General features: G+C 60.5%; 110 protein-coding genes, 2 tRNA genes and 1 pseudogene (2 of these 113 only partly in view). 51 read left to right on the forward strand and 62 right to left on the reverse strand.

Translation table 11 applies throughout. The features are described from left to right. From HZ99_RS10520 to HZ99_RS10535, 4 genes are all read left to right on the forward strand, one after another. Positions 1-1,296, forward strand: partial view of a fumarate hydratase gene (locus HZ99_RS10520; RefSeq protein WP_038442865.1) — the 3' portion only. Its footprint begins 228 nt before the window's first position; 1,296 of the gene's 1,524 nt are visible here — the last part of the coding sequence; its start codon lies off the left edge, out of view; it ends in the stop codon at positions 1,294-1,296. A gap of 260 nt (positions 1,297-1,556) precedes the next feature. Then, a complete protein-coding gene (locus HZ99_RS10525; protein ID WP_038442867.1) occupies positions 1,557-3,323 on the forward strand; it encodes an ATP-binding protein in 1,767 nt (588 codons plus the stop codon). After that, on the forward strand, positions 3,317-4,651 hold the full coding sequence (locus HZ99_RS10530) for a sigma-54-dependent transcriptional regulator (protein ID WP_038442868.1): 1,335 nt from the start codon (positions 3,317-3,319) through the stop codon (positions 4,649-4,651). The genes HZ99_RS10525 and HZ99_RS10530 overlap by 7 nt, the downstream gene beginning before the upstream one ends. A 222-nt stretch (positions 4,652-4,873) precedes the next feature. After that, positions 4,874-6,193: an MFS transporter gene (locus HZ99_RS10535; protein WP_038442869.1), complete on the forward strand. Its 1,320-nt coding sequence runs from the start codon at positions 4,874-4,876 to the stop codon at positions 6,191-6,193. Between the two features lie 62 nt (positions 6,194-6,255). Here HZ99_RS10535 and HZ99_RS10540 read toward each other — a convergent pair whose 3' ends face one another. Then, positions 6,256-7,011: a membrane protein gene (locus HZ99_RS10540; protein WP_038442870.1), complete on the reverse strand. Its 756-nt coding sequence runs from the start codon at positions 7,009-7,011 to the stop codon at positions 6,256-6,258. A 198-nt stretch (positions 7,012-7,209) separates the two neighbouring features. Between HZ99_RS10540 and HZ99_RS10545 the strand changes: the two genes are divergently transcribed. Continuing rightward, positions 7,210-7,842: a flavin reductase family protein gene (locus HZ99_RS10545; protein WP_038442871.1), complete on the forward strand. Its 633-nt coding sequence runs from the start codon at positions 7,210-7,212 to the stop codon at positions 7,840-7,842. Between the two features lie 163 nt (positions 7,843-8,005). Here the strand turns inward: HZ99_RS10545 and HZ99_RS10550 are convergent, their stop codons facing one another. Continuing rightward, positions 8,006-8,287, reverse strand: coding sequence for a hypothetical protein (locus HZ99_RS10550; protein WP_038442872.1), 282 nt, complete (start codon positions 8,285-8,287; stop codon positions 8,006-8,008). A gap of 8 nt (positions 8,288-8,295) precedes the next feature. After that, positions 8,296-8,637: an antibiotic biosynthesis monooxygenase family protein gene (locus tag HZ99_RS10555; protein WP_038442873.1), complete on the reverse strand. Its 342-nt coding sequence runs from the start codon at positions 8,635-8,637 to the stop codon at positions 8,296-8,298. A 328-nt stretch (positions 8,638-8,965) separates the two neighbouring features. Between HZ99_RS10555 and HZ99_RS10560 the strand changes: the two genes are divergently transcribed. Then, on the forward strand, positions 8,966-9,895 hold the full coding sequence (locus HZ99_RS10560) for an AraC family transcriptional regulator (RefSeq protein ID WP_038442874.1): 930 nt from the start codon (positions 8,966-8,968) through the stop codon (positions 9,893-9,895). Positions 9,896-10,018: 123 nt separating this feature from the next. On the opposite strand, the gene HZ99_RS10565 is transcribed toward HZ99_RS10560, so the two are convergent. The 4 genes from HZ99_RS10565 to edd form a co-directional block, all read right to left on the reverse strand. Beyond that, on the reverse strand, positions 10,019-11,473 hold the full coding sequence (locus HZ99_RS10565) for an ATP-binding protein (protein ID WP_038442875.1): 1,455 nt from the start codon (positions 11,471-11,473) through the stop codon (positions 10,019-10,021). After that, on the reverse strand, positions 11,463-12,194 hold the full coding sequence (locus HZ99_RS10570) for a response regulator (RefSeq protein WP_038448048.1): 732 nt from the start codon (positions 12,192-12,194) through the stop codon (positions 11,463-11,465). Before HZ99_RS10570 ends, HZ99_RS10565 begins: the two co-directional genes overlap by 11 nt. Positions 12,195-12,332: 138 nt before the next feature. Next, a complete protein-coding gene (locus HZ99_RS10575; RefSeq protein WP_038442876.1) occupies positions 12,333-13,289 on the reverse strand; it encodes a glucokinase in 957 nt (318 codons plus the stop codon). Continuing rightward, a complete protein-coding gene (gene edd / locus HZ99_RS10580) occupies positions 13,286-15,112 on the reverse strand; it encodes a phosphogluconate dehydratase (RefSeq protein WP_038442877.1) in 1,827 nt (608 codons plus the stop codon). The genes HZ99_RS10575 and edd overlap by 4 nt, the downstream gene beginning before the upstream one ends. 222 nt (positions 15,113-15,334) lie before the next feature. On the opposite strand from edd, the gene gap reads away from it, so the two are divergent. From gap to HZ99_RS29580, 8 genes and pseudogenes are all read left to right on the forward strand, one after another. Beyond that, positions 15,335-16,336, forward strand: a complete 1,002-nt coding sequence (gene gap / locus HZ99_RS10585) for a type I glyceraldehyde-3-phosphate dehydrogenase (RefSeq protein ID WP_038442879.1) — start codon at positions 15,335-15,337, stop codon at positions 16,334-16,336. A 184-nt stretch (positions 16,337-16,520) separates the two neighbouring features. After that, a complete protein-coding gene (locus tag HZ99_RS10590; RefSeq protein ID WP_038442880.1) occupies positions 16,521-17,039 on the forward strand; it encodes an RNA polymerase sigma factor in 519 nt (172 codons plus the stop codon). A gap of 74 nt (positions 17,040-17,113) precedes the next feature. Beyond that, a complete protein-coding gene (locus HZ99_RS10595) occupies positions 17,114-18,082 on the forward strand; it encodes a FecR family protein (RefSeq protein ID WP_038442881.1) in 969 nt (322 codons plus the stop codon). 115 nt (positions 18,083-18,197) lie between these two features. Continuing rightward, a complete protein-coding gene (locus HZ99_RS10600; RefSeq protein ID WP_038442882.1) occupies positions 18,198-20,768 on the forward strand; it encodes a TonB-dependent receptor in 2,571 nt (856 codons plus the stop codon). 128 nt (positions 20,769-20,896) lie between these two features. Continuing rightward, entirely contained in the window at positions 20,897-21,505 is a 609-nt protein-coding gene (locus HZ99_RS10605; RefSeq protein WP_038442883.1) for a biliverdin-producing heme oxygenase, read from the forward strand. A gap of 168 nt (positions 21,506-21,673) precedes the next feature. Then, complete coding sequence (locus HZ99_RS10610) at positions 21,674-22,078, forward strand: YbaN family protein (protein ID WP_038442884.1); 405 nt, start codon at positions 21,674-21,676, stop codon at positions 22,076-22,078. A 399-nt stretch (positions 22,079-22,477) separates the two neighbouring features. After that, a pseudogene (locus HZ99_RS29575) lies at positions 22,478-23,485 on the forward strand (HAMP domain-containing protein); the annotation flags it as partial. 102 nt (positions 23,486-23,587) lie between these two features. Then, on the forward strand, positions 23,588-24,343 hold the full coding sequence (locus tag HZ99_RS29580) for a methyl-accepting chemotaxis protein (RefSeq protein WP_404942456.1): 756 nt from the start codon (positions 23,588-23,590) through the stop codon (positions 24,341-24,343). A gap of 153 nt (positions 24,344-24,496) precedes the next feature. On the opposite strand, the gene HZ99_RS10620 is transcribed toward HZ99_RS29580, so the two are convergent. Beyond that, positions 24,497-25,060: a nitroreductase family protein gene (locus HZ99_RS10620; protein ID WP_038442887.1), complete on the reverse strand. Its 564-nt coding sequence runs from the start codon at positions 25,058-25,060 to the stop codon at positions 24,497-24,499. A gap of 148 nt (positions 25,061-25,208) precedes the next feature. On the opposite strand from HZ99_RS10620, the gene HZ99_RS10625 reads away from it, so the two are divergent. The 5 genes from HZ99_RS10625 (at position 25,209) to HZ99_RS10645 (ending at position 33,175) form a co-directional block, all read left to right on the forward strand. Next, on the forward strand, positions 25,209-26,639 hold the full coding sequence (locus HZ99_RS10625; protein WP_038442888.1) for a di-heme oxidoredictase family protein: 1,431 nt from the start codon (positions 25,209-25,211) through the stop codon (positions 26,637-26,639). 31 nt (positions 26,640-26,670) lie between these two features. Further along, positions 26,671-27,735 carry an imelysin family protein gene (locus HZ99_RS10630; RefSeq protein ID WP_038442890.1) on the forward strand — a complete coding sequence of 355 codons (1,065 nt, stop codon included), beginning with the start codon at positions 26,671-26,673 and terminating at the stop codon, positions 27,733-27,735. Positions 27,736-27,737: 2 nt separating this feature from the next. Next, positions 27,738-28,835, forward strand: coding sequence for a DUF1513 domain-containing protein (locus HZ99_RS10635; protein WP_038442891.1), 1,098 nt, complete (start codon positions 27,738-27,740; stop codon positions 28,833-28,835). Between the two features lie 134 nt (positions 28,836-28,969). Continuing rightward, positions 28,970-30,133: an efflux RND transporter periplasmic adaptor subunit gene (locus HZ99_RS10640; protein WP_038442893.1), complete on the forward strand. Its 1,164-nt coding sequence runs from the start codon at positions 28,970-28,972 to the stop codon at positions 30,131-30,133. Positions 30,134-30,136: 3 nt separating this feature from the next. Next, the gene (locus tag HZ99_RS10645) at positions 30,137-33,175 is read left to right on the forward strand and encodes a multidrug efflux RND transporter permease subunit (protein WP_038442894.1); all 3,039 of its coding nucleotides are present in this window, start codon (positions 30,137-30,139) and stop codon (positions 33,173-33,175) included. Positions 33,176-33,316: 141 nt separating this feature from the next. On the opposite strand, the gene HZ99_RS10650 is transcribed toward HZ99_RS10645, so the two are convergent. From HZ99_RS10650 to colR, 13 genes are all read right to left on the reverse strand, one after another. Continuing rightward, complete coding sequence (locus HZ99_RS10650) at positions 33,317-34,318, reverse strand: diguanylate cyclase domain-containing protein (RefSeq protein WP_038442895.1); 1,002 nt, start codon at positions 34,316-34,318, stop codon at positions 33,317-33,319. 51 nt (positions 34,319-34,369) lie between these two features. Then, complete coding sequence (locus HZ99_RS10655; RefSeq protein WP_038442896.1) at positions 34,370-35,380, reverse strand: chemotaxis response regulator protein-glutamate methylesterase; 1,011 nt, start codon at positions 35,378-35,380, stop codon at positions 34,370-34,372. Next, positions 35,377-37,674, reverse strand: a complete 2,298-nt coding sequence (locus HZ99_RS10660) for a hybrid sensor histidine kinase/response regulator (RefSeq protein ID WP_038442897.1) — start codon at positions 37,672-37,674, stop codon at positions 35,377-35,379. Before HZ99_RS10660 ends, HZ99_RS10655 begins: the two co-directional genes overlap by 4 nt. Continuing rightward, positions 37,671-38,366, reverse strand: a complete 696-nt coding sequence (locus tag HZ99_RS10665) for a chemotaxis protein CheW (RefSeq protein WP_038442898.1) — start codon at positions 38,364-38,366, stop codon at positions 37,671-37,673. The genes HZ99_RS10660 and HZ99_RS10665 overlap by 4 nt, the downstream gene beginning before the upstream one ends. Further along, positions 38,363-39,628: a CheR family methyltransferase gene (locus tag HZ99_RS10670; protein WP_038442899.1), complete on the reverse strand. Its 1,266-nt coding sequence runs from the start codon at positions 39,626-39,628 to the stop codon at positions 38,363-38,365. The genes HZ99_RS10665 and HZ99_RS10670 overlap by 4 nt, the downstream gene beginning before the upstream one ends. Then, positions 39,628-40,149 carry a chemotaxis protein CheW gene (locus HZ99_RS10675; RefSeq protein ID WP_038442901.1) on the reverse strand — a complete coding sequence of 174 codons (522 nt, stop codon included), beginning with the start codon at positions 40,147-40,149 and terminating at the stop codon, positions 39,628-39,630. Before HZ99_RS10675 ends, HZ99_RS10670 begins: the two co-directional genes overlap by 1 nt. Next, positions 40,149-41,771 (reverse strand): methyl-accepting chemotaxis protein, encoded by a 1,623-nt coding sequence (locus tag HZ99_RS10680; RefSeq protein WP_038442902.1) that lies wholly within the window; start codon positions 41,769-41,771, stop codon positions 40,149-40,151. Before HZ99_RS10680 ends, HZ99_RS10675 begins: the two co-directional genes overlap by 1 nt. 148 nt (positions 41,772-41,919) lie before the next feature. After that, positions 41,920-42,630, reverse strand: coding sequence for a tellurite resistance TerB family protein (locus HZ99_RS10685; RefSeq protein WP_038442903.1), 711 nt, complete (start codon positions 42,628-42,630; stop codon positions 41,920-41,922). A 189-nt stretch (positions 42,631-42,819) separates the two neighbouring features. After that, the gene (locus tag HZ99_RS10690) at positions 42,820-43,047 is read right to left on the reverse strand and encodes a hypothetical protein (RefSeq protein WP_038442906.1); all 228 of its coding nucleotides are present in this window, start codon (positions 43,045-43,047) and stop codon (positions 42,820-42,822) included. Continuing rightward, on the reverse strand, positions 43,047-43,763 hold the full coding sequence (locus tag HZ99_RS10695; protein ID WP_038442907.1) for a lipopolysaccharide kinase InaA family protein: 717 nt from the start codon (positions 43,761-43,763) through the stop codon (positions 43,047-43,049). The genes HZ99_RS10690 and HZ99_RS10695 overlap by 1 nt, the downstream gene beginning before the upstream one ends. Before the next feature lie 4 nt (positions 43,764-43,767). After that, positions 43,768-44,448, reverse strand: a complete 681-nt coding sequence (locus HZ99_RS10700; protein ID WP_038442909.1) for a class I SAM-dependent methyltransferase — start codon at positions 44,446-44,448, stop codon at positions 43,768-43,770. 189 nt (positions 44,449-44,637) lie between these two features. Next, positions 44,638-45,918: a sensor histidine kinase gene (locus HZ99_RS10705; protein ID WP_038442911.1), complete on the reverse strand. Its 1,281-nt coding sequence runs from the start codon at positions 45,916-45,918 to the stop codon at positions 44,638-44,640. After that, positions 45,908-46,591: a two-component system response regulator ColR gene (gene colR, locus HZ99_RS10710; protein WP_029295378.1), complete on the reverse strand. Its 684-nt coding sequence runs from the start codon at positions 46,589-46,591 to the stop codon at positions 45,908-45,910. The genes HZ99_RS10705 and colR overlap by 11 nt, the downstream gene beginning before the upstream one ends. A gap of 201 nt (positions 46,592-46,792) precedes the next feature. Here colR and HZ99_RS10715 point away from each other — a divergent pair, with 201 nt between their 5' ends. After that, complete coding sequence (locus HZ99_RS10715; protein WP_038442912.1) at positions 46,793-48,718, forward strand: LTA synthase family protein; 1,926 nt, start codon at positions 46,793-46,795, stop codon at positions 48,716-48,718. A gap of 173 nt (positions 48,719-48,891) precedes the next feature. Here HZ99_RS10715 and groL read toward each other — a convergent pair whose 3' ends face one another. The 4 genes from groL to HZ99_RS10735 form a co-directional block, all read right to left on the reverse strand. Then, positions 48,892-50,538 carry a chaperonin GroEL gene (gene groL, locus HZ99_RS10720; RefSeq protein WP_038442913.1) on the reverse strand — a complete coding sequence of 549 codons (1,647 nt, stop codon included), beginning with the start codon at positions 50,536-50,538 and terminating at the stop codon, positions 48,892-48,894. A gap of 49 nt (positions 50,539-50,587) precedes the next feature. Further along, a complete protein-coding gene (locus HZ99_RS10725; RefSeq protein WP_017846112.1) occupies positions 50,588-50,884 on the reverse strand; it encodes a co-chaperone GroES in 297 nt (98 codons plus the stop codon). A gap of 247 nt (positions 50,885-51,131) precedes the next feature. Continuing rightward, positions 51,132-51,608, reverse strand: coding sequence for an FxsA family protein (locus tag HZ99_RS10730; protein WP_032862421.1), 477 nt, complete (start codon positions 51,606-51,608; stop codon positions 51,132-51,134). A 66-nt stretch (positions 51,609-51,674) separates the two neighbouring features. Then, a complete protein-coding gene (locus HZ99_RS10735) occupies positions 51,675-52,406 on the reverse strand; it encodes a HugZ family protein (protein WP_038442916.1) in 732 nt (243 codons plus the stop codon). A 75-nt stretch (positions 52,407-52,481) separates the two neighbouring features. Here HZ99_RS10735 and HZ99_RS10740 point away from each other — a divergent pair, with 75 nt between their 5' ends. Then, positions 52,482-53,240 carry an SDR family oxidoreductase gene (locus tag HZ99_RS10740; protein WP_038442917.1) on the forward strand — a complete coding sequence of 253 codons (759 nt, stop codon included), beginning with the start codon at positions 52,482-52,484 and terminating at the stop codon, positions 53,238-53,240. Positions 53,241-53,357: 117 nt separating this feature from the next. Here HZ99_RS10740 and HZ99_RS10745 read toward each other — a convergent pair whose 3' ends face one another. Then, positions 53,358-54,365, reverse strand: a complete 1,008-nt coding sequence (locus HZ99_RS10745; protein ID WP_038442919.1) for a DUF481 domain-containing protein — start codon at positions 54,363-54,365, stop codon at positions 53,358-53,360. Positions 54,366-54,530: 165 nt separating this feature from the next. Between HZ99_RS10745 and HZ99_RS10750 the strand changes: the two genes are divergently transcribed. The 4 genes from HZ99_RS10750 to HZ99_RS10765 all read left to right on the forward strand — a co-directional run bounded on the left by HZ99_RS10750 (position 54,531) and on the right by HZ99_RS10765 (position 59,327). Next, entirely contained in the window at positions 54,531-54,884 is a 354-nt protein-coding gene (locus tag HZ99_RS10750; RefSeq protein ID WP_038442920.1) for an MGMT family protein, read from the forward strand. Positions 54,885-54,927: 43 nt separating this feature from the next. Further along, positions 54,928-56,460, forward strand: a complete 1,533-nt coding sequence (locus HZ99_RS10755) for an AmpG family muropeptide MFS transporter (protein WP_038442921.1) — start codon at positions 54,928-54,930, stop codon at positions 56,458-56,460. A gap of 177 nt (positions 56,461-56,637) precedes the next feature. Further along, positions 56,638-58,353, forward strand: a complete 1,716-nt coding sequence (locus HZ99_RS10760; RefSeq protein WP_038442923.1) for a proline--tRNA ligase — start codon at positions 56,638-56,640, stop codon at positions 58,351-58,353. Between the two features lie 20 nt (positions 58,354-58,373). Then, the gene (locus HZ99_RS10765; protein WP_038442925.1) at positions 58,374-59,327 is read left to right on the forward strand and encodes a hypothetical protein; all 954 of its coding nucleotides are present in this window, start codon (positions 58,374-58,376) and stop codon (positions 59,325-59,327) included. Between the two features lie 83 nt (positions 59,328-59,410). Here the strand turns inward: HZ99_RS10765 and dinB are convergent, their stop codons facing one another. Then, positions 59,411-60,469, reverse strand: a complete 1,059-nt coding sequence (gene dinB / locus HZ99_RS10770) for a DNA polymerase IV (protein WP_038442927.1) — start codon at positions 60,467-60,469, stop codon at positions 59,411-59,413. Between the two features lie 291 nt (positions 60,470-60,760). Between dinB and HZ99_RS10775 the strand changes: the two genes are divergently transcribed. From HZ99_RS10775 to HZ99_RS10790, 4 genes are all read left to right on the forward strand, one after another. After that, a tRNA-Met gene (locus HZ99_RS10775) sits at positions 60,761-60,837 on the forward strand. Positions 60,838-61,109: 272 nt separating this feature from the next. Next, a tRNA-Met gene (locus tag HZ99_RS10780) sits at positions 61,110-61,186 on the forward strand. A gap of 279 nt (positions 61,187-61,465) precedes the next feature. Next, positions 61,466-64,108: a bifunctional lysylphosphatidylglycerol flippase/synthetase MprF gene (gene mprF, locus HZ99_RS10785; RefSeq protein WP_038442928.1), complete on the forward strand. Its 2,643-nt coding sequence runs from the start codon at positions 61,466-61,468 to the stop codon at positions 64,106-64,108. After that, positions 64,108-65,388, forward strand: a complete 1,281-nt coding sequence (locus HZ99_RS10790) for a virulence factor family protein (protein ID WP_038442929.1) — start codon at positions 64,108-64,110, stop codon at positions 65,386-65,388. The genes mprF and HZ99_RS10790 overlap by 1 nt, the downstream gene beginning before the upstream one ends. A 157-nt stretch (positions 65,389-65,545) precedes the next feature. Here the strand turns inward: HZ99_RS10790 and HZ99_RS10795 are convergent, their stop codons facing one another. Then, complete coding sequence (locus HZ99_RS10795; protein ID WP_038442931.1) at positions 65,546-67,447, reverse strand: potassium transporter Kup; 1,902 nt, start codon at positions 67,445-67,447, stop codon at positions 65,546-65,548. 303 nt (positions 67,448-67,750) lie between these two features. Between HZ99_RS10795 and rimO the strand changes: the two genes are divergently transcribed. The 5 genes from rimO to tsaA all read left to right on the forward strand — a co-directional run bounded on the left by rimO (position 67,751) and on the right by tsaA (position 71,743). Next, the gene (gene rimO / locus HZ99_RS10800; RefSeq protein WP_038442933.1) at positions 67,751-69,091 is read left to right on the forward strand and encodes a 30S ribosomal protein S12 methylthiotransferase RimO; all 1,341 of its coding nucleotides are present in this window, start codon (positions 67,751-67,753) and stop codon (positions 69,089-69,091) included. A gap of 102 nt (positions 69,092-69,193) precedes the next feature. Beyond that, positions 69,194-69,691, forward strand: a complete 498-nt coding sequence (locus HZ99_RS10805; RefSeq protein WP_038442934.1) for a GNAT family N-acetyltransferase — start codon at positions 69,194-69,196, stop codon at positions 69,689-69,691. Positions 69,692-69,805: 114 nt separating this feature from the next. Then, on the forward strand, positions 69,806-70,516 hold the full coding sequence (locus HZ99_RS10810; RefSeq protein WP_038442935.1) for an rRNA pseudouridine synthase: 711 nt from the start codon (positions 69,806-69,808) through the stop codon (positions 70,514-70,516). A gap of 66 nt (positions 70,517-70,582) precedes the next feature. Then, complete coding sequence (locus tag HZ99_RS10815) at positions 70,583-71,044, forward strand: DUF1456 family protein (protein ID WP_038442936.1); 462 nt, start codon at positions 70,583-70,585, stop codon at positions 71,042-71,044. Positions 71,045-71,047: 3 nt separating this feature from the next. Further along, positions 71,048-71,743 carry a tRNA (N6-threonylcarbamoyladenosine(37)-N6)-methyltransferase TrmO gene (gene tsaA / locus HZ99_RS10820; RefSeq protein WP_038442937.1) on the forward strand — a complete coding sequence of 232 codons (696 nt, stop codon included), beginning with the start codon at positions 71,048-71,050 and terminating at the stop codon, positions 71,741-71,743. A 163-nt stretch (positions 71,744-71,906) separates the two neighbouring features. On the opposite strand, the gene fpr is transcribed toward tsaA, so the two are convergent. After that, positions 71,907-72,686: a ferredoxin-NADP reductase gene (gene fpr, locus HZ99_RS10825; RefSeq protein WP_003172178.1), complete on the reverse strand. Its 780-nt coding sequence runs from the start codon at positions 72,684-72,686 to the stop codon at positions 71,907-71,909. Positions 72,687-72,811: 125 nt separating this feature from the next. Between fpr and HZ99_RS10830 the strand changes: the two genes are divergently transcribed. Continuing rightward, the gene (locus tag HZ99_RS10830; protein WP_038442939.1) at positions 72,812-73,738 is read left to right on the forward strand and encodes a LysR family transcriptional regulator; all 927 of its coding nucleotides are present in this window, start codon (positions 72,812-72,814) and stop codon (positions 73,736-73,738) included. On the opposite strand, the gene HZ99_RS10835 is transcribed toward HZ99_RS10830, so the two are convergent. The 3 genes from HZ99_RS10835 to HZ99_RS10845 form a co-directional block, all read right to left on the reverse strand. Then, entirely contained in the window at positions 73,735-74,097 is a 363-nt protein-coding gene (locus tag HZ99_RS10835) for a diacylglycerol kinase (RefSeq protein ID WP_038442940.1), read from the reverse strand. The two genes, HZ99_RS10830 and HZ99_RS10835, sit on opposite strands and share 4 nt — an antisense overlap. Before the next feature lie 74 nt (positions 74,098-74,171). Further along, the gene (gene erdR, locus HZ99_RS10840; RefSeq protein WP_038442941.1) at positions 74,172-74,822 is read right to left on the reverse strand and encodes a response regulator transcription factor ErdR; all 651 of its coding nucleotides are present in this window, start codon (positions 74,820-74,822) and stop codon (positions 74,172-74,174) included. A 162-nt stretch (positions 74,823-74,984) separates the two neighbouring features. Further along, positions 74,985-75,695, reverse strand: a complete 711-nt coding sequence (locus HZ99_RS10845) for a tRNA-uridine aminocarboxypropyltransferase (protein ID WP_038442943.1) — start codon at positions 75,693-75,695, stop codon at positions 74,985-74,987. Positions 75,696-75,889: 194 nt separating this feature from the next. On the opposite strand from HZ99_RS10845, the gene HZ99_RS10850 reads away from it, so the two are divergent. Beyond that, positions 75,890-76,324 (forward strand): PA3611 family quorum-sensing-regulated virulence factor, encoded by a 435-nt coding sequence (locus HZ99_RS10850; protein ID WP_038442944.1) that lies wholly within the window; start codon positions 75,890-75,892, stop codon positions 76,322-76,324. 266 nt (positions 76,325-76,590) lie between these two features. Next, the gene (locus HZ99_RS10855; protein ID WP_038442945.1) at positions 76,591-77,703 is read left to right on the forward strand and encodes a TIGR00730 family Rossman fold protein; all 1,113 of its coding nucleotides are present in this window, start codon (positions 76,591-76,593) and stop codon (positions 77,701-77,703) included. A 169-nt stretch (positions 77,704-77,872) separates the two neighbouring features. On the opposite strand, the gene recX is transcribed toward HZ99_RS10855, so the two are convergent. The 23 genes from recX to HZ99_RS10970 form a co-directional block, all read right to left on the reverse strand. Continuing rightward, the gene (gene recX / locus HZ99_RS10860) at positions 77,873-78,340 is read right to left on the reverse strand and encodes a recombination regulator RecX (protein WP_038442947.1); all 468 of its coding nucleotides are present in this window, start codon (positions 78,338-78,340) and stop codon (positions 77,873-77,875) included. Positions 78,341-78,348: 8 nt separating this feature from the next. Further along, positions 78,349-79,407: a recombinase RecA gene (recA, locus tag HZ99_RS10865; RefSeq protein ID WP_038442948.1), complete on the reverse strand. Its 1,059-nt coding sequence runs from the start codon at positions 79,405-79,407 to the stop codon at positions 78,349-78,351. An 83-nt stretch (positions 79,408-79,490) separates the two neighbouring features. Then, positions 79,491-79,991 (reverse strand): CinA family protein, encoded by a 501-nt coding sequence (locus HZ99_RS10870; protein WP_038442950.1) that lies wholly within the window; start codon positions 79,989-79,991, stop codon positions 79,491-79,493. Between the two features lie 81 nt (positions 79,992-80,072). Continuing rightward, positions 80,073-80,579 carry a lysis system i-spanin subunit Rz gene (locus HZ99_RS10875; protein ID WP_038442952.1) on the reverse strand — a complete coding sequence of 169 codons (507 nt, stop codon included), beginning with the start codon at positions 80,577-80,579 and terminating at the stop codon, positions 80,073-80,075. Next, a complete protein-coding gene (locus tag HZ99_RS10880) occupies positions 80,570-81,118 on the reverse strand; it encodes a glycoside hydrolase family 19 protein (protein ID WP_038448049.1) in 549 nt (182 codons plus the stop codon). The genes HZ99_RS10875 and HZ99_RS10880 overlap by 10 nt, the downstream gene beginning before the upstream one ends. Positions 81,119-81,138: 20 nt before the next feature. Beyond that, entirely contained in the window at positions 81,139-82,149 is a 1,011-nt protein-coding gene (locus tag HZ99_RS10885) for a contractile injection system protein, VgrG/Pvc8 family (RefSeq protein WP_038442953.1), read from the reverse strand. Between the two features lie 9 nt (positions 82,150-82,158). Next, positions 82,159-82,371, reverse strand: a complete 213-nt coding sequence (locus tag HZ99_RS10890; RefSeq protein WP_038442954.1) for a tail protein X — start codon at positions 82,369-82,371, stop codon at positions 82,159-82,161. Continuing rightward, positions 82,364-82,747 (reverse strand): phage tail protein, encoded by a 384-nt coding sequence (locus tag HZ99_RS10895; protein WP_038442956.1) that lies wholly within the window; start codon positions 82,745-82,747, stop codon positions 82,364-82,366. Before HZ99_RS10895 ends, HZ99_RS10890 begins: the two co-directional genes overlap by 8 nt. After that, positions 82,747-84,102 (reverse strand): hypothetical protein, encoded by a 1,356-nt coding sequence (locus HZ99_RS27745; protein ID WP_038442958.1) that lies wholly within the window; start codon positions 84,100-84,102, stop codon positions 82,747-82,749. Before HZ99_RS27745 ends, HZ99_RS10895 begins: the two co-directional genes overlap by 1 nt. Before the next feature lie 128 nt (positions 84,103-84,230). Further along, positions 84,231-84,797 (reverse strand): phage tail assembly protein, encoded by a 567-nt coding sequence (locus HZ99_RS10905; protein ID WP_038442959.1) that lies wholly within the window; start codon positions 84,795-84,797, stop codon positions 84,231-84,233. A gap of 180 nt (positions 84,798-84,977) precedes the next feature. Then, positions 84,978-85,484: a phage major tail tube protein gene (locus HZ99_RS10910; RefSeq protein ID WP_038442961.1), complete on the reverse strand. Its 507-nt coding sequence runs from the start codon at positions 85,482-85,484 to the stop codon at positions 84,978-84,980. After that, complete coding sequence (locus HZ99_RS10915) at positions 85,484-86,650, reverse strand: tail protein (RefSeq protein ID WP_038442962.1); 1,167 nt, start codon at positions 86,648-86,650, stop codon at positions 85,484-85,486. Before HZ99_RS10915 ends, HZ99_RS10910 begins: the two co-directional genes overlap by 1 nt. Before the next feature lie 2 nt (positions 86,651-86,652). Further along, positions 86,653-86,856: a hypothetical protein gene (locus HZ99_RS10920; protein WP_038442963.1), complete on the reverse strand. Its 204-nt coding sequence runs from the start codon at positions 86,854-86,856 to the stop codon at positions 86,653-86,655. A gap of 92 nt (positions 86,857-86,948) precedes the next feature. Next, the gene (locus tag HZ99_RS10925) at positions 86,949-87,218 is read right to left on the reverse strand and encodes a ubiquitin-associated domain-containing protein (RefSeq protein WP_038442964.1); all 270 of its coding nucleotides are present in this window, start codon (positions 87,216-87,218) and stop codon (positions 86,949-86,951) included. A 2-nt stretch (positions 87,219-87,220) separates the two neighbouring features. Further along, complete coding sequence (locus HZ99_RS10930; RefSeq protein ID WP_038442965.1) at positions 87,221-88,066, reverse strand: hypothetical protein; 846 nt, start codon at positions 88,064-88,066, stop codon at positions 87,221-87,223. A 39-nt stretch (positions 88,067-88,105) separates the two neighbouring features. Then, positions 88,106-88,636, reverse strand: coding sequence for a phage tail protein (locus HZ99_RS10935; protein ID WP_038442967.1), 531 nt, complete (start codon positions 88,634-88,636; stop codon positions 88,106-88,108). Beyond that, complete coding sequence (locus HZ99_RS10940; RefSeq protein WP_038442968.1) at positions 88,633-89,268, reverse strand: phage tail protein I; 636 nt, start codon at positions 89,266-89,268, stop codon at positions 88,633-88,635. The genes HZ99_RS10935 and HZ99_RS10940 overlap by 4 nt, the downstream gene beginning before the upstream one ends. Beyond that, positions 89,265-90,260, reverse strand: coding sequence for a baseplate J/gp47 family protein (locus HZ99_RS10945; RefSeq protein ID WP_038442969.1), 996 nt, complete (start codon positions 90,258-90,260; stop codon positions 89,265-89,267). The genes HZ99_RS10940 and HZ99_RS10945 overlap by 4 nt, the downstream gene beginning before the upstream one ends. Beyond that, positions 90,257-90,589: a phage baseplate protein gene (locus tag HZ99_RS10950; protein WP_038442971.1), complete on the reverse strand. Its 333-nt coding sequence runs from the start codon at positions 90,587-90,589 to the stop codon at positions 90,257-90,259. Before HZ99_RS10950 ends, HZ99_RS10945 begins: the two co-directional genes overlap by 4 nt. A gap of 9 nt (positions 90,590-90,598) precedes the next feature. Beyond that, positions 90,599-91,210: a phage baseplate assembly protein V gene (locus HZ99_RS10955; protein WP_038442972.1), complete on the reverse strand. Its 612-nt coding sequence runs from the start codon at positions 91,208-91,210 to the stop codon at positions 90,599-90,601. Positions 91,211-91,213: 3 nt separating this feature from the next. After that, positions 91,214-91,726 (reverse strand): hypothetical protein, encoded by a 513-nt coding sequence (locus tag HZ99_RS10960; RefSeq protein ID WP_038442974.1) that lies wholly within the window; start codon positions 91,724-91,726, stop codon positions 91,214-91,216. A gap of 21 nt (positions 91,727-91,747) precedes the next feature. Next, positions 91,748-92,080: a phage holin family protein gene (locus HZ99_RS10965; RefSeq protein ID WP_032858418.1), complete on the reverse strand. Its 333-nt coding sequence runs from the start codon at positions 92,078-92,080 to the stop codon at positions 91,748-91,750. Positions 92,081-92,680: 600 nt separating this feature from the next. Then, positions 92,681-93,409 carry a LexA family transcriptional regulator gene (locus HZ99_RS10970; RefSeq protein ID WP_080727704.1) on the reverse strand — a complete coding sequence of 243 codons (729 nt, stop codon included), beginning with the start codon at positions 93,407-93,409 and terminating at the stop codon, positions 92,681-92,683. Between the two features lie 198 nt (positions 93,410-93,607). Between HZ99_RS10970 and mutS the strand changes: the two genes are divergently transcribed. Next, positions 93,608-96,199, forward strand: coding sequence for a DNA mismatch repair protein MutS (mutS, locus tag HZ99_RS10975; protein ID WP_038442976.1), 2,592 nt, complete (start codon positions 93,608-93,610; stop codon positions 96,197-96,199). Between the two features lie 142 nt (positions 96,200-96,341). After that, the gene (gene fdxA, locus HZ99_RS10980; RefSeq protein WP_038442978.1) at positions 96,342-96,665 is read left to right on the forward strand and encodes a ferredoxin FdxA; all 324 of its coding nucleotides are present in this window, start codon (positions 96,342-96,344) and stop codon (positions 96,663-96,665) included. A gap of 498 nt (positions 96,666-97,163) precedes the next feature. On the opposite strand, the gene apbC is transcribed toward fdxA, so the two are convergent. After that, positions 97,164-98,258: an iron-sulfur cluster carrier protein ApbC gene (gene apbC / locus HZ99_RS10985; RefSeq protein WP_038442979.1), complete on the reverse strand. Its 1,095-nt coding sequence runs from the start codon at positions 98,256-98,258 to the stop codon at positions 97,164-97,166. Between the two features lie 171 nt (positions 98,259-98,429). On the opposite strand from apbC, the gene metG reads away from it, so the two are divergent. The 8 genes from metG to HZ99_RS11025 all read left to right on the forward strand — a co-directional run bounded on the left by metG (position 98,430) and on the right by HZ99_RS11025 (position 105,338). After that, positions 98,430-100,481, forward strand: a complete 2,052-nt coding sequence (gene metG / locus HZ99_RS10990) for a methionine--tRNA ligase (RefSeq protein WP_038442980.1) — start codon at positions 98,430-98,432, stop codon at positions 100,479-100,481. A 108-nt stretch (positions 100,482-100,589) separates the two neighbouring features. Continuing rightward, positions 100,590-101,141 (forward strand): Rnf-Nqr domain containing protein, encoded by a 552-nt coding sequence (locus HZ99_RS10995; RefSeq protein ID WP_038442981.1) that lies wholly within the window; start codon positions 100,590-100,592, stop codon positions 101,139-101,141. Continuing rightward, a complete protein-coding gene (gene rsxB, locus HZ99_RS11000) occupies positions 101,138-102,343 on the forward strand; it encodes an electron transport complex subunit RsxB (RefSeq protein ID WP_038442982.1) in 1,206 nt (401 codons plus the stop codon). Before HZ99_RS10995 ends, rsxB begins: the two co-directional genes overlap by 4 nt. Continuing rightward, entirely contained in the window at positions 102,330-103,295 is a 966-nt protein-coding gene (locus HZ99_RS11005; RefSeq protein ID WP_038442983.1) for an RnfABCDGE type electron transport complex subunit D, read from the forward strand. The genes rsxB and HZ99_RS11005 overlap by 14 nt, the downstream gene beginning before the upstream one ends. Beyond that, positions 103,292-103,897 carry an RnfABCDGE type electron transport complex subunit G gene (locus HZ99_RS11010; protein ID WP_038442984.1) on the forward strand — a complete coding sequence of 202 codons (606 nt, stop codon included), beginning with the start codon at positions 103,292-103,294 and terminating at the stop codon, positions 103,895-103,897. The genes HZ99_RS11005 and HZ99_RS11010 overlap by 4 nt, the downstream gene beginning before the upstream one ends. Beyond that, positions 103,890-104,393 carry an Rnf-Nqr domain containing protein gene (locus HZ99_RS11015; protein WP_038442985.1) on the forward strand — a complete coding sequence of 168 codons (504 nt, stop codon included), beginning with the start codon at positions 103,890-103,892 and terminating at the stop codon, positions 104,391-104,393. Before HZ99_RS11010 ends, HZ99_RS11015 begins: the two co-directional genes overlap by 8 nt. A gap of 16 nt (positions 104,394-104,409) precedes the next feature. After that, the gene (gene nth / locus HZ99_RS11020) at positions 104,410-105,048 is read left to right on the forward strand and encodes an endonuclease III (RefSeq protein WP_038442987.1); all 639 of its coding nucleotides are present in this window, start codon (positions 104,410-104,412) and stop codon (positions 105,046-105,048) included. Between the two features lie 107 nt (positions 105,049-105,155). After that, entirely contained in the window at positions 105,156-105,338 is a 183-nt protein-coding gene (locus HZ99_RS11025; protein WP_038442988.1) for a PA3496 family putative envelope integrity protein, read from the forward strand. An 83-nt stretch (positions 105,339-105,421) separates the two neighbouring features. Here HZ99_RS11025 and HZ99_RS11030 read toward each other — a convergent pair whose 3' ends face one another. From HZ99_RS11030 to HZ99_RS11040, 3 genes are all read right to left on the reverse strand, one after another. Beyond that, positions 105,422-106,054 (reverse strand): response regulator transcription factor, encoded by a 633-nt coding sequence (locus HZ99_RS11030; RefSeq protein ID WP_038442989.1) that lies wholly within the window; start codon positions 106,052-106,054, stop codon positions 105,422-105,424. Between the two features lie 624 nt (positions 106,055-106,678). Then, the gene (locus HZ99_RS11035) at positions 106,679-107,896 is read right to left on the reverse strand and encodes an argininosuccinate synthase (RefSeq protein ID WP_038442991.1); all 1,218 of its coding nucleotides are present in this window, start codon (positions 107,894-107,896) and stop codon (positions 106,679-106,681) included. 229 nt (positions 107,897-108,125) lie between these two features. Beyond that, positions 108,126-109,034: a flagellar protein MotY gene (locus HZ99_RS11040; protein ID WP_038442992.1), complete on the reverse strand. Its 909-nt coding sequence runs from the start codon at positions 109,032-109,034 to the stop codon at positions 108,126-108,128. Between the two features lie 156 nt (positions 109,035-109,190). Between HZ99_RS11040 and pyrC the strand changes: the two genes are divergently transcribed. Further along, positions 109,191-110,237: a dihydroorotase gene (gene pyrC, locus HZ99_RS11045; RefSeq protein ID WP_038442993.1), complete on the forward strand. Its 1,047-nt coding sequence runs from the start codon at positions 109,191-109,193 to the stop codon at positions 110,235-110,237. Then, complete coding sequence (gene rnt, locus HZ99_RS11050) at positions 110,234-110,905, forward strand: ribonuclease T (protein WP_029295237.1); 672 nt, start codon at positions 110,234-110,236, stop codon at positions 110,903-110,905. The genes pyrC and rnt overlap by 4 nt, the downstream gene beginning before the upstream one ends. A 70-nt stretch (positions 110,906-110,975) precedes the next feature. Here the strand turns inward: rnt and HZ99_RS11055 are convergent, their stop codons facing one another. Then, on the reverse strand, positions 110,976-111,578 hold the full coding sequence (locus HZ99_RS11055; protein WP_003172097.1) for a peroxiredoxin: 603 nt from the start codon (positions 111,576-111,578) through the stop codon (positions 110,976-110,978). Between the two features lie 235 nt (positions 111,579-111,813). Between HZ99_RS11055 and HZ99_RS11060 the strand changes: the two genes are divergently transcribed. Beyond that, entirely contained in the window at positions 111,814-112,032 is a 219-nt protein-coding gene (locus HZ99_RS11060) for a bacterioferritin-associated ferredoxin (protein WP_038442994.1), read from the forward strand. A gap of 200 nt (positions 112,033-112,232) precedes the next feature. Then, positions 112,233-112,703 (forward strand): bacterioferritin, encoded by a 471-nt coding sequence (bfr, locus tag HZ99_RS11065; protein WP_038442996.1) that lies wholly within the window; start codon positions 112,233-112,235, stop codon positions 112,701-112,703. A 90-nt stretch (positions 112,704-112,793) separates the two neighbouring features. Here the strand turns inward: bfr and grxD are convergent, their stop codons facing one another. Both grxD and HZ99_RS11075 read right to left on the reverse strand, forming a co-directional pair. Next, complete coding sequence (grxD, locus tag HZ99_RS11070) at positions 112,794-113,132, reverse strand: Grx4 family monothiol glutaredoxin (RefSeq protein WP_029295186.1); 339 nt, start codon at positions 113,130-113,132, stop codon at positions 112,794-112,796. 103 nt (positions 113,133-113,235) lie between these two features. Next, positions 113,236-114,034, reverse strand: partial view of a molybdopterin oxidoreductase family protein gene (locus HZ99_RS11075; RefSeq protein ID WP_038442997.1) — the 3' end only. It continues 1,310 nt past the right edge of the window; only the last 799 of its 2,109 coding nucleotides appear in the window; its start codon lies beyond the right edge, outside the window; it ends in the stop codon at positions 113,236-113,238.

A 114,034-nucleotide genomic window follows, 5' to 3' on the forward strand; every position in this document is an offset into this window, starting at 1 on the left:
CGCGTGGGCATGGATGTACGTTGGGATGGCGCCACCATGGGCCTGGACGACATGATCAACGAAGGCGTGCGTCGCGCCTACAACCTGCCGGAAAACGTACTGCGGGCCTCGATTCTCGCCGACCCGGCAGGTAGCAGGAAGAACACCAAGGACAACACCCCAGCCGTGATCCACTACTCCATCGTCCCGGGTAACACCGTGGAAGTGGACGTGGCCGCCAAGGGCGGTGGTTCCGAGAACAAGTCGAAAATGGCCATGCTCAACCCGTCCGACTCCATTGTCGACTGGGTGCTCAAGACCGTTCCTACCATGGGCGCCGGCTGGTGCCCACCGGGCATGCTCGGCATCGGCATCGGCGGTACCGCCGAGAAAGCCGCCGTCATGGCCAAGGAAGTATTGATGGAGTCCATCGACATCCACGAGCTGAAAAAACGCGGCCCCTCCAACCGTATCGAAGAAATGCGCCTGGAGCTGTTCGAGAAGGTCAACCAACTGGGGATTGGCGCCCAGGGCCTGGGTGGCCTGACCACCGTGCTCGACGTGAAGATCATGGACTACCCGACCCACGCCGCTTCGCTGCCGGTGTGCATGATCCCCAACTGCGCCGCCACCCGTCACACGCACTTTGTGCTTGACGGTTCCGGCCCGGTAGCCCAGGAAGCGCCACCGCTGGACGCCTACCCGGAAATTGTCTGGGAAGCCGGCCCGTCGGCGCGTCGGGTCAACCTCGACACCCTGACCCCGGAAGATGTGCAGAGCTGGAAGCCGGGCGAAACCGTGCTGCTCAACGGCAAGATGCTCACCGGTCGCGACGCGGCGCACAAGCGCATGGTCGAGATGCTGAACAAGGGTGAAACCCTGCCGGTGGACCTCAAGGGTCGCTTCATCTACTACGTCGGCCCGGTAGATCCGGTGCGCGAAGAAGTGGTTGGCCCGGCAGGCCCGACCACCGCCACGCGGATGGACAAGTTCACCCGCCAGATCCTCGAACAGACCGGCCTGCTGGGCATGATCGGCAAATCCGAGCGCGGCCCGACCGCCATCGAAGCGATCAAGGATCACAAGGCGGTGTACCTGATGGCTGTTGGCGGTGCGGCCTACCTGGTGGCGCAAGCCATCAAGAAGTCACGTGTCGTGGCCTTCGCCGAACTGGGCATGGAAGCCATCTACGAGTTCGACGTAAAAGACATGCCGGTCACTGTTGCCGTCGACAGCAAGGGCGAGTCGGTGCACATCACTGGCCCCGCCATCTGGCAGCAAAAGATCAGTGAAAGCCTGGCGGTAGAAGTGCAGTAAGCACCTCCCTGCAAGGATAAAAGGCGACTGTGGCTCCGTGCTGCAGTCGCCTTTTTTGTGGTCACAGTGAACGCAGTCATGTGGGAGCGGGCTTGCTCGCGAAAGCGCTGAATCAGGCGCTGGATGTGTTGAATGACACACTGCTTTCGCGAGCAAGCCCGCTCCCACACAAGCCCAGCTGTTACACCAGCCCGCTCATCACAAGATCCAAGCGGCACATGTTATGGTGCTCGCCCCCAATTGCAGCTGTTCATTCTCGTATGATCGCGATCCCTCGCCCATTGCGTCTGACCTTCTACTCCCTGCTGATTATCGCCGGTGCCGTACTCGCGGCGACCGTCGCCATTCGCCAGGCTGAGCGCCAAGCCCTGGTGGACGACGCAGGCCGTGCCAATCAACAATTGGCCCTGTATGCCAACTCCTTGCACACCCTGATCGAACGTTACCGTGCCCTGCCCGCCGTGCTGGCCCTGGATTCGGAAATGATCAGCGCCCTGAAAGGCCCACTCGATCCCGCGACCCAGGATGTGCTCAACCACAAGCTGGAGCGTATCAACGGTGCCGCGCAGTCTTCGACCCTGGAATTGATGGACCGTACCGGCCTGGCCGTGGCTGCCAGCAACTGGCGCCTGCCCAGCAGCTATGTCGGCCACAACTATGCGTTTCGCCCCTACTTCAGCCAGACCCGCAGCCAGGGCACCGGGCGTTTTTATGCGGTGGGGGTAACCACCGGCATTCCGGGGTACTTCCTCTCCAGCGCGGTAGTCGATGAGCAGGAACAGTTCCTCGGCGCCATGGTGGTGAAACTGGAGTTTCCGGAGCTGGAGCGCGAATGGGCCCAGGGCGATGACCTGCTGCTGGTCAGCGATGCCCGGGGCATCGTGTTTATCGCCAATAAACCCGGATGGCGTTACCGCAACCTGCGCCCGCTGTCGGCCAACGATCTGGCCGAACTCAAGGCCACGCGCCAATACGACAAAAAGCAACTGCTGCCCCTGGACACCCAGATCTTGCAGCGCTTTGACGAAAACAGTCATCTGATGCGCGTGGCCGGCCCCGAAGGCAACGCCAACTACATCTGGGAATCCCTGCCCCTCAAAGCCGAAGGCTGGACCCTGCACCTGCTGCGCAAACCCCAGGTCGCCTTTGAAGATCAGCGTAACGCTGGCCTCGCCGCTGCCGGTCTGTGGCTGGCACTGGTGTTCCTGCTGTTGTTCCTGACCCAGCGCTGGCGCCTGGCCCGTTTGCGCCAGCGCAGCCGCGAAGAACTGGAGCGCCTGGTGGAAGAACGTACCCAGGCCCTGCGCACTGCCCAGGATGGCCTGGTGCAATCGGCCAAGCTGGCGGCGCTGGGGCAGATGTCTGCGGCCCTGGCCCATGAGATCAACCAACCGCTGACCACCCAGCGCATGCAACTGGCCACCTTGCGCCTGCTGCTCGATCACGGGCGCATCGATGACGCCTACCAGGCGCTGACGCCCCTGGACGACATGCTCACCCGCATGGCCGCCCTCACTGGCCACCTCAAGACCTTCGCCCGCAAAAGCCCCAGCGGCCTGCGCGAACGCCTGGACCTGGCGACCGTGGTCGACCAGTCCCTGCACTTGCTCGATGCACGCCTGCGCGACGAAGCCATCGGCACCGTGCTCGACCTGACTCGTCCGGCCTGGGTGCACGGCGATGCCATTCGCCTGGAGCAGGTGCTGATCAACCTGCTGCGCAATGCCCTGGATGCGATGGCCAACCAACCGCGCAAGCGTCTGGAAATCCGCCTGCATGCCGATCAACAACTGTGGCACCTGAGCGTCAGCGACAGCGGCGGTGGCATTGCCGAGGAACACCTGAACAACGTGTTCGACCCGTTCTTCACCACCAAGCCCGTGGGTGATGGGCTCGGGCTCGGCTTGGCGGTGTCCTACGCTATCGTGCATGAACTGGGAGGGCGCCTGAGTGCTGCCAATCAGGGCGACGGCGCCGTCTTCACCCTGACCCTGCCCATCGCGCTGGAGGCGCCGGACCTATGTTGAACGCAGTGATTGTGGTCGATGACGAGGCCAGCATCCGTACGGCCGTGGAACAGTGGCTGAGCCTCTGCGGCTTTGAGGTGCAACTGTTCAGCCGCGCCGAAGACTGCCTGGCCCAACTGCCCAGGGATTTTCCCGGAGTGATTCTCAGCGATGTGCGCATGCCGGGGCTCAGCGGCCTGGAGCTGCTGGCCGAGGTGCAACGGCGCGATGCCGACTTGCCGCTGATCCTGTTGACCGGCCATGGGGATGTACCAATGGCCGTCGAAGCCATGCGCGACGGCGCCTACGACTTTCTGGAAAAGCCCTTCAGCCCCGATGCCCTGCTCGCCAGCCTGCGCCGGGCCCTGGACAAACGCGGCCTGATCCTGGAAAACCGCCGCCTGCACCAACAGGCCGATCAGCGGGTCAAGCTGGAGTCGAGCCTGCTGGGGGTGTCCCGCAGCCTGCAGACATTGCGCCGCCAAGTGCTGGATCTGGCCGCCTTGCCGGTCAACGTGCTGATCCGTGGCGAGACCGGCAGCGGCAAGGAACTGGTCGCCCGCTGCCTGCACGACTTCGGGCCACGGGCGAAGAAGCCGTTTGTCGCGCTCAACTGTGCAGCGATTCCCGAGCAACTGTTCGAAGCCGAGCTGTTCGGCCATGAAAGCGGTGCCTTCACCGGCGCCCAGGGCAAGCGCATTGGCAAGCTGGAGTACGCCGACGGCGGCACGCTGTTTCTCGACGAGATCGAAAGCATGCCCCTGGCCCAGCAGGTGAAACTGCTGCGGGTATTGCAGGAGCAGAAGCTGGAGCGCCTGGGGTCCAACCAGAGCATCAAGGTAGACCTGCGCATCATCGCCGCGACCAAACCCGACCTGCTGGACGAAGCCCGGGCCGGCCGCTTTCGTGAAGACCTGGCCTACCGCCTGACCGTTGCACAACTGCGCCTGCCACCCTTGCGTGAACGCCGCGAGGATATCCCGCTGCTGTTCGATCACTTCACCCAGAGTGCCGCCGAGCGCCTGGGCCGTGAGGCCGCGCCCCTCAGCGGGCCGCAACTGGGGCGGCTGCTCAGCCATGACTGGCCTGGCAACGTGCGCGAACTGGCCAACGTTGCCGAACGCCAGGTGCTGGGCCTGGGCGAGCCGGAACCGGAAGGTATCGAGGCCGGACAATCCCTGTCGGCGCAGCAGGAAGCGTTCGAGGCTCACTGCTTGAAAGCCGCGCTGACCCGGCACAAGGGTGATATCAAGGCGGTACTGGCCGAGCTGCAACTGCCACGGCGTACCTTTAATGAAAAAATGCAGCGCCACGGGCTGACCCGGGAGATGTTTCTCTCGGCGGATTGAGGAGGCTTCTGATGGCCTCCTCGCTGACTTGCCGGTGATGAGGCAGCAGCCATAAGCGGATTTCCGCTCACCACCCAAAAATCATCAGCGAATTTTCGCTCAGAATTTTCCTAACACCCCTCTAGAACGGGCCTCTCCTGGCTTGGCACAGCTCCTGCTATAGCTTGCGTCAGGCTGCGCTGACGCGCGCTCCACAAAAACAATGACATGAAGGATCCTTCAATGGATAACTCCAATTCCCTGCCTCTGGGGTCGGCTGCCGCGCCGACAAAAGAACGCACTACCTCCAGCCGGATCAAATCGATCTTCAGCGGATCGGTCGGCAATATGGTCGAGTGGTACGACTGGTACGTCTACGCCGCCTTCTCGTTGTACTTCGCCAAAACTTTCTTCCCGAAAGGCGACACCACTGCCCAACTGCTCAATACCGCTGCGATCTTCGCCGTGGGCTTCCTGATGCGCCCGATCGGTGGCTGGTTGATGGGCCTGTACGCTGACAAAGTCGGGCGTAAAAAAGCCTTGATGGCCTCGGTCTACCTGATGTGCTTCGGCTCGTTGCTGATTGCCCTGAGCCCGGGCTATGAAATCATCGGTATCGGCGCACCGATCCTGCTGGTCTTCGCCCGTTTGCTGCAGGGCCTGTCGGTCGGCGGCGAATACGGCACCTCCGCCACTTACCTCAGCGAGATGGCGACCAAGGAGCGTCGTGGCTTCTATTCCAGCTTCCAATACGTGACCCTGATCTCCGGCCAGCTCATCGCCCTGGCCGTATTGATCGTGCTGCAACAATTGCTCACCACCGAAGAGCTGTACGCCTGGGGCTGGCGTATCCCGTTCGCCATCGGCGCCCTGTGCGCGGTCGTAGCCCTGTACCTGCGACGCGGCATGGAAGAAACCGAGTCGTTCACCAAGAAGGAAAAAGCCAAGGAAAGCGCCATGCGCACCTTGATGCGCCACCCCAAGGAACTGATGACCGTGGTCGGCCTGACCATGGGTGGCACCCTGGCCTTCTACACCTACACCACTTACATGCAGAAATACCTGGTGAACACTGTCGGCATGAGCATTTCCGACTCCACCACCATTTCTGCGGCCACGCTGTTCCTGTTCATGTGCCTGCAACCGATCGTCGGTGGCCTGTCGGACAAGGTTGGCCGGCGCCCCATCCTGATCGCCTTCGGCATCCTCGGTACGCTGTTCACCGTGCCGATCCTCACCACCCTGCACACCGTCCAGACCTGGTGGGGTGCGTTCTTCCTGATCATGGCCGCGCTGATCATCGTCAGCGGCTACACATCGATCAACGCCGTGGTGAAAGCCGAGCTGTTCCCCACTGAAATCCGCGCCCTGGGCGTCGGGCTGCCCTACGCACTGACTGTATCGATCTTCGGCGGTACCGCCGAATACATCGCCCTGTGGTTCAAGAGCATCGGGATGGAAACCGGCTACTACTGGTACGTGACCGCATGTATTGCCGTGTCGCTGCTGGTCTACATCACCATGAAAGACACCCGCAAACACTCGCGGATTACCACGGACTGACCGTTCGCCAGGTATAGAAAAGGGGCCCTGTCATCCCGTGACAGGGCCCCTTTTTTATTGCGTCAGGACAGCTCTGCCACCGGCTGGCGGCTATCCCTGCGCTGTACATACCAGGCACCGGCGATCATCACCAGCAGCACCGCCGCCAGCACCGCAGACGAGCCAACAGTGCCAAAGTCCAGGCCACCCTTTTCATGGGGTTTGGTCAGGAAGTCCCCGAGCGTCGCGCCAAAGGGGCGAGTCAGTACAAACGCGACCCAGAACAACACCACCGACGAAACCGTCGTGCAGTACTTGAGCGCCACCACCAGCAGGATGCTCGCACCAATCAACATGGCACCACCGGCAAAACCCAGCCCCGAGTCGTCGGCCAGGAAGTCCCCCAGCGCCGTGCCCAGGGTGTTGGAGAGCAGGATTGCGATCCAGTAGAACAGCTCGCCGCGCGGGGTCTGCACCTTGTTCACATTCAGCGAGTTGCCACTCAAGTGCCAGAGTGCAAAGACCATCAGCAACAACACAATCAGGATCATCGAGCCGGAGGCATATCCCAGGCCCAGGGTGCGGTCCATAAAGTCGGACATGGTGGTGCCCGCCGTGCTCGTCGACAGGATCACGATCCAGTACAGCACCGGGTTGTAGGTTTTCGACCATAGCTGCGTGAGCAATGTGATCAGGAACACGCTGAGCAGGATCATCGAACTGATGGCATAGCCGACGTTCAAGGTCATCGACAACAAGTCCCCGGCGGTTTCGCCAAGGGTGGTCGCACAGATCTTCATGACCCAGAACGCCAGGGTAATCTGAGGAAGTTTGTTCATTGTGCAGAAGGCTCCAGAGTTCAGTCTCGAAAGGCCGACTCATGGGGGGGGTATCGACCTGGCGTGCAGACTGGCCGTGCTGCTGTGAAAAATAGGTGGGCGATGTATGAAAATTCCATACGGCACCGCCAATCCGCTGGAAATCCTGCCCTTGGGGTTGCACTATTGCGCTTTTACCCGCCGCAGGACCCCACGGCCATGCCTGACGATATCCATTTCTACGAACCCGCCAACGGCCACGGCCTGCCCCATGACCCCTTCAACGCCATCGTCGGCCCACGCCCGATTGGCTGGATTTCGTCCCAGGACCGTGAAGGTGTCCTGAACCTGGCGCCCTACAGTTTTTTCAACGCCTTCAACTACATTCCACCGATCATTGGGTTTTCCAGCATTGGGCGTAAAGACAGCCTGAACAACATCGAACAGACCGGCGAGTTTGTCTGGAACCTGGCCACGCGCCCGCTGGCCGAGCAGATGAACCAGAGCTGCGCCGCCGTTTCACCAGAGACCAACGAGTTTGAACTGGCCGGGCTGACGCCGGTGGCGTCCAAGGTGATTGCCGTGCCACGGGTGGGCGAAAGCCCGGTGTCGTTCGAGTGCAAGGTGACGCAGATCATTCAACTGCAACGGGCCGATAAGGAAGTGGTGCCTACCTGGCTGGTGCTCGGAGAAGTGGTCGCGGTGCATATTGCCAAGCGACTGCTCAAAAATGGGATCTACGATACCGCTGCCGCCGAGCCGATTCTGCGTGGCGGCGGCCCGGCAGATTACTTCCAACTAGGCCCGGAAGCGTTGTTCAAGATGTACCGCCCGGGTGCCAGCAAACCCTGATTGAATGCAATGCAATTAAAAATGTGGGAGCGGGCTTGTGTGGGAGCGGGCTTGCTCGCGAAAGCGGTGGATCAGTACCAAATTGGTTGGCTGACACGACGCTTTCGCGAGCAAGCCCGCTCCCACACAAAACTCGCTCCCACAGTTGGGTCGGTGGCGCTCTTTAGTTTGTTGCGGTCGCCCAGGCCAGTTGGCCCTCTTCATCGATATCGATCAAGCGTTCCAATTGCTGGGCCGCCGCATCGTCAGCGTCGTCGGCAGTCTTGAAGAGTTGGCCATCGAGGATTTTGTGAAAGCGCGGTGCGCCCATGCCGTCCAATGCCTTGACGGCAATGGCGGCGCTATAGCCACCCTGGTCTTCACGTACTAGGGCGGAAACGGCTTCGTGGTGGGCAAACTCTTTACGTGCCATGTTGCAGGTCCTGGCCAATGGAAAGTCGGCCATTCTAAACCCTAACCGGCCAGTTGCAGGTACTCGCCGTAGGCATTGGCGGCGGAGGCATCGGTGAAGGTCTGGAAGTCCATGCTGCGCACGACCATGTCGTTCAACAGTTCGGTAAACAGCACCAGGGCTGGCGAGCTGAAGTAGGCACTCATCGCCTGTTCGCTGCTCCAGAAACCCGAGACCAGCCATACATCGGGGTCAACCTGGGAATGTTGCAACGAGAATTGCAAGCAACCCTGAGCCTGACGGCCCGGTTCGATCAAACTGCTCAAGCGTGCACCCAGTTCGGTGCTGCACCCGCTGCGGGCGCGGATAAAGGCCATATGGCTCGCGGGAATGGGGGTGGACATGTTCGACTCTCCCGTTGAGAAGTGATGCTCGGCAAGCACTGTGAGGGCGTGTTGCCACAGGATCAAAGATACGGGCACGGGCGCCTGCGCGGTTAGTCGATTCCTGCCGGCTTATTGCACAATCCTGCCGGAAGCGTAGAACGACGATTTGGCCCCTGGCCTTGTTTCACGGGCAAGGGCCTTGTTTCAGGCAGATGACAGACCATGCGCTTGCCTGATTCAAGTCGCGCCGCAGGATCAGGCAAGGATTGTGCAGAATCGACATAACACTGTTTCAACAGCCACCGCTAAGCTGCGCCCCATCAAAGAAGCCTGCAGAGGACGCCCCATGTCGTCGCCCGAACATCAGCCCATTCCCCTCGATGCCGAGATGGAGAAACAGCGCGCCGAACTGGCCAGTATCGTGCACCGGCATACCTGGGAAGACGGCTCCTACGGCACGGCAATCACTTCGCTGTACCTGAACCGCCACAATACGCCGCGCGATTTCATGCCGGTGCTGGTGGAACCCGCCCTGTGCATCCTCGCCAACGGCAGCAAGGAAGTGCGCCTGGCCGACGAGATCTTTGCCTACGACCCCCTCAACTACCTGGTGTTTTCGGTCGCGATGCCCGTGGCCGGACGGGTCATCGATGCCACGCCCGAAGACCCCAACCTGTCGATACGCATCAATATCGACCCGGCGCATCTGACCGCCTTGATTGCCGAAGCCGGCCCCATGGGTGTGCCCGCGCGCCCGACAGCGCGCGGAATGTATGTCGACCGGATCGACACCCAGTTGCTCGACGCCGTCCTGCGCCTGGCACGTCTGCTGGATACGCCCAAAGACATCGCGATGCTGGCGCCGTTGATCAATCGCGAAATTCTCTACCGTTTGCTGCGTGGGCCACAGGGCTATCGCTTGTACGAAATTGCCGTGGCCAATAGCCAGAGCCATCGGGTCAGCCGGGCGATCACCTGGTTGAACGGGAACTACGAACAACCGCTGCGCATCGATGATCTGGCCAGGGAAGTGAATCTCAGCGTGTCGACCCTGCATCATCGCTTCAAGGCAATCACCGCCATGAGTCCGTTGCAGTACCAGAAGCAGTTGCGCTTGCAGGAGGCCCGGCGACTGATGATCGCCGAAGGCCTGGAAGCCTCGGCGGCGGGCTATCGAGTGGGGTATGAAAGCCCGTCGCAGTTCAGCCGGGAATACAGCCGGTTGTTTGGGGCGCCGCCTTTGCGCGACCTGGCCAGGCTACGCCAAAGCATCTGACCCACCGCGTCACCCTGTAGGGGCCGGCTTGCCAGCGATCGCGATACATCAGTCACATTTGCAGTGCCTGACCTACCGCCATCGCTGGCAAGCCAGCTCCTACAGGGTAATCCGTGGTGTTGTTTAGTCCAGGGTTCGGGGCAGTTGCAAGGTCACCCGCAGGCCACCTTCGCGTAAATTCTGCAGGCTCACTTCGCCGCCATGGCTGTGGGCAATATTGCGCGCAATTCCCAGCCCCAAACCATAGCCCTGCTGCTGTCCCGCCAGGCGAAAGTGCGGCTCGAAGACCTGTTCCAGACGCTGCTCCGGCACCCCCGGCCCCTCGTCATCCACATGCAGGATGAATTGCGCGCCATCGTCCTCGATACGCAAGTGGGCGTTCTGCCCGTACTTCAAGGCGTTGTCGATCAGGTTGCCGATACAGCGCTTGAGCGCCAGCGGCTTGCCCGGATAGGCCGTCAGCGCCCGACCGTGCTGGGTCACCCGACCATTGCCATTGGGCGCCAGGTACGGCTCCACCAGGCAGTCGAGTACATGGTTGAGGTCTACCGGCTCGATGTTCTCGTGGATATCCGTGTCCTTGACGCACTGCAACGCGCCCTTGACCAACAGTTCCAGCTCATCCAGGTCACGGCCGAACTTGGCTTGCAGCCTCTCGTCTTCCAGCAACTCCACGCGCAACCGCAGGCGTGTGATCGGGGTGCGCAGGTCGTGGGAAATCGCACTGAACAACTGGCTGCGCTCAGTCAGGTAGCGGCTGATCCGCTCGCGCATGGCATTGAACGCTCGGCCCACTTCCACCACCTCGCTGCCGCCACCCTCGGCCACCGGTTCCACGTCGGCCCCCAGGGACAGGTCCCGCGCCGCCCGCGCCAGGCGCTTGAGCGGCCGGCTTTGCCAATGCACCAGCAACCCGATAAACAGCAGCAGAAAGCTACTGGTCAGCACGATAAACCACACTTGCTGGGAGGGCAGGCCCTGCTCTTCGAGGCTGGTATAGGGTTCGGGCAGCAACGAGGCGATATACAGCCATTCGCCGGCGCCCAACTCGATCTGCGTCACCAGCACCGGCGGGTTTACCGGCTCCAGGGTCAGTGCGTAATGGGCCCAGGAACGTGGCAATTCATCGAGCTTGAGCCCGGCATTGAAAATGCGCAGGTCTTCGGCACTGACAAACTCCACCGAAAAATGCACAGCACTGCCCAGGGTCTGGCGCAGCACTTCGTCCACGGCACCGAGTACCGCCTGCTTGCGCGGGGTTTGCGGCAGGATCTGCATATCCAGCGGCTTGTCGTTGAGCGTCACCACAAAACGCGTACCGCCCATGCTGCGCAACTGGTCGAGCACCAGCGGCCGGTAAGCCACCGGCAGCGAGCGGAAATAGCTGACGCTGGCATTCATTGAATGGGCCAGGCTGCGGGCGCTGGTGACCAGGCCTTCAAGCTGGGTGGCGCGCAGTTGCGACACCCAGATCACACTGGATAAAGCCTGGGCAAACAGCACTGCCAACAGGGTCAGCAGCAGCATGCGCCCCAGCAATGAGCGCGGGACGGGAATGCGCCGACGCTCAGTGGGCATTGCTGGCAACCACACTGGCCGCCAGTTGGTATCCGCTGCCGCGCACGGTGCGGATCAGACGTGGAGGTTTTTCTGTATCGCGCAGGCGTTGGCGCAGGCGGCTGACAGCCATGTCGACAATCCGGTCGAGGGGCATCAGGTCACGGCCACGGGTGGCGTTGCCAATGGTGTCGCGATCAAGTATTTGCTGTGGATGATCGAGGAACAACTTGAGCAAGGCAAAGTCGGCGCCGGACAGGATGACTTCCTCGCCATCGAGGTGAAACAGCCGATGGCTGACCACATCCAGCCGCCACTCATCGAACACCAGTACATCGCCGCCCGTGCGCTCCTGGCCGAACTGGCAGCGGCGCAACAGGGCCTTGATGCGCGCCTGCAACTCCCGCGGGCTGAAGGGTTTACCGATGTAGTCGTCGGCGCCCAGCTCCAGGCCTATCACCCGGTCGGCTTCGTCGGAACTGGCCGTCAGCATGATGATCGGCACCTGGGCCTGGCGCGGGTGCTGGCGTACCCAGCGGCAGAGGCTGAAGCCATCTTCGTCCGGCAGCATGACGTCGAGGATCACCAGGTCGCACGGGGCCTCGTCCATTGCCTGGCGAAACCCCGCGCCATTGGGCACGCCCCGCACCTGGAAGCCGGCACGACTGAGGTAGGTTTGCAGCAACTCGCGGATTTCCTCGTCGTCGTCGACAAGGAGAATGGATTTACTGATTACGCTCACGGGGGCCTCCTTGTTGTTATGGGACAAGCCTTGAATCATGGGGTGTTCTCAGGGGTCTCATCGCCGGCAAGCCGGCTCCTACCTTTGGAATGCAGTCTTCTGTAGGAGCGGGCTTGCCCGCGATGGGGCCATCACTGCCTACGCAAAAGCCTGCTCCAAAGCGACACCCGCCCCGGTCAACCCGGAGTACGGCGCCGTCACCAACCACACCGGAATCCCCTTGAAGTAGTCACTCATGCAGCCTTTGTCAGCAAAGCTTTTGGCAAAACCGCTGTTGATAAAGAAATCGGCAAACCGCGGGATCACCCCGCCCACGATATACACACCACCCCGGGCGCCGGTGGTCAGCACGTTATTGCCGGCCACGCGGCCCAGCCAGATGCTGAACTGGTCCAGGACTTCCAGCGCAACCAGGTCGCCAGCCAGTCCTGCAGCGGTAATCGCCTCCGGGGTCTCCAGTACTACCGGGTGGCCGTCCACCGCGCAGATCGCCCGGTACAAGCGGGGCAGACCGCCGCCGCTCAGGGCGGTCTCGGCGCTGACATGCCCGATCTCGTTATAGATGTGCTGCCACAACTGGGTTTCCCGTGGGCTGCTCAAGGGCAGGTCGACATGCCCGCCCTCCCCCGGCAAGGCTGCCCAACGGCCTGTGCCCAGGTCGAGCAAGGTGCCTACGCCCAACCCCGTGCCCGGGCCGATCACCACCGCGGGGCGCAACGGCTCCGGTGTACCGGCACACACGACGCGATACTCATCGGGTTGCAGGCGGGTCATGCCCAGGGCCATGGCCGAGAAGTCATTGACCAACAACAACTCATCCACTTGCAGGGTCTTGCAGAACGCGGTCTTGCTCAGGCGCCAGTGATTGTTGGTGAACTTGAACTCATCACCACTCACCGGCCCCGCCACCGACAGGCACACCGCACCAACAGTGCCCAACGCCAGGCCTTCCTCCTTGAGGTAGACCAGGATCGCATCCTCGGGGCTGGCGTGATCCGCCGTGGCCAGCACCCGGATCGAATGCAGTGCCTGGTCCCGCCACAACGCAAACCGGGCGTTGGTACCGCCGATGTCACCAACCAGCGCAAGTTTCACTTGAGTGTCTCCAGGGCAGAGGTAAAGGCGCTGGCGCCCTGCTCTGCAGAGCTTGCGGCCAGGCGCATAAATGCAAACAGCTCACGCCCCGCCCCCACGTTATTGCCCAACAGGCCCGTGGCAGGCTTGCGCGCTGCAAATGCTTCGGCGTCCACCTTAAGCTCCAGGGTGCCGTTGACGCCATCGACGCGAATGATATCGCCATCCTTGACCCGCGCCAGCGGCCCGCCGCTCTGGGCTTCGGGGTTAACGTGGATCGCGGCGGGAATCTTACCCGAGGCGCCGGACATCCGCCCGTCGGTCACCAGGGCAACCTTGAAGCCACGGTCCTGGAGCACGCCGAGGAATGGCGTCATTTTGTGTAATTCCGGCATGCCATTGGAGCGCGGCCCCTGGAAGCGCATCACCGCGACAAAATCCTTCTCCAACTGGCCGGCCTTGAACGCGTCGGCCAGGTCTTGCTGATCCTGGAACACCACGGCCGGCGCCTCGACGATTTGGTGCTCGAGGGCCACGGCCGAGACTTTCATCACCCCTCGGCCAAGGTTGCCCTCCATCACGCGCAAACCGCCTTCGGGGGAGAACGCACGGGCCACCGGGCGCAGGATGGTTTCGTCGAGGCTTTCGATCGGGCCGTCGCGCCAGACCAGTTCGCCGTCCACCAGGAATGGCTCCTGGGTGTAGCGGCTCAGGCCACGGCCCGCGACGGTGTTGACGTCTTCGTGGAGCAGGCCGGCTTCCAGCAACTCGCGGATCAGGAACGACATGCCACCCGCCGCCTGGAAGTGGTTGATATCGGCCTTGCCGTTCGGATAGACGTGGGACAGGGTCGGTACCACTTCCGAGAGGTCGGCCATGTCCTGCCAGGTCAGGATGATGCCTGCCGACATGGCAATGGCCGGCATATGCAGGGTGTGGTTGGTGGAGCCGCCGGTGGCATTGAGGGCCACGATGGAGTTGACCAGGGATTTTTCGTCGACGATCTCGCCAATCGGCGTGAAGTTGCCGCTGGCCTTGGTCAGGCGCGTGACCTGGTGCGCAGCCTCACGGGTCAGCGCATCGCGCAGCGGCGTGTACGGGTTGACGAACGAGGCGCCCGGCAAGTGCAGGCCCATCACTTCCATCAGCAACTGGTTGGTGTTGGCGGTGCCGTAGAAGGTGCAGGTGCCAGGGCTGTGGTAGGACTTCATCTCCGACTCCAGCAGTTCTTCGCGGCTGGCCTTGCCTTCGGCGTAGCGCTGGCGCACATCGGCTTTCTGCTTGTTGGAAATACCCGACGGCATGGGCCCGCCCGGCACGAAGATCATCGGCAAGTGGCCATAACGCAAGGCACCCATCATCAGACCGGGGACGATCTTGTCGCAGATACCCAGCATCAGCGCGGCGTCGAACATGTTGTGGGACAGCGCTACCGCCGTGGACATGGCGATCACTTCGCGGCTCAGCAGGCTCAGTTCCATGCCGGGCTCGCCCTGGGTCACGCCATCACACATGGCCGGGGTGCCACCGGCGAACTGACCGACAGAGCCCATCTCGCGCAGGGCCTTTTTGATTTGTTCGGGGAAATGTTCGTACGGCTGGTGCGCCGACAGCATGTCGTTATATGACGAAACAATTGCCACGTTGGCGGCGTTCATCATCCGCAGACTATTTTTATCTTCAGTGCCGCACCCGGCCACGCCGTGGGCAAAGTTGGCGCATTGCAGCTTGCCGCGCATCGGACCGTCGCTGGCCGCGCCGCGAATCAGCGCAAGGTACGCCTCGCGAGTGGCCCGGCTGCGGGCGATAAGGCGTTCGGTGACCTCAAGTACGCGGGGATGCATGTGTAGAACTCCAGGCTAACGGATGTGGCGACCTGAAAGTCTATGCTGGTCAAAAGCCCGCCGCGCAGAGGTTGGCAGGGAGTTACTTGACCAATCGGACCAGTTGATTCAGGTCACTCGTTGTAGATTGAACAAAATATTGCCACTAAAAAGGCTTGTTTTCTATTTTTATGCGAATAATCTTGTAATTCTTACAACAAATCGACGACAGGCGCTTTTCAAATGACTCTTCGAATCGCAATCAATGGTTTTGGCCGTATCGGCCGCAACGTCCTGCGCGCACTTTATACCCAAGGCTACCGCCAGGATTTGCAGATCGTCGCCATCAATGATCTGGGCGACAGTTCGATTAACGCCCACCTGCTTAAATACGACACCGTCCATGGCACTTTCGACGCAGAGGTCGCCCACGATCAGGAAAGCCTGACCGTCAATGGCGACCGGATTGCCGTCAGCGCCATTCGCAACCCCGCCGGCCTGCCGTGGGCTGCACACAAGATCGACGTGGTGTTCGAATGCACCGGCCTGTTTACCGACCGTGACAAGGCCGCCGCCCATATTACCGCTGGCGCGCGCAAGGTGATCATCTCGGCCCCGGCCAAGGGCGCGGATGCCACCGTGGTCTATGGGGTAAACCATGACATTTTGCGCCAATCGCACCAGATCATCTCCAACGCCTCCTGCACCACCAACTGCCTGGCGCCGGTGGCCCAGGTGCTGCACCGTGAGCTGGGTATTGAAAGCGGCCTGATGACCACCATTCATGCCTACACCAACGACCAGAACCTGACCGACGTCTACCACACCGACCCGTACCGCGCCCGCTCGGCCACGCAGAACATGATCCCGAGCAAGACCGGGGCGGCCGAAGCGGTAGGCCTGGTATTGCCGGAGCTGGCGGGCAAATTGACCGGCATGGCGGTGCGGGTGCCGGTGATCAACGTGTCGCTGGTGGACCTGACCGTGCAATTGAAAAAAGAAGCCACGGCCGATGAGGTCAACGCACTGCTCAAAGAAGCCAGCCAACATTCGAAAATCCTCGGCTACAACACCCTGCCGCTGGTTTCCAGTGACTTCAACCACAACCCCCTGTCGTCGATCTTCGACGCCAACCACACCAAGTCCAGCGGCAAGCTGCTCAAGGTCTTGGCCTGGTACGACAACGAATGGGGCTTCTCCAACCGCATGCTGGATAACTGCCTGGCGCTATGTAACGCCGAGTAACTCCCTGTGGGAGCGGGCGTGCTCGCGAATGCAGTGGGTCAGTAATGAATGTATTGACTGACCCACTGCATTCGCGAGCACGCCCGCTCCCACATTTGTCTTGCGTGGGTTCAGAGAAATAGCCACTTGCCATTTGCGTTGATGATAAGCATTATCATTCACTGCCAACCGGTCCGGTATCACTGTGAGCCTATCTCGCTTCAACCAAGTCTTCCTCACCCAACGGGTGGTGCTACTGCGCACCTTGCAGCGGATGGTGGATAACCACAGTACCGCCGAGGACCTGTTGCAGGAAACCTACCTGCGCGTCACTCGGGCCCTGGGCGAGCGCCCTATTGATCACCTCGAACCGTTCGTGTTCCAGACCGCGCGCAACCTGGCCCTGGATCATCTGCGCTCGCGTCGGATCCAGTCCCGCACCTTGCAGGAAGATGTCCCGCTGGACGTCCTGCAAAGCGTCGCCTCCCCGGTCACGCCCCCCGAAGATGCCGCCCACGCCGAGCAATTGCTGGAGCACCTGAGTGTCAGCCTCGGCCAGTTGAGCGCCCGCCAGCAGCAGATATTTATCCTCAGCCGCCTGCACGGTTGCAGCTACCAGGAGATCGCCGACCAGTTGCAGGTGTCCTTGAGTACCGTGCAAAAGGAACTGAAATTGATCATGGCCATCTGCATAGGTGTGGCCGAACGACTCGATCACCCTTAAGCTTTGTCGGGACAAACCGACAGACATGTCACAAAAACGATTGAATAAAACGTGGCGAAGACCCGAGGAACACCGTGACGGACCCGAACAAACTGCACCCCCATGAGCTGGCTCATGAGGTGTTGCAACATGCGGCCATGGACCAAGCCCTCGACTGGCTGATCGCTTTGCAGTGCCCACAACCTGGCCAGCACGCCGAGTTCCAGGCCTGGCTGGATGCCGACCCGAGTCACGCCCAGGCCTTTGCCAAAGCCCAGGCCGCCTGGGGCGGTGCGCCGGTGCACAGCGCTGCCGTGGCCCTGAATGCACCGCGCAAACCCAGCGCCTGGCGGCGCCTCCAGCCACACTGGAAACCCCTGGCCACCGCTGCCGTTTTGCTGTTGGGGCTGTTCAGCTTCAGCAACCTGCCAGTACGCCTGCAGGCCGACCATTTGACCGTGGTCGGCGAGCGTCAGCGCCTGCAATTGGATGACGGCTCCAAGGTGCTGCTCAATACCAATTCAGCGTTTTCCAGCACCATCGACGAGCATCAGCGCATCGCCCGCCTGTATCAGGGCGAGGCCTTTTTCGAGGTCGCGGCCAACCGTGGCCTGCCCCTGCAAATCGACGCCGGCCCAGTGCGCGCCAGCGTCAGCGATACAGCGTTTGCCGTGCGTTATCTCGACGGCGAGGCGCAGGTGCAGGTGCAACGCGGGGACGTGGACCTGAGCACCACCTTCGGCAACAACCGGGTGCGCCTGAGCGCCGGCGAAAGCATCCGCGTGGGGCCCAAGGGCTTCGGCCCACCGGCCAAGCTCGATGCCACCAAGGAACTGGCGTGGGTCCAGGGCCGGCTGATCTTTGAAAACTGCCCGATGAGCGAGGTACTGGCGGAGCTGCGGCGCTATTACCCGGGCTGGATCGTCAACACCAATGAGCAACTGGCCAGCGTCGCCGTGACCGGTAACTACCGCCTGGACCAGCCACTGGACGTGGTGCGCTCCCTGGCCCACATCACCTCGGCCAAGCTCTCGGAATTCCCCGCGCTAGTGATTCTCAACTGAGAATAATTATTTTTACTCGATAGCCACTGCTGGTACGTCTCGTCTTAGCCAATGCAACTGATTCCTATTTGATTCAGGCTCGCAACTATAAGACTCGTCCCTCGGAGCGCTCTCGATGTCCTCTCGTTTCAACCGCCGGTCCTCTTCGCCCACGCTGTGCCTGCTGACCGCTGCCATCCTGTTGGCGGGCAGCCCGGTGCTGATGGCCAACGCCGCTGAGCCGGCTGCGCGCAACCACGCCAATTACTCGTTCAGCATCGAGCAGCAACCCCTGGTGTCGGCGCTCAATGCCTTTACCGCCGTCACCGGCTGGCAGATCGGCCTGCCTGCCGAACTGGGCCAAGGGGTTTCCTCCCCCGGCGCACGCGGCTCGCTGACGCCGGAAAAGGCCCTGGACCGGCTGTTGGTGGGGACCAACCTGAACTACCGCAAACTGGGCAATAACAATATCGTCCTGGAAAAGCGCACGGCGGGCAGTGCCATCACCCTGCAACAAATGACCATCAGCGCCACCCGCCAGGAGCAAGCGGTAGACAGCGTGCCCAGCACCGTCACCGTGCATGAGCGCGAGGAGCTGGACCGCCAGAACGTCAACACCATCCGCGAGCTGGTGCGCTACGAACCCGGTGTCTCGGTCGGGGGCGCCGGCACCCGCTCCGGTAATTCCGGCTACAACATTCGCGGCATCGACGGCGACCGTATCCTCACCCAGGTGGACGGTGTAGAGGTCCCGGACAACTTCTTCAACGGCCCGTACGCCAAGACCCGCCGCAACTATGTCGACCCGGAAATCGTCAAGCGCGTGGAAATCATCCGCGGCCCGGCCTCGGCCCTGTACGGCAGCAGTGCCATCGGCGGCGCCGTCAGCTACTTCACCCTTGACCCGGACGACATTATCAAGCCCGGCCAGGACGTTGGCGCGCGCCTGAAGACCGGCTACAGCTCGGCGGACGAAAGCTGGCTGACCTCCGGCACCGTCGCCGGTCGGGTGCAGGACTTCGATGGCTTGCTGCACCTGAGCCAGCGCAACGGCCACGAGATGGAGTCCTACGACGGCAACAACGCCACCGGCCTGGCCCGCACCGGGGCCAACCCGGAAGACGTGCGCACCACCAACGTCCTGGCCAAGCTGGGCTGGAACTACGGCGAAGACAACCGCCTGGGCCTGACCTACGAGAAGTACAAGGACGACCGCGACATCAACCAGAAAAGCGCGGTAGGCGGGATTTTCCTCGAAGGCCAGGGCATGAATATGTACCGTGACCGTCGCGGTAACGACACCATCACCCGCGAACGCTTTGGCCTGGAGAACAGGTTTTCGCTCGACTCGCCGATTGCCGATCACATCAAGACCAGCCTCAACTACCAGATCGCCAAGACCGACCAGTCCACCACCGAAATCTATCAGGCCGGCCCGCGCGTGCTGCGGACCCGCGATACCCTCTACGAAGAGAAACAGTGGGTGTTCGACGCGCAGTTGGACAAAGCCTTCGTCATCGGCAATACCGACCACCTGGTGACCTACGGCACCACGATCAAGCAGCAGAAAGTCACGGGATCTCGTGAAGGCGGGGCCACATGCCTGGCCATTGGTGCCGGCTGTACCGCTATCGGGGCACCGAGCCCATCGCCCAGAGACTTCGTGAAAAAAGCCAGCGACTTCCCCGATCCGACCATCAACAGCTACGCGTTGTTTGCCCAGGATCAGATCAGTTGGAATGACTGGACCTTCCTGCCAAGCGTGCGCTACGACTACATCCAGCTCAAACCCAAGCTGACCGAAGAGTTCCTCAATACCACCGACCCAAACCGCGCGTTCCCCCACGACGACTCGAACAAAACCTGGCATCGCTTCTCGCCAAAACTGGGCGTGACCTACGCACTGACCGAGCAGTACACCTGGTTCGGCCAGTACGCCGAGGGTTTCCGCACGCCATCAGCCAAGGCGCTGTATGGCCGCTTTGAAAACCTTGGCGAAAACTATGTCGTGGAGCCTAACTCCAATCTCAAGCCGGAAACCAGCAAGAGCTATGAAACCGGGATCCGTGGCAATTTCGAGGCGGGCAATTTCGACGTCGCGGTGTTCTACAACAAGTACCGTGACTTTATCGACGAAGACAACGCCGTGCTGGACCCTGCCGGCAGCACGGTCTTCCAGCCGGGCAACATCAAGCGCGCCACCATCAAGGGCATGGAAGTCAAAGGTCGCTTGAACCTGGACGCCTTCGGCGCGCCACAAGGCCTGTACACCAAAGGCGCCATTGCCTACGCCCACGGTCGCAACGACGAAACCGGCCAGCCGCTGAACAGCGTCAACCCGCTCAAGGGCGTGTTTGGCCTGGGCTACGATCAGGAAAACTATGGTGCGCTGGTCAGTTGGACCCTGGTCAAGAAACAGGACCGGGTCGACAGCGCCACGTTCTTTACCCCGACCGGTATCAAGGCCAACGGCCCCTTCAAGACCCCGGGCTTTGGCATCGTCGACCTGACCGGTTTCTACAAAGTCACCGACGACCTGACCGTCAACGGCGGCCTGTACAACCTGACCGACAAGAAATACTGGAACTGGGATGACGTGCGCAGCTACGACGGCGTGGGTGAAGCCGGCGTGACCTCGCCAGCCAGCCTCGACCGCCTGACCCAGCCAGGGCGCAACTTTGCGATCAACCTGATCTGGGACATCTGATCCACGCAGCCCCACCCCGCCGGTTTTCTCGCCGGCCGGGGTGAGGATTTTTTACTGTGACGCGTCTTCTTGTTCGTCTAGTAATAACAGCCTGGCAATAAGGCGCTTTTCCTTCTCAAGGACATCCAATGACCGCTTCCACCACCGCAGAACGCGCAAGCCTGCGCTCCCAGCGCCTGAACCAGATCACCAACGAGCCGCACACCAAGCTCGATGCCCTGGTCAAGGCTCACGCCCCGTTTGAAACCCAGGCCAACTTCGCCCGTTTCGTGGTTGCGCAGTACCTGTTCCAGTCGGAACTGGTGGCGCTGTACAACGATCCCGAGTTGATCAAGCTGGTGCCGGACCTGGCCGAACGCTGCCGCGCCGAGGCGGCCAAGCTGGACCTGGCCGACCTGGAAACCGAAGTGCCAGCCCCCGTGGCCGGTGCCGTGCAGAACCCGAGCAAGGCCGAGGCCCTGGGCTGGCTGTTCGTGTCCGAAGGCTCCAAGCTGGGCGCGGCGTTCCTGATCAAGCGTGCCGTCGGCCTGGGCCTGAGCGAAACCTTCGGTGCCCGTCACCTGGGCGAGCCCGCCGGTGGCCGTGCCGAAGGTTGGAAGAGCTTCACCCGCACCCTCGACGGCCTGCAATTGAGCGCCGAAGAAGAAGCTGCTGCAGAAAAAGGCGCCGTGGATGCGTTTGTACGCTTCACCGTGTTGCTGGAACAGGCGTACGCTAGCGCTCCAGAACTGGCCTGATCCGACGGGCCTGTGTAGGAGCAGGCTTGCCTGCGATAGCATCGCCTCGGTCTGACTGATAATCCGAGGCGTCTGCATCGCTGGCAAGCCAGCGCCTACAGGGTCACGCGCCCACCGTTCGATCGCGTTCCATTTTCAGATTTTTCGCCCCCCATACAAATTGCTCCCATGACCGGCAAAACCCAATCCTCCTCCAAACTCGCCCGAATCCTGTTCGGCCTGCTGGCCTATGTCAGCCTGGGGATCGGCTTGATCGCCATTGTCGTACCGGGCCTGCCCACCACCGAATTCATCCTGCTGGCTGCCTGGGCGGCCACCAAAAGCTCGCCACGCCTGAGCGCCTGGCTGGAAAACCACCGGCTGTTCGGGCCGATCCTGTTCAATTGGCGTAATGGCAAGATCATCGCGCGCCGGGCCAAGGTCAGCGCCACGGTGAGCATGCTGCTGTGCGCCGGCCTGATGCTGGTGATGCTCGATCACGGCTGGCCGATCTACCTGGCGATCGCCGGGATGAGCCTGGGCAACCTGTGGATCTGGTCACGCCCCGAACGCCTTGCGCGCACCGCTGCCTGAGCGCCCTACCGCTCATCGCCTGCCCCTCATGAATTATTCGCCGCTGCCGATGTTGCGGGCATAACGCCGAATGGATTTGGCCGTTGCCCTGCTTGCACACCAACAAGTCCAATCGCGAGTAAGCCCATGTTCGACACCCTCTCCATCCGTTTGAAAATCGTCCTGCTGTCCGGTCTCTGCCTGTTGGGGGTGATTGCGCTGATCGTCAGCCTGAATATCTACAGATCCAACCAGGACAACCAGGTGGTCAGCGCCTCCAGCTCGGCCATGCTCACCAAAAGTGTCGAAAACCTGATCCAGGCCAAGGCCGCCGAGCAAGCGGTGCAGGTGCAGAAATCCTTCGGTGAGAACCTGCTGGTGGTCACCGCCCTTGCCGACCAGGTCAAGGACTTGCGCAATATGGCCATCAAGCGTTCGCTGGAGGCCGCGACCGTGCGCGAAGAACTCAACCAGCAGATCAAGACGGCCTTCGAGCGCAACACCAAGGTGCTGGGGATCTGGCTGTCGTTTGAACCCAACGCCCTGGATGGCAAGGACAGCGAATTCGTCAACGACAAGCTGCGCGCCTCCAACGAAGTCGGGCGTTTCTCCACCTACTGGAGCCGCGCCGACGGCGAAAGCCTCAACACGGTGATGGTGGAAGCGGACCTGACCAAGACCACCCCCAACCTCAGCGGTACGCCCTACAACATCTGGTACACCTGCCCACGGGACAGCCGCAGCGCTTGCCTGCTGGACCCGTACGCCGACGAAGTGGCCGGCAAGTCAGTGCTGATGACCACCATCTCCCTGCCGCTGCTGGTGGATGGCAAGGTGATTGGCGTGGTCGGCGTCGACATTACCCTGGATGCCCTGCAAGCGGCTGCCAATACGGCCCAGCAAGAGCTGTTCAACGGTGCCGGGATCATGGAAGTCCTTTCCGGCAGTGGCTTGATTGCCAGCTACAGCGGCGAGCCGGACAAGGTCGGCAAGAACATCGTCGATGTGCTTGGCGGCGAAGGCAAAGAGATCGTGCAACTGCTGGCCAGTGACACACGCAAGGTCCGCGAACAGGACGATACGATCCGCGCGGTGTATCCGGTCAAGCCGATTGCCGGTGCCAAGCCCTGGGGTGTGGTAATCAAGCTGCCCAAGGACGTGATGCTGGCCGACTCGGTCAAGCTGCAAGGGGTGCTCGACGATGCCCAGACCCGCGGCACACTGCAGGCGCTGTTGGTGGGCGCCGTGGCCGGCCTGTTGGGCCTGTTGCTGATGTGGCTGACGGCCACCGGCGTGACTCGCCCGATCAACAGCGTGGCGGCGATGCTCAAGGACATTGCCAGCGGCGACGGCGACCTGACCCAACGCTTGGCCTACACGAAAAAGGACGAACTGGGGGAACTGGTCAGTTGGTTCAACCGTTTCCTCGACAAGCTGCAACCGACCATCGCCCAGATCAAGCAGAGCATCAGCGAAGCCCGCGGCACTGCTGACCAGTCCTCGGAAATCGCACGCCAGACCAGCGAGGGCATGCAGGTGCAGTTTCGCGAGATCGACCAAGTGGCAACCGCCTCCAACGAGATGAGCGCCACCGCCCACGACGTGGCCAACAGCGCCTCAAACGCCGCGAGCGCTGCCCGGGGCGCCGACCAATCGGCCCGCGAAGGCCTGGCGATCATCGAACGCAGCACCCGCGACATCACCACCCTGGCCGAAGAAGTCAGCAAGGCGGTGACTGAAGTCGAAGCCCTGGCGGTCAACAGTGAGCAGATCGGCTCGGTACTGGAAGTGATCCGCAGCATTGCCGAGCAGACCAACCTGCTGGCCCTCAATGCCGCGATTGAAGCCGCGCGCGCCGGGGAAAGCGGGCGTGGTTTCGCGGTAGTGGCGGACGAAGTGCGCAACCTGGCCCGGCGTACCCAGGATTCGGTGGAGGAAATCCGCCTGGTGATCGAACGCATCCAAAGCGCGACGCGTGGGGTAGTGACGACCATGCATTCAAGCCAGAGCCAGGCGCAGAACAACGCCGGGCAGATCCAGCAGGCGGTACAGGCCCTGGGCAAGATCAGCGATGCGGTGACAGTGATCAGCGACATGAACCTGCAAATCGCCAGCGCCGCCGAAGAACAGAGCGCCGTGGCCGAAGAGGTCAACCGCAACGTTTCGGCAATCCGTACCGTGACCGAGACCTTGACCGAACAGGCGACGGAATCAGCAGCGATCAGCAGCCAATTGAATGCGCTGGCCAACCAACAGATGAAGCTGATGGATCAGTTCCGGGTGTAAATACCCCCTGTGGAAGCGACCTTGTGTAGGAGCTGGCTTCTGTGGGAGCTGGCTTGCCTGCGATGGCATCACAGCGGTGCAACTGATGTACCGAGGTGCCTGCATCGCCGGCAAGCCAGCGCCTACACGAGTTCGATCCCACACGCGTTTGGGTCAGAGGCCGGTCCAGGCGCTGACAAACGCCGTGATGTCTTCTTTCGCCGCCGTACGCGGCGGGTTCTGCGCGGTGCCCAGGTACAGGAAGCCGATGACTTCTTCACCGCTGCTCAACCCCAAACCCTTGGCCACATGCGCCGAATACGATAACTCCCCGGTCCGCCACACCGCACCAATCCCCTGGGCATACGCCGCCAGCAGAATGCCGTGGGCCGCACAGGCCGCCGCCAGCAGTTGCTCGGACTTCGGCACTTTGAAGTGTTCCTGCAGACGGGCAATCACCACCACCACCAACGGCGCGCGCAACGGGCCGCTCTGTGCCTTGTCGATGACCGCTTGCGGGGCCTCGGGGTCTTGCAGGCGGGCGGCTTCGGCCAGCAGGGTGCCCATCTGCTCGCGGGCCGCGCCTTCCACGGTCAGGAAGCGCCAAGGCCGCAGTTGGCCGTGATCCGGCGCACGCATGGCCGCCGCGAACAGCACTTCGCGCTGCTCGGCAGTAGGCGCCGGCTCCAGCAGGCGCGGCACGGAAACACGGTTGAGCAAAGCGTCGAGAGCCTGCATTGGCCACCTCCAGGAAAAATGTGCGGCCATTCTAGCGGGAATGCATCCGATTGGAGCAAACGATAATTGCTCTTATTCAATCCGCCCCGCCCTGTTAGACTTTGCCCCCTGAATTTCATCCACTGTCGCCCGTCGTCCAGGATTATCGATGCCCCGTTTGCTTCTTCGCCTGTCTGCACTCTTGATGGCCGTGAGCCTGAGTGCCTGCGATGACGCTCCACCCCCGACATTTACCCAGGCCGAGCCAGGTGAGGCGCGCTCGGGAGGCAGCACGACGGTCAGGAAAACCGACCAGAACGCCTTTTCGCTGCCTTCAGCGAACCTGGCGCCGACACGCCGCCTGGATTTCAGCGTCGGCAACAGTTTTTTCCGCAACCCGTGGGTGATCGCCCCGGCCACCACCACCGCCCGTGATGGGCTGGGGCCGCTGTTCAACACCAATGCCTGCCAGAACTGCCATATCAAGGACGGGCGTGGCCATCCGCCGTTGCCGCAGGCCAGCAATGCGGTATCGATGCTGGTGCGCCTGTCGATCCCGGACTCGCCGCCCTATGCCAAGGTCATCGAGCAACTGGGTATCGTCCCCGAACCCGTCTATGGCGGGCAGTTGCAAGACATGGCCGTACCTGGTGTGGTCCCGGAAGGCAAGGTGCGGGTCGACTACACCCCGGTCAACGTCACGTTCAAGGACGGTACGGTGGTCGAGTTGCGCAAGCCGAGCCTGCAGATTACCCAGCTCGGCTACGGGCCGATGCACCCGGATACACGGTTTTCCGCCCGCGTGGCCCCGCCGATGATCGGCCTGGGCTTGCTCGAAGCCATCAGCGATGCGGACATCCTGCAAAACGCCAGCAAACACCCGGACAAAAACGGCGTGCTCGGCCGCCCGAACTGGGTCTGGGATGATGCCGAACAAAAAACCGTGCTCGGGCGCTTTGGCTGGAAAGCCGGGCAGCCCAACCTCAACCAACAAAATGTTCACGCGTTTTCTGGTGATATGGGCCTGACCACCCGCCTGAGACCCGTCGATGACTGCACTGATGCCCAAGTTGCCTGCAAGCAGGCGCCCAACGGCAACGGCGAACATGGCGAGCAGGAAGTCAGCGATAACATCCTGCGCCTGGTGCTGTTCTACACCCGTAACCTGGCCGTCCCGGCACGCCGTGATGTCAATGCGCAACAGGTGCTGGCCGGCAAGAACCTGTTTTTCCAGGCTGGCTGCCAGTCGTGCCATACGCCGAAATTCACCACCGCCAGCAACGCCGCTGAACCTGAGTTGGCCAACCAGGTGATCCGCCCCTACAGCGACTTGCTGCTGCACGACATGGGCGAAGGCCTGGCCGACAACCGTACCGAATTCAAGGCCGGTGGCCGCGACTGGCGCACGCCGCCGTTGTGGGGCATTGGCCTGACGCAAAACGTCAGTGGCCACACCCAGTTCCTGCATGACGGGCGCGCCCGCAACCTGCTTGAAGCCGTGCTGTGGCACGGCGGTGAAGCCCAGGCGGCGCAACAACATGTGTTGTCGTTTAACGCCGAGCAACGCGCCGCGTTGCTCGCGTTCCTGAATTCTCTATAAGCTTTGCCCCAATTAATGAAGGGAGCTCGACATGTTCCGTCCCAAGTTGTTGTTCACCAGCCTGGCCGCCCTGGCTCTGGGTGCCTGCTCACCGCAGGATCCGCAAGCGGTCACTTCAGCGGCCATCGCCAAACAAGTGATCCTGCCGACCTACAGCCGCTGGGTCGAAGCTGACCGGCAGTTGGCCGTCAGCGCCCTGGCCTATTGCCAGGGCAAGGAGTCCCTGGAAACCGCCCGCGCCGATTTCCTCCACGCACAAAAGGCCTGGGCCGAGTTGCAACCGCTGCTGATCGGCCCGCTGGCCGAAGGCAATCGCGCCTGGCAGGTGCAGTTCTGGCCCGACAAGAAAAACCTCGTCGGCCGCCAGGTCGAGCAACTGGCCACCGCCCAGCCGCAGATCGATGCCGCCGCGTTGGCCAAGTCCAGCGTCGTGGTGCAAGGCCTGTCGGCCTACGAATACATCCTGTATGACGCCAGGACCGACATCACCAACGAAGCCCAGAAAGCCCGCTACTGCCCGCTGCTGATCGCCATCGGCGAGCGCCAGAAGCAACTGGCCGAAGAGATTCTGGCGAGCTGGAACAGCACCGACGGCATGCTCGCGCAGATGACCAAGTTTCCTAACCAGCGCTACGCCGATTCCCACGAGGCCATCGCCGAACTGCTGCGGGTGCAGGTCACGGCCCTGGACACCCTGAAGAAAAAACTCGGCACGCCGATGGGTCGCCTGTCCAAGGGCATTCCCCAGCCGTTCCAGGCCGATGCATGGCGCAGCCAATCGTCCCTGCAAGGCTTGCAGGCCAGCCTCGCGGCAGCCCAGACCGTCTGGGTCGGGGTCGACAACAAGGGCCTGCGCGGCCTGCTGCCTGCCGACCAGAAGCCTCTGGCCGAGAAGATCGACGCCGCCTACGCAGCCTCCCTGAAACTGTTCGACAGCAACCAGCGCTCGCTCAATGAACTGTTGGCGGACGATGCCGGGCGCCAGCAACTCAACGATCTCTACGACAGCCTCAACGTGGTCCACCGCCTGCACGAAGGTGAACTGGCCAAGGCGCTGGGCATCCAACTGGGCTTCAACGCCAACGACGGTGACTGATGATGCTCAGGCGACAGGCTTTGGCCATTGGTAGCGTGCTGCTCAGTGCAATCACCCTGGGCGGCTGGACGCTGTTCAAGCGCAAGGGCGACAGCCCACTGCTGCTGTCGGCCCGGGATGATGGCGATGGCAAACACTACGCCGTGGGCTATCGCCTGGATGGCACCCAGGTGTTCGCCACCCAGGTCGGCCAGCGCTGCCACGACATCATTAACCATCCGACCCTGCCCATCGCCCTGTTCGTGGCTCGCCGCCCGGGCACCGAGAGCTATCTGGTGGACCTGCGCGACGGCACGCTGTTGCAAACCGTGACGTCCCAGGCCAACCGGCACTTCTATGGCCATGCGGTGATCCACAAGAGTGGCGACTGGCTGTATGCCACGGAAAACGACACCACTGACCCCGGTCGCGGCTTGCTGGGGGTGTACAGGTTCGAAGGTGAGCGCCTGGTGCACAGTGGCGAAATTTCCACACACGGCATCGGCCCGCACCAGGTGTCGTGGATGCCGGATGGCGAGACCCTGATCGTGGCCAATGGCGGCATTCGCACCGAGGCCGAGAGCCGGGTCGAGATGAACCTTAACGCCATGGAGCCCAGCCTGGTGCTGATGCAACGTGACGGGACGCTGTTGAGCAAGGAAACCCTGGGCCAGCAGATGAACAGCGTGCGTCATATGGGGATCGCCAGCGATGGCACGATTCTCACCGGGCAACAGTTCATGGGGCCATCACAGGAGCGCTCCGAACTGTTGGCGATCAAGCGCCCGGGACAACCGTTCGTGGCGTTCCCGGTGGCGGACGAGCAATTGCAGGCCATGGGGCACTACACCGCCAGCGTGGCCGTGCACAGTGAACTGCGCCTGGTGGCACTGACTGCGCCACGGGGCAATCGCTTTTTTATCTGGGACATGGACAGCGCCGAACTGCGCCTGGACGGGCCGTTGCCCGACTGCGCCGGCGTGGGTGCGGTGGCCGACGGGTTCGTCGTGACCTCCGGCCAGGGCCGTTGCCGCTTCTACGATTGCCGGCAGCCACAACTGGTGGCCAAGCCCCTGGAATTACCCGCAGGGCTCTGGGACAACCATCTGCATCTGATCTGATCGCAAGCGCCGGTTTGCTGGCGTCTACAGGGGGGCTGACTGTCAAAAATGCCAGTTGGAATCCCCCGGGCACTCGGAGTATGTGCCCAATCGTTCACCCTCGCCTGCCTCAGTTTTTTCCAAGGAATCGGAATATGCTGCGTCGTCGCATGCTGATCATGTTGGCCGTTGTGCTGCTAATCGTCCTGCTGTTGGGGGGCTTCAAGGCCTTCTCCATTTACCGGCAGATCCAGGTCTTTTCTGCGCCCAAACCGCCGATCAGCGTAGCGGTTGCCACAGCGGTCGAGCAGCCCTGGCAACAGCGCCTGCCAGCGGTGGGTACGCTCAAGGCCTTGCAAGGGGTGAACCTCGCCCTGGAGATCGCCGGCACCGTCAAGGACGTGCAGTTCGAGTCCGGGCAGAAGGTCAAGGCCGGGCAGCCACTGGTGCAACTGGACAGCGCGGTGGAAGATGCCCTGCTGCAAACCGCCGTGGCCGACCTCGGCCTGGCCCAGCTCGATTACGGGCGCGGTAGCCAACTGGTGGGCAGCCAGGCGATCTCCAAGGGCGAGTTCGACCGGCTCTCGGCGCAACTGCAAAAAAACAAGGCCACGGTCAACCAGCTCAAGGCATCCCTGGCCAAGAAACATATCGTCGCGCCGTTCAGCGGCACTATCGGCATCCGTCAGGTGGATGTCGGCGACTACCTGGCCAGCGGCACGGTCATCGCCACCTTGCAGGACCTGAGCAGCCTCTACGTGGATTTCTATGTGCCCGAGCAATTGGTGCCCAGGCTGGCTGTCGGCCAGGGGGTACAAGTGCAAGTCTCGGCCTACCCGAAACAGACCTTCCCCGGCACCCTCAGCGCCATCAACCCCAAAGTCGAAAGCAGCACCCGCAACGTGCGGGTGCGGGCGACCCTGGCCAACCCGGACAATAAACTGCTGCCGGGCATGTTCAGCAGCCTGCAAGTGTTGCTGCCCAACCCGCAGGTGCAGGTTGTGGTGCCAGAAAGTGCGATTACCTACACCCTCTACGGCAATTCAGCCTACGTGGTCGTGCAGAAAAAAACCGCGGATGGCAGCCTCGAAAAAGATGCCGGCGGCCAACCGATATTGATTGCCGAACGGCGGTTTATCGAAACCGGCGAACGGCGCGACGGCCTGGTGCTGGTGACCAAGGGCCTGAGCGGTGGCGAACAAGTGGTGAGTGCCGGGCAGATCAAGCTCGACACCGGTGCGCATATCGCCATTACCCCGGATAAGAACCTACCGGCCATCCCTGGCCAGCCTTCGCGCAACGACGGTTCAAGGAACTGAGCCATGGCGTTTACCGACACGTTTATCCGCCGCCCGGTGCTGGCTATGGTGGTCAGCCTGCTGATCGTGCTCCTGGGTTTGCAGGCCTACAGCAAACTGCCGCTGCGCCAGTACCCGTCCATGGAGAATGCGCTGATCACGGTGACCACCGCGTACCCCGGGGCCAATGCCGAGACGATCCAGGGCTACATCACCCAACCCTTGCAGCAAAGCCTGGCAAGCGCCGAAGGCATTGACTACATGACCTCGGTCAGTCGCCAGAACTTCTCGGTGATTTCCATCTATGCGCGGATCGGCGCCAACAGCGACCGCCTGTTCACTGAGCTGCTGGCCAAGGCCAACGAGGTGAAGAACAAGCTGCCCCAGGATGCCGAGGATCCGGTATTGAGCAAAGAGGCGGCAGACGCTTCGGCGCTGATGTACATCAGTTTCTCCAGCCAGCAACTGAGCAACCCACAGATCACCGACTACCTGTCCCGGGTGATCCAGCCCAAGCTTGCGACCCTGCCCGGCATGGCCGAAGCCGAGATCCTTGGCAACCAGGTATTTGCCATGCGCCTGTGGCTGGACCCGGTCAAGCTCGCCGGCTTCGGCCTGAGCGCTGGCGACGTCACGAATGCCGTGCGCAACTACAACTTTCTCTCCGCTGCCGGCGAAGTGAAGGGCGAGTATGTGGTCACCAGCATCAACGCCAATACCGACCTCAAGACCGCCGAGGCCTTCGCCGCCATCACCGTGAAGACCGATGGCGATAGCCGGGTGCTGCTCGGCGATGTGGCCCGGGTGGAAATGGGCGCGGAAAACTACAACGCCATCAGTTCATTTGGCGGCACGCCGTCGGTGTACATCGGCATCAAGGCCACGCCCAGCGCCAACCCGTTGGATGTGATCAAGGAAGTGCGCAAGATCATGCCGCAGCTGGAGTCCCAGTTGCCGCCCAACCTCAAGGCAGAAATCGCCTACGACGCCACGCTGTTTATCCAGGCGTCCATCAACGAGGTGGTCAAGACCCTGTTTGAAGCGGTGTTGATCGTAGTCGTCGTGGTGTTCCTGTTTCTCGGAGCACTGCGCTCGGTGGTGATCCCAGTGGTCACCATCCCGCTGTCGATGATTGGCGTGCTGTTTTTCATGCAACTGATGGGCTACTCCATCAACCTGCTGACGCTACTGGCAATGGTCCTGGCCATCGGCCTGGTGGTGGACGATGCGATTGTGGTGGTGGAGAACATCCACCGCCATATCGAAGAAGGCAAGACGCCGCTGGACGCTGCGCTGGAAGGCGCGCGAGAGATTGCAGTGCCGGTGGTGTCGATGACCATCACCCTGGCGGCGGTGTATGCGCCGATTGGTTTCCTGGAGGGGCTGACCGGAGCGTTGTTCAAGGAATTCGCCCTGACCCTGGCGGGCGCGGTGGTGATTTCCGGCATCGTCGCGCTGACCCTGTCACCGATGATGTGCGCGCTGCTGCTGCGCCATGACGAGAACCCCACGGGCCTGGCCCATCGCCTGGACCGGATTTTCGATGGTCTCAAGCGCCGTTACCAGACGCTGCTGCACGGCACCTTGAATACCCGGCCGGTGGTGATTGTGTTTGCGCTGATCGTGCTGTGCCTGATTCCGGTGTTCCTCAAGTTCACCCAGTCGCAACTGGCCCCGGACGAAGACCAGGGCATTATCTTTATGATGGCCAACGCGCCGCAGCCGACCAACCTGGACTACCTGAACACCTATACCGACGAGTTCATCGCGATCTTCAAGGACTTCCCGGAGTACTACTCCTCGTTCCAGATCAACGGGTTCAATGGCGTGCAATCGGGTATCGGCGGCTTCCTGCTCAAGCCATGGAACGAGCGCGAGCGCACACAAATGCAGATCCTGCCTGAGGTGCAGAAGCGCCTGGAACAGATCCCCGGCCTGCAGGTGTTCGGCTTCAATCTGCCATCGCTGCCTGGTACCGGCGAAGGCCTGCCTTTCGGTTTTGTGATCAACACGCCCAATGACTATGAGTCATTGCTGCAAGTGGCCAACCGCGTGAAGAAACGCGCTATGGAGTCGGGCAAGTTCGCCTTTATGGATATCGACCTGGCATTCGACAAACCCGAAGTGGTGGTGGATATCGACCGCGCCAAAGCGGCGCAGATGGGGGTGTCGATGCAGGATCTGGGCAGCACCCTGGCGACCTTGCTGGCGGAGGCACAGATCAACCGGTTCACCCTTGATGGGCGCAGCTACAAAGTCATCGCCCAGGTCGAGCGGGCGTACCGGGACAACCCTCAATGGCTGAACAATTACTACGTGAAAAACACCCTGGGCGAACTGTTGCCGCTGTCGACCTTGATCAGCGTCAGCGACCGCGCACGGCCTCGGCAGTTGAATCAGTTCCAGCAACTCAACTCGGCGCTGATCTCGGGTTTTCCGATTGTCAGCATGGGCGAAGCCATCGACACCGTGCGCCAGATCGCCATCGAAGAAACCCCGGCCGGCTATGCCTTCGACTACAGCGGCGCCTCGCGCCAGTTCATCCAGGAGGGCAGTGCACTATGGGTCACCTTTGGCCTGGCACTGGCAATCATCTTCCTGGTGCTGGCGGCACAGTTCGAGAGCTTCCGTGACCCGCTGGTGATTCTGGTGACGGTGCCGCTGTCGATCTGCGGGGCGTTGATCCCACTGTTTCTCGGCTGGTCGAGCATGAATATCTATACCCAGGTGGGGTTGGTGACGTTGATCGGGCTGATCAGCAAGCACGGGATCCTGATCGTCGAATTCGCCAACCAGTTGCGCAAGGACAAGGGGCTGACATCCCGTGAAGCCGTGGAAGAAGCGGCCGCGATTCGCCTGCGCCCGGTATTGATGACCACCGCGGCAATGGTGTTTGGCATGGTGCCGTTGATCTTTGCCACAGGAGCGGGGGCGGTCAGCCGATTTGATATCGGGATGGTGATTGCTACCGGGATGTCCGTGGGTACGCTGTTTACACTGTTTGTGCTGCCGTGTGTGTATACGCTGCTGGCCAAGCGTGGCCCCTTGTCGGCGGAGGATTGAGTCAGGGGCCGCCGCAAGACAGCGTATCTCCCTGTAGAAGCGGGCTTGCCCGCGAAAATCGTTGACGATGGCGCGGCACTAACAGGTAACCCGAGGTGCCTGTGGGATTTTCGCGGGCAAGCCCGCTCCTACAGGCCCAGCTTATTCGATGCCCACCTGGTTACGCCCATTGTGCTTGGCCAGGTACAACCCCTTGTCCGCTGCCGAGATCAACTGCCGGCAATCGGTGCCCAGCAACGGCGTCATGGTCGCCAGGCCAATGCTGATCGTCAGGCTCGCCCCTTCAGAGGGCGCGATATGCGGGATCTTCAGCGCGGCAACGGCCTGTCGCAACTTCTCGGCCACCAACCGCGCACCGCCCGGCGAAGTATTGGGCAGCACCAGGGCAAACTCTTCGCCCCCGTAGCGCGCCGGCAGGTCCGATGGACGGCTGCTGGCATCGCGAATGGTCGCCGCCACCTTGCGCAACGCTTCATCACCTTCCAGATGGCCAAAGCTGTCGTTGTAGGTCTTGAAGAAATCCACGTCGATCATCAGCAACGACAGCTGTGTCTGGTCACGCATGGCACGTCGCCATTCCAGTTCCAGGTACTCGTCGAAGTGCCGGCGGTTGGACAGCCCGGTCAAGCCGTCGGAGTTCATCAACCGTTGCAGTACCAGGTTGGTGTCCAGCAACTGTTGCTGGCTGACCCGCAGCGCACGGTAGGCCGCATCCCGCTGCAACAGCGTCATGTAGGAGCGCGAGTGGTAGCGGATACGCGCCACCAGTTCGATGTTGTCCGGCAGCTTGACCAAGTAATCGTTGGCACCAGCCGCAAATGCGGCACTCTTGATCATCGGGTCTTCCTTGGTGGAGAGCACGATGATCGGTATGTTCTGGGTCGCCGGGTGGTTGCGGTACTCACGCACCAGCGTCAGGCCGTCCAGCCCTGGCATGACCAGGTCCTGGAGAATCACCGTCGGCTTGATGCGGATCGCCTGGGAGATGGCCTGGTGTGGGTCGGCGCAAAAGTGGAAGTCGATATTGTCCTCATGGGCCAGACCGCGCCGCACGGCTTCGCCGATCATCGCCTGGTCGTCGACCAGCAACACCATGGCGGCGTTTTCGTCGGTCTTGAAGTCGTCGAGCTGTAAATCATTCATTTGCGGTCACCTGAGTTACTACGTGCAGGCCAGGACAGCGAGTTATATCGGTCATTTTGCGAATACCTCCAGCAATCGTGGCGCAATTCTGTCCAATGGGCGAATCTCAACAGCGGCATCAATCGCCGCTGCTGCTTTGGGCATGCCGTAAACTGCACAGCTCTGCTGATCCTGAGCGATGGTCAGATAGCCTTGCTGACGCATCAATTTGAGTCCCTGGGCTCCGTCGCGTCCCATGCCGGTCAGCAAGACGCCGACGGCATCGCCGTTCCAATGGCTGGCGACGCTCTCGAAAAACACGTCGATGGACGGTCGATAAATTTCGTTCACGGGCTGTGCCGTGTAGGCCAGCGTGCCGTTTTTCAGCAGCCGGATATGATGATTGGTGCCAGCCAGCAATACCACGCCGCTTTGCGGTGGTTCGCCCTCCCGTGCCAGGCGCACCGGCAGGCCCGAAGCGCTGCTCAGCCACTCGGCCATGCCGGCGGCGAACACCTGGTCCACATGTTGCACCAGCACAATGGCTGCCGCAAAGTCCCGAGGCAAGCCCTTGAGCAGGATTTCCAGCGCCGCCGGGCCACCTGCCGAAGAACCGATCGCCACCAGGCTCTGGCGTTTGCCCGTACTGCGCGGATGCACTGGCTCAGCACGCACCCGGCTGCCACGCTGGCCGATCAGCCAGCCAATATTGAGGATCTTGCGCAACAAGGGCGCCGCCGCCTCCTTCGCATCGCCAACCCCCAGCGCCGGGGTGTCCACCACATCCAGGGCCCCGTGGCCCATGGCTTCAAACACGCGACTGACATTCTGCTGGCGATCCACCGTAACGATAACGATAGCGCATGGCGTCTCAGCCATGATCTGCCGGGTCGCTTCCACGCCATCCATCACCGGCATGATCAGGTCCATCAGGATCAAGTCCGGCGTCAATTCGGCGCAACGCTGTACCGCTTCCTGGCCATTGGTGGCGACCCACACCACTTCATGGGCCGGCTCGAAGCTCAAGGCCCGGCGTAAAGCCTCGACCGCCAGGGGCATGTCATTGACGATGGCGATCTTCATGCCCGGGCGCCTCCAATCAACTCCACCACCGCATCGAGCAGGGCGTCATCGTGGAAACTGGCCTTGGCCAAGTAGTAGTCCGCACCGGCATCCAGGCCACGACGCCGGTCTTCTTCGCGATCCTTATAGGACACCACCATCACCGGCAGCGACTGCAGGCGAGTGTCACGGCGCAACAGTGTGACCAATTCAATACCGTCCATGCGAGGCATATCAATGTCAGTGATCAGCAGGTCAAAGTCTTCGGAACGCAGTGCATTCCAGCCATCCATGCCATCGACGGCGACCGCCACGTCATATCCACGATTAAGTAATAGCTTGCGCTGCAATTCGCGCACGGTCAGTGAGTCATCTACCACCAGAATGCGCTTGCGCGCAGCCTCGACGGTTTGCTGGGTGCGCCGGGCAATGCGCTCCAGGCGGCCGGTATTGAGCAGCTTGTCCACCGAACGCAGCATGTCCTCGACATCGACGATCAACACCACCGAACCATCATCGAGCAGCGCACCGGCAGAAATGTCCTGCACCTTGCCCAGGCGATCATCCAGCGGCAACACCACCAGGGTGCGTTCGCCGATAAAGCGTTCCACGGCAATCCCGTACACCGCATCCCGCTCGCGGATCACCACGACCTTGAGGGAGTCCTGGCTGTTTTGCCCAGGCGGGCGCTGCAACAACTGGCTGGCCGCGACCAGGCCGACATGCCGGCCCTCGTGCCAGAAATGCTGGCGGCCTTCCAGTTGCACGATTTCGTCGGGTTCCAGGTCGCACATGCGTTCGATATGGGCCAAGGGGAAGGCGTAGGCCTCTTCACCGACTTCCACCACCAGGCTGCGCACGACCGACAGGGTCAGCGGCACTTCCAGGTGGAAGCGGCTGCCCTGCCCGGCCGTCTGCTCCAGCACCACCGCGCCGCGTAATTGGCGGACCATGTGCTGCACCGCATCCAGGCCGACGCCGCGCCCGGAAACTTCAGTCACCTTGTCACGCAGGCTGAAGCCCGGCAGGAACAGGAAGGTCAGCAACTCCTCTTCGCTCAGGCGCGAGGCCGTTTCCAGCGGCGACAGGCTGCGCTCGACAATGCTGGTGCGCAAACGCTCAAGGTCGACACCATTGCCGTCATCGCTCAACTCCAGCACCAGCAGGCCAGCCTGGTGCGAGGCGCGCAGGCGGATCAAGCCTTCGGCCGGCTTGCCCGCCAGCAGGCGCTGCTCGGGCATCTCGATGCCGTGATCGACGGCATTGCGCAGCAAATGGGTCAGCGGCGCTTCGAGTTTTTCCAGCACATCGCGGTCAACCTGGGTCTTCTCGCCTTCGATTTCCAGGCGCACCTGCTTGCCCAGGCTGCGGCCCAGGTCGCGCACCATGCGCACTTGCCCCGCCAGCACATCGGCAAACGGCCGCATGCGACACGCCAGCGCAGTGTCATACAGCACCTGGGCGCGTTGCCCGGCCTGCCAGCCGAACTCATCGAGCTCGGCGGTCTTCTCTGCCAGCAACAACTGCGCTTCGCTCAACAGGCGGCGGGCATCGGCCAGGGCTTCCTGGGCTTCGAGGTTCAGGTCGACGGTCTTGAGCTGGCCATCGAGGTTGTCCAGGGCTCGGGCGCCGTTGCTTTGGATGCGCTTGAGGCGTTGCAGGCTGGACAGGTAGGGCTTGAGCCGCTGGGTTTCCACCAGGGACTTGCTGGACAGGTCCAGCAAGCTGTTCAAGCGCTCGGCCGTGACCCTCAAGACGCGCTCGCCCCCTTCGGTCATGCGTTTGTGCTGGCGCGGCACATCACTGCTGACGGGCGGTGCAGCCTCCGGTTCCGGGGGCAATAGCAGCGACTCTTCAAGGGACGGCAACGGCTCCGGGAGCGGCGCAGGCACTGGCGGCGGTGCAACCACCTTGGCCGTGGGTTGCGACGGATCCAGCAAGCGCTCCATCAGCGCCACATAGGCCTGGATATCCGCCGCGCCCACCGTGTTGCCCGGCGTGGCGATGCGCATCAGCAAGTCTGTGCCCTGCAACAACGCGTCGATATGTTCGGGTTGCAGGTAAAGCCGGCTTTCCTGGGCGCTGACCAGGCAATCTTCCATCACGTGGGCGACGCTGACACCGGCGTCGACCCCGACAATCCGTGCCGCACCCTTGAGCGAATGCGCCGCACGCATGCAGGCCTCAAGCTGGTCGGCCTGGGTCGGGTTACGCTCCAGGGCCAGCAGGCCGGCGCTGAGCACCTGGGTCTGGGTATCGGCTTCGAGGCTGAACAGTTCCAGCAGCGAGGCATCGCGCATCTGGTCGGGGGTCATGTGAGGCTCCGGGTCACGGCAGACAGCAGTTGCGCCTCGTCCAGCCAGCGCAGGCTGCGGCCCTTGAACTGCAGCACACCCTGGGTATAGCGCGCACTGGCCTGGGTACCGGACGCAGACGCCGCCTTGAGAGTGCGCTCATCGATAGCGTGAATGCCATCCACTTCATCCACCGGCACCACCACCGGCCCATCCTGCGCAGCGATGATCAGCATGCGCGGCATGATCCGCCCGCCGCTGGCGCCGCCGCCAGTGCTGTCGAGCCCGAGCAATTCCACCAGGGACAGGCAGGCCACCAGCGCACCGCGCACATTGGCGACTCCGAGCAACGCCCGGGAGCGTTGATGGGGCAAGGAATGGATCGGCTGTAAAGGCGCCACTTCCACCAGGCAACGGGTAGCGATGCCCAGCCACTCCTCGCCCAGGCGGAACATCAGCAGTGAACGTGTGGCCACCTCGTCATCTGCCTGCGCAGCGGAGGGATGACGGTCTTCCTGCTGCAAGGCATAGCGATCCAGCAAGCGGGTTGCCGCTGCCGAATACACGGCACAGTTGCGGCAGTGAATATGCTCGGCCAGCAATGGGCAGGATTTATCGCCGTGGACCCCTATGCGATTCCAGCAATCGTCGATGGCCTGGGTATCGGCTACCGTCAGGTCCAGGTCGGTATCCGAGAATGGGGAGCTACTCATCGTTTACGCTCACTGTCAGCGGATCGCTCGCTACGGGCGGCACGGGCTTGCAAGCGCCGTGCCCCCGCCGTATCACCCTGGGACTCCAGCAACGCGGCCAGGTGCATCAAGGCCTGCGGATGCTGGGGTTCCAGGTACAAGGCTTTTCGATAATACCCCTGGGCTTCCAGGGCGCTACCCGCCACGTCACTGAGCAGGCCCAGCCAGTAAAATACCTGGGCCGCCGGCGGATGGTCTTGCAGGTAGCGCTCGCAGGCCGCACGGGCCTCCAGGCTTTTGCCTTCGTTGGCCAGGGTCGCGATCTGACCGAGCAGATCGGCGGCATCCGAGTGCACGGGCGCAGGTTTGATCGGTGCCACAGGCGCCGCGAAGGCACTGAAGGGGCGGGGCTTGTTTGGAATCGGCGCTGCGCTGCGCTGGGGTATCGGAGGCGGTAGGGGGGCAAAGACCGGCTCAGGTGCAGCTTCGGCATGACGACTGAAGGCAAACGACTGCGGCACACCAATCGAGCGCATGCCCAGGCGCCCCAGCAGGCTGCCTTCGGCCGGGCCGATGAACAGTACGCCGTCGACATGGGTCAGGCCCTTGAGCACTTCAAACACCTGCTTCTGGGTCGGCTGGTCGAAGTAGATCAGCAGGTTGCGGCAGAACACAAAGTCATAGGTCGGCTCATTGGCCAACAACTGCGGATCCAGCAGGTTGCCCACTTGCAGGCGCACCTGTTCCCGCACCCGATCGGCGACGCGATAGCCATCATTTTCGGCACTGAAATGCCGTTCACGAAACTCGAGATCCTGGCCACGAAAGGAGTTCTTGCCATACACCCCACGCCGCGCCCGCTCCACCGACAACGGGCTGACATCCAGGCCTTGCACCTTGAACTGGTGGGGCGCAAGACCGGCATCAAGCAGGGCCATGGCGATGGAATAGGGTTCCTCGCCGGTGGAGCACGGCAGGCTGAGGATACGCAGGGCACGCATGTGCTTGATCTCGCCCAACCGGGTCACCGCCAGCCGCGCCAGGGTGGCAAAGGATTCGGGGTAACGAAAAAACCAGGTCTCGGGGACGATGACCGCTTCGATCAGCGCCTGCTGCTCCTCGCCGCTGGCTTGCAGGCGCTGCCAGTATTGATCGGCACTGAGCCCCTGCAACGCCTGGCTGCGCTGGCGCACGGCGCGCTCGATAATTGCCTCGCCCACCGAGGCGACATCCAGGCCGATACGTTCCTTGAGGAAGTCGAAGAAGCGTTGGTCATTGCTCATCATGCCTCCCCAACAGTCAGGTCAGGGGCAAACAGCAGGGCGCGGACCTCGGCAGTGAGCAGGTCGGCGACGCCGATCCACTGGGTCAGGCCCCGCTCGTCTTCACGCACTGGCCCCAGGTAGGGCGCCTGGCGATTGTCCAGGCCATAGGGTTGAAAATCCGCCGGGGCGCAGCGCAGGGTGTCAGTCGCCTGTTCGAGGATCAGCCCCAGCCAGCGCGACTCCAGCCCGCTCTCTGGGCGATAGTTGACCAGCACCAGCCTTGTACTGGTACGGGCCTGGGCCGGTGTACCAAAGGTCAGGGCACTGAGGTCGATCACCGGCACCATGCTGCCGCGATGGGCGAAAATCCCGGCGACCCATACGGGCGCATGGGCGATGGGCTTGAGCGGCAGGCGCGGCAACACCTCGGCCACTTCCGTGGCCTTGAGGGCGTAGCGCTCGCTGCCGATATGAAACACCAGGAACAAAGCTTTTTTGGCTGCCGTCACGGCGCCGCGTTTCGCCGCAGGATCACTCATCAGACTTTGAAACGCGACACGCCGCTGCGCAGACCCACCGCGACCTGGCTCAATTCATCAATGGCAAAGCTGGCCTGGCGCAAGGACTCCACGGTCTGGCTGCTGGCATCACCCAACTGCACCAACGCATGGTTGATCTGCTCGGCGCCTGTGGCCTGGGCCTGCATGCCCTCGTTGACCATCAGCACCCGCGGCGCCAGGGCCTGCACCTGGTGGATAATCTGCGACAGTTGCTCGCCCACTTGCTGCACCTCGAACATGCCCCGACGCACCTCCTCGGAAAACTTGTCCATGCCCATCACGCCCGCCGATACCGCCGACTGGATCTCGCGCACCATCTGCTCGATATCGTAGGTGGCCACAGCGGTCTGGTCGGCCAGGCGCCGCACTTCGGTGGCGACCACCGCAAAGCCACGCCCGTATTCACCAGCTTTCTCGGCCTCGATGGCGGCGTTGAGGGACAGCAGGTTGGTCTGGTCGGCCACTTTGACGATGGTCACCACCACCTGGTTGATGTTGCCGGCCTTCTCGTTGAGGATCGCCAGCTTGGCGTTCACCAGATCGGCGGCGCCCATCACCGAGTGCATGGTTTCTTCCATGCGGGCCAGCCCCTGTTGACCGGAGCCAGCGGCCACCGAGGCCTGGTCGGCGGCAGTGGACACTTCCGTCATGGTGCGCACCAGGTCCTTGGAGGTGGCGGCGATTTCCCGCGAAGTGGCGCCGATTTCGGTGGTGGTGGCCGCCGTTTCGGTGGCAGTGGCCTGTTGCTGCTTGGAGGTGGCGGCAATCTCGGTCACCGAGGTGGTGACCTGTACCGACGAACGCTGGGCCTGGGATACCAGGGCGGTCAATTCGGTCATCATGTCGTTGAAGCCGGTCTCGACAGCGCCGAACTCATCCTTGCGCTCCAGGTTCAGGCGCTTGCTCAGATCGCCGGTACGCATGGTTTCGAGGATATCGACGATGCGCTTCATCGGCGCCATGATCGCGCGCATCAGCAGCAGCCCGCACAGGCCGGCGGCGAGGATCGCGATGATCAGCGATACGCCCATGCTGATTTTGGCGGCATCGACGGCCTCATCGATGGCCGCAGTGGCCTTGTCTGCCACCTGTTTGTTCTCGTTGATAATGTCGTTGAGTTTCAGGCGCCCTGCGGTCCAGGCCGGCGTCAGTTTCTCGTCGAACATCATGACGGCTTCGGTTTCCTTATTGGCCTGGTGCAGTTCCAGGACCTGGGCCAGCACCTGGTTGTACTTCTGGTGCAAGGCTTCAAAGGTGTCGAACTCGGTACGATCCTGGTCGATATTGATCGTCTTGGCGTAACTGGCCATATGCTGCTCCAGCCGCGCTTCGAACGACTTGTAATCCTGCCGGTCGGCGTCGGAAATGCCCTGATGCTCGCGCAACCCGATCAATTCCTGGGTCTGCAGGTAGCTGTCGACCCAGGCGCTGCGGATCATCGAGCTGAAAAACACCCCCGGTACGGCGTCGTCGCGCACCGAGTTCTCGCTCGCTTCGATCTTCAGCAACCGTGAATACGAGACCACAACCATCAGTAGCATGATGGCGATAATGACCGCAAAGCTCGCCAATATGCGTTGGCGCAAGGTCCAGTTCTTCACAGTATTTCCTCGAGGGCCGATCAAATGCCGGGGAGTATAGCTGAGGCCGTGCCATCATTTATCAATGGGTTGTGGGCCAAGTCTCAAGGAATACAAAAACACCCCGTAACCTTTTACGGCTGCGGGGTGTTTTTCTGTGCGGGGTGGGTCAGAGCGTGGCTTGGCGTACCTGTTTTTCCAGCTCACTCTTCAGACCCGGTTCCAGCTTGAGCTGGCGGGCCAGTTCGTCGAGGTAGGATTTCTCCATGAAGTTTTCCTCGTCCACCAGCATGACGCTGGCGATGTACATTTCGGCGGCCATTTCCGGGGTGCTGGCGGCCCGGGCTACATCGGCGGGGTCCAAGGGTTTGTTGAGCTCGGCATGCAGCCAGCGTTGCAGCTCCTGGTCGTTATCCAGCTTGACGAACTCACCTTCGATCAAGGCTCGCTCGCGCTCGTCCACATGGCCATCGGCCTTGGCCGCGGCCACCAGGGCCTTGAGAATGGCCTGGCTATGCAGTTCAACCTGGGCCGGCGGCAAGCGGTCGAGGGTTTGCGGCTCACCTTTTGGCGCACCGGCCTGTTGCGCCTGCCAATTGCCGTAGGCCTTGTAGGCAATCACGCCCAATGCAGCAAGACCACCATAGGTCAGGGCCTTGCCGCCAAAGTTGCGGGCCTTTTTATTACCCAGCAGCAGGCCCATTGCTCCTGCGGCCAGCGCCCCGCCACCCGCGCCGCCGAGTAGGCTACCGAGCCCGCCACCGCCGAGCAGGCCACCGAGTGCACCTTTGTCATCCCCTTTACGTTGACCGCCAGCCTTGTTTTGCAGCATGTCCTGGCCGGACTTGAGCAACTGATCAAGCAATCCACGGGTATTCATTCATAGCCTCCAGAGACTTGGGTTCATAGGTTCAATAGGCCTTCAGCGTAAAACTAAGTGCCAATAATCCTGGATATAGAGTGCTTCCAGATGTAACTCAAATCGGGACTGGTGGGTTGGGCAGAAGACGCAACGACAGGCAAAAAAAGGCCCCGCAATGCGAGGCCTTTTATAGGGGCGCCATTCTCTTCAACTTGCAGGCCTCATCCCCTGGGACATTCCAAACATAAACAGCAACAGCTGATGATCTGGCTGGCTCACCCCCGCGGTCTTGGCGACCCGCGGCACCGGGCATTGCCCGCCATCGTGCACCGCGCTGAGGACTTCCGTGCGGGGCTGCTCCCAGGCAGCCAGGGCCAAGGATGCGATGCCCAAGGCCCCCACCAGAAACAAACCTCGTGCTATTTCTAGCTTCATTAGGTTAAACCCTTGATAGCGCTGCCAAACGCCGTTTCATAAAAGTAGCTGAGTTTTTGCCAGTCGACGGCATTCCACGACGAATGGCGACGCAATTGCTGCATGTCATGGGCAGCGGCCCGCCGGGCGGTCAAGCGCTGGCGGCACTTCTCAAGATCCAGCAGCGCCACGTCGACCGTCGCCTCGTCGCCCTCCCCAGTGACCCGCACAAAAATATGCTTGCTGTACAGGCAGCCATGCTGCCAGCGCCCCTTGTGCATGCGGACCAGGGTTTGTGCCAACGCCTGGAGCAGACGTTCGTGCACGCGCTCTCCGTATTGTTCGCGACCACCTGCGGCGTACCAGCTGTCAATTTCATTGAAGCCATCCAGCGACGCCGTCACCAGCAAGGCGGTCCATTGATGTTCAGCATCACGACGGGCCCCGCAGAACACCAGCTCCGGGACGCCTACATCCAGCAAGCGCAGGCCCCTGAGCGCATCACGCTCACGCAGCACAGTCGGCCGCCCAAAAGGATATCGCCAACTGCGGTAGGTATGGCCTGTCTGGCGCTTGCTGTAGAGCAAGCGCCCATTGGTACCGATCACCCGCTGCACGCCGCTTTCTCCACCGCGACGTCGATTGGGCTCCTCAACCCACTGGCCCTGCTGGCGCCAAAAATAATCAAACCGCTCTTCGGGAGCTACGTGACTGCCTGCTACGTACTCAACTGCCATCCTGCTACCTCTTGCGCAATACATACACTCGCCACATGGCGTACAGCGGTATGAAGTCCAAATACTCCTGGACGCGGAAACCTGCTTGCTCAAACTCGGCCTCAACAGTAGCAGCCGGTAACACAAATCGATTTCGGTAACTGTCCTGCTCACTTTTGTTGCGACGCTGCACTTCCAGGCGTTTGCGCTTCCAGGCCTTGAAGTTGCCGTCCACCCACAACGAAATGATCACGCTATCGCGGGTAACTCGTTGAAATTCCTTCAATATCGCCATTCGATGCGCAGGCTCGCCAATGTGATGCAACAGGCGCATGCAAAAAATGCTGTCCACTGCGTTGTCTGGCAAATCGATATCAAAGGCAGATGTCTGCAAGGGTCGTACCTGCTTGACCACTTCTGCCGGTTGCGCGCCCATGGCGGTGTTCAGCATGGACTCGGAATTGTCCGCACCGATAATGATCCGGTTGGGCTTTTCTGCCAGCAGCGGCCAGAAACGTCCGGCACCGCAAGGCAAGTCCAGCACCAGTCCCGGCTCGCCAGCCATCGCCAGTGCACCACGGGCCAATTGTTCGTCACGTTTGTGAGATAGCCGGCGCGCCAGGGTGTCCTGATGTTTAAGCAAGTATTCCTGAGCGTGCTGATCGTCGTACTTTTCGGAAAATTCAAGCTTGATAGGGGTAGCCATCAACGGGTCTCCTGGACTGATGCCTACAACCTTAAGCAGCTGCACGTCATCCTCAAGTCAACCCTTTGTGAAAAAATCGTCCCGTCTAACCCTAAAGAATTACAAGGTTTTACAGGGAAAAAGCTTGGCATGAAGCCATCTTCGCCAAGCAGGAGAAATGCTGCCCCAAGAGCTGGGGCAGGAAAGGGATCAAGGCTTGAGCTGGTTCAACTCAACATGGAAGCGGCAGCCATTGGGCTCCATTGTACTGAGGCTGACCACCCAGCCCTGACTCTCGCAGATGCGCTGGACCAGCGACAAACCCAGGCCCAGGCCGTCACCGCGCTTTTCGTTACCGCGCACAAACGGCTCGAACATGGCCTCGCGCTTGTCTTCGGGAATCCCCACACCGCTGTCTTCGACCACAAAACCGGTGGGTTCCAGCGTCAGGCGGATAAACCCGTGCTCGGTGTAATGCAGGGCATTGCGCAGCAGGTTGCCCATGACCGCATGCAGGAAGGTGGCGTTGTAGCGAGTGTCGAGTGGGTTGCCCGGCTGGTAGAACAACTCGATACCCTTGTGCTCGATAGGATCGCGCCAGATCCCCAGCAGGCCCTCCGCGACTTCGGACAGATTGACCTGGGGCGACATCGTGGTGTCGTCATGCTGGGCACGAGCCAGCATCAGGAAGGTCTGCACCAGTTCGCGCATTTCTTCACAGGCCCGGGCAATACGCTCGACCTGTCGACGCCCCCGTGCATCAATCGCCGGGTTTTCCAGCAGCAGTTCGCAGGAACTGGCCAGCACCATCAACGGGGTACGCAGTTCATGGCTGACATCGCTGGTGAACAAACGCTCACGGGTCAAGGCCTGCCGCAGACGGCCGAGGGTAGCGTCGAAGGCCACCGCCAGCTCGCCGACTTCGTCAGCTGCGTAGTCCGGGGCCAACGGCGGGGCCAGGCCCAACAATTGATCACGATGACGCACCTGGCGGGCCAGGCGCACCACCGGTGCCATCACCTTGCGGGCAAGGACCCAGCCCAGGAATACCGCCAACGCCAGGCTGAGGACAAACCCCACCAACACCACCGCAAACAGCACACGCTCGCGCTCTTCGAAATCGCTCTGGTCTTGCAGCAGGACATAGCGGCGACCGTCGACGATCTCGACCATCGCATGGTAGGAAAGTGCATCGCGAAATACTTCGTGAAAGCCGGCGTCCAGATGCCGCAAGTCCTTGGGAAGCTGGAAATCCCCGCGCCCGCCGCTGAAGTAGAACAACTGGTCCGGCTCGGGGCGGTGGCGCCAGTCTTCGACACTGTCCATCAACAGCAGGCGTTGCAGGTCTCCGCCCAGGCCTGCCGAAATCAGTTTTTCTTCCACCAGGTGCACCGTGGCGACGATGCCCATGGCGAAGGCCCCCGCCACCAGCGCGCTCATCAGCGCAAAGGCGATGATGATCCGCTGGGCAAGGCTTTGCTTAAACTCCATCACGGCCCTCAGCCAAGCGATAACCCACGCCATGTACCGTTTGCAGCAGCGGCTTGGCAAATGGCTTGTCGATCACCTGGCGCAGTTGATGGACATGACTGCGCAGGCTGTCACTGTCCGGGCAGTCATCGCCCCACAAGGCTTCTTCAAGCACTTCGCGGCGCAGGACGTGGGGGCTTTTCTGCATCAGCACCGCGAGTAACTTCAGGCCGACCGGGTTGAGCTTGAGCAGGCGCCCTTCACGGGTCACTTCCAGGGTGTCGAGGTCGTAGGACAGGTCGCCGACTTGCAACTCTCGCCGACCGCCCCCCTGGGCACGGCGCAGTACAGCTTCAATGCGTGCGGCCAATTCCGACAGGGCAAATGGCTTGAGCAGGTAATCGTCGGCTCCGGACTTGAAGCCTTGCAGGCGGTCGTCCAATTGATCGCGGGCGGTGAGCATGATGACCGGCGTATCGCGGCGCGCGTCTTCACGCAGGCGTTTACACAGGGTATAGCCATCAATGCCGGGCAGCATGATATCGAGCACGATCAGGTCATAATGCTCGGTGGCAGCCAGGTGCAAGCCTGACAACCCGTCCTGCGCACAGTCCACGGTATAGCCCTTGAGCCCCAGGTAGTCCGCCAGGTTGGCCAGAATATCGCGGTTGTCTTCAACCAATAAAATTCGCATGGGCAGTGTCTCCGTACGCGGTAACGGCCGTGTTGGCCCGCGCAGCTTAAGGCCAAGTATGGCTTACCGCTAGGCCTGAAAGGCCAACGTATTACTCTTTTCAACTGATTGCCAGATACAACGAGTTTTTCACTATCGGTTCACAGCTTGACTACAGTTCCAAAGTGAAAATCGCCCCCCATTGATATAAGGAACTTGGATATGGGCTTTATCAAAACTGCGCCAATGCGCTACCTGCTACTGGTGACCGGCGCTTGGCTGGTCATTTTTTTGCTGACCCGCAGCGTGCTGCTCGTTACCCACCTGGATGAAGTCAGCGGCAATCTGCTGCCGGTATTCGGCGTGGGCCTGCTCTACGACCTGGGGTTCCTGGCCTATGCCGCACTGCCCCTGGGCCTGTATCTGCTGCTATGCCCGCCCGCTTTATGGCGCCGGCGCGGCCATCGCTGGTTCCTGCAAGGCGTACTGACCATCAGCCTGTTCGCCATGCTGTTCACGTCCGTGGCCGAGTGGTTGTTCTGGGATGAATTCGGAGTGCGCTTCAACTTTATCGCCGTCGATTACCTGGTGTATTCCGATGAGGTACTGAACAACCTGCTGGAGTCCTACCCCATCGGCAAACTGTTGAGCCTGCTGGCGGTACTGGCAATTGTCTTGAGCCTGGCCTTGCGCAAACTGTTCAACGCAGCACTCGACGCCCCCCTGCCAGACAGGCGTGGGCGCTTGCTCAATGCCTTGGGGTTGCTGGTGGTTGGCGGCCTGAGCCTGCAATTGATCAACCAGGACAGCCCGCGCACCCAGGGTGGCAACGCCTATAACAATGAACTGGCCAGCAATGGCCCGTACCAATTCTTCGCGGCGTTCCGCAACAATGAACTGGACTACAGCCAGTTCTACAAAAGCCTGCCCACCGACATTGTCGCCAGCCAGTTACGCGCTGAACTCAGTGAACCCAATGCCCGTTTTATCGGCACTGATCCACTGGATATTCGCCGCGCCATCGACAACCCCGGCACCGTGCGCAAACCCAATATCGTGCTGGTGACCATCGAAAGCTTCAGCGCCAAATACATGGGCAGCAACGGTGATGAGCGCAACCTGACCCCCAACCTTGATGAGTTGCGTAAACACAGCCTGTACTTCAACAATTTCTACGCCACCGGAACCCGCACCGACCGTGGCCTGGAAGCCATTACCCTGGCCATCCCGCCAACTCCGGGGCGCTCCATCGTCAAGCGGATCGGCCGGGAAAGCGGCTTTGCCAGCCTGGGCCAACAACTCAGCGCAGTCGGCTATGACAGCGTGTTCGTGTATGGCGGCCGCGGCTACTTCGACAATATGAATGCGTTTTTCAGCGGCAATGGTTACCGGGTAGTCGATCAGAGCAGCGTCGCCGAGTCCGAAATAAGCTTTAAAAATGCCTGGGGCATGGCCGATGAAGACCTCTTCAAGCAAACCCTGAAGCTGGCGGATGCCGACTATGCCAAGCAGCAACCGTTCCTGCTGCAGCTGATGACCACCTCCAACCATCGTCCCTACACCTACCCGGACGGCAGGATTGATATCAAGTCCGGCAATGGGCGAGACGGCGCGGTGAAATACACTGATTACGCCATCGGCCAATTCCTGCAGGCCGCGCGCCAAAAACCGTGGTTCGACAATACGATCTTCGTGTTTGTCGCCGACCACACCGCCGGCAGTGCAGGCAAGGAAGACTTGCCGATCACCAACTACCAGATTCCACTGTTTATCTATGCGCCGAAGTTGATAGAAGCCCGTGAAAGCGCGCAACTGGCCAGCCAGATCGACCTTGCCCCAACACTTCTGGGCCTGTTGAACCTGAGCTATGAATCGACGTTTTTCGGACGCAACCTGCTGCAAGACAACCCGCTCCCCCCTCGCGTGGTGGTCGGGAACTATCAGCACCTGGGTTTGTTTGACGGTACCAACCTGGCAATCCTCAGTCCCCGCCAAGGCCTTCGCCGTCATGACCAGGCGCTGGGCGCAAGCCAGGAGTCCCGGGTCGACAGCAATGACCCGCTGATCCAACGCGCGATCACTTACTATCAGTCGGCCAGTTATGGCTTCAAGCAACACCTGCTGAACTGGAAGCAAAACAAGGACTAGGCTCCCTGCCGGAGAGAGCTTGCTCGCGATGGCGATGTATCAGTTGATGCATGTGTGACTGATACACCGCCCTGCTCCCACACAAATCCCTCTGCCACACATTGTTGAAGCCCATGAAAAAGCCCCGCCTGATCACTCAGGCGGGGCTTTTATGCATCGGGGGTAAGGCTGGCTTACATCATGCCGCCCATGCCACCCATGCCGCCCATGTCTGGCATACCGCCGCCAGCCGAGCCTTCTTTCTTCGGTGCATCGGCAATCGCAACATCGGTGGTCAGCAGCAGACCAGCGATCGAAGCGGCGGCTTGCAATGCCGAACGAGTCACCTTGGTTGGGTCCAGGATGCCCATTTCGATCATGTCGCCGTACTCGCTGGTAGCAGCGTTGTAACCGAAGTTGCCTTTACCGTTCTTGACAGCGTTAACCACAACGCTTGGCTCGTCGCCGCTGTTGGCAGCAATCTGACGCATCGGTGCTTCAACAGCGCGACGCAGTACAGCGATACCAACGTTCTGGTCGGCGTTGTCGCCGGTCAGTTCGGTCAGGGCTTCCAGAGCACGGATCAGCGCAACGCCACCGCCAGGTACCACGCCTTCTTCAACGGCTGCACGGGTTGCGTGCAGGGCGTCTTCAACGCGGGCCTTCTTCTCTTTCATTTCAACTTCGGAGCCAGCGCCAACCTTGATCACTGCAACGCCGCCAGACAGCTTGGCCAGGCGCTCTTGCAGTTTTTCACGGTCGTAGTCCGAGGAGGTTTCAGCAACCTGGGCACGGATCTGGGTGATGCGAGCCTGGATGTCCTGCTCAACGCCAGCACCGTCAACGATGATGGTGTTTTCCTTGGAGATGGTCACGCGCTTGGCGCTACCCAGGTTTTCCAGGGTGGCGCTTTCCAGGCTCAGGCCGATCTCTTCGGAGATAACGGTACCGCCGGTCAATACGGCGATGTCCTGCAGCATGGCCTTGCGACGATCGCCGAAACCCGGAGCCTTGACGGCTGCGACTTTAACGATACCGCGCATGTTGTTCACAACCAGAGTCGCCAGGGCTTCGCCTTCAACGTCTTCGGAAACGATCAGCAGTGGGCGGCCGGCTTTGGCAACGGCTTCCAGCACTGGCAGCATTTCGCGGATGTTCGAGATCTTTTTGTCGACCAGCAGGATCAGCGGGCTGTCCAGCTCGGCAACCATGGTTTCTGGCTTGTTGACGAAGTATGGGGACAGGTAGCCACGGTCAAACTGCATGCCTTCTACAACCGACAGTTCGTTTTCCAGGCCAGTGCCTTCTTCAACGGTGATCACGCCTTCTTTGCCGACTTTTTCCATCGCTTCGGCAATGATGTCGCCGATGGAGCTGTCGGAGTTGGCAGAGATGGTACCTACCTGAGCGATCGCCTTGGTGTCAGCGCACGGCTTGGACAGGTTCTTCAGCTCTTTGACGATGGCGATGGTCGCCTTGTCGATACCGCGCTTGAGGTCCATCGGGTTCATGCCGGCAGCGACGGCTTTCAGGCCTTCGTTGACGATCGACTGAGCCAGTACGGTGGCGGTGGTAGTACCGTCGCCTGCGTCATCGTTGGCACGGGAGGCAACGTCTTTGACCAGCTGCGCGCCCATGTTTTCGAAACGGTCTTCCAGTTCGATTTCTTTGGCGACGGAAACGCCGTCCTTGGTGATGGTCGGAGCGCCGAAGCTCTTCTCGATGATCACGTTACGGCCTTTCGGGCCCAGGGTCGCTTTTACTGCGTCAGCCAGGATGTTGACACCGGTGAGCATTTTCTTACGGGCGGAATCGCCGAATTTAACTTCTTTAGCAGCCATGATCGATATTCCTTAAATACTTTGTAGTAACGGGAAAATGAGCGGGGAATCAGCCTTCCAGTACAGCGAGAATCTCGTTCTCAGCCATGACCAGCAGGTCTTCGCCGTCGACTTTCACAGTGTTGCTGCCGGAGTAAGGGCCGAATACAACCTTGTCACCGACTTTGACGGCCAGCGCACGCACTTCACCGTTTTCCAGAGTCTTGCCTGGGCCAGCAGCGACGATCACACCGTGGTTGGCTTTTTCAGCAGCCGAACCTGGCAGAACAATACCGCCAGCGGTTTTCTTTTCTTCTTCGCTGCGACGGATAACGACGCGGTCGTGCAGAGGACGAAGCTTGCTCATTGTCGATCTCTCCTAATTGTAAGTTTCATCGGCCGGTATCAGTACCGGCGGGTTGTATTCCGGCGATGCCGGTCGCGGTTCGCCAGGCGAAACGCGGAAGTCTGTCTGGTGTCGCCACCAGAAACCTTGCGGTGACCGTTACATAAGGGCGTATATGCTTATTACAAGGGCCGCAGGTGAAAAATTTTGTGTCTGGCAGGCCCCTGAAAACGCCACGGCACCCGAAGGTACCGTGCCAGGGTGAGTATCACTTGGAGTCGCGGTGCTCGAACTCGCCTTCGATCACATCACCTTCACGCCCAAGGGGCTGGCGAGGCGCCGGCCCGCCACGGGGTTGCAGGTCATCGGCAAAGGCGCGCTGGCGGATCGCCGCCTCTTCGGCACGCTGGCGCATCTTGCCCGCCAGCAAGCGACGAGTGAATGGCAGCAGCAGGATCAAGCCCAGCACATCGCTGACAAAACCCGGCACGATCAGCAGGCCACCGGCCAAGGCCATCATCAGGCCTTCGAGCATGGTCTGGGCCGGCAACTCACCGCGATTCAGGCTTTCACGGGCACGCAGTGCCGTGGCCAGGCCCGCGATGCGCAGCACGAACACGCCGAGCATCGAGCCGAGAATGATCAGCAGCAGCGCCGGGAAAAACCCGATAGCCCCGCTGACCTTGACGAATACGAACAGCTCCAGCACCGGAAACAGCAGAAAGAGCAACAAAAAAGGGCGCATCAAATGGTTCCTCAACGCAAGAATGCCTTGCTACTAGACCTTAAATGACGTCGCCCTTTCGTGAATTCAAGCGTGTGGGGTCGCTTTTTTCGGCCAGGCCTCGGCATGAGCCAGGAAAACCAGGGCCTCCCGCACTTGTGTCGGAGTGTTGCAGGCATCCGCAAAGGGCAACCAGTGCAGGCCCTGGCCGATACGCAGGTGCATGCCTTCACTATCGATACCGGCCAATTGTGCCGGTTCGAAGGTCGGCAAACCGGCCAGTTCGACATAGTGGGCAATGGCCTTGGTGTGATCGCTGTTCATGTGTTCGATCATGCTCAGTTCGGCCTTGCCGGCGAACGGGTTGGCCAGGGTCAGTTGATCGACCCAGTGGATCGCGCCGAAACCGCCGATATAGCGATGACGCACCGGCTTGAGGACCCAGAAATCGAAATCGTGGGCCTTGTGATAGTTCGCTGAATCCGGGAAGTACCGGTAGTAACGCTCGGCGGCGGCGGCAATGTCCGCCTCGCCTTCGAGTTTTTCGGCTTCGCCAAGATAGGTAAGGCGCCCGACCGCCTGGACATCATCAGCCTCACGCTCGCCTACCAGCAGTGAACACTTGGGATTTTTCTGCAGGTTATGGGTGTGCTGGGCGATACGGCTGATCAGGATCAGCGGCCGCCCCTCTGCGTCCAGGCAGTAAGGCACCACCGAACCAAAGGGAAAACCGGGCATGGCCTTGGAGTGGGTGGCGAGTGCCCCACGGTATTCCTTGAGCAGTAGTTCTCGGGCATTCTTGGCTACATGGACGCTCAACTTATGACTCCTTCGATAAATTCCGTCAAAAAACGGACTTGGGCAACCGCTTAAATCTGCTCACAGGACATGCGAATGCATCTCAACGACAAAGTAATCATTATCACCGGCGGTTGCCAGGGTTTGGGCCGCTCCATGGCCGAGTATTTTGCGAGCAAAGGTGCCCGCCTGGCGCTGGTGGACCTCAACCAGGAAAAGCTCGATGCGGCCGTAGCGGCATGCCAGTCCCATGGCGTCACCGCGCGCAGCTATCTGTGCAACGTGGCGGACGAGGAACAGGTGACCCATACCGTGGCGCAGATCGCCGATGATTTTGGCGCGATCCACGGCTTGATCAACAATGCCGGAATCCTGCGCGATGGTTTGCTGCTCAAGATCAAGGACGGTGAGATGACCAAGATGAGCCTGGCCCAGTGGCAGGCGGTGATCGACGTCAATCTGACTGGCGTATTCCTCTGCACCCGCGAAGTGGCGGCAAAGATGGTGGAGCTGGAAAACCAGGGTGCCATTATCAACATCTCGTCGATTTCCCGTGCCGGCAACGTTGGCCAGACCAACTATTCGGCGGCCAAGGCCGGTGTGGCGGCGGCGACGGTGACCTGGGCCAAGGAACTGGCACGCCATGGCATCCGCGTGGCGGGCATTGCGCCGGGCTTTATCGAGACCGAGATGACGCTGGGCATGAAGCCCGAGGCGCTGGAGAAGATGACGTCGGGGATCCCCCTCAAGCGTATGGGCCGACCGGAAGAGATCGCCCACTCGGCGGCATACATCTTCGAGAACGACTACTACACCGGGCGCATCCTGGAACTGGATGGCGGCTTGCGCCTTTAAAAGCAGGCTGCCCAGCTTCCGTAGGAACCGGCTTGCCGGCGATGCAGGCACCTCGATCCATCCAGGGATACCGAGGTGATGCTATCGCCGGCAGGCCGGCGCCTACAGGAAGATGGGTTACCAGGTCACGCCAAAACCTGCGGTGTAACGGGTCTTGCTCAAGTCACTGTCCGAGCCGCCGCTGATGATGTCGCGCTCGGCCTTGAGGTTGAGCGAGGCCCATTCGGTAACTTTGTAGCGCAGGCCCATTTCGGCATCGAGGGCGTAGTCGGCGGGGCCGGCCAGGGGCTTGCCTACTTCGCCGTGGGTGAAGAACTCCACGGTCTTGCCGACCAGGTAGCGGTTGTAGTCCCACTTCATTGCCAGGGAATAGAAGTTGTCCTTGCCGCCGTCCCGGTATTCATAATCGGTACGGTTGAGCAACGAACCCAGGGAGAACGCCCCCAGTTCATCATCCCAGAACTGATAACCCGGGCCGGTACCGACGGTGCGCTGGCGCCGCAGGTCTTCGACCTTGTCGTGCTTGTAGGTCAGGCGCCCCTGCCAGAACCACTGGTCGGTAATAAACCGGTCCAGCGCGTATTCGGCTCTCCAGTTGTCGGTGGTCACCACATCGTTCTGGAATTCGCGGTTGTATTCGCCTTCGGCAATATGACGCCACTTGCCGTGACGGGCGGTGGTCTTGAAGTCGATGTCATAGTCGTCGGTGTCTTTTTCCGCACGTTTGTAGTCCAGTGCCACGTCGACATTGCCTTTCCACACCAGGTCCTCGATCACAGGCTTGGGCTTGATGATCTGCTGGATGCTGGCCAACTCCACCGTCTTCGGTGTCTCGCCGTTGGCCAGGACCACCTTGCCGTCTTCGGCCGGCTGCAGAGACTTGGCCTTCTCGCCGGTATAGGCATCCTGCTTGACCAGCAACTCCTGGTCGCTTTCCAGGGTTTTCACCTGTTTCCAGTCCACCGGGATCGCACCCGCGTATTCAGTCTGGATCAATAGCTTGCCGCCGTCGAAAACCTTGATCTTGCCCGTCAGGCGATCACCGTTTTTCAACCAGACCGTATCGGCCAACACAGGGGTAGAAGCAGTAAAGACAGCGAGGCACAGCAAGGTTCTGGACAACATAAGCAATTATGGGGCTCAAATTTGGCGAAAAAGGGGGCATTATCGGCGTAGCGCAAGTCTTAGCAAGGACTGACTCAAGGTTTTCTATTGAGTTCAATTCTCAACGCCATCTTTACAGACACTTCCTACGCAACCACGATCAATTTCAACCGAGCCGCCCGAACAGTGAACGAGCCCGCCGATACCCCGCAAACCCCTGCTGAAATGCGCCGTACCGCGCTCTACCTGACCTTGGCCCAAGTGCCCGAAGGCTGCGTGGTCAGTTACGGCGAACTGGCGTACCTGGCCGGACTTGGGCGTGCCGCTCGCTTCGTGGGGCGCACGCTGAGCCAGCTTCCCGAAGGCTCCAAACTGCCTTGGCACCGCGTGGTCGCCGCCGGCGGTCGGATAAGTCTGCCCGTGGGTAGCGCCTCGGGCGATGAACAACGTGCGCGTTTGCGTGGGGAAGGTGTCAGTATCCTGAACAATCGCGTTGATATTCAGCGCCATGGCTGGCGCCCGGTAGAGCACAGCGGTTAGAGTGCGCGCTTTGTTTCCGTAAATCTGAGGCAGACTCCAGCCCATGCCCCGTAAAACCTGGCGCGCCGCGCTCGCTGCCTATGCCAGCCCCTCGACGTTAGTGCTGTTACTGCTTGGCTTTGCCGCCGGCCTGCCTTACATGTTGGTGTTCTCGACGCTCTCGGTCTGGTTGCGTGAAGCCGGTGTGGCACGCGAGACCATTGGCTATGCGAGCCTGATCGGCCTGGCATATGCGTTCAAGTGGGTCTGGTCGCCGCTGCTGGACCAATGGCGCCTGCCGCTGCTGGGCAAGCTGGGCCGTCGTCGTTCCTGGCTGGTGCTGTCCCAATCCCTGGTGATTCTCGGCTTGATCGGCATGGGCTTCTGCGACCCGCAGAAACACTTGTCCTGGCTGATCGCCATTGCCGTTATCGTTGCCTTCGCCTCCGCCACCCAAGACATTGCGGTGGACGCCTATCGCCTGGAAATTGCCGACGACAGTCGCCAGGCCGCCCTGGCCGCCAGCTATATGTCCGGCTATCGCATCGCCGCCCTGCTGGCCACGGCGGGCGCGCTGTTCTTTGCCGAAGGCTTTGGTTCCACCGGCTTCAACTACAAGCATTCGGCGTGGACCGGCACCTACGTGCTGTTCGGCGTGCTGATGATCCCTGCCCTGCTGACCAGCTTTTTCATGCGTGAACCCGATGTGCCCCTGCGCACCCAGTTGCAGGCCGGGCGCTATACGTTTGCCCATCAACTGATGTCGGTATTTGTGCTGATCATCCTACTGGTGTCGGTACCGGCGATGTTCACCCAGTTGTACAACACCGATTTCGCCAGCGTGCTGTTCGACGGCGTGAGCCTGCTCGACCTGCTACTGGAGGATCGCGCCTTCCTGCGCGCGATCCTCTATATCACCCTCACCGCCCTGTGCCTCTCGGCCATGGGCCGCAGGGGCCTGGCGCCGGTGCTGACACCGGTCAACGACTTTATCCTGCGCTACCGCTGGCAGGCCCTGCTGCTGCTTGGGCTGATTGCCACCTACCGTATGTCGGACACGGTGATGGGCGTGATGGCCAACGTGTTCTATATCGACCAGGGGTTCACCAAGGACCAGATCGCCAGTGTCAGCAAGATCTTCGGCCTGATCATGACCCTCGTCGGCGCCGGCATGGGCGGCCTGCTGATCGTGCGCTTCGGCATCCTGCCGATTTTGTTTATCGGGGGCATCACCTCGGCCGGCACCAACCTGCTGTTCCTGATGCTCGCCGACATGGGCGCCGACCTGCAGATGCTGATCTTCACCATCTCCCTGGACAACTTCAGCTCGGGCCTGGCGACCTCGGCGTTCGTCGCCTACCTGTCGAGCCTGACCAACCTGAAGTTCTCCGCTACCCAGTACGCCCTGCTCAGCTCGATCATGTTGCTGTTGCCACGGCTGATCGGCGGTTACTCGGGGGTCATGGTGGAAAAGTTCGGCTATCACAACTTCTTCCTGATCACGGCAATGCTCGGTGTACCAACACTGCTGCTGATTGCCCTGCATTGGTACCAGGAAAGCCGGCGGATCCGCCTCACCCCCCCCTCCCCCGACTGACCTCAATCCCTGTAGGAGCCGGCTTGCCGGCAATGGCGCCCGCAAGCCCTGCGATGCCGGACTGGCCTCATCGCCGGCAAGCCGGCTCCTACAGCAGACCTGATGCCTGTACTCTGGCGGCGACCGCCCGTACAATCCCAGGTCACTTCAAGTCCAAGCAACCGACAACGGCCTACCATGCGCACCAGTCAATATTTGCTCGCCACACAGAAAGAAACGCCTTCCGACGCGGTTGTGATCAGCCACCAGCTGATGCTGCGCGCCGGCATGATCCGCAAACTGGCCTCTGGCCTGTACACCTGGCTGCCCATGGGCTTGAAGGTGATGCGCAAGGTCGAAGCGATCGTTCGCGAAGAAATGAACGCCGCCGGCTCTCTGGAAGTGTTGATGCCGAGCACTCAGCCGGCTGAACTGTGGCAGGAATCCGGGCGCTGGGAGGAGTACGGCCCTGAATTGCTGCGCTTCAAGGATCGTCATGGCCGCGACTTCTGCGCAGGCCCGACCCATGAAGAAGTCATCACCGACCTGATGCGCAACGAGTTGAGCAGCTATAAACAGCTGCCCCTGAACCTGTATCAGATCCAGACCAAGTTCCGTGACGAAATCCGCCCGCGCTTCGGCTTGATGCGTGGCCGCGAATTCATCATGAAGGACGCCTATTCGTTCCACGCCGACCAGCCTTCGCTGCAAGTCACCTATGACCGCATGCACCAGGCCTACTGCAACGTGTTCACCCGCCTGGGCCTGAAGTTCCGCCCGGTCGAAGCGGACAACGGTTCTATCGGTGGCGCGGGCTCCCATGAGTTCCACGTGCTGGCAGAGTCCGGCGAAGACGATATCGTCTTCAGCGATGGCTCCGACTACGCCGCCAACATCGAGAAAGCCGAAGCCGTGCCACGGGAAACCTCCCGTCCTGCGCCCGCTGAAGAACTGCGCCTGGTCGATACCCCAGACACCAAGACCATCGCGGCCCTGGTCGAGAAATTCAATCTGCCGATTGAAAAGACCATCAAGACCCTGATCGTGCGTGCCGAGGAAGAAGGCAAGTTGATCGCCCTGGTTATCCGTGGCGACCACGAGCTCAACGAAATCAAGGCGGCCCAGCAACCTGGCGTGGCCAGCCCGCTGGTCATGGCCTCGGATGCCGAACTGCGTGACGCCATTGGCGCCGGCGCCGGTTCCCTGGGCCCGCTGAACCTGCCATTGCCGATCATCATCGACCGTTCCGTCGAGCTGATGAGCGACTTCGGCATCGGTGCCAATATCGACGACAAGCACTACTTTGGCGTCAACTGGGAGCGCGACCTGCCAGTGCCAACCGTGGCCGACCTGCGCAACGTGGTTGCCGGTGACCCAAGCCCGGATGGCAAGGGCACCCTGGAAATCAAGCGCGGTATCGAAGTGGGGCACATCTTCCAGCTGGGCAACAAGTACAGCAAGGCGATGAAGTGCGAAGTGCTGGGCGAAAACGGCAAACCAGTGACCCTGGAAATGGGCTGCTATGGGATTGGTGTTTCCCGCGTAGTGGCCGCAGCCATCGAACAGAACCACGACGACAAAGGCATTATCTGGAGCGACACCCTGGCGCCGTTCCAGATCGCCCTGGTACCACTGCGCTACGAAACCGAGCAGGTCCGCGAAGCCACCGACAAACTGTATGCCGAACTGACAGCCGCCGGTTTCGAAGTGCTGCTGGATGATCGCGACAAGAAGACCAGCCCGGGCATCAAGTTTGCCGACATGGAACTGATTGGCATCCCTCACCGGATTGTGGTCAGTGACCGCGGCCTGGCCGATGGCAATCTGGAATACAAGAGCCGGACCGAAGCCGAAGCCCAACCGTTACCGGTGGCTGACGTGCTGCCCTTCCTTCAGGCGCGTATTCGTCGCTGAAAACCAGATCAAGAGAAGTCATGTTCAAGCGAAACACCAAAGCCCTGGGGGGCGCCGCCTTGTGCGGCGCCCTGCTGGTCAGCGGCTGCGCCAATCAGATGTCGCAGCGTAGCGAGCACGAGGAACGGGTCGAGCGCAAATTGCTCGACCACAGCCTGCAGATCGATGTCGGCGAACCCAAAGTGCTTGAGCTGCCGCAACGCCGCGTGCGCATTCATGAACAGCGGACTTTCGAAGTCACTGAATTTGAAGTCACGCGCCACTATGATCGCTACACGCCCTATCAACCCTGGCGCGAGCTCTATGAGATCCCGCTGGGCGCCGTGGCAGTCGTGGCGGGCGCCGGGGCCAACGTGGCGAACATCTTTGCCCTGGGCAACCTGCCGGACAGCATGACCCATGACTGGATCAGTTACGGCGTGGCCGGGCTCAACCCGTTCATGAACGTGCAATCCCATGGCCGGGCGCAACAGAACCTGGCGGGCATCGATGAAATCCAGCGTGACCGACGCCTGGAGTACACCAGCCTGCCCTGGAGCGAGCGACCGGTGCAGGTAAAGGCCGGCAAGCAGACCCATGAGATGACTACCGACCGCAATGGCGTCCTGCGCCTGAACCTGTTGGACAGCCCATTTGCCGAGCAGGATCTGAGTAAGGTCCGTACCTTGCGTATCAGCATTGAAGATGACCATGACGATGTGCATTCGGACTCATCCCTGGCCATCAGCAGCACCTTGCGCGGCAAATTGCTGGAAGCCCACGGCTTGATCTACGACGACCTGGAGGATGACGAAGTCAGCCAATGGGTGCATCGGGTCAAGCGCCTGTCGGAACTGGGCCTGGAAGAAGAAGCCAGCGAACTGGAACAGAGCCTGATTGAACTGACCCGCAATGATCCCGAATTGCAGCAGGAATTTCTCAAGGCATTGACCAAGGATGCCGGCCGACTGGTGGCCGACCCCGGTACTCGCTGACCCCCTGTAGGAGCCGGCTTGCCGGCGATGGTGCCTGGAAGATCAACGGTGATTCAAGGGCCTCATCGCCGGCAAGCCGGCTCCTAAAGGGACAACTCCAACTGCTCATTGCCCTGGCTCAAGTCCAGCAGCCGCACACCAATCCCCAGCAGCCGCACCGGTTTCCCCCCTCGATTGAACGCCTGGGTCAGCAACTGCCGATAACTCTCCAGGTCCCGCCCTGCCCCCGCCTGCTCCAGGGTGGTCTGGGTAAAGTCATGGAACTTCACTTTGACAAAGGGTTTGCCCGGTCGATAACTGCTGTCGATACGCTGCATGCGCCCGGCCAGGGCCTCTATCAGTTCCGGAAGCTTTTCCAGGCAACGGGTCAGGTCCGGCAGATCGACATCGTAGGTGTTCTCCACACTGATCGATTGCCGCCGACTGTCGTTATGCACCGCACGGTCATCAATCCCACGCGCCAGACTCCATAACCGCTCACCGAAGCTGCCAAACTCCCGCACCAGCGCCAGCTTGTTCCACTCGCGCAATTGCAGGCAATCCTCAATTCCCAGGCGTGCCAGCTTGTCGGCGGTGACCTTGCCGACGCCATGCAGCTTGCTGACCGGCAACTGCGATACGAAATCCTCCACCTGGTCCGGGGTGACCACAAACAGCCCATTGGGCTTTTTCCAGTCGCTGGCGATCTTGGCCAGGAACTTGTTGGGAGCCACCCCCGCAGACACCGTGATGTGCAACTGATTGGAAACGCGCCGACGGATGTCCTGAGCGATGCGCGTGGCACTGCCGCCGAAATGCGCGCAATCGGAAACATCCAGGTACGCCTCGTCCAGCGACAGCGGCTCGATCAGATCGGTGTAGTCACGGAAGATCGCCTGGATTTCCTTCGATGCTTCTTTATAGGCATCCATGCGCGGCTTGACGATGGTCAGGTCGGGGCACAGCTTCAATGCATGGCGCGATGACATCGCCGAACGTACACCATAGGCCCGGGCCTCGTAGTTGCAGGTGGCGATCACCCCGCGCCGGTCCGCCGAGCCTCCTACCGCCAGGGGCTTTTGCGCCAGGCTCGGGTTATCCCGCATTTCGATGGCAGCGTAGAAACAATCACAGTCGACGTGGATGATTTTGCGCTGCGTCATATAAAGAGAGACGTGCCCAGGGCATAAAGTAGACGGGGCGCCAGTATCGCACTCACACCTGTATATAGCACCAGTACTTTGAATCATCTGACAAAGCGGTAGGAAAAAACCTCAATGAATTCATTTTTTCAATCGAAGGACATCCCCCAATAGAGCTGGAAGCCACGGCCAGACTGGGCCCAACTCCCTCCGGCCCTCGCCTTGGAGAGCTAACCGATTGAAGCACAAGCGCTTTTTTTGGAATCAGCGGTTGACACACCATCATTCCTCTGTAGAATGCCGACACACAGACGCGGGATGGAGCAGTCTGGTAGCTCGTCGGGCTCATAACCCGAAGGTCGTCGGTTCAAATCCGGCTCCCGCAACCAAACATCAAAAAAGGCTACTCGAAAGAGTGGCCTTTTTTGTGCGCGTTGATTTCCTCCCCACCCTGTAGGAGAGAGCTTGCTCGCGAAAGACGTCAACGATAAAGCGGACATCCAGCATCAACCCGGCGCCCTTGAGCTTTTCGCGAGCAAGCTCGCTCCTACAGTGAAAACTCGTTTTCAATCGAGCACTTAGGCTAATTGGCAGTTATTTTGCCCTTTATGTCATTAACGGTTGACACCTCGTCGTTGCGCTGTAGAATGCCGCCCACAGACGCGGGATGGAGCAGTCTGGTAGCTCGTCGGGCTCATAACCCGAAGGTCGTCGGTTCAAATCCGGCTCCCGCAACCAAACACCAAAAAAGGCTACTCGAAAGAGTGGCCTTTTTTGTGCCTGAAAGAAAAGTTCTTTTGAAACAATGGCATGGCATCTTTCATGAAACCCCTCGCGGGTTTCAGAGTCCATCGATTTGCAGGCTATGCTCAGTAGTCGAGTGCGCTCTTGCGTGACGAATGGACGCTGTCGCCGGACTGGGCGATCCGCGTTACTATTTGTAATTATTTTGTACATAGGGATTGGTAACTTGGCTGGATACCCCCATCCTGTCGCGCACAATCCACGAGGTGATTGATGCGCGCCAATTCGTCTGAACCACAAGACACCGTAACAGCCACACAACCGATCCCCCGCACCCGCCTGCGCTGGCTGGATCTGTTGAGCAAGTACCGTCAGCCCATCGGCTTGGCGGTCACGTTGCTGCTGTTTGCAATTGCCTTGATCGCCTGCCGCCACTTGCTGCTAGAGCTGGATCTGTACGCCCTCCACGACTCGATCCTGGAAGTACCAAAGCCTTCCCTGCTGGGCGCCTTCGCTGCCGCAATCGCCGGTTTCATCATTTTGCTGGGTTACGAATTTTCCGGCGCACGCTACGCCGGAGTAAAACTGCCGGCCAAGACCTTGGCCTACGGCGGCTTTACCGCGTTCGCCATCGGCAATGCGATTGGCCTGTCGATGCTCTCCGGCGGTTCGGTACGCTACCGTCTCTATGCACGGCATGGCGTCGGGGCTTCGGAAGTGGCCCATATGACGGTATTTGCCAGCCTGGCCCTGGGTTGCGCCCTGCCACCGCTTGCCGCGCTGGCCACGCTGAGCAACCTGCCAGCCGCCTCCACTGCGCTGCACCTGCCTGCTGCACTGCTCGGCGCGATCGCGGGTGCGGTGCTGCTGCTCTCGACCGTGCTGTGTATCGGGATTTATCGCCGCCGCCTGCCAGAACAGCCTTACCCCGACAACCTGCTGGTCAGGGTAGGCCGCCGCACCTTGCGCCTGCCTGGGCGCCGCCTGACCTTCCTGCAACTGATCATTACCGCCCTGGACGTCGCGGCGGCTGCAACCGTTCTCTATATGCTACTGCCGGAAGCCCCGCCATTCGGCCCGTTCCTTCTGGTGTACCTGCTGGCGCTCGCGGCGGGCGTGCTCAGCCATGTACCTGGCGGCGTCGGGGTATTCGAAGCGATTCTGCTGGCCGCGTTTGCCGATAAGCTCGGCGCCGCGCCGCTGGCCGCCGCCCTGCTGCTGTACCGCATGATCTACGTGGTATTGCCGCTATTGATCGCCTGCATCTTCTTGCTGATCAACGAAGCCCAGCGTCTGTTCCAGACCCAGCAAAGCCTGCGGGTGGCCTCGGGCCTCGCGGCACCGGTACTGGCCGTACTGGTTTTTTTGTCCGGGGTGGTGCTGCTGTTCTCCGGCGCCACCCCGGAAATCGACTCCCGCCTGGAAAACATCGGCTTCCTGATTCCCCATCGCCTGATTGATGCCTCGCACTTTGGCGCCAGCCTGATCGGTGTGCTGTGCCTGTTGCTGGCCCAGGGCTTGCGTCGACGCCTGTCGGCAGCCTGGATGCTGACCATGGTGCTGTTGCTGGTGGGCGCCCTGCTCTCACTGCTTAAGGGCTTCGATTGGGAAGAAGCCAGCCTGATGACCATCACCGCAGTGCTGCTGGCTATCTTCCGGCGCTCGTTCTACCGCGCCAGCCGCCTGACCGAGTTGCCGTTCTCGCCGCTGTACCTGGTGGCCAGCGTCTGCGTGCTGGCTGCGTCGATCTGGCTGCTGCTGTTTGCCTATCAGGATGTACCTTACAGCCATCAACTATGGTGGCAGTTCACCCTGGACGCCAACGCCCCCCGCGGCCTGCGCTCGCTGCTGGGCGCTGCGATCCTGCTGGTGATTGTGTCGCTGACCTGGCTGTTGCGCACCGCACGCCCGGTGATCCATCTGCCGACCGCCGATGAGCTGGAGCGCGCCACAAAAATCCTGATGGCCTCGTCGCAGCCCGACGGCGGCCTGGCACTGACCGGCGACAAGGCCCTGCTGTTTCACCCCAACGACGAAGCCTTCCTGATGTACGCCCGTCGCGGCCGCAGCCTGGTGGCACTGTACGACCCGATCGGCCCTACCCAGCCACGGGCCGAGATGATCTGGCAGTTCCGCGACCTGTGCGACATTCACCACGCCCGCCCGGTGTTCTACCAGGTACGTGCAGAGAACCTGCCCTTCTACATGGACATCGGCCTGACCGCGATCAAGCTGGGCGAAGAAGCCCGGGTCGACCTCAAGCGCTTTGACCTGGAAGCCAAGGGCAAAGAGATGAAAGACCTGCGCTACACCTGGAACCGCGGGACCCGGGACGGCTTGTCCCTGGAAATCTTCGAGCCGGGCCAAGCGCCGATGGAGGCGCTGAAAGTCATCTCCGATGCCTGGCTGACCGGTAAGAACGTGCGCGAAAAAGGCTTTTCCCTCGGGCGTTTCAGCGACGAATACCTCAAGCACTTTCGCATTGCGGTGATTCGCTTCGAAGGACAGCCGGTGGCGTTCGCCAACCTGCTGGAGACCTACAGCCACGACCTGGCCAGCCTCGACCTGATGCGCGCGCACCCCGATGCGCCAAAGCTGACCATGGAGTTCATGATGGTCGGCCTGATCCAGCACTATAAGAGCCACAACTATGCACGCTTCAGCCTCGGCATGGTGCCGCTGTCGGGCCTGCAACCGCGCCGTGGCGCACCGCTGACCCAGCGCCTGGGTTCGATGGTGTTCCGCCGTGGCGAGCAACTGTATAACTTCCAAGGTTTGCGCCGCTTCAAAGACAAGTTCCAGCCTGACTGGGAACCCCGTTACATGGCCGTGCCCGCAGGACTTGATCCGCTGGTGGCACTGGCCGATACCGCCGCCCTGATTGCGGGCGGCTTGACTGGATTGGTGAAACGCTGATGATTCGACGCTCCTGGCGGTACGTATTGGTAAGCCTGGTGGTCCTGGCCCTGATCCTCGGTGGCGGCTACTGGTACTGGAATCGCCCCGCCCCTCAACCGACGCTGGAACAACTGCCCCAGGCCGACGGCTCGACCATGACCCGTGTGACCCCTGGCACCACCACCAAGGCTCGCGTAGTGGTGGCTGTGATGGCCGACGCCAGCCTGACCGACAGCCAACTGATAGCCCTGAGCCAAGGCGGCGGCGCACAGATCGTGCAAGTGATCCTGCCCAAGGATGACTGCAAACTGCAGGAGCAAGCCTTGCAAACGGCCCTGGGTCAGCTCAAGAGCCCGGCCACCCTGGTCAGCGGCATCGGCCCTGGCGCCGCACTGGCCTGGCGCTGGCTGGCAACGCAGAGCGACGACAAGGCCAATGCCATCTCGGTTGGCTTCGCCCTGGTTCAGGAGGGCTGCAAGGACCCACTGCCCAAGACCGCCGCCCACGGCAACTGGCTGGTGGCCTGGAACGATAACCCTGACGACGAAAGCGCCAGTTTCGTACGCGATACCCCGCGTGCCACTACCAGCATCAGCGACTACGACATCAACTACCCGCAAGTACTGAACAACGAACTGCGCAAGCAACTGGTGGGTTCGGACAATGGCGGCCTGGCGATCCCGGTGGTTGAAGTGCCGGCCGGCCAGGCCAAGGACACCGTGACCCTGTTCCTCTCCGGCGACGGCGGCTGGCGTGACCTGGACCGCGACGTGGCCGGCGAAATGGCCAAGATCGGTTACCCGGTGGTCGGTATCGACACCCTGCGCTACTACTGGCAGCACAAAAGCCCGGAGCAAAGCGCCAAGGACCTGACTGAACTGATGCAACACTACCGCCAGAAATGGGGGACCAAGCGCTTTGTGCTGACGGGTTACTCGTTCGGTGCCGATGTATTGCCAGCCATCTACAACCGCCTGCCGGAAGCCGAGCAGCAGCGGGTAGACGCGATTATTTTGCTGGCCTTCGCCCGTACCGGCAGCTTTGAGATCGAAGTGGAAGGCTGGCTGGGCAATGCCGGCAAAGAAGCCGCCACCGGCCCGGAAATGGCCAAGCTGCCAGCGGCCAAAGTGGTATGTATCTACGGCGAGGAAGAAGTCGACGAGAGCGGCTGCACCGACAAGAGCGCGGTGGGCGAAGCCATGAAGCTCCCGGGCGGCCATCACTTCGACGAAAACTACCCGGCACTGGCCAAGCGCCTGGTGGGGATCATTGAGAAGCGCCAGGCCAAGATCGAATAGATCCCCTGTAGGAACTGGCTTGCCAGCGATGGCGGCCTGTCTGACACACCGTCATCGCTGGCAAGCCAGCTCCTACAAGGGGATCGCATTACAAATCAAAAGGCGGCCCGACAAAAAGCCCCCGCTGCCGCAAGGCAACGGGGGCTTTTTGTTGGGGTTACATTTCCACCTGGGTGCCCAACTCAATCACCCGGTTCACCGGCAGATTGAAAAACCGCAGGTTGCCGTTGGCATTCTTCAGCATGAAGGCGAACAACCCTTCGCGCCAGCGCGCCATACCTTCGAGCTTGGAGGCGATGACCGTCTCGCGGCTGAGGAAGTAGGTGGTGCGCATGGGGCTGAAGTCCAGGTCGTCCAAATGGCACAACTTCAAGGCTTCGGGCACATCCGGCTCATCGGTAAAGCCAAAGTGCAGGATCACCCGGAAGAAACCGTCACCGTAGGCGTCCACCTCGAAACGGCGCTGGGCCGGGACACGCGGGATGTCCTCATAGACCACCGTCAGCAGCACCACCTGCTCATGCAACACCTGGTTATGCAGCAAGTTATGCAGCAAGGCGTGGGGCACCGCGTCCGGGCGGGCGGTGAGGAATACCGCCGTACCCTGCACCCGATGGGGCGGCTGGACGCGGATGCTGCTGATAAAGATCGGCAGCGCCAGCCCGCCTTCGTCCAGGCGCTCCACCAGCAATTGCTTGCCGCGCTTCCAGGTGGTCATCAGCACAAACAGCACGATCCCCGCCAATACCGGGAACGCACCGCCCTGTACCACTTTCGGTACGTTGGCCGCAAAGAACAGACCATCCACCAGCAAAAAGCCCACCAAAACGGGCACCGCCAATACCGGCGGCCACTTCCACAACAGCAGCATCACAGCGGACACAAGGATAGTGGTCATCAGCATCGTCCCGGTCACCGCCACCCCGTAAGCCGAGGCCAGGGCACCGGAGGACTCGAAGCCCAGCACCAACAGGATCACGCCGACCATCAACGACCAGTTCACCGCGCCAATATAGATCTGGCCCTGTTCGGCGCTGGAGGTGTGCTGGATATGCATGCGCGGGATGTAACCCAGTTGGATCGCCTGGCGCGTCAACGAGAACGCTCCGGAAATCACCGCCTGGGAAGCGATCACCGTCGCCAGGGTGGACAAGCCCACCAGCGGCAGCAATGCCCAGCTTGGCGCCAGTAGATAGAACGGGTTGCGCGCAGCTTCAGGGTCACCCAGCAACATAGCGCCCTGGCCAAAATAGTTGAGCACCAGAGCCGGCAGCACCAGGATGAACCAGGCGCGGGCAATGGGCTTGCGGCCGAAATGACCCATGTCGGCGTACAACGCCTCGGCACCAGTCAAGGCCAGCACCACCGCGCCCAGGATCGCCACCCCAATGCCCGGATGGACCATGAAGAAGCGCACGCCCCACATCGGGTTCATCGCATTGAGCACTTCGGGGTGCTGGACGATGCCATAGATGCCCAGGCCGCCCAACACCAGGAACCAGGTGACCATCACCGGCCCGAACAGCTTGCCGATGCGGTCGGTACCGTGCTTCTGAATCAGGAACAGCCCCACCAGCACCACCAGCGCCACGGGCACGACCCAATGTTCAAGACCATCGAACGCCAGTTCCAGGCCCTCGATGGCCGACAACACCGAAATCGCCGGAGTGATCATGCTGTCGCCATAGAACAGCGCCGCTCCGCACAGTCCGCACACCACCAGGAAACTGCGCAGCCGCGGGTGATTGCCTGCCGCCCGTCGCGCCAGCGCCGTGAGCGCCATGATCCCGCCCTCGCCCTGGTTATCGGCGCGCAGCACGAACAACATGTACTTGATGGACACCACCCAGATCAGCGACCAGAAGATCAGCGCCAGAATCCCCAGCACCCCATCATGATTGACCTGCACCCCATAACTGCCGGAAAACACCTCTTTAAGGGTGTAGAGCGGGCTGGTGCCAATATCGCCATAGACCACCCCGACCGCCGCCACCAACATGCCGATTGGTTTTGCGCTGGAATGCCCGGCACCTGCTGCCTGACTGTTTGCCTGACCCATCAACCACTCCTGCCCTTTTGACCTGAGGTCTTTTATAAACAGCCCAGCTGTACAGCTAAGCCTAAGCTGTACATAGCATGCGCTGTTTTACTTCTAGTAACAGATGATTTGTTGACCATTGGGCACACCCAAATGCAACGGCGCGAAGCATAGCGCAGCACTCGTCGCATTTCCCTGCATAAAGCTGGTCAAGCGCGTTTCCCGCCGCTAGAATTGCGCACTTTTTGATCAGAGGCACATCAAGTGCCCGTCCGCTGCCCTGTCGTACCCGACGGGTGGCGTCATTCAATCCCGAGGTTAGACATGTCCACCACCATCGCAAAAGCCAACCCCAAGGTTGGCTTTGTTTCCCTGGGTTGCCCCAAAGCCCTGGTCGACTCCGAGCGCATCCTCACGCAACTGCGCATGGAAGGCTACGACGTTGTGTCCACTTATCAGGATGCCGACGTGGTGGTGGTCAACACCTGCGGTTTCATTGACTCGGCCAAGGCAGAGTCCCTGGAAGTGATCGGCGAAGCCATCAAGGAAAACGGTAAGGTCATCGTCACCGGCTGCATGGGTGTGGAAGAAGGCAATATCCGCAACGTGCACCCAAGTGTGCTGGCCGTGACCGGTCCCCAGCAGTACGAGCAGGTGGTCAACGCTGTACACGAAGTGGTGCCACCGCGCCAGGACCACAACCCGCTGATCGACCTGGTGCCACCACAGGGCATCAAGCTGACTCCGCGCCACTATGCGTACCTGAAGATCTCCGAAGGCTGCAACCACAGCTGCAGCTTCTGCATCATCCCGTCGATGCGCGGCAAACTGGTCAGCCGTCCGGTGGGCGATGTATTGGACGAGGCCCAGCGCCTGGTCAAGTCCGGCGTCAAAGAGCTGTTGGTGATCTCCCAGGACACCAGCGCCTACGGCGTAGACGTGAAATACCGCACCGGCTTCTGGAACGGCGCGCCGGTGAAAACCCGCATGACCGAACTGTGCGAAGCCTTGAGCAGCCTGGGTGTGTGGGTGCGCCTGCACTACGTGTACCCGTACCCGCACGTTGACGAACTGATCCCGCTGATGGCCGCCGGCAAGATCCTGCCGTACCTGGATATCCCGTTCCAGCACGCCAGCCCGAAAGTGCTCAAGGCCATGAAGCGCCCGGCCTTCGAGGACAAGACCCTGGCGCGCATCAAGAACTGGCGCCAGATCTGCCCTGAGCTGATCATCCGTTCGACCTTTATCGTCGGCTTCCCCGGCGAAACCGAAGAAGACTTCCAGTACCTGCTGGACTGGCTGACCGAAGCCCAACTGGACCGCGTCGGCTGCTTCCAGTACTCGCCGGTGGAAGGTGCCCCGGCCAACCTGCTGGACCTGGCCGTGGTGCCGGATGACGTCAAGCAGGACCGTTGGGAGCGTTTTATGGCCCATCAGCAGGCCATCAGCTCGGCGCGCCTGCAACTGCGCATCGGCAAGGAAATCGAAGTGTTGATCGACGAAGTGGATGAACAAGGCGCGGTCGGCCGTTGCTTCTTCGACGCTCCGGAAATCGACGGCAACGTATTTATCGACGATGCCAGCGACCTCAAGCCAGGGGACAAGGTCTGGTGCACGGTCACCGACGCCGACGAGTACGACCTCTGGGCGCAAAAACGCGACTAAGCTGTAAAAAATTGAAAAAGCCCTGCTTCTGGACAAGATGCGGGGCTTTTTTGGGTCTATCGTTTGCCCATCAACGGCAACAGGCAGCAAGGAGCAGTGGGCATGGGCCAGCACTCGGTTATCCACACCCCCAAACCCAGCGATTACCAGGAACTGACGCGGATCTGGGAGGCATCGGTGCGAGCCACCCATGACTTCCTGCCGCAAAGCTACATTGAGCGCCTCAGGCACCTGGTGCTGACGCGCTATCTGGATGCGGTGATGCTGATTTGTACCAAGGATGCGCGCCAACGTATCACCGGGTTTGCCGGCGTTGCGGCAGGCAAGGTGGAAATGTTGTTCATCGACCCGCCATACCGGGGCCTGGGCTTGGGGCGCCAGTTACTGAGCTATGCCGTTGAATCGATGAATGCCGATGGGCTGGACGTCAACGAACAAAACCCCCAGGCCCTGGGCTTCTATCTCAAGCAGGGGTTTGAAGTGGTCGGGCGCACCGAGCATGACGGCATGGGGCAACCTTATCCGTTGCTGCATATGCGCCTGAAGCAGGCCTATGTAGGAGCTGGCTTGCCGGCGAGAGCATCACCTCGGTGCATCTGATACGACGCGGCGCCTGCATCGCCGGCAAGCCGGCTCCTACAAAATGGAAATGGGGCCGGATTAACCTGCGCCACACAGGTACAATAGCCGCCCCCTTTTGTTACGGCCCTTGTCATGACTGACCCCATACGCCTCTCCAAACGCCTTATCGAACTGGTCGGCTGCTCCCGTCGGGAGGCCGAGCTGTTCATCGAAGGCGGCTGGGTCTCGGTGGATGGCGAAGTGATCGACGAGCCACAGTTCAAGGTCACGACACAGAAAGTCGAACTTGATCCTGACGCCAAGGCCACGGCACCCGAACCGGTGACCATCCTGTTTCATGCGCCGGCCGGCGTGGACGTCGACAGCGCGATGCAGTCCCTGAGCGCCGAGACCCTGTCCGAAGAACACCGCTTCAGCAAGCGCCCGCTCAAAGGCCACTTCCTGCGCCTGACCGCCAGCGCCGACCTGCAGGCCAAGGCCAGCGGCTTGCTGGTGTTCACCCAGGACTGGAAGATCCTGCGCAAGCTCACGGCCGATGCCGCCAAGATCGAGCAAGAGTATGTGGTTGAAGTCGCAGGCGACGTGGCAGAGCACGGCCTGAACCGCCTCGCCCACGGCCTGATGTACAAAGGCAAGGAATTGCCTGCGGTCAAAGCCAGCTGGCAGAACGAAAACCGCCTGCGCTTTGCCCTGAAAAACCCGCAGCCCGGCATCATAGCCCTGTTCTGCGAAGCCATTGGCCTGAAGGTTGTGGCCATTCGCCGCATCCGCATTGGCGGCGTGTCCATCGGCAAGGTGCCGGTCGGCCAGTGGCGCTACATGTCCGGCAAAGAAAAGTTCTAAGCCGCCCTATCTCTCGACATCGCCCGTCCGGACGGTGTCTACAGTCGAATACCAGGATTGCCCACCATGATTCACAACGACGTACTGCGCAGCGTGCGCTACATGCTCGACATCAGCGACAACAAGATGGTCGAGATCATCAAGATCGGCGGCATGGAAGTCTCCAAGGACGACCTGCTGGCCTACCTCAAGAAAGACGAAGAAGACGGCTTCGTGTTCTGCCCGGACGAAGTCATGGCGCATTTCCTCGATGGCCTGGTGATCTTCAAGCGCGGCAAGGACGAAAGCCGTCCACCGCAGCCGATCGAAACCCCGGTGACCAATAACATCATCCTCAAGAAGCTGCGCGTGGCCTTCGAACTCAAGGAAGACGACATGCACGCCATCCTCAAGGCGGCCGAGTTCCCGGTGTCCAAGCCAGAGTTGAGCGCGCTGTTCCGCAAGTTTGGCCACACCAACTATCGCCCGTGTGGCGACCAGTTGCTGCGTAACTTCCTCAAGGGCCTGACCCTGCGGGTTCGCACGTAAGCCATGAGTTACAACGTCTCGCCCGTGGGCTTTGTGCGCTCCTGTTTCAAGGAGAAGTTCGCCATCCCGCGCCAGCCACAACTGGCGCCCGCCGCCCGGGGCGTGCTGGAACTGGTCGCGCCGTTTGACCAGGGTGAGGCGGTACAGGGCCTGGAGCAGGTCAGCCATGTGTGGCTGCTGTTCCTGTTTCATCAGGCCCTGGAAGACAAACCACGGCTAAAGGTGCGCCCGCCGCGCCTGGGCGGCAACACGTCCATGGGCGTGTTTGCTACCCGCGCGACCCATCGTCCGAATGGGATTGGCCAGTCCGTGGTGAAACTGGACAAGGTGGAGCCGGGTCGGCTGTGGATTTCCGGGATCGACCTGCTCGATGGCACACCGGTATTGGATATCAAGCCGTATGTGCCCTATGCCGACATCATCGACACGGCCACCAACGGCATCGCAAGCAGCGCGCCACCGTTGATTCCCGTGCAGTGGCTGAAGGCCGGCCTGCATCAGGCTCACACCCACGCTGAGCGCCTGGGCGAGCCACTGGTGGAGCTGATTGAGCAATGCCTGGCGCAGGATCCACGACCCGCCTATCAGACGCCTGGGCCTGAGCGCGAATATGGCGTGCGGTTCTGGGATGTGGATGTGCGTTGGCACTATCCCGAGGCCGGGATGATTTGTGTGCTGGAAGTGGTTGCGGCGCAGTAAATCGCAGACATAAAAAAGCCCGCACTGCCTTCACAGGCAATGCGGGCTTTTCTTTTTACTGTAGGATCCGGCTTGCCGGCGATAGTCGTCAACGACAACGCGTTTATGCTGGATAAACGCCGCGATCTCAGCCCCATCGCCGGCAAGCCGGCTCCTACACAGGTTATTTTTCGACGAAGGCGCGTTCGATCAGGTAGTCACCCGGCTCACGCATCCGTGGCGAAACCTTCAGGCCGAAGCTATTCAGCACTTCGCTGGTCTCGTCGAGCATGCTTGGGCTGCCGCACAGCATGGCGCGGTCGTCTTCAGGATTGATCGGCGGCAAGCCGATATCGCTGAACAGCTTGCCACTGCGCATCAGGTCGGTCAGGCGGCCTTCGTTTTCGAATGGCTCGCGGGTCACCGTCGGGTAGTAGATCAGCTTTTCACGCAGCGCTTCACCGAAGAACTCGTTCTGCGGCAGGTGCTCGGTGATGAACTCGCGGTAGGCGACTTCGTTGACGTAACGCACGCCGTGGCACAGGATCACTTTTTCAAAGCGCTCGTAGGTTTCCGGGTCTTGGATCACGCTCATAAATGGCGCGAGGCCAGTACCGGTGCTGAGCAGGTACAGGTGCTTGCCCGGCTTCAAATCGTCCAGCACCAGGGTGCCCGTCGGTTTTTTGCTGATGATGATCTCGTCGCCTTCCTTCAAATGCTGCAATTGGGAAGTCAACGGGCCATCCGGAACCTTGATGCTGAAGAACTCCAGGTGCTCTTCCCAGTTCGGGCTGGCGATGGAGTAAGCGCGCATGAGCGGGCGGCCGTTGGGCTGTTGCAGGCCGATCATCACGAACTGACCGTTCTCGAAGCGCAGGCCCGGGTCGCGGGTGCACTTGAAGCTGAACAGAGTGTCGTTCCAGTGATGAACACTGAGGACACGCTCGTGGTTCATGTTGCTCATGTACGGGGAACTCCTGGAAATGGGTCTGCGCCAAAATGATAGGTGCGCAATTGCAGCGTATTCTAATGGCGGCGACAATATCTGTTAACTGGATTATTAAGATAAGGGTTATCGGTTATATCGATATGCGATTTACTCTTCGTCAACTGCAAGTCTTCGTCGCCGTCGCCCAGCAGGAAAGTGTGTCACGCGCTGCTGGCCTTCTGGCCTTATCTCAATCCGCCGCCAGCACCTCGATCACCGAGCTGGAGCGCCAATCCAGCTGCCAATTGTTCGACCGCGCCGGTAAACGCCTGAGCCTCAACGCCTTGGGTCATCAGTTGCTGCCCCAGGCGGTGGCCCTGCTGGACCAGGCCAAGGAAATCGAGGACCTGCTCAACGGCAAATCCGGCTTCGGCTCCCTGGCGGTCGGCGCTACCCTGACCATCGGCAATTACCTGGCCACCCTGTTGATCGGCAGCTTCATGCAGCAGCATCCCGAGAGCCAGGTGAAGCTACATGTACAGAACACTGCGCATATCGTGCATCAGGTTGCGCATTATGAAATTGATCTGGGTCTAATCGAAGGTGACTGCAGCCACCCGGACATCGAGGTACAAACCTGGGTCGAGGACGAACTGGTGGTGTTCTGCGCACCCCAGCACCCCCTGGCTCAGCGCGGTCAGGCGACCATGGAGCAATTGACCCATGAAGCCTGGATCTTGCGGGAACAGGGCTCCGGGACACGCCTGACCTTTGATCAAGCCATGCGCCATCATCGTACCGCGCTGAACATCCGCCTGGAGCTGGAGCACACGGAAGCTATCAAGCGTGCAGTGGAGTCAGGATTGGGAATTGGCTGCATTTCGCGCCTGGCGCTCCGGGATGCATTCCGGCGCGGCAGCCTGGTGCCGGTGGAAACCCCGGACCTGGACCTGGCCCGGCAGTTCTACTTTATCTGGCATAAACAGAAGTACCAGACCTCGGCCATGCGCGAGTTCCTCGAACTGTGCCGCGCCTTTACCGCCGGGGTGCAGCGCAGCGACGAGATCGTGCTGCCGAACATCCCTTAGATCAGGATCACGGCCCACACCGCGGTAATCATGGTCAGCGCCACGAATTGCGCGGCGCTGCCCATGTCCTTGGCATTTTTCGACAAAGGGTGGCGATCCAGGGAGATCCGGTCGATTGCCGCTTCCACAGCCGAGTTGAGCAACTCGACAATCAGCGCCAGCAGGCACACGGCAATCAACAATGCGCGCTCTACACGGCTGACATTGAGGAAGAAGCTCAACGGAATCAGGATCACGTTGAGCAACACCAACTGGCGGAAGGCCGCCTCGCCGGTGAAAGCCGCCCGCAAGCCATCGAGGGAATAGCCCCCGGCGTTGAAGATACGTTTGATACCGGTTTGACCTTTGAAAGGCGACATAGGTAGGCAACTGAGCAGAAAAGATGGAAGGAAGCTAGAACACGCCAAGTCAAAAAAGCGTGAATCGAACCACTCTATGCGTGAGAAATTGACTCAAGTTGTTGCAACAGCAGCGCCGCCTGGGTACGAGTGCGTACGCCCAGCTTACGGAAAATCGCGGTGACGTGCGCCTTGATGGTCGCCTCGGAAACGCTCAGTTCATAGGCGATCTGTTTGTTCAACAAGCCTTCGCAGACCATGGTCAATACACGAAACTGCTGCGGCGTAAGGCTGGCGAGCCCTTCCTGGGCCGCCTTGGCTTCGGCGGATACGTTGATTTCTTCGAATGCCTGGGGCGGCCATGAAACGTCACCGTCCAGCACCGTGCGCACCGCGGTCTGAATCTGCTCCATGGAGCTGGACTTGGGGATAAAACCGCTGGCCCCGAATTCGCGGGAACGCACTACGACATCTGCCTCTTCCTGGGCCGACACCATGACCACCGGAATCTGCGGATATTGCCCACGCAACAGCACCAGGCCGGAAAACCCGTAGGCGCCAGGCATGTTCAGGTCCAGCAGCACCAGATCCCAATCGGTCTTGTCAGTCAGACGGGCTTCCAGCTCAGCGATGCTGCCTACTTCAACCAAGCGTACATCCGGGCCCAGACCCAATGTAACGGCCTGGTGCAGCGCGCTGCGAAAAAGCGGGTGATCATCGGCAATCAGGATTTCGTATGTGGCCATTTATTAAATGATCCTGTTTTTTATGGGAGCACCGATGGGTTCGATGCTCGCCAACGTACAAGGTGCCAGCCAGTGGCTGTCACGAACAGTTACGCTTGATGGCATTTTAGCCGGCTCAGGCGTTGCAGTGCCATCATGCAAAGGTCCTCTGGCCCCGAACGCCTACAGATAGGGTGCAAGACGCGTATGGACACTGTCCGTCGGGTCCAGCGCCAACTGGAACTTGGCCGCCAGGTAGTGGGTACTGAAAACATCCAGGTAGGCATCCAGCACTTCGCTGGCCTGCTGGTCCTCGGCCAGTTCCAGGCACAACGCGGCCACTTCGGCGGTACAAAAATGGTCATCACGCTTGGAGCGCCGCAACTTGTAGCGCGATAGCTGCTCCGGCTCCAGGCTCAGCACCGGCAAGTGTTCCAGATAAGGGCTCTTGCGGAACATCTTGCGCGCCTCGCTCCAGGTGCCGTCCAGCAGGATAAACAATGGGCGCTTGCCATCCGCCACCTTGACCTGGCTGACCACCCGCTGCGGCGCCACAAACTCGCCGGGGAAGACGATGTAGGGTTGCCACTGCGGATCAGCCAGCAGCGCCAGCAGCTCTGGCTCGACAGCCGTGCGCGACCAGGGGAAAGCACTTGTGTCGTCGATCACATCCGCTATCAGCCAACCGGTATTGCTGGGCTTCATCGGTTCCACGTCGTGCATCAGCAGGCACATGGCGGACTTGGCCTCGACCTTGGGACGCCAGGCACACAGGCAGTATTCGGGGATGACCCGGCATCTGGGGCAACGTTCGGCGCGCGAGCCTCGGGCAACAAAGGGGCTGACCGCGCGGGCCAGCCGCTGGGTACGCAGACGGAAGACCGCGTGACTCATAGCGGGGGCCGTTGTGAAGCGATGAAAATCGACACGGGCAAAACTCGGGGCAGCAAAAAAGTGCCGGCAGTTTACCAGAGCTGCCCAGCCAATACGCCTGGCCGTCGCAGCTACAGGTCACCTATAATCCCGCGCCACTGAACGCACAGCGCAGTGACAGGTCTATGGACCAGTAACCGAATCAGGAGAGTTTCATGCTGCGTCTTATGTTGCGTCTTGCCGCCCCGACCGTCGCCCTGGCGCTGGTATTGCCCTTGGGCGCCCAGGCGGCCTCCCTGGTGGAACTGCAAATGAACAAGAAACTGCAAAGCGTCGCAGCGGAAAGCAACAAAGACCTCCCCAGGGAAATTGATGAACAAACCCTGGAAGTGGCCTACACCGTCGAAGGCATGCAGTTGATTGACCACCTGAGCGTGCTGCCCGAGCGTGCCGAACAGATGCGCGCCAACCCGAAGGCCGTGTACTTCCAGCTGGGACAAAGCGTCTGCCTGAACAAAGGCTACCGCGAGCTGATGGCCAAGGGCGCCGTCATGCGCTACGAAATCACCGAAAACAAGACCAACCGCCCAGTGGCATCGGTCAAGTTCGTCGAGGCTGATTGCCCGGCCCCGTCCAAGAAGAAAAAGTAAGCCTTTCCCCACGCGCCGTTCCTCAAACGGCGCGACAGCCTCCCCTCTGTAAACCTTCAGCAATCCCCCCTATAAGTTATTGCCAGACAAGACTTTAAGGGCTCATGATCAATCGACCAGTAACATTTCCAGGGCAAAAAAGAGTTGCCCTTACGCGACTTGCAGTGCAAAGGTTTTTAATCACAAGGAACATACAGGGCCTGTTTCGTCGCCCTCAGCGCACGAATCTCTTGGACGCCAGGGCTCTGTAACGAAGGAGAAGCTGAATGCCTGATCAACCGAACGACCTCCTGACCCATCATTTTCCAGAAAGCGGGACCGACCTCACACAGCAGGTCGAAGCGCAACTCAAGCAGATTGCCCCCAGCAGCCCGAATATTTCGCTCTATCGCGACATGATCCTCACCGTGCTGCGCATGGCCCAGGATGACCGCGACCGCTGGAACGCCAAGATCACCTTGAAAGCGATAAACGAACTGGACAATGCGTTTCGCGTGCTCGAACAGTTCAAGGGCCGACGCAAGGTCACCGTCTTCGGCTCGGCTCGTACCCCAGTGGAAAGCCCGCTCTACGCTCTGGCCCGGGAAGTGGGGACGGCTCTGGCCCACTCGGACCTGATGGTCATCACCGGCGGCGGTGGCGGCATTATGGCTGCGGCCCACGAAGGCGCGGGCCTGGCCCACAGCCTGGGGTTCAATATCACCCTACCCTTCGAGCAGCATGCCAACCCGACCATTGATGGCACGGAAAACCTGCTGTCGTTCCACTTCTTCTTTACCCGCAAACTGTTCTTCGTCAAGGAGGCCGACGGGCTAGTGCTATGCCCTGGTGGCTTCGGCACTCTGGATGAAGCACTGGAAGTCCTGACCCTGATCCAGACTGGCAAGAGCCCCCTGGTTCCGGTGGTGCTGCTGGACGAGCCTGGCGGCGGATTCTGGAAAGGCGCCTTGGATTTTGTTCGCAGCCAGTTGGAGGCCAACCGCTACATCCTGCCGACTGATCTCAAGCTGCTGCGCCTGGTGCACAGCGCCGACGAGGCGGTGAATGAAATCAACCAGTTCTATGCCAACTTCCATTCCACCCGCTGGCTGAAACGCCAGTTCGTGGTACGCATGAACCACCCGCTCAGCGAGCGCGCATTGGCGCATATACAGACGGCATTCGCCGATCTGCGGCTGAGTGATGACTTCCAGCAATCGGCCTATGGGGGCGAAGAACACGATGAAGCGCGCTTCAGCCATTTGACGCGGCTGGTGTTCAACTTCACCGGCCGGAATCAGGGGCGGCTGCGGGAACTGGTGGATTACATCAACTTGCCGGAGAACTGGGCCCAAGCCCAAGGCAAAGCACAGCAACGGGTGACACCGGAACCGGCGTAATGCCGTAAACGCAAAAAAGGCCCGTTATTTTCATAGCGGGCCTTTTTTATAAACGCAAAATCCATGTAGGCGCTGGCTTGCCAGCGATAGCGGTCTAACTATCACTGTATGGATACCTGACACACCGCCATCGCCGGCAAGCCGGCTCCTACAACGGCACGATCAGGTTTCAGTCGTCCAGATCCCGGCCGCTCAACAAACGGCTGATCATCTCCATCGAAAATCCGCGATAGCTCAAAAAACGCCCTTGCTTGGCACGCTCACGGGCATCAATCGGCAGATGGCCGGCAAATTTTCGGCGCCAGGTGTCTTCCAATTGCGTCTGCCAACTGATGCCACACTCACGCAGTGCCAGATCGATATCGGCGCGTTGCAAGCCACGCTGGCTCAGCTCTTCACGAATCCGCGCCGGGCCGTAGCCCGAGCGCGCCCGATAGGAAACAAAACTTTCGAGATAACGGGCTTCGGAAAGCAGCCCCTCTTCCGTCAGGCGGTCGAGGGCTGTTTCAACCATTTCGGGAGAAGCGCCACGCTGACGCAATTTGCGCGTCAACTCGACACGACCATGCTCGCGTCGTGCGAGCAGGTCCATTGCCGTACGCCGTACGGCAACCAACGTATCGAGTACAACTGTCATCGTTGGACTCAGCTATCAGCGTCAGCTTCTGCCATGTCATCAACAGGTTCGCGGTTGGCCGCAGCCTTGACGTCTGGCGCTGCGGTCAGCAGTTTGTCGCGAATCTGCTTCTCAAGGGTCGCCGCAATATCAGGATTGTCCTGCAGGAACTTGGCCGAGTTGGCCTTGCCCTGGCCAATCTTGCTGCCGTTGTAGGCATACCAGGCACCGGACTTCTCGACGAAGCCGTGCAGCACGCCCAGGTCGATCATCTCGCCGTTCAGGTAGATACCCTTGCCGTAGAGAATCTGGAACTCGGCCTGACGGAATGGTGGAGCCACCTTGTTCTTGACAACCTTGACGCGAGTTTCGCTACCGACAACCTCGTCACCTTCCTTCACCGCGCCGGTACGACGGATGTCCAGGCGAACCGAAGCGTAGAACTTCAGCGCGTTACCACCGGTAGTGGTTTCCGGGCTGCCGAACATCACACCGATCTTCATCCGGATCTGGTTGATGAAGATCACCAGGCAGTTGGCGTTCTTGATGTTACCGGTGATTTTACGCAGGGCCTGGGACATGAGGCGGGCTTGCAGGCCGACGTGCATGTCGCCCATTTCGCCTTCGATCTCGGCCTTCGGTACCAATGCTGCCACGGAGTCGACCACGATCACGTCGATGGCGTTGGAGCGCACCAGCATGTCAGTGATTTCCAACGCTTGTTCACCGGTGTCCGGCTGCGAAACCAGCAGGTCGTCGACATTGACGCCCAGCTTGCCTGCGTATTCAGGATCCAGGGCGTGCTCGGCATCGACGAACGCGCAGGTGGCGCCCATTTTTTGGGCCTGGGCAATCACCGACAGGGTCAGGGTGGTTTTACCAGAAGATTCTGGACCGTAGATTTCAACGATACGGCCCTTTGGCAGGCCGCCAATGCCGAGCGCGATGTCCAGACCCAGAGAGCCAGTGGAAATAGCCGGGATCGCCTGACGGTCGTGATCGCCCATACGCATTACGGCACCCTTGCCGAATTGACGTTCGATCTGACCCAGGGCCGCAGCCAAGGCTTTCTTCTTGTTGTCGTCCATTAAAGTCCTCACGTAATCAATAAGGCCTGACGGCCAACACCTGTATAAGTAGACAGTATTGTTCCATAAAGATCGGGGATCGCCTACCCCTGATTTTCTATTTCTGCTGCAGCTCGTCGCAACAGCCCCTCTAATGCGGCCTTTACCGTTTGTCGGCGGACCTCGTCGCGGTTGCCGGGGAAGTGCTGGCACTCGGCTGTAACCTCTTCGCCTACCCCCCAGGCCAACCATACGGTGCCCACCGGCTTGTCCGCAGAACCGCCATCGGGCCCCGCGACACCGCTGACCGCCACGGCAAACCGCGCCAGGCTTTTTTCCTGGGCGCCCCTGGCCATGGCCTCGACCACTTCACGGCTCACCGCGCCGACCTTGGGGAACAACCCTTCTGGCACATTCAACTGGCGCGTCTTCTGGCGATTGGAATACGTCACGTACCCGGCCTCGAACCAGGCCGAACTCCCGGGAATCCGCGTGATTGCTTCGGCAATACCGCCACCGGTACAGGATTCGGCAGTGGTGACGTGGGCATTGAGCACCTGCAAACGCCGGCCAAGTTCAGCGGCGAGTTGGGTAATTTCCTTCACGGTCGTCTCCAGGAAAGTGCGGGGGTTTGCCTACCCTACAGGAGACTATCGGCCACGCAAGCTGCAGGCGTCTTCAACAGATTACCGGGTGACGGCCCGAACATAAGCCTGGCAGGCCCGCAACGCGATCAATCCATTATCGCCGGCATCGGTGATGCCGATAACTCGTTGAGCATGCGCCGGGTCAAGTCGGCCTCGCGGGGTTCCATGAACCACGCTGCGGGCGGTGGCGGTGGCTGGCATTGCGGGGCCACTGCCGGGGCCGACGGCGTCGAGAAGGACTGACAAGCGCACATCAGCAGTGGCCAGCCGGTCGCGCAAAGAAACCTGGTGACGCTGTGCATCGCTTAACTCCCGCGTGTGCTGTTGATCACTGGCGCGCAGCTGCCGCTCCAACGCCTGGCGCCTGTCTTGTTCGGCCCGGTATTCACCCAACGCCGCCTGGCTTTGCCGGTTGAGCCGTTCTGAAGACCGTGCCGCCTGACGCTCAAGCTCAAGGCCATGGCGCCAGGCCTGGATCTGCCAACTGGCCGCCGCCGGGATGACGATCAACAGGGCAACACCCAGCGCCCGCCCGTTCAGCCACATAGCACCGCCCTCGCCTTCGCCCACAATTGCTGGCGATGCTCCAGCCCATTGAGGCCGCCATTGATCCGGCGAGTGATCGTGGTGAACTGGTCCTGATCCGCCAGTTCGTTCAAACCATTGCTTTGCCAGAACCACGCGGCGGATTCGGCCGCCCATTGCGGTTGCTCCAGCAATTCAGGGAAATGCAACAGGCGCTCATCGCCAAACAGCGCCCGGCTACAGGCCAGGTAGTTGCGCCGCCCGGTAATCTGGATCAACCCACGGCCTCGGTATTTCTGGCCATCACCGTCGGCCTCGGGCGTGTTGCCCAGGCGTGCAGCCAAGGTGCCAGTGTCGTACTTGCCCAGGTATTGCTCGCCGCCCAGCTCACGCACGTAACGCAGATCGCCGGACTCGTGACCGACCTGAGCGATAAAGGCCGCCATGCGTTTGGGGGCGGTGATGTTGCGGTGGAGCATGGCGGCGTTCAGCGCCGAAATAAAAACGCCCGCTTGGGCGCGGGCGTTGGGCAGGATCTGCTGCAGTTGCGTGAGTGTCATCATCCTTGATCTCCAATGGCCTAAGAGGCCAATCCACGGGCCATGATCGAACTGCGATAGCCCGTTGTCGTGTCGCCTGTGTGGGTCACCTTGTCAATCGACCAGCGCCCCTGCATATACCCCGGCCAGGTTTCATCCAGCAGCAACAACCCTTCGGCGCACAGCAACGGGTTGCCCGGGCAATCGATGGCTATGCTCAGACCTTCCCGCCCAACCCGGCGCAACTCGCCCTCGGCCACTGACCGTGCTTCGGTTTCGCTCTGGCAGCGCTGGCGCAAGGTCTTGAACGGTGCGATTCCCACCTCGACCACACGCTGGCCAGAGGCTGCGCCATCCCACCAACTGACACGGCAACCCTGATATTTGGCCCGCGCGCTTTCATCGATGCGGGCGCTGATAAATGCCTGCTCACCGGGCCGATTGTCATGGGTTACCGACAACCGCACATCTGGCAGTTGCTGGCCCGACAGCGACTTGACCTGACCGCTTTGCGCCAGCACATACAGCTCGTTGACCGGCTTGGTCACCGCGTTGTAGCGCCCGGCCAGACGGGTGATAAAGCCCATGTCGGTCTCGTTGGACTGGTCGATATGATCAATCGCAATCCCATCCAGTGTCGGCGCCACCCTCGGTGAAAACCCGTGCCGCGTGGCCAGTTGGCGAAACAGCGCGCCGAGGGTCGTGGGGCCATGGCTGGCGGAGCGGCGCTGGCGGTAGCCACTCTGGTCCGCCACGCTGAACGGCGCTGCCGTGGCCACCAACGCCAGGCGCATGGGAAACAGATAAGGCGTGCGCTGGGTGATCACAAATTCGCCTTTTTCCACCAGCCCCGACTCACGATAACCCATACGCAAACCGATCTTGGCCCCCAGGCTCGGCAGGCCTTCCAGGCCCTCGATATTGAGGGTCAGTTCCAGGCGGTCGGATTCGATACCCGCCGCGTCGGTGTGTTTCCATTGCATCAGCCGCGGGTTGATCAATGCCGCGTTGGCACCATAGATCTCCACGACCGGGGTAAATCCCATTGCCATGCTGCCTCCTTAATCCCAGGCCGAAACCGGCCTTGCAATGCCGGTTTGCGCGTCCATTTCGGGCACGATCACCCAGACGTCCGCCGACAACACCGGGCCGTGCTCGGCAAGCCCGGGGTTCAAGCGCCAGAGGGTTTCTTCGGCCGCATCATCGCAACGCCCCAGCTCGCGGTAGAGCAGCAGGTTGACCGAATCACCGGCAATACTTCGCACTCTACGCATTGATAAATTCCTCCAGCACCAGAGACCACTTGATCACCATGGCGGTGCCGTCATCGATCACATTGGCCTGGCTTTCCGTGAGCGCAGTGATGCGCCACAGCCCCCAGTTGCGACCGATGCCATCGACCAGCGGCAGCGGCGCCCGTGCATCCTGCAGGGCACGCAATTGGTCCAGACGCTGCATGCCAACGGCCGCCATGGCTGTGCCGGCGAAGGTCAGTTTTTCCAGCTTCTGGCCGTTCTGCCGCGACTGGGGCTTGCTGGCAATAATCTCCAGTTCGCCCCAGCCACCATCACTGCTGCGCTGGAGCGTGGAATAGGCGATTCCTCGGGACAACCCGAAAATAAAGTCGCCCAGCACCATCTGCTGTCGCATTAATCACCTCCATCGGTCAGTGCCGCGTTACGCCGAACCGCCAGTGAGTCGGTGAGCATCGGCACGCATTGGTTTTGCAGGCTTTGCAGGACCCGGTCGACCACCTGCTGGGCGTCTGCCGGGTTGACGCCGGTGATCTGGATGCTCGGTGCCAGGGTGACCTGGACGTTATCGGAACGGGCGTTGGTGAGTTCCTTGCTCACCGCATCGGGGGATGGCAGGCGATCACTGGGGCCGAACAGTTTTTCCCCGAGCCAGCTACCGCCCTCGCCGCCCAACAGGCCGCCGATGACACCGCCCACCGCCGTACCGACGCCAGGGAACACCAGGGTGCCAAGGGCCGCCCCGGCAGAGGCGCCGGCCCAGGCACCACCGGCGGTACCGAGGCCGCCGCCGACGGCTTGCCTGTCACCCCTGCGCACGCCCTGGACGATGCTGATGGCAGCGTCGGCGTAGCGTAATGGCGCCAACGTGCGGGCACCGATGGTTCCCAGCCGGGTCAGGGTGGGGCTCAGGCGGGAGGCTGACGCCTTGCGCAGGCCGAGGGCTGACGCCCCCTTCAATCTCAACGCCTTGCCCGTGCTCAATGCACGGGTGGATAGCCTTCGCAGGCTCGGGCCTACAGAAGGAACCCTTGCCTGTAACCCCGTTTTCAGGCCGTCAAATGCTTTGCCTGCCCGCTCCCCCAGGCCCCTCATGATTGCCATGGGCCCGTTGGTGCTTCTGCCGGAACCGGCGCTTTTTCTCGGCACCGGCGGGCTTGACCGGCCAGTGCCCTTTTGCCTCGCGGTTTTTTTCGGCGCGTATCGGGCCCGCCCAGTCAATGGTGCCTTGGCGCCAGGGCAGCAGCAGTCCTTGCTGTCGTCCCTGAACAATTGCCCCACATAGGGCAACCTGCCCAGCGTCGCATCGACCACCTTGCCTGACACCCGGCTCTTGACCGTATCGAGCAAGCTCTCCGCCCCCCATTTGGAACTCTTGCTCAACCAGGACTCAGCCGCCGAGACCTTGTCTTCGGGCGCTGCCTTCGGCGCTTCGGCAGTGGCCTCACCGGCCTTGGCGCCCAGCGGCCCAGCCGCGATAAACAGGGTGCCATTAAGGGTCTCCAGGCTCTCACGCAACCGCACCTGTTCCTCGGTCAAGGCTTGGATATGCAGGCTGGCGTTGGCCAGTGCCAGGCTCAGCCCAGACGGCGGCTCTGTCGCTACGCCCACACTGGGCGCATCCACCCGATTTTCGTCCTGCGCTTGCAGCAAGGCCGGCAGTTGCGAGACGCCCGTTTCGGCCAGGCCGGGAAAGGTCATCCAGCGTTTATCTTCATCGGCGAGCTTGAGCGTATATCGAACGTCTTGCATCTCGCTCTACTCCTATTTGACGCCAAGGCGATTGATCGCGATGTCGTAGCGGCGTAATGCTTTGGCGGCATTCCATTCGAGAATTTCCGCTTCGTTTACCGAGTAAACCAGCGGGACGATGTCGAGGATTACCTCGATGTCGCGCGGCGAAAGAAGTCCGCCGGTTTGTTTAAAAAATCGTCGATGCGCTCCTGCAGCTCCGTCCAGTCAGGTACGGTCAGGCCGTCCAGGTCGGGGATCATCAGGCCGGTGCAATGGGAGGTGATGAACTCGGCGCGCTCTTTGTTGGTGGCGAGTTTTTTCATCACTTTGGTGGCGCGCAGGGCAGGCATTTCCAGGGTCAGGCTGGTCAGCACGCGGCCAGCCACTTCCAGCGGCAGCAGCAGTTGCACCTCCTCGCCGGGCTCGGTGGAACCTTCCAGGAAGAACGAGGCCGGGCGCGTCGACAGGTCGTGCACGTACTGGACAATGCTCACGTAGTCCGGGCGCTTGAGTTGGTCGAGCTCTTTTTCCGAAAAGCCGGTGGCCAGCTTGGCCAGCTCGAAGAATTGGTCGTCCTCATCATCGCCCGCGCGGGCCAGGGCCTGCTTTTGCGGGGCGTAGAACAAAGGTTTGAGTTGGATCTGCTCGATCGCTGCACCGCTGTCGGCGGTGATCGGCGACAGCAGGATATGCAGGGGTGGCTTCCAGGCCATGGGCTGAATTCCTTGAGTAAAAATATTGAAGGCACTGCGGATCCGCCGTGGCACGGTCAATGTGGGAGCTGGCTTGCCTGCGATACAGACAACGCGGTCTTTCAGTTGAACAGAGGTGATGCAATCGCAGGCAAGCCAGCTCCCACATTGACCGTGCCTATTTCAGATCGGTGAAAAGGCTTACGGCATCAAGACCGCGCGCCGGGCATCGCCGAGGATGTCGACGCCGTTGAGCACGAACTTCTGGGTGCGCACATCGATGTCGATCACCGGCACACCGTTATCCAGGCGGTGGTAGGTACGGCAGGACAGGTCCAGGGTGGTGGTGGCCTTGTCGCCCATCTTCAGCTTGGCTTCCTCCAGGGATTTAAGCTTGCCGCCGACGGTGTGGTAGGTGAAGTAGGTCTTGCCATCCTGATCCTGGCCCGCCTCGCGCACATTGAGCAGGATGTCTTCGCCCAAGCGCACGCCCAGGGCCAGCATGATTTCGGGACCGGCGCCTTGCAGCACCAATTTGGCGCTCAGTACCTTGGCGCTCTTGGCCATTTCTTCGGCGATAAAGCGCCCGCCGGCCATGGCTTCCATGTCGAACTCGATCTTCGGCGGGGTGAACTCCTCGACGGTCGCCGACAACGGCAGGCCCTGGAGAGTGGCCGCAATGGCCTGTCTGACTCGGTTGGTAAACATTAGAGAACGTCCTCCAGGAACTGCTCGATGATTTCATCGCGGGCATTGAGTTGATAAACCATGTGTTCATTCGGTGCGTAGCGGCCGTAGTCGATCACGATGAACCAAGTGCCGTTCTTGTACTTCTCGACACTGTTGAGCTCCGGGTGCAGGTACACACTGCCGCCAGGGATGGTTTCGTCGGCTACCAGGGTTTGCAGCCAGTCGTTGATGCGCTTGACCTCCTGGTCCATGAACGACTTGGTCAGGTTATGCGCCATGGCTTTCTGCCCGGCCTTGACCAGCTTGCGGCTGATGGCGTCTTCCAGGCCGACATAGCTGATGAACTTGCCGGTAATGGAGCGGTTACCCAGCAGCGAGAAGCCGCCGAGGATCGTGCGGGCGTAGTAGCTCACGCCGTAGCGGTTGAGCAAGTCGCCTTCGGTGGAGGTGTCGAGGATGTTGTACTCGACCACCCGGGACACGTCTTCAGCGAAAGTCACCTGGTTACCCGGGCTTTCCCATTGCTTGACCTTGGCCAGGGCGGCGATGGCCAGGGACGACGGCGCGAGGAACACGTTTTTCTTCGCGGCCTTGGAGTACACCGACGGCATGTTGTGCACCAGCAGGCAGCGGTCCAAACCCAGGTCGGCGCCACCCAGCTCACCGCTGTAGGTCACTTGCTCGGCGACGCTGGCGTCTTTGCCGTCCAGCACCACACGGGCCTTGATGCGCTTGCCGAACGCGGCAAATTCACAGGCCACCGCCTTGGTCCCGGTAAAGCCCGGGGCGCCGATGATGGTCAGGTCTTCCGGGACGCTGCCAAGCGCCGCGAGGCCCAGTTTGCGACCGGTCACCGGCTCATTGCCGCCGATCACGTTGTTGAGGGTATCGGCGGGGGTGCTGCCCTCTTCGACGATCACCACATAGACCGGCACCTTGACCACTTTGAGGATCTGGTACACCGCATGAAACAGCGTGCCCGACTCGGCACCCGTCGGGTCCAACAGCGCCTGGGCGGTAAAGCTGTTGATACGGAACGGGGCGTTTTTCGGGACCGACAGGTGCGCATTGGGCGCAGTGCCGACCAGACCGATCACGTTGTCACCCAGGCCACCCATGGCCTCAGGGGATTCGCTGGCATTGACGGTGATGCCGTTATGCTCGAAGTTCAAAACCTCAGCCATGATTATTCAGCCTTCTGGGTAGCGGCCTGCTTGGCCGGTGGGGTGTCTTGGGCGGCAGCCAGCACGCTGGTCAGTTCCAGGCGGCCGGCGGTACGCAGGGCGGTTGCTTCGACGTCCAACAGATCCAGCTCCTGGCCGACGGTGGACCAGTGGCCACCTTCGGTGGGGAATGGGATGAGGACGGTGTAGGTTTGGCGGTTGACCATGGGGGTACTCCAGAAACGCGAAAGCCCCAGATATAGGGCTTTTTTAGAGGCGAAAAAAAACCGCTTTCGCGGCGTTCGTGATTGCTACCGCGTTACTCGCCCGGTAGCGGGTAACGAGCCTTGATTTCGGCGACCTTTGCTCGCCACGCTTTCTCGTTGGCCTCGGTTTGATCGTATTGCCACTCCATATAGAGCGGGTCCGAATCTATTCGGTAAGCCAGACGACGATTGAAAGCCACATCAGCGGCCTGCTCGATCTGCAAAGCGGTGTCGACTTCGGTTTTGGAAAAACCCATGTCAAGCAACTGATCTACCGTCACGTTATAAAAAGTCCGATCTTTATCTCTGAATTCTTTGATCATCATCAAACTCCAGCAGCCACGACATTGCCGACATTACTAAGTAAGTTAGACAAACTCCCTCCGGAGTCCTTGATTAAACCAGTCACAAGGTGCGCCCAAGTCTTGTTTTGGGTAATCGACGACGCAAACACCGACAACACCATCGTCGCACCACCCAACTCAGCAAATTTTGTTGAAAACTCAGCGTCTACAACAGAGTAAGTAAATTCCACTCTATAGTTAGCAGAGTACCCCGAATGAAAAACATTGACCGCCCCCAACGTCAACTTATTCCCGGAAAAGGTGACTGAGCCCTGTACTGAAGCAGCGGATCCATGTGCGCGATGAAACAGGGACGAACCGAAGGAATACCAACCCGACGTGCCTGCCTTCAACACAGTCGGCATAACAATATCAACAACTCGAAAGTAAACACTGCCCCCCTCAAGCGACAAGAAATGAATGTTTGAACTACCGGCCATATATTCGCCAACCTTGGGCGAGAAGACCGGATTGCTCCCCGTACCATATTTCATGAAAACCAGCTTGTTCGCGACGGACCAATAAGGCGTTTGATCAGTAGGCGCCGCATACTCATGTGTCTGCGCAGCCTTCAGGTAGATCGTTACATAAGGGGTAGTATTCGATCGCCCCATCGCCTCTTTGATGGATTTAAGAGGTGCCTCCATCGAGCCCAACGCCAGGTCACTACCGGCGGCCGCATCAATATAAAACGACCTCGACATTTCTGGAATGGCACGTACCGCAGCTAAAACAGAAGCATCTATTTCAGCGACCTTGCCATTCACCGCACTGGTTAACTTATTTGCAGCCGCGACCAAATTAGTGATCGTAGTTTCCATACTCATATTCAACTCCCTATATTGCCTATCTTTTAAGTCAGCTCGTCACTTGGCTTCCAGTGCCACGACTCGAAATAGAACGCCGACATGCCGAGCCATATTGTCAACACTGGCGGTGGCAAGTTCTGCGATTTCCTCGGTCAACAATACATTCAAATTTTCACTCCCCACCACAATCGTCACGCTATCCGCCGGCAACGGCGAGATATCCAACGTAAACTTCTGCAACACCCGCGCTGCCGCCGCCTTATACGTCAGCAACTGCCCCGCCACCGAATACACGGCCAACAACGTTCCACTGGCGAGGTAAAATCCGAACTCGCCAATCTCATACTCGCCATCGCCATCAAACAGTGCAGCCATGCGCAGTTGGCGGTCGCCCAGGTCTTCGTAATCCACAATCGCCACACGCTGGCGCTCATCGCGCAGGGCGGTTTCGTTGCCGGTGGGGGTGTAGCGGCCGGTGCCAGCGGCGATGTGGGTGATTTGGCCTTTCAAGCCTTGGTTCTTTGCCTGCAGCACTTCATCCAAACCCTTGGAGGTGAAGCGCACCAGGCGCGTAATGTCATCGGTCATGGCTGCGCCCTGAGGTCGTAGTCGTTAATGGTGTAGTGCTGGGCGACGCCCGCACTGTTAAGCCTTGAACTGAGCTTGAGTTCCGGCAAGGCACCCCACAGCGACAGTTCGCCGTCGTTCAGCGCCCGGTGGGCGACGCCGGTAATCGGCAGCCCCCCCAGCACCTCATGCACCAGGGTGATGGTGGCCAGGTCGCGCTCGCTCTTGGCCGCGTTGATGCGGCGGATCAGGCGGTTGTGATCGCCACTGGACCAGCTGCGGCCAATGATCGCCTGCACGTCGAAGGTGTAGGGCTGGGCCTGCGGGTGCTGTTGGTACCAGGCCAGGATATTGGGGGTGAACCCAAGGGATTCGACCGCGTGACTCAAGGCCCGGGGCGTACCGGCCTGGCGCTGGATCTGCCAGGACAGGGCCACGGTGAGGCGTTTTTCGGTTTCGTCGCCAGAGGCATTCCATTCGCTGACGCCACGGTCGGCGGCCAGGTAAGGCAAGAATGGCGCTGGCGTTTGCAGCGGGTTCATCAGCGCCGGGAATGGCGGCACGACCCGTTCGAGCAGTCGGCCAAAACCCAGGTCCAGCGCCTTCTCCAGCGGTGAGCTGTTGGCGGGCAACAGGCTGGATGCTTCACTCATAAGCTGCGCACCTCCACCTCGACACCTGTGCAATACGGAGCCTGGAACGCCGTGGTGATAATTGGCGCCAGCGGTTCGAGGATCTCCAGTTGCACCGCCCCGGCGGTGTGGATGGTGTAGTCGATCCAACTCGGATCCACACGCCCTTCCAGGCGATGACAGGACTCGGCATAGGTCTGCAGCAACTGCTGGGCCGCCACTTGCGTCAACCCCGAGTCCGGACCGGCGTTGATCCTGGCCACCACACGAATCTTGTACGGCACGATCTGCGCGCCCTGCACCGTCACCCAATCGGTTTCCGGGCGTACATCGGGCCGGGCGAAATGACGTCGCACCCCGTCAAGCAAATCCGTTGAAGGCGTGCCATTGCCGGCGCGGGACAGCACGGTGACCATCACTTCCCCAGGTGCCGTGCGCCGGGCGTTGCCGTCCTTGACCTGGGCGGCATAGCCATCCGGGTCGAAGGTATAGCTGACCGTGACCACACCGGCGGCAGTACCCTGGACTTTCACCGCCGGCCGCTCGCCAAGGGTGAATACCTCGCGCCGATACTGCATACGCGAACCGGCTGCCGGCGCATGAGGTGCCAGGTAGTAACGCAGCCGGGCATCGTCATCGCTTTCCAAGGTGGGCGGCACGGGAGGGAATGCCGCCGGGTCGCCAGGGTCAAGCACCTGGCGTTCCAGGCCCATATCGGCCAGGCGCGCATCCAGGTTGCTGCCGGTGGCCCACCACGCCAGCATCTGCTGGATACGGGCGTTGTACTTGCGCTCATGGGTTTGCAGGCGCACGCAAAAGGCTTCCAGGGCCAGGGTCAACAGCTCGCTTTCGTTGTCCAGGCTGACCTTGAGCCTGGCCGCGCTTTGCGGGGCCCGGGCGGCGACATAGTCGACGACAAATGCCTTGAACTGTGCGAGCAGCGGCTCGAATTCGTCGACGGCGATCAGGTCGGGCGGCGCCAATTGGTTCTGCCCAGGGATCAACATGCTCATGTCACCACCTCGAAGGATTGCTTGCGGTTTTTCCAGGTACCGGCAAACCGCAGCAACAGGCCAGCGCCCTGGCGATTGGCGACGATGACTTGCGGAACAAAATCGGCGATGCCGTTCTGGGGGTTGTAAAAGGCCTGGGCGGCGTGGCTTTGGGCAAGGATCAACAGATCGTCGCCCAGGTTCTGCCCCAACAGTTGCGGGATCAGCGATCCGTAGAGCGGGCGTTTCTGCCGCGTGCCCAAAGGCGTAGTCAGGGCTCGGGTGGCGCGCTGGACGAATTGCGGCCAGTCGTCCACCACAGCCCCGGTGTTTCTCTCAATTCCGATCATGGCAAATCCTTATGCCGTGCTGATAACTCGACCCTGGTGGTCCACCACCGGGCCACTCAAGTGAACGCCGGACGCATCCAGCAACATGCCGACGGCACCGACGTGCACACTGACGGTGGTGGCGGTCATGACCAAACGGGCGGTGCCCAGGCTAATCTGCACCTGCTCGCGAGAGCCGTTGAATGCCGTAGGCCCGTTGCTCCAATCCAGTACGTGACTGGCGGCGTCGTAGGTGCTTTGCGTGCCATCCGGGTAACGCCGGCTCGTCAGGCTGGCCACATTGGACAGTGGCGGGAAGCGCTCACTGTTCAGGCCAAACAACGCCACCGACTGCCCCCCGCCCTCGCCGCCGCCGTAGTTGAGCAACAGGCATTGCTCGCCCACCGTGGGGATGCGCGTTTCCGTCTGCGCTCCGGCGCTGGGGTTGAAAAAGCGAATCGCCGGGGTCAGCAACTCGCCGTGGCTGACCTTGCAGGTGTTGCTGGCCGCATCCACCTCCTGGCACACGCCGATCCGGCAAAAACTCTCGGCCCGCCGGTAGAGGTCTTCCAGCTGGGTTTCCATCTGCGCCAGGCGCTCGACAATGGGCGCCAATTGCAGGCGTAACAGGGCATCGAACATGGGCTACTCCTGCAATGGCCGGTATTGATCGGGGTCATCGATATTTGACACTTCCCAGGTACGAGCAAACAGCGGCTTGCCGGTGGGGTCGTCGAGCAGCGGCGGGCCGAGGTAGAGGGTCTGGTTGAAGGACACGGTCCAACTGTCGTAATTGGTTTCGGCCCCAGCCAGGGTCGACGGCAGCGCGACGATATTCACCGGCACATCGCACTGGGCCGCCGGCAACTGCCAACGGTTATCCAGCACCAGGTCCATCAGCCGGCTCGCCAGGTCACAGGCATCAAAGGGCTGCGCGCCCTGGAAGGCCATGATCTTGAGCGAAATCGACAACACATGGGCCTTGCGCCCTTCAAGGGAACGTACGCCCGGGCCATTGCGTTCGACCGTGATCGCCACGCCGGTTTCATCCGCCGCCAGAATGCCCGGCGGGCTGCCCACCCGTAGTTCGGGAAACGCTGTACGCAGTGCCTGGCCGACGGCAATCGGTAGTTGTGAAGGTTTTTCAATGAGGGTCATGGTGGGGCTTCCTTGCAACGATCACTTTGAATCCGGGGGCTGGTTGACCCCGATGCGCTTGGCGGCCCAGCGCTCGTAAAGGCCGATGGCGACGTCGGCACCAGCCATGGCGGTCAAACACCCGAGGGCGCCCGCCGTCCAGATCGACATGCCGGCGGCGTACAGCAACATCAACGCAGAAACCCCGCACACCATGCACGCCCCGGAACGCAGGGCCAGGCGGCGAACCAGCGACCAACCGCGGGCGCCCTCCTTGTCGGCGCGCCACATTTCCCCGGATACCCCGCCGATCAGGGCCAGAATAATCACCAGCCAGATAGGCATTTCTGCCAACGCTTGCTGCTCGTTTGTCATGTCACGCCTCCTGGAATGCGGAAAACCGGCAGGTGGCCGGTGCTTTGATAAAAAGATGGATTGGCTTGTCGGTAAGCATTCCAAAAAGCCCGGTAGCCCGGGCTTTTCAGTAATACGGTCCTTGCGATCTTTCGGCGCTACTGGCGCGGTACGGATCTTTCCTCGATGTTTTTCCGACCACGATCCCTGTCTGCCGGATAACTGCTTCTGGTGCTTTACGCTGCACACCCGGGTCAGTTGCCAACCCTCTGGACCGTCAAGGCCGGTCCATCGCTGCCTGTGGTGAAACCGTGAAACTAAAGAGCGTCGGCATCCTTGCCGGTATTGCCTGGCGTCCTTGCCACCACTCAGTGGCGTCCATGCCAGTGTTGCGTGCTTTCCCTGTCTTCCCTGGCAGCATCCTTGCCGCCTCCACCAGGCCTTGTTGGCTGGCTTGAGATGAAGAATATGCATGCATGCATATACAGTCAATGCATAAATGCATTTAATTTTGCAAATTCAATGCGACAGCGCATAAATCCTGGAATGTCGGGCACTTGGCGATTTTCCACAGGCGAAAAAAAGCCCGCTCTTGGGCGGGCTGTTTCTTACAGAGAAGGGTTAGCGAGCGTACATGCCCCACCAGAAAACATGACCGAGGATGCTGATCTGCTCCTCTTGAATATCCTGAAAGCTGTAGTCCTCATCCGGATGCTCATCACGATTGAAGCTGCGCAGGCGGATCCCCGACGGCAGGCGATAGAGCTGTTTGACCCGCAACTGGCCGTTGTGGTTGATGGCATACAGATCACCATCCACGATATCGCCGATCCCGCTCTTGCCCGCATTCACCCCCACCGTCGCCCCGTCGCGCAACACCGGCAGCATGCTGTTGCCGCGTACCGTCACACACTTGGCCTGGTCGAACTGCACACCGTTATGCCGCAGGCTGCGCTTGCCGAACCGCAGGCTGGCCTTCTCGCTTTCCTCGATGACGAATCTTCCTGATCCAGCAGCCAATTCAACCTCGCGCAAAAAGGGGATCGACACCTCGTCATCATTAACGGGCGTGTCGTCATCCCACAGGCTTATATCCTTGAGCTCCGAATGCATCGGGTCGCGCGCTCCCTGCCACGCCGCCGCCGCGCGACCGCGCAGCTGGTCGGTGCTCACACGAAAGTAATCAGCGATACGCGAGATGTGCTTGTCCGACGGATCAACGATCTTGCCGCTGAGAATCCGGGACAGGGTGGATTGAGGCACGCCGGTACGCCGGTGAAGCTCCGTGGGGGAGATCCCGTCGCGATCGAGCAGCTCTCTTAAGACAATTGAAACGTTGCGTTTTTGCATAACGGGGATAGTGACGGGAGTTTTTGGGGATGGCAAATGCTAATTTGCATATCTTGTGCATGGGGTGTGCCGTTGTACCGGGCTGTTTGTGAACTGCGAAGCACTGACCTTGCATGTTAACCTTGCCGCCATCGCAAAAAATGCTGGGCCAAGCGCCCCCTTTGCCCCATCACTTTCAACGAATCTGCCTACTATCCAATGAGTAAAAACACTTCCGATCTGTCCTCCCACACCCCCATGATGCAGCAGTACTGGCGCCTGAAAAACCAGCACCCTGATCAGTTGATGTTCTATCGCATGGGCGACTTCTACGAGATCTTCTACGAAGATGCGAAGAAGGCCGCCAAGCTGTTGGACATCACCCTGACCGCGCGCGGGCAGTCGGCTGGGCAGGCGATTCCGATGTGTGGGATTCCTTATCATTCGCTGGAAGGTTACCTGGCCAAGTTGGTCAAGCTGGGGGAGTCGGTGGTGATCTGCGAGCAGATCGGCGACCCGGCGACCAGCAAGGGGCCGGTGGAACGCCAGGTGGTGCGGATCATTACCCCTGGAACGGTGAGTGATGAAGCGCTGCTGGATGAGCGCCGCGACAACCTGATCGCGGCGGTGCTGGGGGATGAGCGGCTGTTTGGCCTGGCGGTGCTGGATATCACCAGTGGCAATTTCACGGTCCTGGAAATCAAGGGCTGGGAAAACCTGCTGGCGGAACTGGAGCGGATCAACCCGGTGGAGCTGATGATTCCGGATGACTGGCCCAAGGATTTGCCGGCGGAAAAACGCCGTGGGACCAAACGCCGTGCGCCGTGGGATTTTGAGCGCGATTCGGCGCTGAAAAGTCTGTGCCAGCAATTCTCCGTGCAAGACCTGAAGGGTTTTGGTTGCGAGACCCTAACCCTGGCCATTGGCGCCGCTGGCTGCCTGCTCAATTACGCCAAGGAAACCCAACGCACCGCCCTGCCGCATTTGCGCAGCCTGCGCCATGAACGCCTGGACGATACGGTGGTGCTCGATGGTGCCAGCCGACGCAACCTGGAACTGGATACCAACCTGGCCGGTGGGCGCGACAATACTCTGCAGTCGGTAGTCGACCGGTGCCAGACCGCCATGGGCAGCCGCCTGCTGACCCGCTGGCTGAATCGCCCGCTGCGCGACCTGATCGTGCTACAGGCACGCCAGTCGTCCATTACCTGCCTGCTGGACGGCTACCGTTTTGAAAAGCTGCAACCGCAGCTCAAGGAAATCGGCGATATCGAGCGGATTCTCGCGCGCATCGGCCTGCGCAATGCCCGCCCGCGCGACCTGGCGCGCCTGCGTGACGCGCTGGGCGTACTGCCTGAGCTGCAACAGGCGATGACCGAGCTGGAAGCGCCGCACCTGCAGCAACTTGCCGTCACGGCCAGCACCTACCCCGAACTGGCTGCGCTGCTGGAAAAAGCCATTATCGACAACCCGCCCGCTATCATCCGCGACGGTGGCGTGCTCAAGACCGGTTACGACAGTGAGCTGGACGAGCTGCAAGCCTTGAGCGAGAACGCCGGGCAGTTCTTGATTGACCTGGAAGCCCGCGAAAAAGCCCGCACCGGCCTGGCCAACCTGAAAGTCGGCTACAACCGCGTGCACGGCTACTTTATTGAGTTGCCGAGCAAGCAGGCCGAACAGGCGCCTATCGATTACCAGCGCCGCCAGACACTCAAGGGCGCCGAACGCTTCATCACACCCGAGCTGAAGGAATTCGAAGACAAGGCGCTGTCGGCCAAGAGCCGCGCCCTGGCCCGGGAAAAGATGCTCTATGAGGCCTTGCTCGAAGACCTGATCGGCAAGCTGGCACCGCTGCAGGACACGGCCGCGGCCCTGGCCGAGCTGGATGTATTGAGCAACCTGGGGGAACGCGCCCTCAACCTTGACCTGAACTGTCCACGCTTTGTCAGCGAACCGTGCATGCGCATCGTGCAGGGTCGCCATCCGGTGGTGGAGCAAGTGCTGACCACGCCATTCGTGGCCAACGACCTGTCGCTGGATGACGATAAGCGGATGCTGGTGATCACCGGTCCGAACATGGGCGGTAAATCCACCTACATGCGCCAGACTGCATTGATCGTGTTGCTGGCGCATATCGGCAGCTTCGTGCCGGCGGCCAGTTGCGAGTTGTCCCTGGTAGACCGCATCTTTACCCGTATCGGCTCCAGCGACGACCTGGCCGGTGGCCGTTCGACCTTTATGGTGGAAATGAGCGAAACCGCCAACATCCTGCACAACGCCACCGACCGCAGCCTGGTGCTGATGGATGAAGTGGGGCGCGGCACCAGTACATTCGACGGTTTGTCCCTGGCCTGGGCCGCCGCCGAGCGCTTGGCGCACTTGCGAGCCTATACGCTGTTCGCCACCCACTACTTTGAACTGACCGTACTGCCGGAAAGCGAGCCACTGGTGGCCAACGTGCATCTCAATGCCACCGAGCACAATGAACGCATCGTATTCCTGCACCATGTGCTGCCAGGCCCGGCCAGCCAGAGTTACGGCCTGGCCGTGGCGCAACTGGCCGGTGTGCCGAACGACGTGATCCTGCGTGCCCGCGAGCATCTCAGCCGCCTGGAAACCACGGCCCTTCCCCATGAAACCGTAGTTGCCAGCCCAGCCAAGGCCGCCAGCAAACCTGCGGCACCACACCAGAGCGATCTGTTCGCCAGCCTGCCCCATCCCGTGCTGGATGAGTTGGCAAAGCTTGACCTGGATGACTTGACACCGCGCAAAGCGCTCGAAATGTTATATGCACTGAAGACTCGGATATAACGCAGACGCTTGCAAGCTGGTAGACTCTCGCGCGGTTTGGGATGCTGCGGGCTTTTAGCCTGGCCTGCAGACTATCGCTCCCGAACCTCGCGAACCCTGCCACAAGGGGTTTCGCTGCCGCCGCCTGAGGAGAGAATTAGAAATGACCTTCGTCGTCACCGACAACTGCATCAAGTGCAAGTACACCGACTGCGTAGAAGTGTGTCCGGTGGACTGCTTTTACGAAGGGCCGAACTTCCTGGTAATCCACCCGGATGAGTGCATTGACTGCGCCCTGTGTGAGCCGGAATGCCCGGCCGTTGCGATTTTCTCCGAGGATGAAGTCCCGGATGAGATGCAGGAATTTATTCAGTTGAACGTCGAGCTGGCGGAAATCTGGCCAAACATCACTGAGAAGAAAGACTCGCTGCCAGACGCAGCCGAGTGGGATGGCGTAAAAGGCAAGATCAAAGACCTCGAACGCTGATCGCCTCGCGCCTCTCCAAAAGGCCCCTTGCGGGCCTTTTTGCGTTTCTGGAGGCTGGTGGTTCACTTTTCTACAGGCAAAAAAAAGGGGCGGTTTGACCCGCCCACATTTTTTCCCTAGTCCCTGTGTTCCTTTTCATCATCCTGATGAATCGCATCCTGCGAGGTTCCCTGAGTCATCGTTCCTTGATGACTGTGTCAGTCCGTGGACACAGGGCTGATATTAGAGACTTCCCGAACAAGTTCAACGGGATCCATTCTCAAGCACAACCCGCTACGGCGTTCGCCAATCAAAAAATAAATGTTATTTTTCAATAATATAGAAATATATCCGAGTGATTCGAGGCATCCCGGCGCGGTTAAAAAACCAAACACTTACGAAAAAGTAAGCGAATGCTTACACCGCCCATTAGGGAAATGCGCACTCCGCCTCCCAAAAGGTTTACGCCAGACATTAAAAAGCCCCGACAGGGTCGAGGCTTCTATACCTTCAGGCCGATCAGTCGTCGCTGACAGTGATGGTCGGCATTGCCTGGGAACCGGCTTCCTGCAAGACAATCCGCGCACCCACGTGGCGGGCCAGTTCCTGGTAAACCATGGCGATCTGCCCATCGGGCTCGGCGATCACCGTCGGCCTGCCGCCATCGGCTTGCTCACGAATGCCCATCGACAGCGGCAACGACGCCAGGAGCTCAACGCCATATTGGGTCGCAAGCTTCTCGCCGCCGCCTTCACCAAACAAATGCTCGGCATGGCCGCAGTTGGAACAGATGTGCACCGCCATGTTTTCCACCACACCCAGCACCGGGATGTTGACCTTGCGGAACATCTCCACGCCCTTGCGTGCGTCGAGCAGCGCCAGGTCCTGGGGCGTGGTGACAATCACCGAGCCAGCCACCGGTACTTTTTGCGCCAGGGTCAGCTGGATATCGCCGGTGCCCGGCGGCATATCGATCACCAGGTAGTCCAGGTTGCCCCAGTCTGTCTGCATCACCAACTGCATCAAGGCCCCGGACACCATCGGCCCACGCCAGACCATCGGCGTGTTGTCATCCGTCAGGAACGCCATCGACATGACTTCCACACCATGGGCCTGGATCGGCACGAACCACTTCTGGTCCTTGATCTTCGGTCGCGAACCTTCGGCAATGCCGAACATCACGCCTTGGCTGGGGCCATAGATATCGGCGTCGAGAATCCCCACCCGTGCCCCTTCACGGGCCAGGGCCAGGGCCAGGTTGGCCGCGGTGGTCGACTTGCCCACCCCCCCCTTGCCGGACGCCACGGCCACCACGTTCTTGACGTTGGCCAGGCCTGGGATCTGCGCCTGGGCCTTGTGTGCAGCAATCACGCACTGGATATCGACATTGGCCGAGCGCACACCGTCCAGGCCTTCGATGGCCATTTGCAGCATCTGCGCCCAGCCACTCTTGAACAGGCCTGCGGCGTAGCCCAGTTCAAGCTGGACCGTGACCCGGTCGCCCTGTACATCAATGGCCCGGACACAGCCGGCGCTGACCGGGTCCTGGTTCAGGTAAGGGTCGGTGTACTGGCGAAGAACGGCTTCCACCGCTGCGCGATTGACGGCGCTCATGGGCTACTCCCGGAAAAGACAGACTAAAACAGGCGGCTATCCTAACCGTTCCGAGGCGCGAGGGGCATGCTTTCGCGACATTGGAAAACGCTGAAACAGCCTCACGGGGTGAAATAAATTTCCCGGCGCTTTATAGTGGCCGACCTCCGTTTCATCAAGTAGCCGAGCCCCATGTCCGAGCCACGCAAGATCCTCGTCACCAGCGCCCTGCCCTATGCCAATGGTTCCATCCATCTTGGCCATATGCTTGAGTACATCCAGACCGATATGTGGGTGCGCTTCCAGAAGCATCGCGGCAATCAATGCATTTATGTCTGCGCGGACGACGCCCACGGTTCGGCCATCATGTTGCGCGCCGAAAAGGAAGGCATCACCCCGGAACAACTGATCGCCAACGTCCAGGCTGAACATAGCGCCGACTTTGCCGAGTTCCTGGTGGACTTCGACAACTTCCACTCGACCCACGCCGAAGAAAACCGCGAGCTGTCGAGCCAGATCTACCTGAAACTGCGTGACGCTGGGCACATCGCCACTCGCTCGATCACCCAGTATTTCGACCCGGAAAAGAAAATGTTCCTGGCCGACCGCTTCATCAAGGGCACCTGCCCCAAGTGCGGAACCGAAGACCAGTACGGCGACAACTGCGAAAAATGCGGCGCTACCTATGCGCCGACCGACCTGAAGGATCCGAAGTCAGCGATCTCGGGCGCCACCCCGGTACTCAAGGATTCCCAGCACTTCTTCTTCAAACTCCCGGATTTCCAGGAGATGCTGCAAACCTGGACCCGCAGTGGCACCCTGCAGGACGCCGTGGCAAACAAGATCGCCGAATGGCTGGATGCCGGCCTGCAACAGTGGGACATCTCCCGCGATGCGCCGTACTTCGGCTTCGAGATCCCCGACGAGCCGGGCAAGTACTTCTATGTATGGCTGGACGCGCCGATCGGCTACATGGCCAGCTTCAAGAACCTCTGCGACCGTACGCCTGCGCTTGATTTCGATGCGTTCTGGGGCAAGGACTCCACTGCCGAGCTGTACCACTTCATCGGCAAGGACATCGTCAACTTCCACGCCCTGTTCTGGCCGGCCATGCTCGAAGGCTCGGGCTACCGCAAGCCGACCGGCATCGCCGTACACGGCTACCTCACAGTCAATGGCCAGAAGATGTCCAAGTCCCGTGGCACCTTTATCAAGGCGCGCACCTACCTGGACCACCTGTCGCCGGAATACCTGCGCTACTACTACGCGTCCAAGCTGGGCCGTGGCGTCGACGACCTGGACCTGAACCTGGAAGACTTCGTACAGAAGGTCAACTCGGACCTGGTGGGTAAGGTGGTCAACATCGCCAGCCGTTGCGCCGGATTCATCCACAAGGGCAACGCCGGCATGATGGTGCCGGTCAACGCCGCGCCGGAGCTGACCGACGCCTTCCTGGCCGCTGCGCCAAGCATTGCCGACGCCTATGAAGCCCGCGACTTTGCCCGCGCCATGCGCGAGATCATGGGCCTGGCCGATCGCGCCAACGCCTGGATCGCCGACAAGGCACCGTGGTCGCTGAACAAGCAGGAAGGCAAGCAGGATGAAGTCCAGGCCATCTGCGCCACCGGCATCAACCTGTTCCGCCAGTTGGTGATCTTCCTCAAGCCGGTGCTGCCGTTGCTGGCCGCTGACGCCGAGGCGTTCCTCAACGTCGCTCCGTTGACCTGGAATGACCACGCCAGCCTGCTCAACAACCATCAACTCAACGAGTTCAAGCCGCTAATGACCCGTATCGACCCGGTCAAGGTACAGGCCATGACGGACGCCTCCAAGGAAGACCTGACCGCCAGCCAGACCGACACCGGCGAAGCTGCCCCAGCGGGCAATGGCGAATTGGCCAAGGATCCGCTGTCGCCGGAAATCGATTTCGATGCGTTCGCTGCGGTGGATCTGCGGGTCGCGCTGATCATCAAGGCCGAAGCCGTGGAAGGCGCCGACAAGCTGTTGCGCCTGACCCTGGATATCGGTGACGAGCAACGCAACGTGTTCTCCGGGATCAAGAGTGCCTACCCGGACCCGTCCAAACTCGACGGTCGCCTGACCATGATGATCGCCAACCTCAAGCCACGGAAAATGAAGTTCGGCATCTCGGAGGGCATGGTGATGGCGGCAGGTCCCGGCGGTGAAGAAATCTACCTGCTCAGCCCCGACAGCGGCGCCAAGCCTGGCCAACGCATCAAGTGACCTCACACCTGCCCTGTTGCGGTGATTGGCCGCGACAGGGCGGTTTGCGCTAGTACCCTCTCCCTGCTTGCCGGATAATCAGGCTCTGTTTGCTTAACCGGCCCGACCATGACCGAAATGCTTGTCGCCCTTCTCAGCGCCGCCCTGATCAGCCAGTACGTGCTGCGTCTGTCGCTGCCTGTTGATCCCCGGCTGGAGCGACGGCGGGTGCATGCCCTCGGGTTGGCGACCACGCTGTTGGTCGTCTTCAGCGGCATCTGCGGCTATCTGCTTGATCACTTTGTATTGCAACCTTTGGCGTTGGACGCGTTATGGCTGTTTGCCCATGTGCCCGTGGTGGTCCTGTTGAGCCAGCCGTTGCTGAATGGGCTTTCCCGCTGCGTGCCCGCACTGCCCTTCGATGGATTATGGGTACCGATGCTGGCTAGCACCGGCGTACTCAGCGTGGCACTCCTTAGCCCGGGCACTGCCAGCAAGCTGATCTATAGCCTGGGCATCGGCCCGGCGTTCTGGCTGACCCTCAGTCTGTTCAACGACCTGCGCCAGCGAATAGACGAAAACGATATCCCCCGGCCCTTCAAAGGCCTGCCCGTGGACCTGCTGAGTGCCGGGCTACTGGCCGTGGCGTTCCTGGGCTTAAACGCAATGATCAAACCATGAGCCTGATTCAACGTATCGACGCCCTGCTGCCCCAGACCCAATGCGGCAAATGCGGGCACCCAGGTTGCCGCCCCTACGCCGAGGGTATCGCCCAGGGCGAGGCCATCAACAAGTGCCCGCCGGGCGGCACGCAAACCATTGCCGAGCTGGCGCAGCTGTTGGACCTGCTGCCCCTGAAGCTGGACAGCACCCGTGGCGAGGCCCCCGCGCAGATTGCGTTTATCCGCGAGGCCGAGTGCATCGGCTGCACCAAGTGCATCCAGGCCTGCCCGGTGGATGCGATTGTCGGCGCGGCCAAGCTGATGCACACCGTGATCGTTGATGAATGCACCGGCTGCGACTTGTGTGTCGCGCCTTGCCCGGTGGATTGCATCGACATGCTGCCACTGCCCCACACAGTGCTGCCGATTGTCGCGGGCTACGCCAGCACCGCCGAAGAGCATCAGGCGCGTGCGACCAAGCGTGATCGCGCCAGGCGCCGCTTCGAACAGCGCAATGCGCGACTCCAACGCGAAGAAGAGCACAAGCTGGCGGAACGCCTGGCCCGCAGCAAACGCCCGGTCCCCAGCGCAGAGTTCAACAGCGATCCCCTACAGGCCGCCGTCGAACGCGTGCGCGCGCAAAAAGCCGCAGATACCGACGCTGCGTTAAAAAAGGCCAAGGTCAACCTGGCGATGAGCCGGGCACAATTGCACAAGTCACTGAAAGCGTTTGGTCATCCGCCGACCTTTGATCAGCAGTCGCAGTTGATCACCCTGCAGCAGCAATTTGAATCCGCCGAACAGGCCCTGGCCGCACTCGAAATCAACGTCCCTCCCGCAGCGATCCCGCAGGCCAGTAAAGATCCCGAGCTCAAGCGGGCAAAAATCCAGCTGGCCATGCGTCGCGCCGAGCTGAAAAAAGCCCAGGACACCCTCGCCGGTGCCGAACAACTGGCCACACTGGGCGCAGCCCTGGCCGCCGCTGAACAGGCCTTGCACGCGGCCGAAGAAAGGTCCGACCAGCCCCGGCCTGACCTGCAACGTATCGAGAAGCGGCCCATCGACAGCCAGCTTCGCCACTTGAAGACGGCGCTGGCCTATGCTCGCGCCGACCTGAGCAGACTCGAGCGCCAGCCCGACAGCAGTACAACCGAGCTGATGAGCGCCAGGCAACGACTGGCCGATGCCCAACGGTTGGTGGATAAACATGTCGGTGCCTGAAGTTGTCCAGCGCCAGCAACAGGCCATGCAGCGCCTGTTAATGGCCGCAATACCCGGCTTGCTCGTGCTGTTCTGGCTGTATGGCTGGGGCGTGTTGATCAATCTGTTGCTGGCGGGCACCTGTGCCTGGGCAGTGGAGGCAGGGATACGCCGGTTGCACGAGCAAGGCTCGCGCGACCTGAGCGGTCTGGTCAGTGCGGTGTTGCTGGCCCTGGCGCTACCACCTTATTGCCCATGGTGGATATGCCTGGGCGCCGTCAGCAGTGCATTGCTATTGGGTAAACACCTGTATGGCGGCAAGCAGAACCCCTTCAACCCGGCCATGGTCGGTTATGCGCTGATGCTGCTGGCCTTCCCCCAGCCAATGACCCACTGGCCAGCATCCCACGATTTTGACCTGCTGGCAGGCCTGCAACAAGTGCTCGGCCTGCACGGCGAGACCGCTGATGCATGGGCCCGGGCCACGGCGCTGGATGCCTTGCGCATCAATAACAGCCTGACCGTCGATGAGCTGTTTGCCCGCAACCCGGCTTTCGGCCAGGTCGCCGGTAAAGGCAGCGAGTGGGTGAACCTGGCATTTCTCGCCGGCGGCCTCTTTTTACTGCAACAACGGGTCTTCAGCTGGCACGCTCCGGTGGGCATGCTCGCCAGCTTGTTTGTCATCAGTCTGTTGTGCTGGAACGGCTCGGGTTCGGACTCCCACGGTTCGCCGTTGTTTCATCTATTGACCGGAGCCACCATGCTCGGGGCGTTCTTTATCGTCACCGAGCCAGTGTCGGGCGCGAAAAGTGCGCGGGCACGCTTGCTGTTTGGTGTGGGCGTGGGATTGCTGACCTACCTGATCCGCACCTGGGGCAGCTACCCGGATGGCGTGGCGTTCGCAGTGCTAATGATGAACCTGGCCGTACCGGCATTGGAGCGCTGGACGCGGTCACAGGCGGTGGATACATGAAGCACGCCTCTCAAGCCGTGATCGTGCTGCTGATCGCCGTCGGCGCAGTGGGCCTGACGGTTGGCCTACAGCAGATGACCGCCAAGCCGATTGCCGCGCAACAGCGTGAGATGCAAAGTCAGGCGCTGCTGGATGTGCTGCCCGTTGGCAGCTATGACAATCAACCACTGGAGCGCCCTCTAGGTATCACGCCAAGCGTGCTGGACAACAGTCAACTGCTGGGTGGCTACCTCGCGAGCTTGGCCGGCAAACCCAATGTTGTTGTGCTGCGCTCACAGGTCAATGGCTATGGTGGGCGCATCGAATTGCTGATTGCCATCGACCGCAACGCCAAGTTACTCGGCGTAAAGACCCTGGCGCACGCGGAAACGCCGAGCCTGGGCGGGCACATCGGTGAACCCGGCAACGCGTGGCTGGCCTCGTTCAAGGGCCTGTCGCGGGAGAATCCACCGGCTTGGGCGCTGAAGAAAGACCGCGGCCAGTTCGATCAGATGGCCGGTGCGACCATCACGTCCCGTGCGGTGATCAATGCGCTCCATGATGCCTTGCGTTACTTTGACGAGCATCGCCAGACGCTGCTGGAGACCACCAGCCATGACTAGGCCGTTCGCCCTCGCCAGCCTGTTGCTGCTGCCTGCCCTGCTGGGTCTCAGTGCCACGCTGGCGAGCGCCGCAGCCTTCTGGGCCCTGTGGGCGCTGACCTTGACCGTGCATGGCTGGAGCTGCGGCTGGGTGCGCAATCGCCTCAATGGCTACTGGCGGATGACTGCTAATGTGTTGCTGGCCACCACCTGGGGCAGTTGCGCACACTTGGGGGCGCAGGCCCTGGCCTTTGGCCCTTCTACAGACCTGGGGGCCTACCTGGCGCTGATCGGTATGCAATGCGTACTGCTTGAGCATGAGGGCCTGTTCGCCACCAACCAGCGCAGGGCGCGGCTTGAGCTGTTCGCCTTATCCGCCGGATTGCTGGTTGCAATTACCCTACTGCGCCTGCTACTGGGCAGTAACATCGCCATCCTCGCCCCCACAGGGTTTATCCTGCTCGGGTTGCTGCTTGCCGGGTGGCAAGCCAGGACTCAACGCCGCAAACCACACTGAAGGAACCGCTCGCCCAATGAATGCCGCAAAACGCCTGGAGATCTTTCGCCGGTTTCACGAGGACAACCCGGAACCCAAGACCGAGCTGGCCTATTCATCGCCGTTCGAGCTGCTGATTGCCGTGATCCTGTCTGCGCAGTCGACAGATGTGGGCGTCAACAAGGCCACGGCCAAGCTGTTTCCCGTGGCCAATACCCCGGCCGCGATCCATGCCTTGGGGGTTGAGGGGTTGTCGCAGTACATCAAAACCATTGGCCTGTACAACAGCAAGGCGAAAAACGTCATCGAAACCTGCCGATTACTGGTCGAGTTGCATGCCGGCGAGGTGCCAGAAACCCGGGAAGCGCTCGAGGCACTGCCCGGTGTAGGACGCAAGACCGCGAATGTGGTGCTCAATACGGCGTTTCGGCAATTGACCATGGCGGTGGACACCCACATTTTCAGGGTCAGTAACCGCACTGGGATTGCTCCGGGCAAAAATGTGGTGGAGGTGGAGAAGCAACTGATGAAGTTTGTACCCAAGCCTTACCTCCTCGACTCCCACCACTGGTTGATCCTGCACGGTCGTTATGTGTGCCAGGCGCGCAAGCCACGCTGTGGCAGCTGTCGCATCGAAGATTTGTGTGAATACAAGGAAAAGACGTCGGACGATTGAGCAATCATTGGTTTTATTGATCAGTCGATTGAAAAAATCTTTTTTACCCGCTGCACGATTATCGATATAAGGAGCGCCAACGGCAGTCTTAGCCTGGAGTTAACCTTATGAGCACTGGCAAAGAACAACTGGATGTAGAAGAAGACTTTGTGGCCACGGACACTGACGAAGCAGCCGATGCACCGGTAGAAGTGGCCAAGACCAATTTGAGCAAACGCCGCACCATCGACAACCTTCTGGAAGAGCGACGCTTGCAAAAACAGTTGGCCGATTACGATTTCGATCTCTAGCCAAGCTGGCCGCAACCAGAAGCCTCCGCCATGGAGGCTTTTCCTGGCAGTGTTCCTCAGCGAGCCCGTGTAACGCCTACCTCTTACACCAAGCCGTTACGCTGGGCGAGTTCAATCAGGTCCACCAGGGATCGGGCATTGAGCTTGAGCAGCAAACGCGTCTTGTAGGTACTCACGGTCTTGTTGCTGAGGAACATGCCATCCGCGATCTCCTTGTTGGTTTTTCCCTGCGCCAGTTGCTGCAACACCATCATCTCCCGGCCTGAGAGCCGCTCGACCATATCTGCTTCGCTGGCGTTGCCCTGGGTGGAGCGCACCGAGTTGAGTGCCTGGTTAGGGAAGTAGCTGTAGCCAGAGAGCACCGCCTTGATTGCGCTCAGCAGCTCGGTGAGATCCTGCTGCTTGCACACGTAGCCCGCGGCACCTGCCTGCATGCAGCGCATGGAAAAATGGCCTGGCGCCTGTGACGTCAGCACCAGAACCTTGAAAGGTTGCGCCTGTTTTGTAGAAGACAGGCGGCAAATAACTTCCAAACCATCAAGTTTGGGAATTCCAATATCCAGGATGACAATATCCGGCATATGCTCCCGCGCTAGTTGCAACGCATCGACTCCGTTATCGGTCTCTGCAACGACCTCATAACCATGACGTTCCATTAGCATGCGTACAGCAAGACGAATGACGGGATGATCATCCACGATCAGCACTTTATTCATGGGCTAGTCCAATTTCGCTGTTCGAATTATTCAGAACCAGCACAATAGCCTAGTCGTTTCCTCCTTGGCATAGCACTCCCCCCCAAGTAACGACAAGCAGAGACCCAACTCACAAAGTTATGAGAATAGGCCTACAAAAAAACGCCTATATGGATGTATCGGTTTCTATTCAGCCTTTCAGAACTTTCCGTGGGCAAACATATCTTGAGCAAAAAAAAAGCCACCACAGCCCAGAAAAGTAAACAGGGCGCACGCCACTTTCAGGAAAAACCCCTTGCACGGATTGCATCTTCGGCTGTCGGAACCACAAAACACCGCTTCGAAAAAGTTCCCCCGTGCAACAGCTGCTAACAACACCTGGAATTATCTGACAGACATTTCAACAAACTAAATATAACACCACCTTCTTCCTACTAAATAACCGAATGAATTTAAAAAAAAATAAGGTTAAGCGCCCGAGACACCAACTTCCAGATACAAAACCCAAAAACCCAGAAAAGCATTAAACACCAACAATCTCGACCTTTAGAAAAACATTAAACATTAATAAACACCCACTGAATGGCAGGCAAAAAAAATGGCCCCCCTTTCGAGGAACCATTCTTTATAACGCTTCAGCGTATGTCAGAACAACTTGCGCCCCTTGTTGGCCGCAATGCGCATGCGCAGTGCGTTGAGCTTGATGAAACCAGCCGCGTCGGCCTGATTGTAGGCGCCGCCATCCTCTTCAAAGGTAGCGATATTGGCATCGAACAGCGACTCATCGGATTTGCGACCGGTCACGATCACGTTGCCCTTGTACAGCTTCAGGCGCACAACACCGTTCACGTGGGCCTGGGAAGCATCGATCATCTGTTGCAGCATCAGGCGCTCAGGGCTCCACCAGTAGCCGGTGTAGATCAGGCTGGCGTACTTGGGCATCAGCTCATCCTTGAGGTGAGCCACTTCGCGGTCCAGGGTGATGGACTCGATGGCGCGGTGAGCACGCAGCATGATGGTGCCACCCGGGGTTTCGTAGCAGCCACGGGACTTCATGCCCACGTAGCGGTTCTCTACGATATCCAGACGGCCAATACCGTGCTCGCCACCGATACGGTTCAGGGTCGCCAGTACAGTGGCCGGGGTCATTTCGACGCCGTCCAGCGCGACGATGTCGCCGTGGCGGTAGGTCAATTCCAGGTACTGCGGCTTGTCGGGAGCGTTCTCCGGGGAGACGGTCCACTTCCACATGTCTTCTTCGTGCTCGGTCCAGGTGTCTTCCAGCACGCCACCTTCATAGGAGATGTGCAGGAGGTTGGCGTCCATCGAGTACGGGGACTTTTTCTTGCCGTGACGTTCGATCGGGATTGCGTGCTTTTCAGCGTAATCCATCAGCTTTTCGCGGGACAGCAGGTCCCACTCACGCCATGGTGCAATCACTTTTACGCCTGGTTTCAAGGCATAGGCGCCCAGTTCGAAACGTACCTGGTCGTTACCCTTGCCGGTGGCACCATGGGAAATGGCGTCAGCACCGGTTTCGTTGGCAATTTCGATCAGGCGCTTGGCGATCAGAGGGCGGGCGATGGAAGTACCCAGCAGGTACTCGCCTTCGTAGACGGTGTTGGCGCGAAACATCGGGAAAACGAAATCGCGGACGAATTCTTCGCGCAGGTCGTCAATGTAGATTTCTTTGACGCCCATGGCTTGCGCCTTGGCTCGTGCAGGTTCGACCTCTTCGCCCTGACCCAGGTCAGCGGTAAAGGTCACCACTTCACAGTTATAAGTATCCTGCAGCCACTTGAGGATCACCGAAGTGTCCAGGCCGCCGGAATACGCGAGAACGACCTTGTTTACGTCGGCCATGCCATCACTCCACGGGGTTTTACGGAAAGGCGTCGATTCTACCGATCAAAACCGTGAAATTACAGAGGCGCGACAGCAAATGAAGATAAAGCGACAGATTATGTCGGGCGAGCGACGAATCGCCGCACCTATGCAGGAGCCGACTTGCCGACGATGGCGGCCGGCAAATCGCCGCGGGGTGTCAGACACTCAGCGTTATCGTTAACGATTTTCGCCGGCAAGACGGCTCCTACGAGGTCGCCGCCGCATTCGCCGGGGCCGTGGCCTGGGGCGCCGGTTTTTCAGGAGCCGGCACGCGGTCGAGGTGGATATTTACCCGCCGGTTCTTCGCTCGGTTGGCCGGATTGGTGTTGGGCACCAGCGGGTAGCGCTCGCCATGGAAGCGCAGGACAATCTGCGATTCGGGGATACCGTTGGCCTTGAGAAAGTCCATCACCGCCAGGCCGCGACGCCTGGACAGGTCGCGATTGGTCAGGCGGTTGCCGCTGTTGTCCGAATGGCCGTCCAACTCGATATGGTTGACCGTAGGGTCAGCCTTGATGAATTCGAGTATCACCATCAATTTGGCCTTGGCTGCCGGGTCGAGGTCGATGCCCCCCCCCGGAAAGCCGACTTCAGCCTGCTTGACCTGCTCGAAGTTCATCGGTAGCAACTTCGCGGTACACAACTGGTAGTCACTGTAGGCCTTGTTGAAGCGCACCGGCAGCAGGCGGATCTCCGAATAGCCGCCGTCCCGGGAATAGTGGCGCACCGTGGGGCTGCGGCCATCCAGCAGACCATTGAACAGGCGCCCGGCCTGGGCCTGGGAGCTGTTGAACAGCACATCACCGCTGCCTGCACGCACGGCACCAAGGTTGATATCACCGCGCCCCGGCTGCCACGGTGCCGCCGCCGCCAATAGCGTCGCGGAACCAACACCCAGCGCGCCGTTATAGGCTTTCAGACGAAATGTCGCCTGCTCGCCGGCCCGGCGCACGAACTCTCCCGAACCAAAATCGGCGATAGGCTGGCTCAAGCGGCACTCGAACTTGTCGCCCTCTACCTTCCACTCGATATTCTCCAGGCGCGTCTGGAACGTCAGGGCCATCGCGGGCAGGCTGGCGAACACGCTGAGCAGGGCTAGATATTGCTGGCGCACGGGCGGCTCCACTGGTTTCTACAACACATCAAGGCGTCATACATCGTTAAGGCATACCCAGGGATATCGGTCGGGTCCTGCAAAACTTGATAGCGAGTGCCTGCAAGAGTCTTTTCCGGTAGCATTCCCACCAGATTGACCCGCCTGGAATCCCCAATGTCCGACCGCCTGACCCTGCTGCGTCCCGACGACTGGCATATTCATCTTCGCGATGGTGCTGCGTTGCCCCAAACCGTGGCCGATGTTGCGCGCACGTTTGGCCGCGCCATCATCATGCCTAACCTGGTACCTCCGGTGCGTAACGCTGCAGAAGCCGACGCCTATCGCCAGCGTATCCTCGCTGCACGACCAGCCGGCAGCCGCTTCGAACCGTTGATGGTGCTCTACCTGACCGACCGCACCCAGCCTGCCGAAATCCGCGAGGCCAAGGCCAGCGGCTTTGTGCACGCCGCCAAGCTGTACCCGGCCGGCGCCACGACCAACTCCGACTCCGGCGTGACCAGTATCGACAAGATCCTGCCCGCCATCGAAGCCATGGCCGAAGTGGGCATGCCGCTGCTGATCCACGGTGAAGTCACCCGTGGCGATGTCGATGTATTCGATCGCGAAAAGATCTTCATCGACGAGCATATGCGTCGTGTGGTCGAGCTGTTCCCGACCCTCAAGGTCGTGTTCGAGCACATCACCACCGCAGACGCCGTGCAGTTCGTCACCGAGGCTTCGGCCAACGTCGGCGCAACCATCACCGCGCATCATCTGCTGTATAACCGCAACCATATGCTGGTGGGTGGGATTCGGCCGCACTTCTATTGCCTGCCGATCCTCAAGCGCAATACCCACCAGGTAGCCTTGCTCGATGCGGCTACCAGTGGCAGCGCGAAGTTTTTCCTCGGCACCGACTCCGCGCCTCACGCCCAGCATGCCAAGGAAGCGGCCTGTGGCTGTGCCGGCTGCTACACCGCCTATGCGGCGATCGAGCTGTACGCCGAAGCCTTTGAAGCGCGCAATGCCCTGGACAAACTCGAAGCCTTCGCCAGCCTCAATGGCCCTCGCTTCTACGGCCTGCCGGCGAATACCGACCGCATTACCCTGGTCCGTGAAGACTGGACCGCCCCCACCAGCCTGCCATTTGGCGAGCTGACCGTTATCCCGCTGCGCGCCGGTGAAACACTGCGCTGGCGCCTGCTGGAGGAACACACGTGAGTGAAGACCATTACGACGACGAACAGGAACACGGTGGCGGCGGTTCGCGTCACCCGATGGCCGAGCGCTTTCGCGGCTATCTGCCTGTCGTTATCGATGTAGAAACCGGCGGCTTCAATTGCGCCACCGATGCGCTGCTGGAAATTGCGGCTACCACCATCGGCATGGATGAACAGGGCTTTGTGTATCCAGAGCACACCCACTTCTTCCGCGTCGAGCCGTTTGAAGGCGCCAATATCGAAGCGGCGGCCCTGGAGTTCACCGGGATCAAGCTCGATCATCCACTGCGCATGGCCGTCAGCGAAGAAGCGGCATTGACCGACATCTTCCGTGGCGTTCGCAAGGCCTTGAAGGCCAACGGCTGCAAGCGCGCGATTCTGGTCGGCCACAACAGCAGTTTCGACCTGGGCTTCCTCAACGCTGCCGTTGCGCGCCTGGACATGAAACGCAACCCGTTTCATCCGTTCTCCAGCTTCGACACCGCGACCCTGGCTGGCCTGGCTTATGGCCAGACCGTACTGGCCAAGGCATGCCAGGCAGCCGGCATCGACTTCGACGGCCGTGAAGCCCACTCGGCCCGCTACGATACAGAGAAGACTGCCGATCTGTTCTGCGGCATCGTCAACCGCTGGAAACAGATGGGTGGCTGGGAAGACTTCAGCGACTGATTGATTCGCCAAATCCCGTGCATAAAAAAACCGGCCCTCACAGGCCGGTTTTTTTCACCGCAAATCTGGCTTACAGCTTGCCAGCGTTCTCGGTCAGGTAGGCTGCAACGCCTTCTGGCGAAGCGTTCATGCCTTTGTCGCCCTTTTTCCAGTTGGCCGGGCAGACTTCACCGTGCTCTTCGTGGAATTGCAGAGCGTCGACCAGGCGGATCAGCTCTTCCATGTTACGGCCCAGCGGCAGGTCGTTGATGATCTGCGAGCGCACAACGCCCTTGTCGTCGATCAGGAACGCACCACGGAAAGCCACGCCGCCTTCGGACTCAACGTCGTAGGCCTTGGCAATGTCGTGCTTCATGTCGGCAGCCATGGTGTATTTGACTTTGCCGATGCCGCCATCATTGATAGCGGTGTTACGCCAGGCGTTGTGGGTGAAATGGGAGTCGATGGAAACGGCAACCACTTCAACATTACGGGCCTTGAAATCGTCCATACGGTGGTCCAGGGCGATCAGCTCGGACGGGCAGACGAAGGTGAAGTCCAGCGGGTAGAAGAACACCAGGCCGTATTTGCCTTTGATGGCTTCAGACAGCTTGAAGCTATCAACGATTTCGCCATTGCCGAGGACGGCCGGGACGTCGAAATCCGGGGCTTGTTTGCCGACGAGTACGCTCATTGGTTATCTCCTGATGGTAATTGAAGTAAATGGACCGCCCGTGAGTCTGCCGTGAATTGACGACAGGCCTGTGACGGGATCACGCTTCGTAAAGACCGACCATCATACCTGAAAAAAGCCGTTCGTCAGTGGAAGGCCCATAGGGGGCAAGGGTTTGAGAAAGCACTTTGACAATCATTCTCGTTAACATTAAGATCCATCGCACTTAAGCCTTAAGCCGCGATGGTTCTCCCTTATGTATGTCTGCCTCTGCACTGGCGTCACCGACGGACAAATCCGCGAAGCGATCTATGAAGGTTGCTGCAGCTACAAGGAAGTGCGTGAAACCACCGGCGTTGCCAGCCAATGCGGCAAATGTGCCTGCCTTGCCAAGCAAGTGGTACGGGAAACCCTGACAAAACTGCAGGTAGCCCAGGCGGCGATCCCCTACTCGGCAGAATTTACACACGCTTAAAACAGCCTATTTTAAAGAACCGGACTTAGTGTCCGGTTTTTTTATGCCTGTAATTCAAATAGTTAGGGCCAAGACGCGGAACACAAACATTCTTATTCCGATTAATTTTCATTTATTATTCAATAACTTAGGTTTGACACTCGTAATTGCGCAGCTCAAACTCCGCCCTATATACAACGAACACAGGGCAGGACCCCAACATGAAAGGCGACATCTCAGTCATCCAGCAACTCAACAAAATCCTTGCCAATGAACTGGTCGCGATCAATCAGTACTTCCTGCATGCACGCATGTATGACGACTGGGGCCTGGAAAAGCTCGGCAAGCGTGAGTACAAGGAATCGATCAAGGCCATGAAGGATGCGGACGCACTGATCAAGCGCATCCTGTTCCTCGAAGGCCTGCCGAACGTACAGGATCTGGGCAAGCTCAATATTGGCGAGCACACCCTGGAAATGCTCAACAGTGACCTTGGCTTCGAGCGCAAGAGCCACGCAGACCTCAAGGCTGCCATCGCGCACTGTGAAACCAAGGGCGACTTCGGCAGCCGCGAATTGCTGGAAGATATCCTGGAAGACCAGGAAGAACATATCGACTGGCTGGAAACCCAGGTCGGCCTGATCGACAAAGTGACCCTGGAGAACTACCTGCAATCGCAGATGGGTGAATAACCCAAGGTTCGCGCCCACTAAAAAGCCCCGCTCTCTTCGAGATGCGGGGCTTTTTAATGTGGGAGCCGGCAAGCCGGCTCCTACGGGAGGTCAGGCTTCGGTCTTGGCGGCCGCTTTTTCAGCAGCCTCCTTGATCAGCGCCTGCAACGAGCCGTCAGCCGCCATTTCGGTGATGATATCGCTACCACCGACCAGCTCACCGGCCACCCACAGTTGTGGGAAAGTAGGCCAGTTGGCGTACTTCGGCAGGTTGGCGCGGATTTCCGGATTTTGCAGGATATCCACGTAAGCGAACTTTTCGCCACACTGCATGACAGCCTGGGAAGCCTTGGCAGAGAAGCCACACTGCGGGGCATTCGGGGCGCCCTTCATGTAAAGCAGAATCGTGTTGTTAGCAATCTGCTCTTTGATCGTTTCGATGATATCCATGGAACACCTCGGCTGGAACTTTGCGACTCACAGGTCGGCACGGTGGCGCATTGTAACGCAAAATCCCAGCGTGGTGCTCAGGCTCCCCGACAGACTCGCTGCATCACGCCGCCGCGACCTGCACCGGCACACCGTTCAACGCCGCGTTGCCCGACAACTCATCCAACTGCCGCTCATCCGTCAGGTCGTTGGCACTCGCCCCTGGCTGGGCACTGGCAATGTTCATATGGACACCTGGCCGGTCATGACCCCAACCGTGGGGCAGGCTGACTACGCCAGGCATCATCTCCAGGCTGGCCAGCACTTGCACTTCGATCATGCCGATCCGAGAGCTGACCCGCACCCGCTGCCCGTCACTCAACTGGCGACTGGCAAGGTCATCCGGGTGCATCAGCAATTGATGCCGTGGCTTACCCTTCACCAGCCGGTGATAGTTATGCATCCACGAATTATTGCTGCGTACATGCCGGCGACCGATCAGCAGCAACTCATCGACCTTGGGCAGCGGCATTGCGGCAAAGCGCACCAGGTCCGCCAGAATCACTGCTGGCGCCGCCTGTACCCGACCATTGGCGGTTTTCAAGCGCGCCGCCAGGTTCGCCTTCAGCGGCCCCAAATCCAGGCCATGGGGGTGGTCGGCCAGCATTGCCACCGACAGTTTGTGCGTGGAGGCATCCCCATAGGCGCCAGCCCGCAGCCCGAGGTCAATCATCTGCGCCGGCGCCAGGGTCGGTTTGAGTGGGTTGCCGGTCCGGGCCGCAAATGCCTGGGCCAGGCCGACAAAGATTTCCCAGTCGTGCAACGCGCCCTCGGGCTTGGGCAGAATCGCCCGGTTGAAGCGTGTGACGTTACGCACCGCAAACATATTGAAGGTGGTGTCGTAGTGATCGTTTTCCAGGGCC

Source organism: Pseudomonas fluorescens (assembly GCF_000730425.1).
Taxonomy (GTDB): Bacteria; Pseudomonadota; Gammaproteobacteria; order Pseudomonadales; family Pseudomonadaceae; genus Aquipseudomonas; species Aquipseudomonas fluorescens_X.

Coding starts and splice junctions, on each gene's coding strand:
- HZ99_RS10525 (WP_038442867.1), top strand. CDS start 1,557: ATGATCGCGATCCCTCGCCCATTGCGTCTGACCTTCTACTCCCTGCTG.
- HZ99_RS10530 (WP_038442868.1), top strand. CDS start 3,317: ATGTTGAACGCAGTGATTGTGGTCGATGACGAGGCCAGCATCCGTACG.
- HZ99_RS10535 (WP_038442869.1), top strand. CDS start 4,874: ATGGATAACTCCAATTCCCTGCCTCTGGGGTCGGCTGCCGCGCCGACA.
- HZ99_RS10540 (WP_038442870.1), bottom strand. CDS start 7,011: ATGAACAAACTTCCTCAGATTACCCTGGCGTTCTGGGTCATGAAGATC.
- HZ99_RS10545 (WP_038442871.1), top strand. CDS start 7,210: ATGCCTGACGATATCCATTTCTACGAACCCGCCAACGGCCACGGCCTG.
- HZ99_RS10550 (WP_038442872.1), bottom strand. CDS start 8,287: ATGGCCGACTTTCCATTGGCCAGGACCTGCAACATGGCACGTAAAGAG.
- HZ99_RS10555 (WP_038442873.1), bottom strand. CDS start 8,637: ATGTCCACCCCCATTCCCGCGAGCCATATGGCCTTTATCCGCGCCCGC.
- HZ99_RS10560 (WP_038442874.1), top strand. CDS start 8,966: ATGTCGTCGCCCGAACATCAGCCCATTCCCCTCGATGCCGAGATGGAG.
- HZ99_RS10565 (WP_038442875.1), bottom strand. CDS start 11,473: ATGCCCACTGAGCGTCGGCGCATTCCCGTCCCGCGCTCATTGCTGGGG.
- edd (WP_038442877.1), bottom strand. CDS start 15,112: ATGCATCCCCGCGTACTTGAGGTCACCGAACGCCTTATCGCCCGCAGC.
- gap (WP_038442879.1), top strand. CDS start 15,335: ATGACTCTTCGAATCGCAATCAATGGTTTTGGCCGTATCGGCCGCAAC.
- HZ99_RS10600 (WP_038442882.1), top strand. CDS start 18,198: ATGTCCTCTCGTTTCAACCGCCGGTCCTCTTCGCCCACGCTGTGCCTG.
- HZ99_RS10605 (WP_038442883.1), top strand. CDS start 20,897: ATGACCGCTTCCACCACCGCAGAACGCGCAAGCCTGCGCTCCCAGCGC.
- HZ99_RS10610 (WP_038442884.1), top strand. CDS start 21,674: ATGACCGGCAAAACCCAATCCTCCTCCAAACTCGCCCGAATCCTGTTC.
- HZ99_RS29580 (WP_404942456.1), top strand. CDS start 23,588: ATGCAGGTGCAGTTTCGCGAGATCGACCAAGTGGCAACCGCCTCCAAC.
- HZ99_RS10620 (WP_038442887.1), bottom strand. CDS start 25,060: ATGCAGGCTCTCGACGCTTTGCTCAACCGTGTTTCCGTGCCGCGCCTG.
- HZ99_RS10625 (WP_038442888.1), top strand. CDS start 25,209: ATGCCCCGTTTGCTTCTTCGCCTGTCTGCACTCTTGATGGCCGTGAGC.
- HZ99_RS10630 (WP_038442890.1), top strand. CDS start 26,671: ATGTTCCGTCCCAAGTTGTTGTTCACCAGCCTGGCCGCCCTGGCTCTG.
- HZ99_RS10635 (WP_038442891.1), top strand. CDS start 27,738: ATGCTCAGGCGACAGGCTTTGGCCATTGGTAGCGTGCTGCTCAGTGCA.
- HZ99_RS10640 (WP_038442893.1), top strand. CDS start 28,970: ATGCTGCGTCGTCGCATGCTGATCATGTTGGCCGTTGTGCTGCTAATC.
- HZ99_RS10645 (WP_038442894.1), top strand. CDS start 30,137: ATGGCGTTTACCGACACGTTTATCCGCCGCCCGGTGCTGGCTATGGTG.
- HZ99_RS10650 (WP_038442895.1), bottom strand. CDS start 34,318: ATGAATGATTTACAGCTCGACGACTTCAAGACCGACGAAAACGCCGCC.
- HZ99_RS10655 (WP_038442896.1), bottom strand. CDS start 35,380: ATGAAGATCGCCATCGTCAATGACATGCCCCTGGCGGTCGAGGCTTTA.
- HZ99_RS10660 (WP_038442897.1), bottom strand. CDS start 37,674: ATGACCCCCGACCAGATGCGCGATGCCTCGCTGCTGGAACTGTTCAGC.
- HZ99_RS10665 (WP_038442898.1), bottom strand. CDS start 38,366: ATGAGTAGCTCCCCATTCTCGGATACCGACCTGGACCTGACGGTAGCC.
- HZ99_RS10670 (WP_038442899.1), bottom strand. CDS start 39,628: ATGAGCAATGACCAACGCTTCTTCGACTTCCTCAAGGAACGTATCGGC.
- HZ99_RS10675 (WP_038442901.1), bottom strand. CDS start 40,149: ATGAGTGATCCTGCGGCGAAACGCGGCGCCGTGACGGCAGCCAAAAAA.
- HZ99_RS10685 (WP_038442903.1), bottom strand. CDS start 42,630: ATGAATACCCGTGGATTGCTTGATCAGTTGCTCAAGTCCGGCCAGGAC.
- HZ99_RS10690 (WP_038442906.1), bottom strand. CDS start 43,047: ATGAAGCTAGAAATAGCACGAGGTTTGTTTCTGGTGGGGGCCTTGGGC.
- HZ99_RS10695 (WP_038442907.1), bottom strand. CDS start 43,763: ATGGCAGTTGAGTACGTAGCAGGCAGTCACGTAGCTCCCGAAGAGCGG.
- HZ99_RS10700 (WP_038442909.1), bottom strand. CDS start 44,448: ATGGCTACCCCTATCAAGCTTGAATTTTCCGAAAAGTACGACGATCAG.
- HZ99_RS10705 (WP_038442911.1), bottom strand. CDS start 45,918: ATGGAGTTTAAGCAAAGCCTTGCCCAGCGGATCATCATCGCCTTTGCG.
- colR (WP_029295378.1), bottom strand. CDS start 46,591: ATGCGAATTTTATTGGTTGAAGACAACCGCGATATTCTGGCCAACCTG.
- HZ99_RS10715 (WP_038442912.1), top strand. CDS start 46,793: ATGGGCTTTATCAAAACTGCGCCAATGCGCTACCTGCTACTGGTGACC.
- groL (WP_038442913.1), bottom strand. CDS start 50,538: ATGGCTGCTAAAGAAGTTAAATTCGGCGATTCCGCCCGTAAGAAAATG.
- HZ99_RS10725 (WP_017846112.1), bottom strand. CDS start 50,884: ATGAGCAAGCTTCGTCCTCTGCACGACCGCGTCGTTATCCGTCGCAGC.
- HZ99_RS10730 (WP_032862421.1), bottom strand. CDS start 51,608: ATGCGCCCTTTTTTGTTGCTCTTTCTGCTGTTTCCGGTGCTGGAGCTG.
- HZ99_RS10740 (WP_038442917.1), top strand. CDS start 52,482: ATGCATCTCAACGACAAAGTAATCATTATCACCGGCGGTTGCCAGGGT.
- HZ99_RS10745 (WP_038442919.1), bottom strand. CDS start 54,365: ATGTTGTCCAGAACCTTGCTGTGCCTCGCTGTCTTTACTGCTTCTACC.
- HZ99_RS10755 (WP_038442921.1), top strand. CDS start 54,928: ATGCCCCGTAAAACCTGGCGCGCCGCGCTCGCTGCCTATGCCAGCCCC.
- HZ99_RS10760 (WP_038442923.1), top strand. CDS start 56,638: ATGCGCACCAGTCAATATTTGCTCGCCACACAGAAAGAAACGCCTTCC.
- HZ99_RS10765 (WP_038442925.1), top strand. CDS start 58,374: ATGTTCAAGCGAAACACCAAAGCCCTGGGGGGCGCCGCCTTGTGCGGC.
- dinB (WP_038442927.1), bottom strand. CDS start 60,469: ATGACGCAGCGCAAAATCATCCACGTCGACTGTGATTGTTTCTACGCT.
- mprF (WP_038442928.1), top strand. CDS start 61,466: ATGCGCGCCAATTCGTCTGAACCACAAGACACCGTAACAGCCACACAA.
- HZ99_RS10790 (WP_038442929.1), top strand. CDS start 64,108: ATGATTCGACGCTCCTGGCGGTACGTATTGGTAAGCCTGGTGGTCCTG.
- HZ99_RS10795 (WP_038442931.1), bottom strand. CDS start 67,447: ATGGGTCAGGCAAACAGTCAGGCAGCAGGTGCCGGGCATTCCAGCGCA.
- rimO (WP_038442933.1), top strand. CDS start 67,751: ATGTCCACCACCATCGCAAAAGCCAACCCCAAGGTTGGCTTTGTTTCC.
- HZ99_RS10805 (WP_038442934.1), top strand. CDS start 69,194: ATGGGCCAGCACTCGGTTATCCACACCCCCAAACCCAGCGATTACCAG.
- HZ99_RS10810 (WP_038442935.1), top strand. CDS start 69,806: ATGACTGACCCCATACGCCTCTCCAAACGCCTTATCGAACTGGTCGGC.
- HZ99_RS10815 (WP_038442936.1), top strand. CDS start 70,583: ATGATTCACAACGACGTACTGCGCAGCGTGCGCTACATGCTCGACATC.
- tsaA (WP_038442937.1), top strand. CDS start 71,048: ATGAGTTACAACGTCTCGCCCGTGGGCTTTGTGCGCTCCTGTTTCAAG.
- fpr (WP_003172178.1), bottom strand. CDS start 72,686: ATGAGCAACATGAACCACGAGCGTGTCCTCAGTGTTCATCACTGGAAC.
- HZ99_RS10830 (WP_038442939.1), top strand. CDS start 72,812: ATGCGATTTACTCTTCGTCAACTGCAAGTCTTCGTCGCCGTCGCCCAG.
- HZ99_RS10835 (WP_038442940.1), bottom strand. CDS start 74,097: ATGTCGCCTTTCAAAGGTCAAACCGGTATCAAACGTATCTTCAACGCC.
- erdR (WP_038442941.1), bottom strand. CDS start 74,822: ATGGCCACATACGAAATCCTGATTGCCGATGATCACCCGCTTTTTCGC.
- HZ99_RS10845 (WP_038442943.1), bottom strand. CDS start 75,695: ATGAGTCACGCGGTCTTCCGTCTGCGTACCCAGCGGCTGGCCCGCGCG.
- HZ99_RS10850 (WP_038442944.1), top strand. CDS start 75,890: ATGCTGCGTCTTATGTTGCGTCTTGCCGCCCCGACCGTCGCCCTGGCG.
- HZ99_RS10855 (WP_038442945.1), top strand. CDS start 76,591: ATGCCTGATCAACCGAACGACCTCCTGACCCATCATTTTCCAGAAAGC.
- recX (WP_038442947.1), bottom strand. CDS start 78,340: ATGACAGTTGTACTCGATACGTTGGTTGCCGTACGGCGTACGGCAATG.
- recA (WP_038442948.1), bottom strand. CDS start 79,407: ATGGACGACAACAAGAAGAAAGCCTTGGCTGCGGCCCTGGGTCAGATC.
- HZ99_RS10875 (WP_038442952.1), bottom strand. CDS start 80,579: ATGTGGCTGAACGGGCGGGCGCTGGGTGTTGCCCTGTTGATCGTCATC.
- HZ99_RS10880 (WP_038448049.1), bottom strand. CDS start 81,118: ATGACACTCACGCAACTGCAGCAGATCCTGCCCAACGCCCGCGCCCAA.
- HZ99_RS10885 (WP_038442953.1), bottom strand. CDS start 82,149: ATGGCAATGGGATTTACCCCGGTCGTGGAGATCTATGGTGCCAACGCG.
- HZ99_RS10890 (WP_038442954.1), bottom strand. CDS start 82,371: ATGCGTAGAGTGCGAAGTATTGCCGGTGATTCGGTCAACCTGCTGCTC.
- HZ99_RS10895 (WP_038442956.1), bottom strand. CDS start 82,747: ATGCGACAGCAGATGGTGCTGGGCGACTTTATTTTCGGGTTGTCCCGA.
- HZ99_RS27745 (WP_038442958.1), bottom strand. CDS start 84,102: ATGCAAGACGTTCGATATACGCTCAAGCTCGCCGATGAAGATAAACGC.
- HZ99_RS10905 (WP_038442959.1), bottom strand. CDS start 84,797: ATGGCCTGGAAGCCACCCCTGCATATCCTGCTGTCGCCGATCACCGCC.
- HZ99_RS10910 (WP_038442961.1), bottom strand. CDS start 85,484: ATGTTTACCAACCGAGTCAGACAGGCCATTGCGGCCACTCTCCAGGGC.
- HZ99_RS10915 (WP_038442962.1), bottom strand. CDS start 86,650: ATGGCTGAGGTTTTGAACTTCGAGCATAACGGCATCACCGTCAATGCC.
- HZ99_RS10920 (WP_038442963.1), bottom strand. CDS start 86,856: ATGGTCAACCGCCAAACCTACACCGTCCTCATCCCATTCCCCACCGAA.
- HZ99_RS10925 (WP_038442964.1), bottom strand. CDS start 87,218: ATGATCAAAGAATTCAGAGATAAAGATCGGACTTTTTATAACGTGACG.
- HZ99_RS10930 (WP_038442965.1), bottom strand. CDS start 88,066: ATGAGTATGGAAACTACGATCACTAATTTGGTCGCGGCTGCAAATAAG.
- HZ99_RS10935 (WP_038442967.1), bottom strand. CDS start 88,636: ATGACCGATGACATTACGCGCCTGGTGCGCTTCACCTCCAAGGGTTTG.
- HZ99_RS10940 (WP_038442968.1), bottom strand. CDS start 89,268: ATGAGTGAAGCATCCAGCCTGTTGCCCGCCAACAGCTCACCGCTGGAG.
- HZ99_RS10945 (WP_038442969.1), bottom strand. CDS start 90,260: ATGAGCATGTTGATCCCTGGGCAGAACCAATTGGCGCCGCCCGACCTG.
- HZ99_RS10950 (WP_038442971.1), bottom strand. CDS start 90,589: ATGATCGGAATTGAGAGAAACACCGGGGCTGTGGTGGACGACTGGCCG.
- HZ99_RS10955 (WP_038442972.1), bottom strand. CDS start 91,210: ATGTTCGATGCCCTGTTACGCCTGCAATTGGCGCCCATTGTCGAGCGC.
- HZ99_RS10960 (WP_038442974.1), bottom strand. CDS start 91,726: ATGACCCTCATTGAAAAACCTTCACAACTACCGATTGCCGTCGGCCAG.
- HZ99_RS10965 (WP_032858418.1), bottom strand. CDS start 92,080: ATGACAAACGAGCAGCAAGCGTTGGCAGAAATGCCTATCTGGCTGGTG.
- HZ99_RS10970 (WP_080727704.1), bottom strand. CDS start 93,409: ATGCAAAAACGCAACGTTTCAATTGTCTTAAGAGAGCTGCTCGATCGC.
- mutS (WP_038442976.1), top strand. CDS start 93,608: ATGAGTAAAAACACTTCCGATCTGTCCTCCCACACCCCCATGATGCAG.
- fdxA (WP_038442978.1), top strand. CDS start 96,342: ATGACCTTCGTCGTCACCGACAACTGCATCAAGTGCAAGTACACCGAC.
- apbC (WP_038442979.1), bottom strand. CDS start 98,258: ATGAGCGCCGTCAATCGCGCAGCGGTGGAAGCCGTTCTTCGCCAGTAC.
- metG (WP_038442980.1), top strand. CDS start 98,430: ATGTCCGAGCCACGCAAGATCCTCGTCACCAGCGCCCTGCCCTATGCC.
- HZ99_RS10995 (WP_038442981.1), top strand. CDS start 100,590: ATGACCGAAATGCTTGTCGCCCTTCTCAGCGCCGCCCTGATCAGCCAG.
- rsxB (WP_038442982.1), top strand. CDS start 101,138: ATGAGCCTGATTCAACGTATCGACGCCCTGCTGCCCCAGACCCAATGC.
- HZ99_RS11005 (WP_038442983.1), top strand. CDS start 102,330: ATGTCGGTGCCTGAAGTTGTCCAGCGCCAGCAACAGGCCATGCAGCGC.
- HZ99_RS11010 (WP_038442984.1), top strand. CDS start 103,292: ATGAAGCACGCCTCTCAAGCCGTGATCGTGCTGCTGATCGCCGTCGGC.
- HZ99_RS11015 (WP_038442985.1), top strand. CDS start 103,890: ATGACTAGGCCGTTCGCCCTCGCCAGCCTGTTGCTGCTGCCTGCCCTG.
- nth (WP_038442987.1), top strand. CDS start 104,410: ATGAATGCCGCAAAACGCCTGGAGATCTTTCGCCGGTTTCACGAGGAC.
- HZ99_RS11025 (WP_038442988.1), top strand. CDS start 105,156: ATGAGCACTGGCAAAGAACAACTGGATGTAGAAGAAGACTTTGTGGCC.
- HZ99_RS11030 (WP_038442989.1), bottom strand. CDS start 106,054: ATGAATAAAGTGCTGATCGTGGATGATCATCCCGTCATTCGTCTTGCT.
- HZ99_RS11035 (WP_038442991.1), bottom strand. CDS start 107,896: ATGGCCGACGTAAACAAGGTCGTTCTCGCGTATTCCGGCGGCCTGGAC.
- pyrC (WP_038442993.1), top strand. CDS start 109,191: ATGTCCGACCGCCTGACCCTGCTGCGTCCCGACGACTGGCATATTCAT.
- HZ99_RS11055 (WP_003172097.1), bottom strand. CDS start 111,578: ATGAGCGTACTCGTCGGCAAACAAGCCCCGGATTTCGACGTCCCGGCC.
- HZ99_RS11060 (WP_038442994.1), top strand. CDS start 111,814: ATGTATGTCTGCCTCTGCACTGGCGTCACCGACGGACAAATCCGCGAA.
- bfr (WP_038442996.1), top strand. CDS start 112,233: ATGAAAGGCGACATCTCAGTCATCCAGCAACTCAACAAAATCCTTGCC.
- grxD (WP_029295186.1), bottom strand. CDS start 113,132: ATGGATATCATCGAAACGATCAAAGAGCAGATTGCTAACAACACGATT.